The 110,271-nt window shown below is 62.1% G+C and carries 121 protein-coding genes, 3 tRNA genes and 1 pseudogene (1 of these 125 only partly in view); 56 read left to right on the top strand and 69 right to left on the bottom strand.

All coding sequences use genetic code 11. From position 1 onward, the window contains the following. Window positions 1-4: 4 nt before the first annotated feature. From ACK3SC_RS14700 to ACK3SC_RS14725, 6 genes are all read right to left on the bottom strand, one after another. On the bottom strand, window positions 5-808 hold the full coding sequence (locus ACK3SC_RS14700; RefSeq protein ID WP_416840949.1) for an HpcH/HpaI aldolase family protein: 804 nt from the start codon (window positions 806-808) through the stop codon (window positions 5-7). A gap of 277 nt (window positions 809-1,085) precedes the next feature. After that, window positions 1,086-1,931: a bifunctional hydroxymethylpyrimidine kinase/phosphomethylpyrimidine kinase gene (gene thiD, locus ACK3SC_RS14705; RefSeq protein ID WP_416841233.1), complete on the bottom strand. Its 846-nt coding sequence runs from the start codon at window positions 1,929-1,931 to the stop codon at window positions 1,086-1,088. A gap of 27 nt (window positions 1,932-1,958) precedes the next feature. Continuing rightward, window positions 1,959-2,789: a hydroxyethylthiazole kinase gene (gene thiM / locus ACK3SC_RS14710; RefSeq protein WP_416840950.1), complete on the bottom strand. Its 831-nt coding sequence runs from the start codon at window positions 2,787-2,789 to the stop codon at window positions 1,959-1,961. After that, window positions 2,786-3,418: a thiamine phosphate synthase gene (gene thiE, locus ACK3SC_RS14715; RefSeq protein WP_416841234.1), complete on the bottom strand. Its 633-nt coding sequence runs from the start codon at window positions 3,416-3,418 to the stop codon at window positions 2,786-2,788. The genes thiM and thiE overlap by 4 nt, the downstream gene beginning before the upstream one ends. A gap of 104 nt (window positions 3,419-3,522) precedes the next feature. After that, window positions 3,523-4,359 carry an ABC transporter permease subunit gene (locus ACK3SC_RS14720; RefSeq protein ID WP_416840951.1) on the bottom strand — a complete coding sequence of 279 codons (837 nt, stop codon included), beginning with the start codon at window positions 4,357-4,359 and terminating at the stop codon, window positions 3,523-3,525. Continuing rightward, on the bottom strand, window positions 4,356-5,294 hold the full coding sequence (locus ACK3SC_RS14725; RefSeq protein WP_416841235.1) for an ABC transporter ATP-binding protein: 939 nt from the start codon (window positions 5,292-5,294) through the stop codon (window positions 4,356-4,358). Before ACK3SC_RS14725 ends, ACK3SC_RS14720 begins: the two co-directional genes overlap by 4 nt. 360 nt (window positions 5,295-5,654) lie before the next feature. Here ACK3SC_RS14725 and ACK3SC_RS14730 point away from each other — a divergent pair, with 360 nt between their 5' ends. The 18 genes and pseudogenes from ACK3SC_RS14730 (at window position 5,655) to ACK3SC_RS14815 (ending at window position 20,891) form a co-directional block, all read left to right on the top strand. Beyond that, window positions 5,655-6,239 carry a flavodoxin domain-containing protein gene (locus tag ACK3SC_RS14730; protein WP_416840953.1) on the top strand — a complete coding sequence of 195 codons (585 nt, stop codon included), beginning with the start codon at window positions 5,655-5,657 and terminating at the stop codon, window positions 6,237-6,239. Beyond that, complete coding sequence (locus ACK3SC_RS14735; RefSeq protein ID WP_416840954.1) at window positions 6,236-7,099, top strand: hypothetical protein; 864 nt, start codon at window positions 6,236-6,238, stop codon at window positions 7,097-7,099. Before ACK3SC_RS14730 ends, ACK3SC_RS14735 begins: the two co-directional genes overlap by 4 nt. 101 nt (window positions 7,100-7,200) lie before the next feature. After that, on the top strand, window positions 7,201-10,326 hold the full coding sequence (locus ACK3SC_RS14740; RefSeq protein ID WP_416840955.1) for an FAD-binding and (Fe-S)-binding domain-containing protein: 3,126 nt from the start codon (window positions 7,201-7,203) through the stop codon (window positions 10,324-10,326). A gap of 34 nt (window positions 10,327-10,360) precedes the next feature. Continuing rightward, window positions 10,361-11,200, top strand: a complete 840-nt coding sequence (locus ACK3SC_RS14745; protein ID WP_416840956.1) for a hypothetical protein — start codon at window positions 10,361-10,363, stop codon at window positions 11,198-11,200. 129 nt (window positions 11,201-11,329) lie between these two features. Then, complete coding sequence (locus ACK3SC_RS14750; RefSeq protein ID WP_416841236.1) at window positions 11,330-12,466, top strand: pyridoxal-phosphate-dependent aminotransferase family protein; 1,137 nt, start codon at window positions 11,330-11,332, stop codon at window positions 12,464-12,466. A gap of 128 nt (window positions 12,467-12,594) precedes the next feature. Beyond that, entirely contained in the window at window positions 12,595-12,873 is a 279-nt protein-coding gene (locus ACK3SC_RS14755; RefSeq protein ID WP_416840957.1) for a hypothetical protein, read from the top strand. Between the two features lie 76 nt (window positions 12,874-12,949). Then, the gene (locus ACK3SC_RS14760; protein WP_416840959.1) at window positions 12,950-13,546 is read left to right on the top strand and encodes a hypothetical protein; all 597 of its coding nucleotides are present in this window, start codon (window positions 12,950-12,952) and stop codon (window positions 13,544-13,546) included. 116 nt (window positions 13,547-13,662) lie between these two features. After that, window positions 13,663-14,943, top strand: coding sequence for a histidinol dehydrogenase (gene hisD / locus ACK3SC_RS14765; protein ID WP_416841237.1), 1,281 nt, complete (start codon window positions 13,663-13,665; stop codon window positions 14,941-14,943). A gap of 267 nt (window positions 14,944-15,210) precedes the next feature. After that, a pseudogene (locus ACK3SC_RS14770) lies at window positions 15,211-15,417 on the top strand (HU family DNA-binding protein); the annotation flags it as partial. 129 nt (window positions 15,418-15,546) lie between these two features. Next, complete coding sequence (locus ACK3SC_RS14775; RefSeq protein ID WP_416841238.1) at window positions 15,547-15,825, top strand: HU family DNA-binding protein; 279 nt, start codon at window positions 15,547-15,549, stop codon at window positions 15,823-15,825. Window positions 15,826-16,032: 207 nt separating this feature from the next. Next, window positions 16,033-16,398, top strand: a complete 366-nt coding sequence (locus ACK3SC_RS14780; protein WP_416840960.1) for a HesB/IscA family protein — start codon at window positions 16,033-16,035, stop codon at window positions 16,396-16,398. A gap of 40 nt (window positions 16,399-16,438) precedes the next feature. Continuing rightward, window positions 16,439-16,687, top strand: coding sequence for a DUF5816 domain-containing protein (locus ACK3SC_RS14785; RefSeq protein WP_416840961.1), 249 nt, complete (start codon window positions 16,439-16,441; stop codon window positions 16,685-16,687). Between the two features lie 88 nt (window positions 16,688-16,775). Further along, window positions 16,776-17,120 carry a hypothetical protein gene (locus tag ACK3SC_RS14790; protein WP_416840963.1) on the top strand — a complete coding sequence of 115 codons (345 nt, stop codon included), beginning with the start codon at window positions 16,776-16,778 and terminating at the stop codon, window positions 17,118-17,120. Window positions 17,121-17,164: 44 nt separating this feature from the next. Further along, entirely contained in the window at window positions 17,165-17,851 is a 687-nt protein-coding gene (locus ACK3SC_RS14795) for a hypothetical protein (protein WP_416840964.1), read from the top strand. After that, window positions 17,848-18,507: a hypothetical protein gene (locus tag ACK3SC_RS14800; protein WP_416840965.1), complete on the top strand. Its 660-nt coding sequence runs from the start codon at window positions 17,848-17,850 to the stop codon at window positions 18,505-18,507. Before ACK3SC_RS14795 ends, ACK3SC_RS14800 begins: the two co-directional genes overlap by 4 nt. Before the next feature lie 149 nt (window positions 18,508-18,656). Beyond that, the gene (locus ACK3SC_RS14805) at window positions 18,657-18,866 is read left to right on the top strand and encodes a dodecin (RefSeq protein ID WP_416840966.1); all 210 of its coding nucleotides are present in this window, start codon (window positions 18,657-18,659) and stop codon (window positions 18,864-18,866) included. Window positions 18,867-19,022: 156 nt separating this feature from the next. After that, window positions 19,023-20,402 carry a bifunctional metallophosphatase/5'-nucleotidase gene (locus ACK3SC_RS14810; protein ID WP_416840967.1) on the top strand — a complete coding sequence of 460 codons (1,380 nt, stop codon included), beginning with the start codon at window positions 19,023-19,025 and terminating at the stop codon, window positions 20,400-20,402. An 81-nt stretch (window positions 20,403-20,483) separates the two neighbouring features. Next, entirely contained in the window at window positions 20,484-20,891 is a 408-nt protein-coding gene (locus ACK3SC_RS14815; RefSeq protein WP_416840969.1) for a universal stress protein, read from the top strand. Window positions 20,892-20,927: 36 nt separating this feature from the next. Here the strand turns inward: ACK3SC_RS14815 and ACK3SC_RS14820 are convergent, their stop codons facing one another. Next, entirely contained in the window at window positions 20,928-22,001 is a 1,074-nt protein-coding gene (locus tag ACK3SC_RS14820) for a mechanosensitive ion channel family protein (RefSeq protein WP_416840970.1), read from the bottom strand. 95 nt (window positions 22,002-22,096) lie between these two features. Between ACK3SC_RS14820 and ACK3SC_RS14825 the strand changes: the two genes are divergently transcribed. Both ACK3SC_RS14825 and trmB read left to right on the top strand, forming a co-directional pair. Further along, window positions 22,097-22,837 carry a proteasome assembly chaperone family protein gene (locus ACK3SC_RS14825; RefSeq protein ID WP_416840971.1) on the top strand — a complete coding sequence of 247 codons (741 nt, stop codon included), beginning with the start codon at window positions 22,097-22,099 and terminating at the stop codon, window positions 22,835-22,837. Between the two features lie 182 nt (window positions 22,838-23,019). Next, window positions 23,020-24,081 carry an HTH-type sugar sensing transcriptional regulator TrmB gene (gene trmB, locus ACK3SC_RS14830; protein WP_416840972.1) on the top strand — a complete coding sequence of 354 codons (1,062 nt, stop codon included), beginning with the start codon at window positions 23,020-23,022 and terminating at the stop codon, window positions 24,079-24,081. A gap of 200 nt (window positions 24,082-24,281) precedes the next feature. Here trmB and ACK3SC_RS14835 read toward each other — a convergent pair whose 3' ends face one another. From ACK3SC_RS14835 to ACK3SC_RS14865, 7 genes are all read right to left on the bottom strand, one after another. Beyond that, window positions 24,282-25,070: a hypothetical protein gene (locus tag ACK3SC_RS14835; protein ID WP_416840974.1), complete on the bottom strand. Its 789-nt coding sequence runs from the start codon at window positions 25,068-25,070 to the stop codon at window positions 24,282-24,284. 46 nt (window positions 25,071-25,116) lie between these two features. Then, window positions 25,117-26,205 carry a Gfo/Idh/MocA family protein gene (locus ACK3SC_RS14840; RefSeq protein WP_416840976.1) on the bottom strand — a complete coding sequence of 363 codons (1,089 nt, stop codon included), beginning with the start codon at window positions 26,203-26,205 and terminating at the stop codon, window positions 25,117-25,119. A gap of 133 nt (window positions 26,206-26,338) precedes the next feature. Continuing rightward, complete coding sequence (locus tag ACK3SC_RS14845; protein WP_416840978.1) at window positions 26,339-26,542, bottom strand: hypothetical protein; 204 nt, start codon at window positions 26,540-26,542, stop codon at window positions 26,339-26,341. Between the two features lie 53 nt (window positions 26,543-26,595). Beyond that, window positions 26,596-27,783: an ABC transporter ATP-binding protein gene (locus tag ACK3SC_RS14850; RefSeq protein ID WP_416840980.1), complete on the bottom strand. Its 1,188-nt coding sequence runs from the start codon at window positions 27,781-27,783 to the stop codon at window positions 26,596-26,598. 2 nt (window positions 27,784-27,785) lie between these two features. After that, window positions 27,786-28,745, bottom strand: coding sequence for a carbohydrate ABC transporter permease (locus ACK3SC_RS14855; protein ID WP_416840982.1), 960 nt, complete (start codon window positions 28,743-28,745; stop codon window positions 27,786-27,788). Window position 28,746: 1 nt separating this feature from the next. Then, entirely contained in the window at window positions 28,747-29,694 is a 948-nt protein-coding gene (locus ACK3SC_RS14860; RefSeq protein ID WP_416841239.1) for a carbohydrate ABC transporter permease, read from the bottom strand. Window positions 29,695-29,822: 128 nt separating this feature from the next. Next, entirely contained in the window at window positions 29,823-31,370 is a 1,548-nt protein-coding gene (locus ACK3SC_RS14865; RefSeq protein ID WP_416840983.1) for an extracellular solute-binding protein, read from the bottom strand. A 401-nt stretch (window positions 31,371-31,771) separates the two neighbouring features. Between ACK3SC_RS14865 and priS the strand changes: the two genes are divergently transcribed. From priS to bcp, 3 genes are read left to right on the top strand one after another with little or no spacing between them, the layout of a single operon-like run. After that, entirely contained in the window at window positions 31,772-32,929 is a 1,158-nt protein-coding gene (gene priS / locus ACK3SC_RS14870) for a DNA primase small subunit PriS (protein ID WP_416840984.1), read from the top strand. Next, on the top strand, window positions 32,926-33,906 hold the full coding sequence (locus ACK3SC_RS14875; protein ID WP_416840986.1) for a DNA replication protein: 981 nt from the start codon (window positions 32,926-32,928) through the stop codon (window positions 33,904-33,906). The genes priS and ACK3SC_RS14875 overlap by 4 nt, the downstream gene beginning before the upstream one ends. A 36-nt stretch (window positions 33,907-33,942) precedes the next feature. Then, on the top strand, window positions 33,943-34,401 hold the full coding sequence (gene bcp, locus ACK3SC_RS14880; RefSeq protein WP_416840987.1) for a thioredoxin-dependent thiol peroxidase: 459 nt from the start codon (window positions 33,943-33,945) through the stop codon (window positions 34,399-34,401). A gap of 395 nt (window positions 34,402-34,796) precedes the next feature. On the opposite strand, the gene ACK3SC_RS14885 is transcribed toward bcp, so the two are convergent. Further along, complete coding sequence (locus tag ACK3SC_RS14885; RefSeq protein ID WP_416840988.1) at window positions 34,797-37,061, bottom strand: CDC48 family AAA ATPase; 2,265 nt, start codon at window positions 37,059-37,061, stop codon at window positions 34,797-34,799. After that, on the bottom strand, window positions 37,062-37,313 hold the full coding sequence (locus tag ACK3SC_RS14890; protein WP_416840990.1) for an Hsp20/alpha crystallin family protein: 252 nt from the start codon (window positions 37,311-37,313) through the stop codon (window positions 37,062-37,064). A gap of 253 nt (window positions 37,314-37,566) precedes the next feature. Between ACK3SC_RS14890 and ACK3SC_RS14895 the strand changes: the two genes are divergently transcribed. Beyond that, on the top strand, window positions 37,567-38,346 hold the full coding sequence (locus tag ACK3SC_RS14895) for an alpha/beta fold hydrolase (RefSeq protein WP_416840991.1): 780 nt from the start codon (window positions 37,567-37,569) through the stop codon (window positions 38,344-38,346). Window positions 38,347-38,377: 31 nt separating this feature from the next. Here ACK3SC_RS14895 and panB read toward each other — a convergent pair whose 3' ends face one another. Then, on the bottom strand, window positions 38,378-39,187 hold the full coding sequence (gene panB / locus ACK3SC_RS14900) for a 3-methyl-2-oxobutanoate hydroxymethyltransferase (protein WP_416840992.1): 810 nt from the start codon (window positions 39,185-39,187) through the stop codon (window positions 38,378-38,380). 156 nt (window positions 39,188-39,343) lie between these two features. Between panB and ACK3SC_RS14905 the strand changes: the two genes are divergently transcribed. Together ACK3SC_RS14905 and ACK3SC_RS14910 are read left to right on the top strand one after the other, a co-directional pair. Beyond that, window positions 39,344-39,613: a DUF5822 domain-containing protein gene (locus tag ACK3SC_RS14905; protein WP_416840993.1), complete on the top strand. Its 270-nt coding sequence runs from the start codon at window positions 39,344-39,346 to the stop codon at window positions 39,611-39,613. Between the two features lie 53 nt (window positions 39,614-39,666). Then, window positions 39,667-40,515: a translation initiation factor eIF-2B gene (locus ACK3SC_RS14910; RefSeq protein WP_416840994.1), complete on the top strand. Its 849-nt coding sequence runs from the start codon at window positions 39,667-39,669 to the stop codon at window positions 40,513-40,515. Between the two features lie 80 nt (window positions 40,516-40,595). On the opposite strand, the gene ACK3SC_RS14915 is transcribed toward ACK3SC_RS14910, so the two are convergent. The 3 genes from ACK3SC_RS14915 to ACK3SC_RS14925 form a co-directional block, all read right to left on the bottom strand. Then, on the bottom strand, window positions 40,596-41,759 hold the full coding sequence (locus ACK3SC_RS14915; protein WP_416840995.1) for a Gfo/Idh/MocA family protein: 1,164 nt from the start codon (window positions 41,757-41,759) through the stop codon (window positions 40,596-40,598). 6 nt (window positions 41,760-41,765) lie between these two features. Then, on the bottom strand, window positions 41,766-42,734 hold the full coding sequence (locus ACK3SC_RS14920; protein ID WP_416840996.1) for a sugar phosphate isomerase/epimerase family protein: 969 nt from the start codon (window positions 42,732-42,734) through the stop codon (window positions 41,766-41,768). Window positions 42,735-42,850: 116 nt separating this feature from the next. Next, the gene (locus ACK3SC_RS14925) at window positions 42,851-43,327 is read right to left on the bottom strand and encodes a GNAT family N-acetyltransferase (RefSeq protein ID WP_416840997.1); all 477 of its coding nucleotides are present in this window, start codon (window positions 43,325-43,327) and stop codon (window positions 42,851-42,853) included. A gap of 109 nt (window positions 43,328-43,436) precedes the next feature. On the opposite strand from ACK3SC_RS14925, the gene ACK3SC_RS14930 reads away from it, so the two are divergent. Beyond that, a complete protein-coding gene (locus ACK3SC_RS14930; protein WP_416840998.1) occupies window positions 43,437-43,847 on the top strand; it encodes an archease in 411 nt (136 codons plus the stop codon). A 62-nt stretch (window positions 43,848-43,909) separates the two neighbouring features. Next, the gene (locus ACK3SC_RS14935) at window positions 43,910-45,370 is read left to right on the top strand and encodes an RtcB family protein (RefSeq protein WP_416840999.1); all 1,461 of its coding nucleotides are present in this window, start codon (window positions 43,910-43,912) and stop codon (window positions 45,368-45,370) included. 50 nt (window positions 45,371-45,420) lie between these two features. Here the strand turns inward: ACK3SC_RS14935 and ACK3SC_RS14940 are convergent, their stop codons facing one another. The 3 genes from ACK3SC_RS14940 to ACK3SC_RS14950 all read right to left on the bottom strand — a co-directional run bounded on the left by ACK3SC_RS14940 (window position 45,421) and on the right by ACK3SC_RS14950 (window position 46,984). Then, on the bottom strand, window positions 45,421-45,768 hold the full coding sequence (locus ACK3SC_RS14940; protein ID WP_416841000.1) for a hypothetical protein: 348 nt from the start codon (window positions 45,766-45,768) through the stop codon (window positions 45,421-45,423). Between the two features lie 71 nt (window positions 45,769-45,839). After that, window positions 45,840-46,244, bottom strand: coding sequence for a hypothetical protein (locus ACK3SC_RS14945; protein ID WP_416841001.1), 405 nt, complete (start codon window positions 46,242-46,244; stop codon window positions 45,840-45,842). A 185-nt stretch (window positions 46,245-46,429) separates the two neighbouring features. Continuing rightward, entirely contained in the window at window positions 46,430-46,984 is a 555-nt protein-coding gene (locus ACK3SC_RS14950; protein ID WP_416841002.1) for an HAD family hydrolase, read from the bottom strand. 75 nt (window positions 46,985-47,059) lie between these two features. Here ACK3SC_RS14950 and ACK3SC_RS14955 point away from each other — a divergent pair, with 75 nt between their 5' ends. Further along, the gene (locus ACK3SC_RS14955; protein WP_416841004.1) at window positions 47,060-47,491 is read left to right on the top strand and encodes a hypothetical protein; all 432 of its coding nucleotides are present in this window, start codon (window positions 47,060-47,062) and stop codon (window positions 47,489-47,491) included. Between the two features lie 17 nt (window positions 47,492-47,508). Here ACK3SC_RS14955 and ACK3SC_RS14960 read toward each other — a convergent pair whose 3' ends face one another. From ACK3SC_RS14960 to ACK3SC_RS14975, 4 genes are all read right to left on the bottom strand, one after another. After that, window positions 47,509-48,654, bottom strand: a complete 1,146-nt coding sequence (locus ACK3SC_RS14960; protein WP_416841006.1) for an acyl-CoA dehydrogenase family protein — start codon at window positions 48,652-48,654, stop codon at window positions 47,509-47,511. A gap of 95 nt (window positions 48,655-48,749) precedes the next feature. Then, window positions 48,750-49,937 carry an alanyl-tRNA editing protein gene (locus tag ACK3SC_RS14965; protein ID WP_416841008.1) on the bottom strand — a complete coding sequence of 396 codons (1,188 nt, stop codon included), beginning with the start codon at window positions 49,935-49,937 and terminating at the stop codon, window positions 48,750-48,752. A 35-nt stretch (window positions 49,938-49,972) separates the two neighbouring features. Beyond that, complete coding sequence (locus tag ACK3SC_RS14970) at window positions 49,973-50,494, bottom strand: transcriptional regulator (RefSeq protein ID WP_416841009.1); 522 nt, start codon at window positions 50,492-50,494, stop codon at window positions 49,973-49,975. Between the two features lie 498 nt (window positions 50,495-50,992). Next, window positions 50,993-51,077: transfer RNA gene (locus tag ACK3SC_RS14975), tRNA-Leu, on the bottom strand. 142 nt (window positions 51,078-51,219) lie between these two features. Between ACK3SC_RS14975 and ACK3SC_RS14980 the strand changes: the two genes are divergently transcribed. Beyond that, window positions 51,220-51,780, top strand: a complete 561-nt coding sequence (locus ACK3SC_RS14980) for a DUF420 domain-containing protein (protein ID WP_416841010.1) — start codon at window positions 51,220-51,222, stop codon at window positions 51,778-51,780. Window positions 51,781-52,091: 311 nt separating this feature from the next. Here ACK3SC_RS14980 and purF read toward each other — a convergent pair whose 3' ends face one another. From purF to ACK3SC_RS14995, 3 genes are all read right to left on the bottom strand, one after another. Continuing rightward, entirely contained in the window at window positions 52,092-53,570 is a 1,479-nt protein-coding gene (gene purF / locus ACK3SC_RS14985) for an amidophosphoribosyltransferase (RefSeq protein ID WP_416841011.1), read from the bottom strand. Window positions 53,571-53,873: 303 nt separating this feature from the next. Beyond that, window positions 53,874-54,050: a 50S ribosomal protein L37e gene (locus tag ACK3SC_RS14990; RefSeq protein WP_082682159.1), complete on the bottom strand. Its 177-nt coding sequence runs from the start codon at window positions 54,048-54,050 to the stop codon at window positions 53,874-53,876. Further along, window positions 54,047-54,277, bottom strand: coding sequence for an LSM domain-containing protein (locus ACK3SC_RS14995; RefSeq protein WP_416841012.1), 231 nt, complete (start codon window positions 54,275-54,277; stop codon window positions 54,047-54,049). Before ACK3SC_RS14995 ends, ACK3SC_RS14990 begins: the two co-directional genes overlap by 4 nt. A 401-nt stretch (window positions 54,278-54,678) precedes the next feature. Here ACK3SC_RS14995 and ACK3SC_RS15000 point away from each other — a divergent pair, with 401 nt between their 5' ends. From ACK3SC_RS15000 to ACK3SC_RS15015, 4 genes are all read left to right on the top strand, one after another. Beyond that, complete coding sequence (locus ACK3SC_RS15000) at window positions 54,679-56,031, top strand: RNase J family beta-CASP ribonuclease (RefSeq protein ID WP_416841013.1); 1,353 nt, start codon at window positions 54,679-54,681, stop codon at window positions 56,029-56,031. After that, the gene (gene idsA3 / locus ACK3SC_RS15005) at window positions 56,031-57,077 is read left to right on the top strand and encodes a geranylfarnesyl diphosphate synthase (RefSeq protein ID WP_416841014.1); all 1,047 of its coding nucleotides are present in this window, start codon (window positions 56,031-56,033) and stop codon (window positions 57,075-57,077) included. The genes ACK3SC_RS15000 and idsA3 overlap by 1 nt, the downstream gene beginning before the upstream one ends. 195 nt (window positions 57,078-57,272) lie before the next feature. After that, the gene (locus ACK3SC_RS15010; protein ID WP_416841015.1) at window positions 57,273-58,985 is read left to right on the top strand and encodes a glutamate--tRNA ligase; all 1,713 of its coding nucleotides are present in this window, start codon (window positions 57,273-57,275) and stop codon (window positions 58,983-58,985) included. A 66-nt stretch (window positions 58,986-59,051) separates the two neighbouring features. After that, window positions 59,052-59,678, top strand: a complete 627-nt coding sequence (locus tag ACK3SC_RS15015; RefSeq protein WP_416841016.1) for a cyclase family protein — start codon at window positions 59,052-59,054, stop codon at window positions 59,676-59,678. Window positions 59,679-60,068: 390 nt separating this feature from the next. On the opposite strand, the gene ACK3SC_RS15020 is transcribed toward ACK3SC_RS15015, so the two are convergent. Further along, a complete protein-coding gene (locus tag ACK3SC_RS15020; protein ID WP_416841017.1) occupies window positions 60,069-60,548 on the bottom strand; it encodes a DUF456 domain-containing protein in 480 nt (159 codons plus the stop codon). A 105-nt stretch (window positions 60,549-60,653) separates the two neighbouring features. Here ACK3SC_RS15020 and ACK3SC_RS15025 point away from each other — a divergent pair, with 105 nt between their 5' ends. The 6 genes from ACK3SC_RS15025 to ACK3SC_RS15050 all read left to right on the top strand — a co-directional run bounded on the left by ACK3SC_RS15025 (window position 60,654) and on the right by ACK3SC_RS15050 (window position 66,740). Next, entirely contained in the window at window positions 60,654-60,983 is a 330-nt protein-coding gene (locus ACK3SC_RS15025; protein WP_411963865.1) for a 4Fe-4S dicluster domain-containing protein, read from the top strand. 127 nt (window positions 60,984-61,110) lie between these two features. After that, entirely contained in the window at window positions 61,111-61,986 is an 876-nt protein-coding gene (locus tag ACK3SC_RS15030; RefSeq protein WP_416841018.1) for an electron transfer flavoprotein subunit beta/FixA family protein, read from the top strand. 2 nt (window positions 61,987-61,988) lie between these two features. Then, the gene (locus ACK3SC_RS15035) at window positions 61,989-63,683 is read left to right on the top strand and encodes an electron transfer flavoprotein subunit alpha/FixB family protein (RefSeq protein ID WP_416841019.1); all 1,695 of its coding nucleotides are present in this window, start codon (window positions 61,989-61,991) and stop codon (window positions 63,681-63,683) included. Next, a complete protein-coding gene (locus tag ACK3SC_RS15040; RefSeq protein ID WP_416841020.1) occupies window positions 63,680-65,344 on the top strand; it encodes an FAD-dependent monooxygenase in 1,665 nt (554 codons plus the stop codon). Before ACK3SC_RS15035 ends, ACK3SC_RS15040 begins: the two co-directional genes overlap by 4 nt. Window positions 65,345-65,348: 4 nt before the next feature. Beyond that, a complete protein-coding gene (locus tag ACK3SC_RS15045; protein ID WP_416841021.1) occupies window positions 65,349-65,807 on the top strand; it encodes a hypothetical protein in 459 nt (152 codons plus the stop codon). Between the two features lie 198 nt (window positions 65,808-66,005). After that, window positions 66,006-66,740 carry a GNAT family N-acetyltransferase gene (locus tag ACK3SC_RS15050; protein ID WP_416841022.1) on the top strand — a complete coding sequence of 245 codons (735 nt, stop codon included), beginning with the start codon at window positions 66,006-66,008 and terminating at the stop codon, window positions 66,738-66,740. A gap of 8 nt (window positions 66,741-66,748) precedes the next feature. On the opposite strand, the gene ACK3SC_RS15055 is transcribed toward ACK3SC_RS15050, so the two are convergent. Both ACK3SC_RS15055 and tmcA read right to left on the bottom strand, forming a co-directional pair. Continuing rightward, window positions 66,749-66,913, bottom strand: a complete 165-nt coding sequence (locus tag ACK3SC_RS15055) for a hypothetical protein (protein WP_416841023.1) — start codon at window positions 66,911-66,913, stop codon at window positions 66,749-66,751. A gap of 55 nt (window positions 66,914-66,968) precedes the next feature. Then, on the bottom strand, window positions 66,969-69,299 hold the full coding sequence (tmcA, locus tag ACK3SC_RS15060) for a tRNA(Met) cytidine acetyltransferase TmcA (RefSeq protein ID WP_416841024.1): 2,331 nt from the start codon (window positions 69,297-69,299) through the stop codon (window positions 66,969-66,971). A 311-nt stretch (window positions 69,300-69,610) separates the two neighbouring features. On the opposite strand from tmcA, the gene rpl7ae reads away from it, so the two are divergent. From rpl7ae to ACK3SC_RS15090, 6 genes are all read left to right on the top strand, one after another. Beyond that, entirely contained in the window at window positions 69,611-69,973 is a 363-nt protein-coding gene (gene rpl7ae, locus ACK3SC_RS15065) for a 50S ribosomal protein L7Ae (protein WP_416841025.1), read from the top strand. 6 nt (window positions 69,974-69,979) lie between these two features. Beyond that, window positions 69,980-70,204, top strand: coding sequence for a 30S ribosomal protein S28e (locus ACK3SC_RS15070; RefSeq protein ID WP_004060228.1), 225 nt, complete (start codon window positions 69,980-69,982; stop codon window positions 70,202-70,204). 2 nt (window positions 70,205-70,206) lie between these two features. Next, window positions 70,207-70,410, top strand: a complete 204-nt coding sequence (locus tag ACK3SC_RS15075; protein ID WP_416841026.1) for a 50S ribosomal protein L24e — start codon at window positions 70,207-70,209, stop codon at window positions 70,408-70,410. Continuing rightward, the gene (gene ndk / locus ACK3SC_RS15080; RefSeq protein ID WP_416841027.1) at window positions 70,411-70,875 is read left to right on the top strand and encodes a nucleoside-diphosphate kinase; all 465 of its coding nucleotides are present in this window, start codon (window positions 70,411-70,413) and stop codon (window positions 70,873-70,875) included. It begins immediately after the preceding gene. Window positions 70,876-71,116: 241 nt separating this feature from the next. Further along, window positions 71,117-71,680: a hypothetical protein gene (locus ACK3SC_RS15085; protein ID WP_416841028.1), complete on the top strand. Its 564-nt coding sequence runs from the start codon at window positions 71,117-71,119 to the stop codon at window positions 71,678-71,680. Between the two features lie 72 nt (window positions 71,681-71,752). After that, entirely contained in the window at window positions 71,753-72,562 is an 810-nt protein-coding gene (locus tag ACK3SC_RS15090) for a class I SAM-dependent methyltransferase (RefSeq protein WP_416841029.1), read from the top strand. A 68-nt stretch (window positions 72,563-72,630) separates the two neighbouring features. On the opposite strand, the gene ACK3SC_RS15095 is transcribed toward ACK3SC_RS15090, so the two are convergent. The 9 genes from ACK3SC_RS15095 to ACK3SC_RS15135 form a co-directional block, all read right to left on the bottom strand. Continuing rightward, window positions 72,631-73,674, bottom strand: a complete 1,044-nt coding sequence (locus tag ACK3SC_RS15095; RefSeq protein ID WP_416841031.1) for a cupredoxin domain-containing protein — start codon at window positions 73,672-73,674, stop codon at window positions 72,631-72,633. 178 nt (window positions 73,675-73,852) lie between these two features. After that, window positions 73,853-74,926, bottom strand: coding sequence for a methionine synthase (locus ACK3SC_RS15100; RefSeq protein ID WP_416841032.1), 1,074 nt, complete (start codon window positions 74,924-74,926; stop codon window positions 73,853-73,855). Next, on the bottom strand, window positions 74,923-75,930 hold the full coding sequence (locus tag ACK3SC_RS15105; protein ID WP_416841034.1) for a 5-methyltetrahydropteroyltriglutamate--homocysteine methyltransferase: 1,008 nt from the start codon (window positions 75,928-75,930) through the stop codon (window positions 74,923-74,925). Before ACK3SC_RS15105 ends, ACK3SC_RS15100 begins: the two co-directional genes overlap by 4 nt. Before the next feature lie 59 nt (window positions 75,931-75,989). Continuing rightward, window positions 75,990-76,586, bottom strand: a complete 597-nt coding sequence (locus ACK3SC_RS15110) for a HemK2/MTQ2 family protein methyltransferase (RefSeq protein WP_416841035.1) — start codon at window positions 76,584-76,586, stop codon at window positions 75,990-75,992. Beyond that, window positions 76,583-77,881 (bottom strand): mechanosensitive ion channel family protein, encoded by a 1,299-nt coding sequence (locus ACK3SC_RS15115; RefSeq protein WP_416841036.1) that lies wholly within the window; start codon window positions 77,879-77,881, stop codon window positions 76,583-76,585. The genes ACK3SC_RS15110 and ACK3SC_RS15115 overlap by 4 nt, the downstream gene beginning before the upstream one ends. A gap of 3 nt (window positions 77,882-77,884) precedes the next feature. Continuing rightward, the gene (locus ACK3SC_RS15120) at window positions 77,885-78,748 is read right to left on the bottom strand and encodes a 16S ribosomal RNA methyltransferase A (protein WP_416841037.1); all 864 of its coding nucleotides are present in this window, start codon (window positions 78,746-78,748) and stop codon (window positions 77,885-77,887) included. 43 nt (window positions 78,749-78,791) lie between these two features. Beyond that, window positions 78,792-79,409 (bottom strand): DUF655 domain-containing protein, encoded by a 618-nt coding sequence (locus ACK3SC_RS15125; protein ID WP_416841038.1) that lies wholly within the window; start codon window positions 79,407-79,409, stop codon window positions 78,792-78,794. 53 nt (window positions 79,410-79,462) lie between these two features. Continuing rightward, window positions 79,463-79,819, bottom strand: a complete 357-nt coding sequence (locus ACK3SC_RS15130; RefSeq protein ID WP_416841039.1) for an RNA polymerase Rpb4 family protein — start codon at window positions 79,817-79,819, stop codon at window positions 79,463-79,465. Window positions 79,820-79,822: 3 nt separating this feature from the next. Then, complete coding sequence (locus ACK3SC_RS15135) at window positions 79,823-80,113, bottom strand: 50S ribosomal protein L21e (RefSeq protein WP_416841040.1); 291 nt, start codon at window positions 80,111-80,113, stop codon at window positions 79,823-79,825. A 222-nt stretch (window positions 80,114-80,335) separates the two neighbouring features. Here ACK3SC_RS15135 and ACK3SC_RS15140 point away from each other — a divergent pair, with 222 nt between their 5' ends. Both ACK3SC_RS15140 and ACK3SC_RS15145 read left to right on the top strand, forming a co-directional pair. Next, window positions 80,336-81,496: a cystathionine gamma-synthase gene (locus ACK3SC_RS15140; RefSeq protein WP_416841041.1), complete on the top strand. Its 1,161-nt coding sequence runs from the start codon at window positions 80,336-80,338 to the stop codon at window positions 81,494-81,496. A 117-nt stretch (window positions 81,497-81,613) separates the two neighbouring features. Next, window positions 81,614-81,886 (top strand): hypothetical protein, encoded by a 273-nt coding sequence (locus ACK3SC_RS15145; RefSeq protein ID WP_416841042.1) that lies wholly within the window; start codon window positions 81,614-81,616, stop codon window positions 81,884-81,886. A gap of 63 nt (window positions 81,887-81,949) precedes the next feature. Here the strand turns inward: ACK3SC_RS15145 and ACK3SC_RS15150 are convergent, their stop codons facing one another. From ACK3SC_RS15150 to ACK3SC_RS15185, 8 genes are all read right to left on the bottom strand, one after another. After that, window positions 81,950-82,216, bottom strand: coding sequence for an elongation factor 1-beta (locus tag ACK3SC_RS15150; protein ID WP_416841043.1), 267 nt, complete (start codon window positions 82,214-82,216; stop codon window positions 81,950-81,952). Between the two features lie 2 nt (window positions 82,217-82,218). Further along, complete coding sequence (locus ACK3SC_RS15155; RefSeq protein WP_004042997.1) at window positions 82,219-82,398, bottom strand: HVO_2753 family zinc finger protein; 180 nt, start codon at window positions 82,396-82,398, stop codon at window positions 82,219-82,221. Between the two features lie 105 nt (window positions 82,399-82,503). Continuing rightward, the gene (locus ACK3SC_RS15160; RefSeq protein WP_416841044.1) at window positions 82,504-83,781 is read right to left on the bottom strand and encodes a tripartite tricarboxylate transporter permease; all 1,278 of its coding nucleotides are present in this window, start codon (window positions 83,779-83,781) and stop codon (window positions 82,504-82,506) included. Between the two features lie 164 nt (window positions 83,782-83,945). After that, window positions 83,946-84,275, bottom strand: a complete 330-nt coding sequence (gene rpl12p, locus ACK3SC_RS15165; protein WP_416841045.1) for a 50S ribosomal protein P1 — start codon at window positions 84,273-84,275, stop codon at window positions 83,946-83,948. Between the two features lie 24 nt (window positions 84,276-84,299). Beyond that, window positions 84,300-85,337, bottom strand: a complete 1,038-nt coding sequence (locus ACK3SC_RS15170) for a 50S ribosomal protein L10 (RefSeq protein ID WP_416841046.1) — start codon at window positions 85,335-85,337, stop codon at window positions 84,300-84,302. Then, on the bottom strand, window positions 85,334-85,972 hold the full coding sequence (locus ACK3SC_RS15175) for a 50S ribosomal protein L1 (RefSeq protein ID WP_416841047.1): 639 nt from the start codon (window positions 85,970-85,972) through the stop codon (window positions 85,334-85,336). Before ACK3SC_RS15175 ends, ACK3SC_RS15170 begins: the two co-directional genes overlap by 4 nt. A gap of 247 nt (window positions 85,973-86,219) precedes the next feature. Next, complete coding sequence (locus ACK3SC_RS15180; RefSeq protein WP_416841048.1) at window positions 86,220-86,696, bottom strand: 50S ribosomal protein L11; 477 nt, start codon at window positions 86,694-86,696, stop codon at window positions 86,220-86,222. A gap of 123 nt (window positions 86,697-86,819) precedes the next feature. After that, entirely contained in the window at window positions 86,820-87,884 is a 1,065-nt protein-coding gene (locus tag ACK3SC_RS15185; protein ID WP_416841049.1) for a M42 family peptidase, read from the bottom strand. Window positions 87,885-88,025: 141 nt separating this feature from the next. On the opposite strand from ACK3SC_RS15185, the gene ACK3SC_RS15190 reads away from it, so the two are divergent. From ACK3SC_RS15190 to ACK3SC_RS15200, 3 genes are all read left to right on the top strand, one after another. Next, window positions 88,026-88,355: a hypothetical protein gene (locus tag ACK3SC_RS15190; RefSeq protein ID WP_416841050.1), complete on the top strand. Its 330-nt coding sequence runs from the start codon at window positions 88,026-88,028 to the stop codon at window positions 88,353-88,355. Window positions 88,356-88,477: 122 nt separating this feature from the next. Then, the gene (mvk, locus tag ACK3SC_RS15195; RefSeq protein WP_416841051.1) at window positions 88,478-89,560 is read left to right on the top strand and encodes a mevalonate kinase; all 1,083 of its coding nucleotides are present in this window, start codon (window positions 88,478-88,480) and stop codon (window positions 89,558-89,560) included. After that, window positions 89,557-90,303, top strand: a complete 747-nt coding sequence (locus ACK3SC_RS15200; RefSeq protein ID WP_416841052.1) for an isopentenyl phosphate kinase — start codon at window positions 89,557-89,559, stop codon at window positions 90,301-90,303. The genes mvk and ACK3SC_RS15200 overlap by 4 nt, the downstream gene beginning before the upstream one ends. Before the next feature lie 27 nt (window positions 90,304-90,330). On the opposite strand, the gene ACK3SC_RS15205 is transcribed toward ACK3SC_RS15200, so the two are convergent. Then, the gene (locus tag ACK3SC_RS15205; protein WP_416841053.1) at window positions 90,331-91,077 is read right to left on the bottom strand and encodes an MBL fold metallo-hydrolase; all 747 of its coding nucleotides are present in this window, start codon (window positions 91,075-91,077) and stop codon (window positions 90,331-90,333) included. A 220-nt stretch (window positions 91,078-91,297) separates the two neighbouring features. Here ACK3SC_RS15205 and ACK3SC_RS15210 point away from each other — a divergent pair, with 220 nt between their 5' ends. Next, window positions 91,298-94,048: an ATP-dependent helicase gene (locus tag ACK3SC_RS15210; RefSeq protein WP_416841054.1), complete on the top strand. Its 2,751-nt coding sequence runs from the start codon at window positions 91,298-91,300 to the stop codon at window positions 94,046-94,048. Window positions 94,049-94,606: 558 nt separating this feature from the next. Here ACK3SC_RS15210 and ACK3SC_RS15215 read toward each other — a convergent pair. Together ACK3SC_RS15215 and ACK3SC_RS15220 are read right to left on the bottom strand one after the other, a co-directional pair. Beyond that, entirely contained in the window at window positions 94,607-95,989 is a 1,383-nt protein-coding gene (locus ACK3SC_RS15215) for an ATP-binding protein (protein ID WP_416841055.1), read from the bottom strand. Between the two features lie 190 nt (window positions 95,990-96,179). Next, a complete protein-coding gene (locus tag ACK3SC_RS15220) occupies window positions 96,180-98,834 on the bottom strand; it encodes an AAA domain-containing protein (RefSeq protein WP_416841056.1) in 2,655 nt (884 codons plus the stop codon). A 121-nt stretch (window positions 98,835-98,955) separates the two neighbouring features. On the opposite strand from ACK3SC_RS15220, the gene ACK3SC_RS15225 reads away from it, so the two are divergent. Both ACK3SC_RS15225 and ACK3SC_RS15230 read left to right on the top strand, forming a co-directional pair. After that, window positions 98,956-99,516 carry a hypothetical protein gene (locus tag ACK3SC_RS15225; RefSeq protein WP_416841057.1) on the top strand — a complete coding sequence of 187 codons (561 nt, stop codon included), beginning with the start codon at window positions 98,956-98,958 and terminating at the stop codon, window positions 99,514-99,516. 106 nt (window positions 99,517-99,622) lie between these two features. Next, window positions 99,623-99,850, top strand: a complete 228-nt coding sequence (locus ACK3SC_RS15230; RefSeq protein ID WP_416841058.1) for a hypothetical protein — start codon at window positions 99,623-99,625, stop codon at window positions 99,848-99,850. A 318-nt stretch (window positions 99,851-100,168) separates the two neighbouring features. On the opposite strand, the gene ACK3SC_RS15235 is transcribed toward ACK3SC_RS15230, so the two are convergent. Beyond that, a complete protein-coding gene (locus tag ACK3SC_RS15235) occupies window positions 100,169-101,131 on the bottom strand; it encodes a zinc-dependent metalloprotease (protein WP_416841059.1) in 963 nt (320 codons plus the stop codon). 120 nt (window positions 101,132-101,251) lie between these two features. Here ACK3SC_RS15235 and ACK3SC_RS15240 point away from each other — a divergent pair, with 120 nt between their 5' ends. Next, window positions 101,252-102,070, top strand: a complete 819-nt coding sequence (locus ACK3SC_RS15240) for a VOC family protein (protein ID WP_416841060.1) — start codon at window positions 101,252-101,254, stop codon at window positions 102,068-102,070. Window positions 102,071-102,135: 65 nt separating this feature from the next. Here ACK3SC_RS15240 and ACK3SC_RS15245 read toward each other — a convergent pair whose 3' ends face one another. From ACK3SC_RS15245 to ACK3SC_RS15310, 14 genes are all read right to left on the bottom strand, one after another. Next, a complete protein-coding gene (locus tag ACK3SC_RS15245; RefSeq protein ID WP_416841061.1) occupies window positions 102,136-103,296 on the bottom strand; it encodes an MBL fold metallo-hydrolase in 1,161 nt (386 codons plus the stop codon). Window positions 103,297-103,481: 185 nt separating this feature from the next. Next, window positions 103,482-104,264: a 30S ribosomal protein S2 gene (gene rpsB, locus ACK3SC_RS15250; RefSeq protein WP_151113659.1), complete on the bottom strand. Its 783-nt coding sequence runs from the start codon at window positions 104,262-104,264 to the stop codon at window positions 103,482-103,484. Continuing rightward, the gene (gene eno / locus ACK3SC_RS15255) at window positions 104,261-105,460 is read right to left on the bottom strand and encodes a phosphopyruvate hydratase (RefSeq protein WP_416841062.1); all 1,200 of its coding nucleotides are present in this window, start codon (window positions 105,458-105,460) and stop codon (window positions 104,261-104,263) included. Before eno ends, rpsB begins: the two co-directional genes overlap by 4 nt. Window positions 105,461-105,464: 4 nt before the next feature. Beyond that, on the bottom strand, window positions 105,465-105,641 hold the full coding sequence (locus tag ACK3SC_RS15260) for a DNA-directed RNA polymerase subunit K (RefSeq protein WP_151113663.1): 177 nt from the start codon (window positions 105,639-105,641) through the stop codon (window positions 105,465-105,467). Then, window positions 105,638-105,832, bottom strand: coding sequence for a DNA-directed RNA polymerase subunit N (locus ACK3SC_RS15265; RefSeq protein WP_151113665.1), 195 nt, complete (start codon window positions 105,830-105,832; stop codon window positions 105,638-105,640). Before ACK3SC_RS15265 ends, ACK3SC_RS15260 begins: the two co-directional genes overlap by 4 nt. 12 nt (window positions 105,833-105,844) lie before the next feature. Further along, window positions 105,845-106,243 (bottom strand): 30S ribosomal protein S9, encoded by a 399-nt coding sequence (locus ACK3SC_RS15270; RefSeq protein ID WP_058572137.1) that lies wholly within the window; start codon window positions 106,241-106,243, stop codon window positions 105,845-105,847. Next, a complete protein-coding gene (locus tag ACK3SC_RS15275) occupies window positions 106,237-106,674 on the bottom strand; it encodes a 50S ribosomal protein L13 (RefSeq protein ID WP_416841063.1) in 438 nt (145 codons plus the stop codon). Before ACK3SC_RS15275 ends, ACK3SC_RS15270 begins: the two co-directional genes overlap by 7 nt. Beyond that, a complete protein-coding gene (locus ACK3SC_RS15280; RefSeq protein WP_411963819.1) occupies window positions 106,671-107,021 on the bottom strand; it encodes a 50S ribosomal protein L18e in 351 nt (116 codons plus the stop codon). Before ACK3SC_RS15280 ends, ACK3SC_RS15275 begins: the two co-directional genes overlap by 4 nt. Before the next feature lie 26 nt (window positions 107,022-107,047). After that, window positions 107,048-107,132: transfer RNA gene (locus tag ACK3SC_RS15285), tRNA-Leu, on the bottom strand. A gap of 144 nt (window positions 107,133-107,276) precedes the next feature. After that, window positions 107,277-108,059: a DNA-directed RNA polymerase subunit D gene (locus ACK3SC_RS15290; protein WP_416841064.1), complete on the bottom strand. Its 783-nt coding sequence runs from the start codon at window positions 108,057-108,059 to the stop codon at window positions 107,277-107,279. Window positions 108,060-108,065: 6 nt separating this feature from the next. After that, window positions 108,066-108,458, bottom strand: coding sequence for a 30S ribosomal protein S11 (locus ACK3SC_RS15295; protein WP_008320582.1), 393 nt, complete (start codon window positions 108,456-108,458; stop codon window positions 108,066-108,068). After that, complete coding sequence (locus ACK3SC_RS15300) at window positions 108,455-108,982, bottom strand: 30S ribosomal protein S4 (RefSeq protein ID WP_416841065.1); 528 nt, start codon at window positions 108,980-108,982, stop codon at window positions 108,455-108,457. The genes ACK3SC_RS15295 and ACK3SC_RS15300 overlap by 4 nt, the downstream gene beginning before the upstream one ends. Further along, the gene (locus ACK3SC_RS15305; protein WP_416841066.1) at window positions 108,979-109,482 is read right to left on the bottom strand and encodes a 30S ribosomal protein S13; all 504 of its coding nucleotides are present in this window, start codon (window positions 109,480-109,482) and stop codon (window positions 108,979-108,981) included. Before ACK3SC_RS15305 ends, ACK3SC_RS15300 begins: the two co-directional genes overlap by 4 nt. 23 nt (window positions 109,483-109,505) lie before the next feature. Beyond that, a tRNA-Ser gene (locus ACK3SC_RS15310) sits at window positions 109,506-109,590 on the bottom strand. A gap of 202 nt (window positions 109,591-109,792) precedes the next feature. On the opposite strand from ACK3SC_RS15310, the gene ACK3SC_RS15315 reads away from it, so the two are divergent. Beyond that, a complete protein-coding gene (locus ACK3SC_RS15315) occupies window positions 109,793-110,143 on the top strand; it encodes a thioredoxin family protein (protein ID WP_416841067.1) in 351 nt (116 codons plus the stop codon). A 26-nt stretch (window positions 110,144-110,169) separates the two neighbouring features. On the opposite strand, the gene ACK3SC_RS15320 is transcribed toward ACK3SC_RS15315, so the two are convergent. After that, on the bottom strand, window positions 110,170-110,271 hold the end of the coding sequence (locus ACK3SC_RS15320) for a TetR/AcrR family transcriptional regulator (protein WP_416841068.1). It continues 591 nt past the right edge of the window; only the last 102 of its 693 coding nucleotides appear in the window; its start codon lies beyond the right edge, outside the window; it ends in the stop codon at window positions 110,170-110,172.

Below are 110,271 nucleotides of genomic sequence, written 5' to 3' on the forward strand. Positions count from 1 at the left end.
CTTCTCAGCGTTCGTCCGACCGATGGCCGTCGTATCCATCGAACCACCCTTCGACGACGCCTTTGAGCGCACCGGTGGTACTCCCGAGATTGAGCATCTGGTAGCCGTTCTGCGCTTTCTCGTTCACGTCGTCCATCCCGAACCCGAGTCCACCGACCGGGACACCCGCATCGACGGCGGTCGAGCGAATCGTCTCGACTGCCTCCTGGACTTTCGGATGGTCTATCTCGCCGGGATAGCCGAGCGAGACTGAGAGGTCGAACGGGCCGATGAAGACGAATCCCAACGCTGGAACGGCCAAAATTTCGTCGAGATTCGCAAGCGATTGGCGGTTCTCGATGGTGACGCCGACCAGTGTCTCTCTGTCTTCGGTCTCGACGTAGTCCTCGGCGAGTCCCCAGCGTCGAGCGCGAGGTGATGCGAGTCCGCGGTCACCCGGGCCACCATCGTACCGGAACCGGGACGACCGAACCGCTGTTCGGACCTCCTCCGCCGATTCGACTCGCGGGAGAAACACGGTTCTCACCCCGAGGTCCAGCGCCTTCCGGACGAGTGTCGGGTCAGTGTTCGGGAGGCGGACCGCCATCTCGATTCCCGTTCGTTCGGCCGCCCGAAGCAGGTCTTCTATCGCACTCGAATCCCACGGGCTCGGTCCGCCGTGTTCGAGGTCGATCCAGACGAAGTCGAGGCCGAGGTCACCGTAGAATTCCACGAGGGCCGGACTGTAGACGCTGTCGAGGACACCCAATGCAACCGACCCGTTTTCGAATCGAGCCTTGAGACCGTTTGTGCGTTGCAGCTCATCCATGGCAGCGATACGACAGGAGGGTGCAAAAAGGGGACCGTCCGAAACGGAGTGCTCCCATCTCTGTTCAGCATCGACCGTGTATCTCCTCGCCGTCGTCCACGTCGGTGTCGAGTCCGTCCCTGTGGTGGACGTGGGTGTGAACATCGCCGAGACGGGTTCTCTGCTGCGCTGTCTCGCTGTTTCGACCGCTTCCTGCCGAAGGTTCGCTTCGTTCGCCCCGTCGCGTTCGATATCTGCGGGGCTGAGGCCGAGTCGAGCGGTGGGGGCTCTACTGAACTTACGGCCGGTCGAGGTCACCGACCGAGACCCACTCGTTGTCAGCGTCGACGAGGTGGTTGACGCTCCCCGGGCCTCGGCCGACCACCGCTGGCGTGGAGAGTGTCGCGTGGGTGACCTCGACGCCGCGTTCGACGGCTGTCGGCAGGTCGTCGCCGTGAGCAAGTCTCGCGGCGATTGCGCTGGAGAGCGTACAGCCAGACCCGTGTGTCGCGTCGGTGTCGATACGTGGATTGGTGTACGTCGTCGTCTCGTCGGGCGTGACGAGTGAGTCGACGACCGACCCATCGCCCGTCTCGACGTGGCCGCCTTTCAGGAGCACGGCGTCCGCTCCCCAGTCGAAGAACTGCTCGGCGGCAGTTCGGATTCGGTCGGGTGTGTCGGGGACGATACCAGTGAGTTCAGCCGTCTCGTCTGCGTTCGGCGTCACGAGCGCCGCCTGCTCGAACAGGTCGGTGTAGGCGTCGATAGCACCCTCGTCGAGCAATCGGTCGCCAGACGTGGCGACCATCACCGGGTCGACGACGACCGGACCGTCGTACGCCTGCAGGCATACGGCGACCACCTCGACGGCCGGTTTCGTGGCCAGCATCCCGAGTTTGACGGCACCGACGTCGAAGTCGTCGTGGACAGCGTCGAACTGGGCGCGAATCGCGTCTGGCGGAAGCACCCGCGTGTCGGTCACGCCGCAAGAGTTCTGGGCGGTCACGCCGACGACCACCGACCCGCCGTAGACGCCGAGGCGGGTCATCGTCTTCAGGTCGGCCTGAATACCCGCGCCACCGCCCGAGTCGCTGGATGCGATGGTGAGTGCGTACGGCGGCGTCTCCGGGGCCGGCGACTGCACGCCGGAACTCGTCCGTTCCGTCACGGGTCACACCTCGATTCGGTGGATTCGGTCGGAGACGTCGAGGGAACTGTCTGCGAGACCCGACACGGCGTCGAGGAACGCCACCTTGTAACTCGCGGGGCCGTGATGCGTTCCGAATCGACAGTCTGCAGCCAGTTCGCCAGCGAGGCCGTACGACGCCGTCCCTGCTAGCGACGCCCGAAGTGGGTCGTCCAGCGCGGCGGCGAAAACGGCGAGCGTCACGCCCTGCATACACCCCGTTCCGACGACGTTCCCCATCATCTCGTGGCCGGTGTGGACTTCGTAGGCTGCCTCGTCTGTGGCGACGATGTCGGTCTCACCGGACGCGACGACCACGGCACCCGTCTCGCGGGCGCACGCGATGGCCGAGACGGCGATGTCGCCGTACTCACCGACCGATTCGACGCCGCGAACCTCCGCGTCTTCGCCCGCGAGTGCAGCTATCTCGCCGTAGTTTCCGTTGAGTACGTCCACGTCGAGGTCCGAGACGAGCCGGTTCGCCACGCGGGTCCGAGTCGGTGTCGCCCCGACGCCGACTGGGTCGACGACGAGGGGAACGTCGTTCTCGTTTGCCGCCGTTCCGGCGGTCAACATCGTCTCCTCGCCGCGCTCGCTCACGGTGCCCATGTTCAGCAAACACCCGTCCGAGAGCGCGACCATGTCGGCGACTTCACGGGCGTCGTCCGACATCACCGGGAGACCGCCCCAGTGGAGCGTGATGTTCGCGACGTCGTTGACCGTCACCTCGTTCGTCACCGCGTTGACGAGGGGTTCGGCGGATTCCACTGCATCGAGTGTCGCCGAGAGCGAGACGTCGAGCTCTGAGACGGTCATCGTCGTTCCCTCCCTGCTTCGACGGCGGTCGCGAGAGTTCGTGTCGCCCGTTCTGGATTTGACGCGTCGGTAATCGCAGAGACGACGGCGACGCCGTCGGCCCCCGCCGTGACTACGTCGACGGCGTTTTCCGGGGTTATCCCTCCGATTCCGACGACCGGAATCGAGACGGCATCAGCGATTGCGGCGACAGTCTCGACGCCGATTTCCGACTGTTCGGGAGTCGTCTCCTTCGACGACGTCTGGAAGACGGCACCGACGCCGAGGTAGTCGGCACCGGCCTTCGCTGCGGCCGTCGCGTCCGCGACGGTCGACACCGACCGACCGACGAGTGCGTCGTCGCCCAACTGTGCGCGTGCCACCTCGACCGGAACGTCGTCGTCGCCGAGGTGGACGCCGTCCGCGTCGACTGCCGCGGCGATGTCGACCCGGTCGTTGACGACGAACGTAACGTCCGCATCGGCGGTCATCGAACGGAGTTCGCGAGCGAGTTCGTAGCGCTCTCTGGCAGATGCGTGTTTCTCTCGAAGCTGTACGACGTCGATACCGCCGGCGATGGCGGACGACACCACCTCGACCGTCGAGCGCGACCCGGACAGGTCTGACTGGGTGACGAGGTAGGTGCCCATCGAGATATTCATCAGTTGTAGTAATCAGTGTTATCGCGAGCTGACAAAACAGTTGCCCCTGTCGTCGGTGTCGAAACAGAGAAATCCGATTCGGCGGGGGTGGTTCAGTTCAGGTCGGCCCGTCGGAACACCGTGAAGCCGACGGCGAGCGGGATCGCCGTCCACGCGGCGAGGACGAGTGCGAAGACCCACCATTGAGCGTAGATGGGAACGGGCCCACCGACGAGCGTCGCCGCGCCGGGAATCGACGGGTCGCTCGCGTGCAACACCACGGTGACGAGTGCGCTGTAGGCCCCCGATGGGCTCAGCCCTTCCAGAAGCAGGTACCAACCGGGGACCGGCCCGTTCGGAAACGACCCACGGACGACGAGGTGGACACCCTGTGGAACGAGGTCCCAGAGGAGTGCGAGGACGAGATAGACGGCGATACCGATAGTCATCGCCCGCGCTCGGGTCGCCGTCGACGCAGAGATGCCGATGGCGATGCCGACGAATGCGACGCCGAGCGCTGCAGTGAGGACGAGAACTCCGAGGAACGCCACGAGGGGCAACTCTCCGTAGACGCCCCACGCGAGGATACCAGCGATGAGGACGCCGATACCGATACCCGTGACGACGACGCCACTTCGACCGACGAACTTCCCGAGGACGACGCTCCCGCGTGCCGGTTTCAGGCCGAGCAAGAGCCGAATACTCCCAGACTCCCGTTCACCGGCGATTGCGAGGTAGGCGGCAACGAGGGCGACGATCGGCACGAGCATCGCGGCGAACTCAGTCGCAGCACCGAGTCCCATGAGCACCGACGCGTCGAACTCGGGTATGAGCATCGGGACGAGCGACGTGAGGCCCATGACGAGCGCGACGACGGCGACGAGTGCCCACAGCACTCGCGACCGAACGGCGTCGTCGAACTCCTTGGTGGCGATGACCTGCCAACTCATCGGTCTCCCTCCACGACGAGTCGGTCGTCGGTCGCATGCGTGTAGGCCGAAAACAGCTCTTCGAGTGATGCTTCGTGCGTCTCGATGTCGAGTACGGCGCTCCCACCGTCCCGCACCCGGTCGATGAGTTCGACCTTGGCGGAGGGGTTAGTACAGGTCGCTCTGAGGACGCCGTCCGTGACAGTCACGTCTGCGAGTCCCGGAATCTCGCTCAGGTCGACCCCGGTAGGTGCAGCATCGACCGCCAGTGCAATCGTCGCTCCCGTCCCGACCGCGTCTCGGAGGCCGTCGATAGTGTCGATGGCGACCAGACGGCCGCGAGCGAGGATGCCGACGCGGTCACACACTGCTTCGACCTGACTGAGGATGTGTGACGAGAAGAACACTGTTCCGCCGGCGTCGGCGTGCGACCGGGCCAACTCGCGAATGTCTCGAATCCCGTCAGGGTCGAGGCCACTCGACGGCTCGTCCAGGATGAGCACGTCGGGGTCTCCGACGAGCGCCATGCCCAGCGCGAGTCGCTGCCCCATCCCCTTCGAGTACGTCCCTGCGGGGCGTGCTGCCGCATCCGACTCCAGTCCGACTCGGTCGAGAATTTCGTCCGGGTCGTCGTCGCTCTCTTTGAGCGCGATGGCGTACTCGATGTGTTTTCGGCCGGAGAGGCGATGATAGAGGCTGTAGCCGTCCGGGAGAATTCCGACCCGTTTGTGAATCGCATCTGCTTCGTCCTGTGCGTCGTATCCGAGTACCGTTGCCGACCCCGAGGTCGGGCGAACGAAATCCATCAGCATGTCGATGGTGGTCGATTTCCCCGCACCGTTCGGTCCGAGGAACCCGAACACTTCGCCTTCTTCAATGGTCAACGAGAGGTCCGACACGGCGTACACGTCAGCCCCGTACCGCTTGGTCAGCCCGTCGGTCTGGATTGCCGGCATCGTCACACACCCTCCTCCGAAGACCATGGAGCACCATCGTCGCTTTCGTCGGAGAATTGTGGGGGCCAATCAGAGTTCATGAAGGAAGAGACGGTGCTCACAGAGAAATAAACCAATTGAGGATATTACATTTCGAGAATCACCGCCCTGGGGTCCAGATGACGGTGTGACGAACTCCAGATGACGGTGTGACGAACTCTGGTGCCCGGTTTCGGGTGTGCTATTGTACAGACGCGGAAGGCCGGTAGTTTGCGGAAGGCCGGTAGTTTGATTCTCACTGTCTCTCCTCGTTCCCGCAGTCTGAGACTCTGAGACGGGAGTTATCCTCCAAGACGACGAATCTCTGGACGGTGAGTACAGATGGTGTCGATCATCGTCGTCTACGGAAGTCGTGAGGGACAAACTGCGAAAGTAGCGGGCAAAATTGTCGAGGTATTCGACAGACGCGGACACGACGCAACCGCCGTCGCTGTCGAAGATGTCGATACCGAGACTGCGCTCGATTCGTTCGACGCGATACTGGTTGGGTCGTCGATTCACCTGGGCAAGCACGCGAAGACGGTGTACGAGTTCGTCCGCGAGAACCGTGACGTCCTCGACGCACGGCCGAACGCGTTCTTCCAGGTGTCGTTGTCGTCTGCCGTGCCAGACGAAGAGAAACAGGCCGAGGCGGCCGGGTACATCGACGAGTTCGTCGAAGCGACTGACTGGCACCCCGATCGAATCGCCAAATTCGGTGGGGCGCTTCGCTACTCCGAGTACGGGTTCCTCACGCGCTACATGATGAAGCGCATCGCCAAAGACGCCACCGGTGATACGGACACGTCACGCGACTACGAGTACACAGATTGGGACGAAGTCGAGGCATTCGCCACTGATTTCGCCGCACTCGTCGAGACGGGTGACACCGCCGCCGGCGGAGAACCTGAGGAGACGCAGGCGTGAGTTCACCAGCCGTTTCAGTTCCTCGGTCGTCCATCGTTGCGTCGGTTCTGACGCTCGGACTGGCCGTCGTCGCGACTGTCGTCGGACTCTTCGTCTCCGACTTCTACCGTGACGCACCGGAACTCGTCGCACAACTGTACGGACAAGACGCGCTGACGCTCGTCGTCGCGCTGCCCGCCCTCGCGGGGTCGCTGTACGTCGCCGCCCGTGGGTCGCTTCGGGGGTACGTCGTCTGGCTTGGTGTGACCGGCTATCTCCTCTACACGTACGCGTCGTACGCGTTCATGACCGCGTTCAACGAACTCTACCTCGTCTACGTCGCACTGTTCGGACTGACGTTGTTCACACTCGTCGGTGGGATACTCCGCCTCGACGCGACGACCCTTCGGGAGACGATGGGCGACCATCCAGTTCGTTCGTACGTCGCGTTTCAGGTGGCGGTCGCCGTGGTCGTCGCCGGACTCTGGTTGTCCGAAATCATTCCGGCCACGTTGGCGGAGACTATCCCGTCGAGCATCCGCGAGATGGGTGTGCCGGTGAACGTCATTCACTCGCTGGACCTCGCCGTCTTCCTCCCAGCGCTCGCCGTGACTGCGTACTGGTTGTGGCGCGGTGAGACACGAGGCTACGCACTGACCGGCATTCTGCTCGTCAAAGCGACGACGCTCGGGCTAGCCGTCCTGTCGATGGTCGTCTTCATGGCCCTCGACGGACAGACCGTGGTCGTTCCCCAGGTGGTCACCTTCGGTGCGTTCAGTCTTGTCGGCATCGTGCTTGTGTGGCGGTTCGTCTCCGCAATCGGGGCAAATTCGGTCACAACGTCGACTCGGACACCTGCCTCGTCCGGGGAGATTCGGTAGAAAAACAGCGACAGTGTCGCTTCCTCCGAACCGATACCGTTCGGGGCAAAGATAGCGAACCGCACACAGGTTTTTCTCGTCCTGAACAATTATACATTACAATGGCTGGTGGCGACTCTTCGCACGCGAATCGAGTCACGACGGCAGAGCATGGCTCCGTATTGAGCGACTTCCAACAGTTTCAGGACGCTCGTGGGTACGAGGTGACCGATGTCGCCGCCTACGCCGAGTTGGCGTCTGCGTTACGCGACGTCGTCGACGGCGAGGTTCGCTTCGACGAGTACACGCAGGTACTGTACGCCACCGACGGGTCGATATTCGGGGCGCGACCCGCTGGCGTGGTTATCCCGAAACACGCCGACGACGTACAGGCGGCTATCGAGACGGCGACGGCCCACGACGTTCCGATTTTGCCACGCGGTGCCGGATCCTCGCTGGCGGGACAGACCGTCGGCCCCGGGTGTGTCGTCCTCGACTTCTCGAAATATATGGACGACATCGTCTCCATCGACGCCGACGAACGACTGGCGACGGTGCAACCCGGCGTCGTCCAAGACGACTTAGACGACAGGCTCGCCGAATACGGCTTAAAGTTCGCTCCAGACCCGGCATCGTCGAACCGCGCGACTATCGGCGGCGGTATCGGTAACAACTCCACTGGCGCGCACTCGGTCAGATACGGTATCACAGACGCCTACACCGAAGAGCTGCAGGTGATACTCGCAGATGGAACGAAAATCCACACACGCGATGTCGTCGTCGACAGCGACGAGTGGGACGAACTCGTGGCGAAAGACGACCGTGAGGCGGCCCTCTATCGCACGGTTCTCCAGCTCGTCGAGGAGAACGAAGCCGAAATCGAAGCGCGGTATCCGACGCTCAAACGCTCCGTCTCGGGCTACAACCTCCACAAAGTCGTCTTCGAAAACGACGATGGCGAGACGGTCGTCAACCTCTCGAAACTGTTCGTCGGCGCAGAAGGAACACTCGGCGTCGTCGTCGAAGCAACACTCTCGTTGGTGACGGTGCCGGAAGAGACGGCGCTCGTCCTCTACGCCTACGACGACCTGATAGACGCGATGGCAGCGGTTCCGGACGCCCTCGACTACGACGTCAGTGCCGTCGAACTGATGGACGACGAGGTGTTCCGGATGGCCAGCGAGTCCAGCGAGTACGCCCAGTACGTCGAACAGATTCCAGATGGAACGGCGGCGACGCTCATGCTCGAGTTCGACTCGGAACTCCACGACGACTTCGAGGCGGCTATCGAGGAAGCCAACAGCCACTTCTTGCGGTCGGCGTCGGGCGACAGCGACACGGAAGAATCCGAGGAATCGGGCGGCAGCGGAACCGCCTTCGACGTCATCGAAGCCTACACCGACGAGGCACAGGCGAACCTCTGGAAACTCCGGAAGGCGGCGATTCCGTTGCTGATGTCGCTTCAGGGCGACCCCAAGCCGTATCCGTTTATCGAAGACGCCAGCGTCCCACCCGAGGAACTGGCGGAGTACGTCCAGTCGTTCGAGGAGGTGCTCTCGGACCACGGAACGTCGGCGGCGTACTTCGCACACGCCGGGTCCGGAACGCTCCACATTCGCCCCATCCTGAACCTCAAAGACGCAAACGGCATCGAGACGATGCACTCGATAACCGACGACGTGACTGACCTCGTGTTGGAACACCACGGGGCGTTTTCGGGCGAACACGGCGATGGGATGGCCCGGACCGAGTGGAACCCGAAGATGTACGGGCCGCAGTTGTGGGACGCGTTCAAGCAACTGAAGACGGCGTTCGACCCTGACTGGCAGTTACACCCCGGGAACGTCGTCTACCGCGACGACGACCCGGCGGATATGCGAGAACACCTCCGCTACGGCCCCGAGTATCAGTCGCTCGAACCGACGACAGCGCTCGATTTCGACGACGAAGGCGGGTTTTCACACCTCGTCGAGCTGTGCAACGGCTGTGGAACCTGCCGACAGACGGGGTCGGAGACGATGTGTCCGACCTACCGAGCGTCGAAAGACGAAGCAGAGACAACCCGCGGGCGAGCGAACATGCTTCGGGCGGCAATCAGCGGTGACCTCCCGGAAGACGAACTCTACACAGACCGCTTCCAGGAGGAAGTCCTCGGCCTCTGTGTGGGGTGTAAAGGTTGTCAGAACGACTGCCCGACCGGTGTGGATCTGGCGAAACTCAAAGCCGAAGTCAAACACCAACACCACGCGAAACATGGGTCGTCGTTCCGTGAACGACTGTTCGCACAGATAGACAACGCGGCGAGATTAGGGAGTACGCTCGCACCGGTTTCGAACTGGATGACGAAGATTCCGGGTTCGCGGATGGTGATGAACCGCCTGTTCGGCATCGCGCCGAACCGCTCGCTTCCGACGTTCACCCGCGACACGCTCGAAGGGTGGATGGCGAATCGAACGCCAGCGGTGCCCGCAAACGACGCCGCACACAAGGTCCTCTTGTTCCCCGACACGTACACGAACTACGTCACACCCGAAATCGGTAAGGCGGCGGTGCGGACGCTCGAAGCCGCAGACGTCCACGTCCGACTGGCAGAGAACGTCGCTGCCAGCGGGCGTGCGGCCTTCTCCAGTGGGTTCCTCGATTTGGCACGAGGACGCGCCGCGCACAACGTCGAAACGCTCGCGCCGTACGTCGAAGATAACTGGTCGGTCGTGTTCACCGAACCCTCTGACGCGGTGATGTTCCAAGACGAATATTACGACCTCTTGGATGCAGACGCCGTCACGACCGTCGGTGCGGCGGCCTACGGCGTCATGGAGTTCATCGACGTGTACCGTCTGGACGAGGCGTTCGACCTGCCGTCCCACAGCGTTGAATCGACGGGGGGCGCCGGTCAGGCCGCCGCCGATGGTGGTCGACCCGAATCACTGACGTACCATGGCCACTGCAACCAGAAGGCGCTGAACAAAGACCATCACGCAGTGGGCGTCCTCCGGCGAGTCGGCTACGACGTCGACCCACTGGATTCGAGTTGCTGTGGGATGGCAGGCAGTTTCGGCTACGAGACCGAACACTACGACCTCTCGAAATCTATCGGTCGCATCCTCTTCGGGCAGGTAGACGACAGCGACGGTGACACCGTCGTCGCACCGGGGGCGTCGTGTCGGACGCAACTCGGTGACCGTGACGGGGCCACGGACCGGCCACCACACCCAATCGAGAAAGTTGCCGAAGTAGTGACATCGTAGGAACGTTTAGGAACCCACACATAATTTTCCAGACATGGGTCTGTCGTGGCGTCGGATACTGCTCGTTGCAATCGTCGTTCCGTCCCTGATACTTGGCGGTGTCGTAACGGTCCAACTGCTGGACTACCGCCTGAACGTCGGCAGTTCGGCCCCCGCTGAAACGCCCGTTCCCGCGGACGCAACACCGGTGGAGATACTCGACCGGGGGACCGAACATCTCGAGTGGGACAGTCACACCGCGACCGTTCGGACTGGACTCGTCGAGCCCGGACTCCCGCTCGCGACGCTCGAGTATCGACACAACCCACGGACACGAACGCGTCTCTCGACACTCGTCACCCCGAACTCGGAGAGTGAGGAGGGTGTTCGTGAATGGCTTGTCGGCGTGACGTACGTCCACGACGCCCTCGCACGGGCGTCTACAGAGACTGTCTCTGCGCGTACCCGACCCGACCAGCAGTCGGCGCTTTCGGACCCGACGTGGAGTGAGGTACGAGTATCGCACCGAAGTCAACCTGCGCTCTACACGGAAGGCTACCGCGTGTTCGACGAGTACGACGCTCGCGAGGGGTGGTCGGTTCTCTCTCGGAACGAATCGACTGTCGTCGTCGGTGCGACGAACAAAACCGATTATGCACAGCTTAGCGGTATCGACCCATCGGCCGAATCGACGACCGGACCGTGTTCACTCCGCGTGTTCGTCTCCGTCGAGACTGGCCGAATCACTCGCATCGTCGAACAGAGTTGCTTCGGGTCGGAGCACATCTACACTGAGACGACGATTCACGACTACGGGACGACCGAAGTCGCTCGTCCGCCAGGTATTGGCTGGCCAACGCTCGACGAACTCCTCACCGACGTCAATCGGTACTGACGGACGACCGCTGATTCCAGAAAGCGATTCCCTTACCATATGTTTTTAGCCCTATGAGTGGGCACGTCACGGTAGACCATGACGGACGCACCAGAGGTTGGCGAACTCGCTCCACCAAATCGGACGCTGATGGGCCCCGGCCCGAGTGACGTACATCCTCGCGTACTCCGCGCGATGTCGACACCGCTCGTCGGTCACCTCGACCCATCGTTCATCGAGATCATGAACGAAGTCCAGGAACTCATGCGGTACACCTTCCGAACCGACAACCAGTGGACGATTCCCGTCTCTGGAACTGGGTCGGCGTCGATGGAGGCGGCCATCGGCAACCTCGTCGAACCGGGCGACACGATGCTCGTTCCGACCAACGGCTACTTCGGCGGTCGGATGCAGTCGATGGCCGAACGTGCCGGTGGGAACGTCGTTCACGTCGACGCGCCGTGGGGCGAACCACTCGACCCGGTCGACGTCCAGGAGGCGTTCGACGAACACCAACCCGACGTGTTCGGCTTCGTCCACGCAGAGACCTCGACCGGTGTCAAGCAACCGAACGTCCCCGAACTGACGAGCATCGCGCACGACCACGACGCGCTCGTCGTCGCCGACACCGTCACCTCGCTGGGCGGCGTCGAACTCGAAGTCGACGACTGGGGTATCGACGTGGCGTACTCCGGCCCGCAGAAATGTCTCTCCTGCCCACCGGGTGCGAGTCCGTTGACGCTCAACGACCGCGCGATGGACAAAGTGCTCTCGCGCGAGGAAGACCCGCGTTCGTGGTATCTCGACCTCTCGCTCCTCGAAGGCTACTGGGGCGAAGACCGAGCGTACCACCACACCGCACCCATCACGAACGTCTACGCGATTCGTGAGGCGCTCCGTCTCGTCGCCGAAGAGGGGATCGAGAACCGTTGGAACCGCCATCTCCGCGTCGCCAGTGCGCTCAAAGCGGGCGTCGAAGCGATGGGCCTCGGCCTGAACCCCGAAGACGAGTTCTGGCTCCCGAGTCTCAACGCGGTGCTCGTCCCCGACGGCGTCGACGCCGGCGAGGCCATCGACTACGTCCTCGAACACTACGACCTCGAAATCGCCGGCGGTCTCGGCGCACTCGCGGGCGACATCTTCCGCATTGGGTGTATGGGCTACTCCGCCAACCCGAAGAACGTCTCGTTCCTGATGACTGCGCTGGGTGAGGCGCTGGAAGCGCAGGGTGCGGACGTCGACGTCGACGCCGGCTTTGCGGCGATGCGAGAACAGTTGCAAGAGTAATCCGGCCTCACTCGCCGATAATTCGAGTTAATCCGGTTCAACGGTCCGTACAACCGGTGCAATCCGACCCCCACGATTTCTCCCTTTCATTATCCTCGCATCGTGAGTGGCGACTGGAGCAAATCACGATGAAACGAATCACGCTACTCGGCGTCGTGCTCGCAGTCCTCGTCGCGACTGCGGGCGTCGCCGCTGCCGCACCCGGTGACCGCGCAGACGAACAGCACGGAAACGACGCGGCCCAGCAGGGACCGCCGAGTGAACTCCCCGAACAGGTCCCCGACTTCGTGTCCGACATCCACGACACGATTAACGAGTTCCTCGACGGCGCGCTCGACGGAACGCTCGGCCCCGCAGTGAGCGACCACGCGGGCCAATCTACGGCGTCGAGTGACGCAGCCAACTAACCGAGTCGTCCACACACAACCAGCCAACTAACCCACCCACAACCATTCCCCTCACGAACACGTTTCTTTACATACCATGAAGCGGGCACTCCTCGCCACCGTCGCAGTGCTCTTCGTCGTCGGAGCAGGCGTTGGCCTCGGCATGGTCACCGGTTTCGGCCCATTCCCCGGCGGGGCCGACAGTGGCGACCAATCGACAGAACCGTTCCCGACACAGACTGGCACCTCGACTCCGTCGTCCGGCGACAGTGGCGACTCCGGCGGAAGCAGCGACGGGACGAGCGGTGACGCAAGCGGCAGCGACAGCACCGATGCTGCGTCGTCGTCACCGCCGTTCACCGTCACCATCAACCGCATCGTAGAGTGTGGACAGACCTGTCGCGACGTGACGAGCACGCTGACGAACCAGCAAGACACAGACGCGACAGGCGTCACCGTCTACAGTCGCATCTTCGCCGGCAACAGTACGGCGTCCGAAGACGAAGTGTGGCGCGGAAGTCAAGAGGTCGGTGCCCTCGACGCTGGCGAGTCGTTCTCGACGACCAGACGCGTCGAACTCTCGTACTCCGAGGCGTTCGCCGTCCAGCAAGCAGACGGCTGGATAACGGTGCAAACCACCATCCAGACCGACCAGCGGACGCTGACGTACACCGAGCGTCGAGACGTGACGTAAAAAGAGGGTTCGCGTCCGAGACGGTCAGTCGTCCGCCGAGGCGACGAGACGCGTTCGCCCCCGGAGACCACTTCCGCAACGACTTTTCGCGCCCACACCGAACGCCGGGTATGAACATCGAGGTTCGCGAACTGGCCGGTCTCGGCCCCGACGCCCGTCGTGCATTCTTCGAGCGCGACGCCGGCGTTACCGAGGTCAGGTCCGACGTCCGCGATATCGTCGAACGCACCCGAACAGAAGGTGACGTCGCCCTCCGCGAGTTCTCTCGCGAGTTCGACGGCGTCGAGGTGGGAAACATCGACGTGACCGATGCGGCCGAACGCGCCTACGACGAAATCGACGACGACGTTCGGACGGCTATCGAGACGGCGGCGGCGAACATCCGTGAGTTCCACGAACGGCAGGTCCCCGAAGACTGGCGCGAGGACTTCGACGGACCCGGAACGCGCGAACTCGGCCGTCGCTACCGACCGCTCGAACGCGTCGGCGTCTACGCGCCCGGCGGAACCGCCGCGTACCCGTCGAGCGTCCTCATGGGTGTCATCCCAGCGAAAGTCGCCGGTGTCGAGCACGTCGCCGTCGCAACACCGCCTGCAGACCCGATGAACCCCGTCACGCTCGCTGCGATGCACGTCGCAGGCGCGGACGCCGTCTACTCAGTCGGCGGTGCACAGGGTATCGCCGCCCTCGCCTACGGAACCGAGACGGTGAACGCCGTCCAGAAGGTGGTCGGCCCGGGCAACAAGTGGGTCACCGCCGCGAAGGCCGAAGTCCGCGGCGACGTGGATATCGACTTCCTCGCCGGCCCCTCCGAGATACTCGTCGTCGCCGACGAGACGGCGAACCCGCGATTCGTCGCCGCTGACCTCGTCGCGCAGGCCGAACACGACCCGAACGCGTCTGTCGTCGCCGTCACCGACGACGCCGACATCGCCGCCGACATCGTCGAAGAAGTCGACCGACAGGCCGCCGACCGAGAGCGAACGGAGACTATCGAAGCGGCGCTGGAGAGCGACGCATCGGGCGTCCTCCTCGCACGGTCGATGTCCGAGGCAGTCCTCTTCGCCGAAGAGTACGCCGCAGAGCACCTGTCGATTCAGGCCGACGACGACGAGGCGCTCTTGGACCGTATCGACTCGGCCGGGAGCGTCTTCCTCGGACCGTACACACCCGTCGCCGCCGGCGACTACGCCTCCGGGACGAACCACGTTCTCCCGACCGGCGCAGGTGCGAAACGGCAGGGGGGACTCTCGGTGGACCACTTCGTCCGGTCGACGACAGTCCAGCGACTCGACAGCGAGGCGTTAGCTGGCCTCTCGGAGACGATTACGACACTCGCCGACGCGGAAGGCCTCGACGCGCACGCCCAGAGCGTTCGCGAGCGATTCGAAGAGTAGACTGACTGACTCTGTCGAGTTCCGCTGGGGTCGATAGGAGTGACGTGCTGGATAGAGAGTGTGTTCAGCAAGCTCCGATAGAATAGAGAATTATTACTTTCATGATATTTACAATATGCTTATCATTACGCATTGAGTGATAGTGTCATGAGTAAGAAGAAGATGGCTCGAGACGGGCTCTCGCGGCGAACCGTCCTACTGAGAGGCGCGGTGTTCTCGGCCTCTCTCGGACTGGCTCTGACGACTGCGACGGGGCAGGTAGCGGCGATGAATAAAGCGGAACTGATCGAAAAAATGGCGAGCGAAGCCGGCTTGTCGAAGGCAGACGCGAAACGTGCCCTGGACGCGTTCACCACTGCGACCAGTGGGGCGCTGAAAAAAGGAGACCGACTGAAAAAGAGAGACACAGTCGCACTCGTTGGTTTCGGGTCGTTCAGCGTCTCGAAGCGCACGACTAGGGGGAACGGAAACGGGCTCACGGACGAGTCAGCAGTTGCCTTCGAGGCTTGCCCGGAGTTCGCGGCAGCACTCGGGCTCAGTCCCGGTGAGGGTGATAAGCACCGTGCTGAAGCCAGTTCCCGGTGTCACAATGCCGATGTCGTGATTGATGCAGAGCGAATCGCACGCGAAACCCGACGTGGAACAGACAGTGGGCTGTCGAAGGCCGACGCAAAGCGGGCTCTGGACGCGTTTATCAGTACGACGACGAGGACGCTGAAAAACGGTGAGAGCCTGTCACTCAATGGCTTTGGGTCGTTCAGTATCTCGAAGCGTTCCGCACGGACTGGACGCAACCCGCAAACCGGCAAAGAGATACAAATCGCTGCGAAGAACGTCGTGAAATTCAAGGCAGGGGCAGAGTTGTCCAAAGCCGTCAACTAGAGATGGCTCCGACCGGAACGCGTCCGATACGTTCGACGCGGGGGCGGTCTTGCGACAGACACGCGTGTTGTACTCAGCAGGTAGACTGGCGTAGTGTCGTCACGCCGAGGAGTAGGCAGGACGACACAACGTGCTCCTCTCACATCACTTCTTCACCGCACACCAGCCGGCGCCACAGTTATCCGTCCCCACAGTATAACGGGAAGTATGAGTACTGAATCCGCGAGTGGGAGCGGCGACGCGGCTATCACGGTCACGCCCGCCGCCGCGGACGAGGCCGTCTCGCTCCTCGAAAGCGAGTCGATGGACACCGACGTTGCCGGACTTCGTCTGTTCGTCCAGCAGGGGGGGTGCGCCGGACTCTCCTACGGAATGCGTTTCGACAACGAACCCGAAGACGACGATACCGTGGTCGAACAACACGGCCTTCGCGTGTTCGTCGACCCAGCGAGCATCAACTACATCGGCGGTGCGACACTCGCCTACGAAGGTGGGTTACAGGGCGCAGGATTCCACGTCGAGAACCCGAATGCGACGAGCAGTTGTGGATGCGGCGAGTCCTTCCGAACGTAACGTCCGACTTCTTAAGCCAGTTGCCTGCGAACCCACCTCCATGGCCGAGTTACAATCACATACTGTCGCCGAGGGACAGACTGTCTACGTCGCTCGTGACGAAGCCGAACGCGGGTCGAAAGGGGAGTTCTACGTCGTCTACGCGACTGAAGATGCGGAGACCCGCTGGGGATATCTCTGTGGCAACTGCGACTCGTTCGACACGGCGATGGATACGATGGGTCGAATCGAGTGCAACGAGTGCGGAAACGTCCGGAAACCCGAGGAGTGGGACGCTGCACACGAGTGAAACGTTCTCCATAATTACACATTCGTTTTCGAGTGGTATGGTATGACGTGACAAGCTTTATCATGTGACCAAGTGTAGGTAGACCTGCATGGCCCAGGCTTCGATGCCCCCTGTTCAGGAGGCTCGGTCAATCTTCGGCCGGTTAGGGTACACCGTCTCGGGGGACGGACCCCAACTGCTGGCCGAACACAAGTGGCGTACGGTCCAGGTGACCGCACTGAGTTCGCGTGAAGCGTCCGAGTGCCGACCATTACTTACAGATGGCGGAGACGATGCAGGCTATCGCCTCCGCTGTTTCGTGACGTGGGACGAGCACATCGAGACGCTCACAGAACGACTTCGCGGTGTCGACCTTCCGTACGAGTGGGCCATTATCGGCGTGTCGAATGGTGGTACCGACGACTACGAAGTAATCCGCGGCGCGAACACGTAGTCTCGCGCCCAAACGTTTTCTAAACCCACTGCCAACGGGTGGGTATGCCGAGGACCACGCAGTCGGGACTGCATCGGTTAGTCCGAAGTAGGCGACTCAACGCACTCCTCGCGTGGTTGTTCGTCGGCTTCCTCACTGCTGTCGCCATCGCGAGCGTCGTGACTAACAACGACCACGTCTGGGGTGGGTTCGCCCTCATCGTCGCCGCACTGACTGTTGTGCCCGCGATCGTGCATCGCGAAGTGCAAGCGATGCTCCCGTGGGAGGTCATCGCGCTCGCCTCGTTACCCATCGTCGCTCGCGTGCTCGTCCGAGGCGAGACGATCGGCGGAATGACGTTCACTGGACGCGTCTCGACGTATCTCGCCGTCGCTGCAATCGCGCTCATCATCGCCGTCGAACTCGACGTGTTCACGCCTGTTCGGATGAACCACTCCTTCGCCGTCTTCTTCGTCGTCATCGCGACGATGGCCGCCGCCGGTGTCTGGGCCGTCGTCCAGTGGTTGTCGGACATCTACCTCGGGACGGCACTCCTGTTGAACGGACGCCCCGAGGCGGTAATCGAGACGACGATGATGTGGGACTTCGTGGCCGCAACGTTCGCCGGGCTCCTCGCCGGGTTGCTCTTCGAGTACTACTTCCGCCGCCGGGCGTATTCGCGAGAACGCCTTCCGGCCGAAGTCGTCGAGGCCACCGAGTTGACCGAATCCGAAATGGGTGGGTCGTCGTGAAGATTCGTCGGATGCTCCGTATCGACGAGCATCGCCAGCGACAACTCTCGCGTGCGATGCAACTCATCCTCATCGGCCTCATCTTCATCGGTCTCGACCGGGGTAATCTCGGCATCATCGTCAACGCGTCTGTCGGCCTCGGCGTGACGTATCTCCCGGCGATTCTCGAACGCGACTACCGCATCCCGCTGGACGCCGGACTGACGCTCTGGATATCGGCGGCGGCGTTCTTCCACGCGGTCGGAACCGTCGGTCTCCCGGGGTCCGAAGCGAGTTTCTACGCCAACGTCTGGTGGTGGGACCACATGACACACGCGCTGTCGTCGTCCGTCGTCGCCGCCGCTGGGTACGCGACGATTCGTGCGGTAGACCTCCACAGCGACGCAATCTACCTCCCCGGGCGATTCATGTTCGTCTTCATCTTGCTGTTCGTCATCGCCTTCGGCGTCTTCTGGGAAGTCATCGAGTTCGGTATCTCTTCGGTCGCCGCCCTCGCCGGGACGGGGTCGGTGTTGACCCAGTACGGCCTCGAAGACACCCTCTTTGACCTCGTGTTCGATACGATTGGCGGCCTCATCGTGGCAATCTGGGGAACCGCCCACCTCACCGACGTCGTCGGTGCAATCCGAAGTCGACTCGACGGGTCGGAACGGTAATCCTCGCTCGTCACGTCGGCACGATAGGTTCTCCCCGTCACGTCGGCACGATAGTTTCTCCTCGTCACAGCATGCGTCGATTTCGCCACCCGTCTCCACATGACAACGGGGACGATTATTTGTGATAGTACGACAAATAGGTGGCAGAGATGGTGTTCAAGAAAATCACCCTCATCGGCCGGAGTACCGAGAGTTTCGATGACGCAGTCGACGACGCAATCAACCGAGCAGAAGAGACCCTTGCGGGTGTCAAATGGGTCGAAGTGAAAGAACTCGGCGTCGAACTCGCGTCCGTAGAGAACAGAGAGTACCAGGCAGAAGTCGAAGTCGCGTTCGAACTGCAAGCGAAAGCCGAGTAACGACAGACGAAATCGGTGTCGACGATACGAAGTCGGTGACGACGATACGAAGTTGGAGACGACGACAACTGGGTCGAACCGTGACCCACCAACGCCGTCGAGAATGCGAATCCCGACGGCTTCTTGTCTTCTCGCGTCCCCACATGAGAAACGCGAATGCCTCGTCTCCTCCACTACTCTGATATCGAGAACGTCTTCGACGACCCCGAGCGTGCGGGCCGCCTCGCTGGATGTATCGCTGCCCTTGACGGCGACGACACACTCGTCACCGGAACCGGCGACACCATCGCCCCCGGCGTCCTGTCGCTGGTCGAACGGGGCGGCCAGGCGCTCGACTTCTACGACGCAGTCGGAGCCGACTACGAGACGTTCGGTAACCACGAGTTCGACTACGGTCCGACGCGAGCCCGTGAACTCGTCGCTGCGAGTCGCCCCACGTGGGTCACCTGTAACATCCGCGACGAAGCCGGCGACCGGTTCGCCGCCGCCGAAGGCGCTGTCCCGTGGACGACTCACGAGGTAGACGGCGTGACACTCGGATTCTTCGGTGTGACCGACCCTGCGACGGGGTCTATCAACCCCGAAGCAGTCGAACTCACCTTCGACGACGCCTCCGACGCGGCGACCGAAGCGACGGAAGCGCTCCGCGATGCCGGTGCAGACGTGGTCGTCGCGCTCTCACACCTCGGGAGCGGTGACGACGAACTCGCCCGCCGATGCGACGTGGATGTCGTCCTCGGTGGCCACGTCCACGCCGAACGCGACGACGTCGTGGCTGGCGTTCCACTCGTCCGCCCGGGTGCGAACGGCCACGTCGTCTGGGAGATTCGAATCGATGGCGAGCGAATCGAAACGGTTCGGCATCGGACCGCAGAGTATCTCCCGGACGAGTCGCTCGTGGCCGCGCTCAACGGCCGTGTCGATTCCGCTGGCCTCGACGAGGTGCTCTGTCGTATCGAGCGTCCGATGGACCGCTCCGAAGAGACGGTGGCCGCCGGTGAGTGCCGCGTCGGCAACACAATCGCCGACGCGTACCGCTGGGCAACCGGTGCGGACGTGGGACTCCAAAACAGCGGGGGAATTCGCTCTGGCCCGCCTATCGGTCCCGAGATAACGCACGCGGACCTCGTGAGTCTCGTCCCGTTCGAAGAACATCTCGTCGTCGCCGAGCTGACGGGCGAAGAACTGCTCGCCGTCTTCGGTGCCGCCCGCGGGTCGAGTATGGGGTTCGGCGAACCCGACTGGTGGCACGCACACATTAGCGGTGCCCGAATCGTCTGGGACGACGACCGAAACGAAGTGGTCGAAGCGACAGTCGATGGCGACCCAATCGACCCGGATGCGCTGTACACGCTCGCGACGAGCGACTACATGCTTCACAGTACACAGGAGTTCCCGGCAGTGACGCAGGCCCACCGCGCCGGTGAGTTCGAGATTCAACACGAAGCACTCGCGCGCTACGCCCGCGAAGTCGGGTTCGACGCCGAGATCGACGGCCGAATCGAGCGACGAGCAAGTGGTCGTGCGGAGAACTGAAATGGGTCGGCGAGTCCGGAACACCGGCCACCTCGTCCGAGAAGGAAAGGTTGACGCACACCCAGTGAGTGTGTCCCGAATATGACACGGGTCGTGGTGCCGGTCCGATATCCGCTCTCCAAGCACTCGCGCGCGACGCTCGAAGAGGCGGTGCGAATCGCCAGAGAACGCGACGCAGAGTTGACGATTCTCCACGTCGACCTCTATCAGTCGAACCGCGGCGTCACGCGGACCGACCTCAAGCGCGCCGTCGAACGCGAGTTCGGCCCACTCGTTCGTGCGCGATACGTCGTCCGAAAGGGGTTCCTCGTCGAAGAGACCATCCTCGAAGAGGTGGCCGCCGAAGACGCCGATATCGTCGTCATCGGGTCGAAACAGGCGAGTCGCTGGCGGCGGATGCTTCGGCGGTTCCTCGACGACCCAGATATCGACGTCTTCCTCCGTGAGAAACTCGACGCGACGGTCATCACCGTCCGCGCAGACCACTGAGTTCGGACGCTCGCAACGACCACTCGCGACTCTCTCCTACGTTCGTGAACTATCCGTCTCAGATGATTCGACAGTCTCGCCACTTGCTTTCGGTGGTGTTGCGACACTGTGTCGCGCGCTGTCGGCACTGTCGCCACCGATCTGGAGCGACCCACTCGTGTCGTCGAAGACGACGTGGGTGTGCGGGTAGGCGAACTCGACGTTCGCGTCGGAGTTCTTGAGCAGGCTCCACAGTCGCGTCTGCACGTCCGACTGGATACGCGGCATCTTGTACGGTTTCATCGCCCAGTAGCGAAGGCGCAAGAGGACGCCGCTGTCGGCGTACGTGGCGATGTATGCGGTCGGTTTCGCCGGGTAGCGGGCGCTGCCGACGCGGATGTCCGGACCGCCTTCGATGACCTGGTCGGTGTCGCGGGCGGCGAGTTCTATCATCTCACGTGCCTCGGCGATGTCCGATTCGTAGGTGACGAGCACGTCGAGCGTCATCCGCGTGCGTTCGTCCTCGGCGGAGTAGTTGATGACGTCCCTGTTGCGGATGGTCGAGTTCGGCATGACGAGGAAGGTGTTGTCGAGGGTGAACATCTTCGTGTAACTCAGGTTTATCTCGTCGACGAACCCGCGAGTTCCGTCGTCGAGTTCTATCATGTCCCCGATTTCGTAGGGCTGGTCGAAGAGGACGAACACGCCGTTGATGATACTCCCGACGATGGGTGCGAGGACGATACCGAGAACGGCCGAAAACACCGTCACCGAGAGGACGATGTTCCCGATCTCAAGGCCGAGGATGGTCGCCGCAACGGCGGCCCCGGCGAGAAAGACGGACAGACGGACGATACGGAGGACAGTCTGTGCGACGCTCTGGCGGGTAAACTGCCGCGCAACTGTCCGACCCAGTAAGCGCACGACGAACTTCGAGACGACGACGCTGAGGACGATGACGACGAACGCCGTGACGTACTGCCATCCGGGAAAGAGCAGATAGTCCGGAATGAAGTCAGGGGCCGTCACGAGGCCGGATTGGAGTGGCACAACCACGGTGGGCAATCCCGCGTCCGGGACGTTCGAACCGACACGTGTTGCAGTGTCTCCCACGCTGTGGACTCCGTGCATAGAAACAGCAACGTAGACCGCTGAAAAAAGGGTTGTCACTCCGGTGGTTCTGGGTGGAGTGAACGACTATGCGGCACTAGAGCGTACTGGATAGTATGGATACCACAGCGATGTCTCACCCGACGTTCCACATCTCCCACGACGAACCCCCGAGTCAGGTTCTCATCGCTGGCTTCTCTTCGTTCGGCCTCGCCGGACTGACCGCCGTCGATTTCATCGTCGACCATCTGGGCCTCGAAGAGACTGGACATCTGACGGTCGAAGGAGTGCCGACTGTGACGCCGTTTCGTGACGGCCACCCCCTCCACCACACGCGATTGTACTCTCGGTCTGACCTCGACGTGACACTCCTCGTTGGAGAACTGTTCGTTCCGGCGGAGTTCGCAGGGCAGTTCAGTCGAGACATCACCGACTGGATGACCGACCACGACGTCGAAGAACTCGCCGTCCTGACGGGCGTCCCAATCGCGCACGGCCCGGAGGAACACCGCGTCTTCTACGTCGCAACCGACGACTACCGAGACGCACGTCTCCAGCACGTCGATATTCCGCCGATGGGACGGGGATTCTTTGGCGGAACGAACGCGGCGTTGGTTGAACGCGGCATCGACTCACCACTCGGTGTCGGCGTCTACGTGACGCCCGTGCACGCGCTCGTGCCGGACGTCGAAGCAGCGATCAGACTCGTCGATGCCGTCGACGAGGTCTACGGATTGGGCGTGGACTCCCAACCGCTCGAATCGTTCGCAGACGACGTGGGCCAGTACTACGGCCAACTCGCCGACAGAATCGAAGAGCGCCAGGCTGACCTCCCGGAAGACCGGATGTACATGTGAGTCGTTGGAGCGGGACTCTGGTGAGCGTATATCGGCGATACAGAAGGTGAGGAGCCGTCAGGTGTCGTACCCGGCGGGCAGGCCGAATCGGACATGTAACTAACACATACCACCCATTTTCGAAATTCGGTGCTACTCGGATATCAGTAAATGACTTAGGGGATGCGTGAGAGGTCACATCTATGGCTGATGAACTGCGGCTAACGATGGAGCGCGTCGGCGAGCGCTTCAGCCTCGGCGAGTACGAGATAGACGCCTATCTGGCCGTCCTCGAACACGGCCAGTTGACCGCGAGCGAGATTGCAGACCGAACGAGCATCCCGCAACCTCGTGTGTACGACACGGTTCGGAGTCTCTCGGACCGTGGGCTCGTCGAACTTCGCGAGTCGCGACCGATGAAAATCGTCGCTGTCGACCCGGAAGACGCCTTCTCGAACGTGAAGACGTCGCTCGACGAACTCATCGAAGAGCTGGAAGCACGGTACACTGCTCCCGCACGCGACACCGAGGCAGTCTCGCTCGTCAAATCGCGTTCGACTATCCTTCGGTACATCGAGGAGATTATCGAGTCCGCCGAGTACGAACTCGTGTTGTCGCTGACGCCCGACCTGCTTCGTCGCTTCCGCGACGACCTCGCGGCCGCTATCGACAGCGGCGTCAGCATCGACCTGCTGGTGACGCCCGCGTCCCGTGCGCCGCACCCGGACGAGTTCAACTACCTCGACGTGGCGACTATCGCCCGTGCTCGCCGCGGTATCACCTCTCCCGTGCTCGCGGTCGCCGACGGTGAGTACTCCATCTACGCGACTCAGGACGCGCTGCGAGACGACCGCGACCGCTACGGCGTCATCTTCAACCGCTCTGCGCTCGGCTTCCTCGTCAGCGGGTTCTTCGGGACGGTGCTGTGGTCCACCGCAGAGACCATCGTCGCGACTGGCAAGCGCCGCCCCTTCCCACGCCGCTACGCGTCCATCCGCCGGGCCGTCAAGGATATTCGTGAGATAGAAGGCGATTTCTACGCCTCCGTCTCCGGGCGCGACGTCGAGAGTGGAAACCCCATCGTCGTCGAAGGGCGCGTCATCGAGACGGCCTTCGAAGACACCGAAGAAGTCGCATCGCTCCACATCGAAACCGACGAAGGCGTCGTCGAAGTCGGTGGTCTCGTCGCAGCACTCGAAGACGTCGAAGGCCAGGAGATACTGCTTGGTCTCGACGAAGTGCCGGACCGCGACCAGTTCGACTAATCACTCTGGTTCGCGCCGAAAATCGTCGAGTCACAGACCTGACCTGAACCGTCTCTTCTTCACTAAACCGTCTCATCCGCTCTGAGTCGTCCCATCCGCTCTGAACCGTCTCTTCCTCACTAACCCGTCCCATCCGCTCTGAACCGTCCCATCTCACTGAACTGTCTCGATTCGTTTCTGCGTTAGAGACGAATTCGCGTCTATTCGTCGCCGAACTCGTAGACGACTGCGCCACAGTCTGCACACCCGAGCACCTCGTGTTCCGGCGAGTCGTAGATGCCGGCCGTGCCGCCACAGCAGTTCCGGACCGTCGTCTCCTCGACGGGGCCACCACAGTCCGGACAGACTTCGGCGAACATCCGGAGCGGTTTGGTCGCCGCGAGCGAGACCATCGGGTCGACCTGCCGTTCGGTGACGGCCAGCAGCGTCGCCACGTCGGCGATGGCCTGTGGTCGCGAAATCCACACGGACATCGACGGCCCGTCGATGGAGATTCCATCGAACTCGGCCGAGACCTCGGCTTCGAACGGGAGCGCTGCGGCGACAGCGTCTGCCAGTTCGTCGTCCGACGCGTTTCGGAGCGTCGCCATCGTCGACTCCCAGTCGTCTCGTGCGCCGTCAGTGAGGAACAGGCCATCTTCACGTTCGACGAGCACGTCGGCGTCGAGCAACGTCGACAGCATCACGTCCGGGTCGACGTTCGCGTCGAGCGTCTCGGACTTTCGGGGTTCGTCGTCGTGTCCGAAGACGCCGCCGAGGCCGACTGCCGCGACGAGACGTGGCGCGAACGTCGGCGTTCCGGGGACGACGTAGCCTCGCAGGTAGACCAAGAGCGCACCGATAGCGAGGACGACGAATCCGGCAGGCAGCCACAGCACGCCGAGTGCGAGTCCTGCGAGAGCGACGATGGCAGCGTTCACGACTGTACACGGGACGCACCGATTCTCACCGGTGTGTTCGGGTCGTTTCAGTGAGTCGATGACGGACATGGATAGAAAATTGGTCGTGAGGGTGTTTCGCTGTTGGGATATCGTCTCAGTTCGTCGGCGTCGTCTCGACGGTATCGAGGCGAACTGCGTGTCCCGACTCGGACGAGCGGTAGATTGCGTCGATGACGCGCTGGACAGAGAGCGCCTGTTCGACCGTGTTTCGCTGTGGATGTTCGCCCGCAGCGACTGCGTCGAGGAAGATTTTCTGCTCGGATTTGTGGGTGTCGTTGGTCTGCGTCTCTACGTCGACAGTCGAGAGGTGGTTGCCGCCACCGACGCCGCCTTCGTAGAACTGCAGCTCCTGGCTGGCACGGTCGAATCGCGCACCACCGTCGGTTCCGCGGAGGAAGAACTCGTCGTTGGTCGGGCGGTTCGTCGCCCACGCGACTTCCAGCGAGATCGTGGTTCCCTCGTCGGTTCGGATGAAGGCGCTGGCAGAGTCGTCCACGTCGAACCCGTCTGGGCCGATGTCGTCGCCCCACATCTGGACGAAGGTGTAGTCGTCTTTGTCACCGAACTCAGACCGGGTGACGCCGGAGACTTCGACGACATCTGGGAAGTCGAGGAAGTAGAGTGCGAGGTCGATCGCGTGGACGCCGATGTCGATAAGTGCGCCACCGCCGGCGATGTCTTTCGAGGTGAACCACGACCCACGGCCGGGGATACCACGACGACGGACGTAGTTGGCTTCGACGTGCGTGATGTCGCCGAAGCGGCCGGCCTCGTAGTTGTGGCGGAAGACTTCGACCGGGTTTGCAAAGCGGTTGTTGAACCCGACCATACAGAACCCATCCGAGCGCGCTGCGGCCTCGGCGATGCGTTCGGCAGATTCTAACGAGTGTGCGAGCGGTTTTTCGAGGAGCACGTCGAGGCCGGCGTTGAGGGCCGCCACTGCGTACTCTTCGTGGAAGCGGTTCGGCGTCGTGATGACGACCGCGTCGACTTCCTCGAACAGTTCTGCTTTCTCCTCGTAGGTGTTCACGTCGTACTTCTCTGCGAACGTCCGGCGGGCGTCTGCCTGAATGTCGAGGCCGCCGACGAGCGTCGCACCGAGGTCGACGAGACGGTCTGCGTGGTGGTGTCCGATGTTCCCGAGTCCGACGATGCCGACTCGGACGGATGGCGCTGTACTCATAAGCCAATCGTTAACTACAGTAGGTGTTAAGTTTCACGTTCTTTGGTCTGATTTACCAGAATCGACAGAAGGAAAGCGAACGCCTGGTGGAGGACGTTCGAGAAATCGACCACCGAGGCGAGGCGACGTCAGGTTAGTAGAGCTGTTCTTCGCGTTCTTCGCGTTCTTGCTCGCGGCGTTCCTTCTCTTTGATTCGGCGACGGCCACGGAGGTACTGCCGGCCCTTCGGGATGAATTTGTTCTTCACGTCGAGGAGGAACGAGACGATGCCGTACGCCCAGAAGAAAAACAGGACCGTCATCCCGCCGAGGTAGAACCAGCCGAGTTCGTTGACCATGGGTGTGTGATACAGGTTAGGCCGAATAAACGTTGTGTGGGAGTGCCGGACGTTCAGTCGTCGCTTTCGGCTTCCGTGCCGGTCGGCCCACTCGTCTGAATGCCGCTTTCGATACCGTGACTGAGGGCCTCACCCGTCTCGGTGTCGAAGAGGTGGACTCTCGAGCGGTCGAGAATCACGGTGACGTCTTCGTCTTCTTCGATGTCGGTGTCGGGAGCAACACTCATCAGCAGTTGGTCGTTCGTCGCGACGGCCTCCTCGTCGAGTTTCGTCTCCGCATCCTCTTCGAGTTTCAGGTAGACGAAGATTTCGTCACCCATCGGTTCCAGCACGTCCGTCATCGCGTCGAGTTCGTGGCTCGGGTTCGTCACGAGGCCCCGGTCGTCGGTGAGGTAGACGTCTTCAGGGCGGATGCCCAGTGTGACGTCTTGACCGACTTCGACGCCGACGTCTGCCGGGTCGAACTCGATGCTCACGTTCTGTGATACGAAGCCAGCGTCGGTAACCTCGCCGTCGAGGAAGTTCATCGACGGCGACCCGATGAATCCGGCGACGAACAGGTTCGACGGTTCGTTGTAACAGACCAACGGCGGGTCGATCTGCTGGAGTTGACCGGAGTCGATGACTGCGATGCGGTCGGACATCGTCATCGCCTCTGCCTGGTCGTGCGTGACGTAGATGATGGTCGTGTCCAGTTCCTTGTGCAGGCGCTGGAGTTCCGTTCGCATGTGGACGCGAAGTTTCGCGTCGAGGTTTGCGAGCGGTTCGTCCATCAGGAAGACGCCGGGGTTGCGGACGATAGCGCGGGCGATAGCGACGCGCTGGCGCTGCCCACCGGACATCTCGTCGGGCATGCGTTCGAGCATGCCTTCGAGTTGGACGACGTCTGCGGCGCGGTTGACACGTCGGTCGATTTCCTCTTTGTCGTAGTTGCGGAGGCGAAGGCCGAACGAGATGTTATCGTACACGTCCATGTGCGGGAACAGCGCGATGTTCTGGAACACCATCGCCACCCCGCGGTCCTTCGGCGGGAGGTTGGTGACCTCGCGGTCACCGATGAAGACCTTCCCCTCCGAGGGGATGGTCAGTCCCGCAATCATCTCCATCGTCGTCGACTTCCCACATCCTGACGGACCGACGAGACAGATGAATTCGCCGTCCTGGATGTCGAGGTTCATGTCGTCGACAGCCGTTACATCGTCGTAGTGCTTGCTTACGTGTTCGAGTTTGACGTCTCCCATGGTTACTCCTTCAGTGCTCCTGCAGTTAGTCCGCTGACGATACGTTCCTGTGCGATTATGACAAGGATGGCCACGGGTAAGACTCCCACGATGGAAGCAGCGGCCATCAGGTTAAACGGCGTGTCGAACTGGCCCTGATATTTCAGGATACCAGCGACGATTGGTGCCCACGAGGAGGCCTCACCGTTGTTCATCAGGAACGAGAAGAAGAACTCGTTGTAGACGGCGATGAACGTGAGGACCCCTGCGGTCGCCACGCCGGGTGCCGACAGTGGCACGATGACGCGGAAGAGTGCGCCGAGTCGCGTGGTCCCTTCGACCCGTGCTGCATCCTCCAACCCGTCGGGAATCTGTCCGTAGAAGGTCGTGAGGATGAAGATTGACAGCGGCAGGAACAGCGCGCTGAACGGGAACACCATCGGTGCCGGCGTGTTGAACAGGTCCGGCGACGAGATGGTGATAAACCCGATGCTAATGGCGGTGTTGCCGGTGAACAGTTCGAACAGCGGGATGAGGAACGCCGCTGGCGGGAAGTACGAGATAGCCAGGATGCCGAGCATCAAGAGGCTCTTCCCGGGGAAGCGGAGCCGTCCGAAGACGTATCCCGCGAGGCTCGCGAGGAGCAACACGATAATCGTCGTCGTGATGCCCAACACGAAGCTGTTGAACATGTACTGGTGGAACGGGACCCGTTGGAACATCTCGATGAACACCGCGGGATTGAACCCTTTCGGGAGCAGCCCCATGTTCGAGATGAGGCGATTCGGCGTGAGCGCGATGACCAGGAGCCAGTAGAACGGGAACAGCGTCGTCACGAGGAAGAACACCATCGCAACGTAGAACATCGAACGGTACGCTCTGTCCGGGTTCTTGATGGCCTTGTTTACCCACCGGCCGAGTGGCCCGCGTTTCATCTCTGCATCGTCGGAACCGAGGCCGATTCCGGAGTTCTGGTTGGACATCTTAGATTCCCTCACTGGCGAAGTTCACGATGTAGACGGAGACCACGATGGCGATGATGCCGGCGGTGATGAACGCCACAGTCGCCGAGGTTCCGTACAGCGGTGCGTTGAACGTCGTGACGACCAGACACGAGAGTGACGGCACGGTCTGACACCCTGCCATCGTCTCGATGATACCGTAGACGCGCATCGCGTCGATGGTGCGGAACAGCATCGCGACCAGCACCGTCGGCAGGATGAGTGGGAAGGTGATCAGCTTGAACTGCTGCCAGCGCGACGCGCCAGCGACCTTCGCCACGTCGTACAGCGAGCGGTCGATACTCTGCATCCCTGCGAGGATGAGCAGCGCCATGAACGCTGACGTCTTCCAGACGTCGGCCACGATGATGAGGAACAACGAGTCCGCGGTGTCACGGAGTGGCGTCGTTCCGATGAGGCCGAGTTGGTTCATGATGGCGGGGTCGCTCGACGTCCCCACGAGGAATCCGATGTTCGGTTGGAACATCAGGAACCAGATCATCCCCTGAATGACGATGGGCACAGCCCACGGGATGATGATGGCGACGCGGACCCATCGTCGACCACGGAAGTCCTGGTCCAAGATGAGCGCCTGGCCGAAGCCGATGAGTGTTTCGAAGAGCACACTGAACACGGTGAAGATGAGCGTCACCATCAACGCGCTCGAGTAGATGTCTGTTACGAACGGGAACTGTGTCGTGAACGTCGGGAGGAAGGACGACGGGAGCGCGAAGTCTCGCGCACCAGTGAACAGGTCGACGTAGTTCTGAATCCCAACGAACTCACCCAGTCGTGCGGTCCCCGTAAGCTGGTCTGCGAACAGCGACATGCTGAACGTCGTCGCCAGCGGGTAGACCGCGATTACCCCCAAAAGGATGAGTGCGGGCGTCAGAAGCAAGTACGCGAACTGCGTCTCCGAGAGCGTCTCCATCCAGTTGACGGCTGACGCATACGGACCTGAGCGTCGAGGCTCAGACAGTGCCTCCCCCGATTGTTGTTCTGTAGCCATGACAATTGATAACGAATGTGGGTGATATTACGTCTTACCCAAGACGGAGTTTACGAGGCGCTCTGCTCGATCTGCTCGAGTTGCGACTTGAGGTCGGACATCGCCTGTTCGGGCGACTTCTCTCGGGCCATCGCGTTGTTGACCTCTTGAGAGACCTTCCCGGACTGCTGTGGCCAGACGACGGTGACCGGACGCGGGATCGCGTTGTTGCCAGCGACCTTCAGCGCGTCGAGGTAGCGACCGATGACTGGGACTTCACGTGCACGGTCGGAGTCGAGCAGGGACGGACGCGGTGGAATCCAGCCGATAATCTCGAAGAGGTCGAGCTGGAACTGCTCGTCCTGCATCGCTCTGAGAACCTGAACTGCCGCCTGCTTCTTTCGGTCCGGTGCGTTCGGGTTCATCGTCATGTGCCAGCCACCGAGCGCAGCGACGGGGCCACCGGTGCCCTCGTACATCGCCTCGTCGGGGGTGACGCCGTACGGAATCGGCATGACGCCGAGGTCTTCTCCGAAGACGTCTTCGGCACCGTTGATGTTGATGGAGTACGGCCAGTTGCGGTGCATGACTGCGTTTCCATCGGTGAACGGCTTGCGGGACGTTTCTTCGGTCCACTGCAGGACTGCTTCGGGTGCGATGTTGCCCGTGATACCGTCGAGCGCGTGCTCGTCGTTCTCGCCGTGAATCATGGTGCGGACCATTCGGATGGCGTTGAGGACAGGTTCTTCGTCGACCGTAACCGGTCGGTCACCGATGGGGCCGAAGAGGTTCTCGCGGCCACCGAAGTAGGCACCGCCCCACGAGGTCATGAACTCGTTGAAGTCACAGCACGAGAGTCCCTCGTAGACGTCAGCCTGGAACGTGTACCCGTTGTCGATGTCGGAGTTTGCATCCAGCGCTTCCTTCGTGATTCGTGAGAAGTCTTCCCACGACATGGACTCGGTCGCCCACGTGTCGAAGTCGTCGTCGGTGTAGCCCGCGTTCCGAAGCAGGTCCTTGCGGTACTGCATCGTCGGGAAGTCAGGGAACAGCGGCTGACCGTACAGGTCGCCATTGGAACCCTTCGCCGTCGACACACTGGCTTCGAAGTACTCGTCTTCGATAGTCGAAATCATCTCCGACGGGAGTGACTGCGAGAGGTTCTGCAACTGGTTCCGTGCGATGAACGGAACCGTCCACCCGCTGTCCATCATCAGGAGCGTGGGTTCTTCGCGACCACCGTTCAGCCACTGCTGGTACTGCGCCTGGCGGTTGTCCGTAACCTGCGACCCGGCGACGATTTCGACCGTGATGTTATCCGGGAGGCCAGCATTGCTGAGTGCCTGCTGCACCTCTGATTCCGCGTCTCCGACACGCGTGTCGGCAGCCCACTGAATCGTAATCTCTTCGGTCGTTTCTTCGGTGTCAATCGGCGTGTCGGTGTCTTCGTTGCCGTCACCGCCGCCGTTGCCGTCACCGCCGCCGTTGCCGTCACCGCCGCCGCCTGTACTCACACAGCCGGCCAGTCCTGCTGCGACACCAGACGCCCCGGCAGCTTTCACGAAGCTGCGACGAGAGACGCCATTCCGCTTGCCCTTGCGAGAGTCAGCATCAACCATTACAGTTTGTACTCTACAATTAGTGATTATTTATAGTTTCGGTGACGGCTACTACCGCTGTTGTAGTAAACTGGTTGTCAGTAATCCTGTCACTCCGCAACCCCGGCTAGCGAAGCGAACCGACATATATCGAATATGTTTGGCGTACTGAAACTTAACTCCCCCCGCTATGAACCAGTCGCGTACGCTCGCGGAGTTGCTGGTGAGCTTTCTCAGTGGATGTCAGCATATCCACGTGTCATCGGACCGCTCGTCCGTGTTTTCAGCCATTCACGGGAGTGGTGACCCCATTCGACGACGAGAGCACGTGTCGGTGGCGGGAACCGATGTGACGTGCGAGACTCGCCCACGGGGCCCGGGAGGCGTAATCGCTTTATTCGCCCCTCTGGAATCCGGGGTGTATGGATGGGCGCACACGCGAGTACCTCGAAGGTCGCTTCGGTGATTACTACCGAAGTACCGACATCCCGCTCCCCCCTGCACCGAACGAACGGGAGTGGGGCGTCATCCCGTGGTCTGCGGGCGGAACACGGATGCACCGTCACCAGTCGCTGCTCGACCTTGGCGACCTGAGTGACTATCTCGCTCGGAGCGCGCCCCGGCACGTCTACTTCTCGTCGGCCCGATTTGCCAACCCCGGTGCGTCGTCGATGGACGACAAAGAGTGGCGCGAGGCGGACCTCGTCTTCGACATCGACGCCGACCACCTCCCGGGTGTCGACCCCGAAGAGACACCCTACGCGGAGATGCTCGACGCAGGAAAACGAGCGCTCTTGGACCTCCTCGATATTCTCGAAACCGACTTCGCGTTCGAGGAGATGCAGGCCGTCTTCTCTGGTGGCCGGGGGTACCACGTTCACGTGCGCGACGAGTCGGTTCGCGGCCTCGACAGCGAAGCACGTCGCGAAGTCGTCGATTACGTCCGCGCCATCGACCTCGACTTCGACGGCCTCATCGAGACGCGCCAGTACGGGACGACGACGCGACGCGTCCTCCGCACTGAAGGCGGGTGGGGCCAACGCACCCACCGGCGACTCCTCGCGTTCATCGACGACCTGATGGAGCTCGAAGAAGCGGCGGCCCTCGAACGGTTGAAGGAACTCGACGGCATCGGCGACGGACGCGCGAAGACGATTCTCGGCGCGTTCCGGAACAACCCCGATGCAATCCGTGAGGGGAACGTCGAAGCAGGCGGCCCCGGTGTACGAACGCTCGTCAACGCGCTCGCGCGCGAAACGATAACTGAGGAGACGTCGCCGATAGACGAACCTGTGACGACCGACACGAAACGCTTGATTCGGCTTCCGAAGAGCCTCCACGGTGGGTCTGGTCTCGTCGTCGAACCGCTCGACCGCGACGAAATCGAATCGTTCGACCCGCTGGTCGACGCCGTTCCGGACCGATTCCGTGGCCGTGACATAACGGTCGAGGTCACCGACCCCGGCACGGTGACTTTCGATGACGATACCTTTACACTTGAGTCGGGCGTGCAGTCAGTACGCGAAAGCCTCGGGGTGTTTCTCATGGCCCGCGGTCGAGCAGAGAAGGTGACAGAATGAACGTAGACGAACTCAGGAGTGTGCTGCGGACGGAGCGACAGAAAGATAGCTTACAGCAACTCCGTGAGTCGTTCTACGAAGACGTCGCGGAGTTCATCGCCCAGCAGAAGGCGATACGAAATCAGAAAGCCGAGGAACTCGGCACCCACTACTCCCCGGAGATTCGGCGTCTCACCGACGAAATCGAGACTGCCGAAGAAGTCGTCATCTCCATCTACGAACGCCGCGTCGGCAAAGTCGTCAAGGCCGCCAGTTTCGCGGCCGCTGGGATGTCTTCGTCGACGGAGGGCCTCACCCACGAAGAAAAACGTCTCTTCGAGGACCTCGTCACGCGAATCGAAGAGAACCGAGCCACTGTGCTCTCGACGCTCGAAGACGTGGCCGCCGACGAAAACGTGAACCCGGACGTTAGGGGAGACTCCGTCACGACAGACGAACCCACGACACTGGAGTCGTCGTCGCCGTACCAGTCTGAATCTGAGATGGCCACGTCGTCGTCGTCGTCGACCGAGCCGGCGATACCGCCGGACGAACCCGACCCGGGACAGACACAGACCGACGCGTCTACATCTCCGTCACCCACCGACGCCGCAGGCGACGTTCTCGCCGACGCGATGGGCGGTGGGGCGGACACCGCATCGGATTCGACCGACGCCACAGACGGACGCGACGACGAGTCGTCTCCCACCGACCGGTCGACTGACGAGGCACGGACCGTCATCGGTGACGATGTCACCGACAGTCCGTCGCCGACTTCCTCGGCCGACGGTGCCGGTTCGAACCCCGAATCGGACGAAGAAGACCCTCTTTCGGGACTCGCCGACGACCGCCAGACGGTTCGCATCACCGCCGACGTCGGGACTATCTTCGGCGTCGACGAACGAGAGTACGAACTCGCTCGCGAAGACGTCGTGACGCTTCCGTCGGCCAATGCGGACCCACTCGTCGAACGCGGTGCCGCAGAGAAACTCGAGTAGGAAACATCCTTCAGTTCGCCGTTCGAACCGATAGCTATGCTCGCTATCGGAGACGACGCTCCCGACTTCGAACTCACAGACCAGCACGGCGACACGACCTCGCTTTCAGACTTCCGCGGTGAACACGTCGTCGTCTACTTCTACCCCCGCGCCGACACGCCGGGATGTACGACAGAGGCGTGTGGCTTCCGCGACGCGTGGGACGAGTTCACCGACCGCGACATCACGGTTCTCGGTATCAGCGACGACCCCGTCTCGGACCTCGACTCGTTCGCCGAAAAGTACGACCTGCCCTTTTCGCTCCTCTCTGACGAAGACGGGACGGTATCCACGAAGTACGACTCCTACGGCGAAAAGAACATGTTCGGAAAGACGTTCGACGGCGTCTTCCGCAACACCTTCGTCGTCGGTCCAGAGGGCACAATCGAACACGTCTACCAGGGCGTCTCTCCAGACGGCCACGCCGAAGAGATTCTCGCCGACATCGACGGCTGAGAACAAACCCGACGACCGACGCCTGAGTATGTCCCTGATGACCGACGGCTGAGAACAAACTCGACGGCCTCCGCCTGCGTATGCCCCCGACGACAAACGCCTGAAACCGCCGCATGGCGGCGATTTTCGGTCATCGACTGCTGACCCGCTTCAGCCCCGTTCTCCCCTGTGGCCCGCACAGCGGAAATTGTGTACTCCACCCCGAGTAGTATCTTTACAAACTGTGAGGGACACACCGCATTTCCGGTGAAACAAACGCGTAGCTAGTTGAAAATTTAGTATCTCTCGAAGTGGGTACCACTACGTAGTAGACAGGACTCATATGAACGTGTCGGTCCGGTGGACTCACACGGACGACCGACAGTCAGAAAAATCCGAACGATGGGCGTCCAGACTTACTGGAACGTCCGACCGATTTCAGTCTCGCGGTCGCGTTCGACCTCGCTCTTCTGGAAGCGCTCTTCGATTTCTTCGTAGCGGCGGCGCACGTCGTCGGTGACGCTCGGGGTGCTTTCGTCGAGAGCGTCCTCGAAGTGTTTCATCGTCACGCGGACGTTGCCGATGCTCTCGTGGATTTCTTCTCTCTTCACGCTCTGGATGAACTCGCGAGAAGCGTTCATCGACGCTTCGCGGGCGAGTGCTTCGAGGTCGGCACCGACGTACCCCTCGGTGTGCGACGCGATCTTGTCGAGGTCAACGTCGTCGGCGAGCGGTTTGTCACGCGTGTGGACATCGAGGATGGCGCGGCGCGCCTCTTCGTCGGGGACGGGCACGTGGACGTGGCGGTCGAGTCGGCCCGGGCGCAAGAGCGCCGAGTCGATGAGGTCCGGGCGGTTGGTCGTCGCGATGACGACCACGTCTTCGAGCGCTTCGAGGCCGTCCAACTCGGTCAGGAGTTGCGAGACGACGCGTTCGGTGACGCCCGAACTCGACGAGTCACGACCGCGTTCGGTCGCGATAGAGTCGATTTCGTCGAAGAACACCACCGTCGGGGCGTTCTCACGCGCTTTCTTGAACACTTCGCGGACGCCCTTTTCGGACTCGCCGACGAACTTGTTCAGCAGTTCAGGTCCCTTGATGGAGATGAAGTTCGACTCCGCTTCGTTGGCGACGGCCTTCGCGAGGAGGGTCTTGCCGGTCCCCGGTGGGCCGTACATCAAGACGCCTTTGGCGGCGTCCATGTCCATCTGCTGGAACACTTCGGGGTATTCGAGTGGCCACTGGATGGTCTCGCGGAGGCGCTCTTTGGTCGCTTCGAGGCCGCCGACGTCGGTCCACGTCACGTCGGGGACTTCGACGAACACCTCGCGGAGCGCCGACGGTTCGATGCTCTTGCGCGCCTGTTTGAAGTCGTCCTCGGTGACGCGGAGGTTTTCGAGGATTTCGGCGTCGATTTCCTCCGCCTCTAAGTCGAGTTGCGGGCGGATGCGGCGCAGGGCGTGCATCGCAGACTCCTTGGCGAGGGATTCGAGGTCGGCACCGACGAAGCCGTGGGTGTTGTCTGCGTACTCGTCGAGGTCGATGCCGTCTGCCAGTGGCATGTTCCGCGTGTGGACCTGGAGAATCTCCTTGCGTCCGTCGCGGTCCGGGACACCAATCTCGATTTCGCGGTCGAACCGGCCACCACGGCGGAGCGCGGTGTCGATTGCGTCCACACGGTTGGTCGCGCCGATGACGACGAGTTCACCGCGTTCGTCCAACCCGTCCATCAGCGAGAGGAGCTGGGCGACGACACGGCGTTCGACGTCTCCGCCTGCCTCACTCCGCTTGGGAGCGATGGAGTCGATTTCGTCGATGAAGACGATGGCAGGTGAGTTCTCCGCTGCCTCTTCGAAGATTTCACGGAGTTGCTCTTCGGACTCGCCGTAGTACTTCGACATAATCTCCGGACCGGAGATGGTGTGGAACGCGGCGTCGATTTCGTTGGCGACGGCTTTCGCGATGAGCGTCTTCCCGGTGCCTGGCGGGCCGTGCAGAAGCACGCCTTTCGGCGGTTCGATTCCGAGACGCTTGAACAGTTCAGGGTGACGCATCGGGAGTTCGATCATCTCCCGAACCTGTTCGAGTTCCTTGTCGAGGCCACCGATATCTTCGTAGGTGACAGACGGGCCGTCACCGCTCGACGGCGCGGCGTCTTTGATCTGCTCTGCTGGTTTTTGGCTCACCTGGAACTCGGTGCTGTCGGTGACGACGACGGTGCCATCGGGGTCGGTCGATGCGATTTTGATTGGCACCGACTGACTCGAGGCGCTCATGAAGCCGAATCCGAGCGGAAGCTGGACGTTCTGGCCCTTCGTGACGGGTTGGCCGGAGAGTTTGTCGCGGATGTACGTCCCGATGTTGCCTCCGATACGGAGGTTCTGTGGGAGTGCGATGGTCACCCGTTTTGCGGACTTTACGTCTGCTTTCTCGACTTCGACCCGGTCGTCGATACCGACGCCCGCCTGTTGACGGAGTCGGCCATCGATTCGGATGATTCCCGTTCCCTGGTCTTCGGGGTACCCCGGCCAGACCCGCGCGATTGCAGTCGCGTTGTTGGGACCTTCGATGCGGATGAAGTCGCCTCCTTCGAGGCCGAGTTCGGCCACCGCAGCACGGTCGATGGCAGCGAGTCCTCGGCCGGCGTCCTTCTGTTTCAGTGGTTTGACAGTAAGTCTCATTTATTTCTGGATGGTGATGGTGAGCACGCCGTTGTTCACGAACACGTCGGCGTCTCCACCGACTGGGAGTTCGAACTCAGTCTCGGTCATGTGCTCACCGGTGTCGGCTACGACGATAGCTGTCGAACCGACGATATCGACGTCGATCTGGTCGTCCGAGAGGCCGATATCGGCAGCAACGACCCAGCTGTCTTCGTATTCGTACCGGCGAATGAAGCGCTCGTTTCCACCGGCGAATTGCTGCATGCTCATGATAACTATAACCCAAGGTTAGCGACCGGACTATTTAAACCTTGCGGCAGTGAATCGGGTGACGACGAGGTGTTGCACCACAAATGGTTGTTTTGCGGTTCACACCTATCTCACCCCATTTCACACTCCTCACACCTCGCCATATCGTTTGCTGGGTAGCAACGTCAAACTAGTGGCCACGTTGCCATCTATCCACACCGACCGCCGGACGTGTCGTAGGGGTTTATTCACTCGCCACGACGAATTTCGTGGTATGGACGCGGCTACGGTAGACCACCATGGGCGGACGACGAGCTATCGACTTCGCGACGCGGGCGGGGAGGGACCCACGATACTGTGTGTCCACGGGAGCGGCGGGTCACACGCTGCATGGCGCGGACAGTTCCGTCTCGCCAGCGACTACCCTGTCGCCGCGCTGGACCTGAGTGGACACGGTGACAGCGACGACGTCGACGCCGAGACTGGCTACGAGGCGCTCTCGGCGTACGTTGACGACGTCGTGGCCGTCACCGAAGAGATCGACGCGAGCGTCCTCGTCGGCAACTCACTGGGCGGTGCCGTCGTCATGACGCTCGCTCTGGAACGTGACCTCGGCCTCGACGCACTCGTTCTCGCAGGAACCGGCGCGAAACTCGCCGTCCTCGACGACCTACTGAACTGGCTCGACGACGACTTCGAACGCGCCGTCTCGTTTCTTCACGGTGAAGACAAACTGTTCCACAGCGACGACGAGCGATTACTCGACGCCTCGAAGGCGGCGATGTACGACGCCGGACAGGCCGTCACCAGTCGGGATTTCGGCACCTGCCACACGTTCGACGTTCGCGACGAAGTTTCTGAAATCACCGTCCCAACACTGGCTCTCGTCGGCGAGTACGACCGATTGACACCGCCGTCGTATCACGAATATCTCGCCGACGAGATGCCAAACTGCGAGTTGGCGACGGTCGCAGACGCCGCTCACCTCGCGATGTTAGAACAACCAGACGCGTTCAACGGGGCACTCAAATCGTTCCTTGACCGACGCGTCTAATCGAACCGCAATTGGCGCTCAGTTGACTCGCTCAGTAGAGTTCGTCCAACTCGTCTTCGACGTGACTGTGTTCGTCGGCCGGGAACGTTCCGGACTCGACGGCATCTCGGTACGCCCGCACTGCCTTCTGCATCTCCGATTTTACGTCGCCGAACTGGGCGGCAAAGGGTGGGACGCGCTCGCTCATTCCGATGACATCGTCCACGACGAGCACCTGTCCGTCACAGTCTGGGCCCGCACCGATGCCAATCGTCGGGATGTCGATCGCCTCAGTCACCTGTTTTGCGACGTTCGCCGGGACGTGCTCTAAGACGAGCGAGAATGCCCCTGCATCTGCGTGAGCCTTCGCCAGTTCGAGAATCTCGCGGGCGCTGTCACGGTCGGCGCCCTGTCTGCTGTAGCCGACTTCCTTGACGCGCTGTGGCGTCAAGCCCAGATGCGCCATCACGGGGATGCCGAGCTGGACGAGGCGTTCGGTCAACTCGACGGTGTGCGGGCCGCTTTCTAACTTGACAGCGTCCGCGTCCGCCTCTTTGAGCATTCGGCCACAGTTTTCGATACTCGATGCGTCGTCCACGCCGAACGAGAGAAACGGCATGTCGGCAACGACGAGTGCGTCAGTCGTCGCCCGCCGCACCGCCGCCGTCCGACTCACCATCTCGTCGACTGTCACCGGAAGCGTCGAATCGTACCCCAGTGACGTGTTTCCGACGCTGTCCCCCACGAGGATGATATCGATACCCGCTTCGTCGACGATGCGCGCCGTCGGCGCGTCGTACGCCGTGAGCATCGTGATTGGTTCTGTGCCGGCCTTCGTTCGAAGGGACCGTACCGTGACCATGCACTGTCTTCGCCCGTCTGGGTTATGAGTATCACTCTTCGGCGACGTGATTGGACGACTCGTGGTTTGCCGATGTCCTCGTGTCGAATCGGAGCCCGACGGGTCCGGTCCGTGCTGAACCGGCACGCATTAGCCCCCGCCCGAATAGCTCTACTCGTGCAACCAGTCGAACGTACGAATCCGGAGGGTGTCGACTTTGGATGGGTCATGCAGATGACCTTCGTCACGACGATTCTCGTCGGGTCACCCATCGTGGCGCTGCTCTCGTTGAACGCCACGCTGCCGACGTGGAGCGCTCGCGCGGCGTTCGCCATCCGCGTCGGTGCAGTCATCTGGTTCGTGACCGCCATCGTCCTGTACGTCTACGCCAAGCGGACCGGCGCTGGTGACGGTGGAGCTGGCCCCAGCGCAGACCCTGAGAACTGACACCTCGGCGGCAGTGCCGGAAACTCTTTCACACGATACGGCGACGTTCTCGTATGATAGACGAGACCATCGAGGAGATTCGTGAGATGCAGACACACAGCTCCTCGGTCGTCGCCGTCAAGGCAACACGGGCGCTCGCGGAACTGACGGAGCGAGAGTACGCGACCGTCGAAGAGTTCGAACGGGACCTCGAACGGAACGTCAGGGCCCTCAAGCGCGCGAACCCATCGCACGCGTCTCTCTACAACGCGTTACAGGACGTTCTCCAGTCGGTCCAGGGCGAGGCGGATACCTTCGAAGACGCACGCGAACTCACGCTCGACACCATCGACCGCGTGGTCGAGAGCGTCGAGATGGGCAAGCGGCGCGCTGCAAAGAACGCAGCAGGAGCCCTCGAAGACGGCGACACCTTCCTCACGCACGACTACTCGTCGACGGTGATGGAAGCAGTCGAACTCGCCGTCTCTGGCGGTGCTGAACTGACCGCCTACGTCACGGAAGCGCGTCCGCGATTCCTCGGCCGGAAGTTCGCCCGCGAACTCGCGGCTATCGACGGCGTCGAACCACACCTGATGGTCGACGGTGCCTCGGGCATGTTCCTCGGCGAGTGCGACCGAGTCATCATCGGCATGGACTGCATCGTCGACGAGACGCTCTACAACCGCGTCGGAACGTTCCCGCTCGCCGTGACGGCCGACCGACTCGGTGTCCCGGTCACCGTCGTCGGGTCGAGCGCAAAAATCGTCGACAGCGGCTTCCGGTTCGAAAACGAAATTCGCTCACCGAGCGAAGTCATGCTCGAACCCGTCGAAGGCATCAAGTTGGAGAATCCTGCCTACGACGCGACGCCGGTCGAACTCATCGACCAGGTCATCACCGACGAAGGCGTCGTCACGTTCTAACGCGGCGTTCGATTCTCCTGAACGGCGAAAAATTGGGTTTCCTGTTTTGCACTCAACTTAGTCGAGACTCACCCACCAGCCTATTCGAGACTCACCCACTCGCCGGACGCGTCTGAGCGTTCGATGGCATCGAGTACCTGCTGGACCTCGTAGGCATCGTCGAACGACGGGTGGAACTCGCCGTCCTCAGCGACCTCGCCGGACGCCGTCTGGCTGCCCGCAGAGCGGCGCTCTGCGACGGCCGTCAGGAACTCATAGTTCTCGTGGACGAACGTGTGTTCCCACCCGATGACGTGCCCCGGTGGCCACCAGTGGTCGATGTACGGGTCGGATTCGTCCGTCACAAGAACCGTCTCGTAGCCACGGTTGTCGCCCGTCTTGACCTCCAGCTCGTTGAGTCGTTCGAGCGAGAACTTCAGGCTCCCCTCGGAGCCGTGAATCTCGATAGTGTGGTCGTTCTTGTGTCCGTTGGCGAAGCGTGAGGCTTCGAACGACCCGATAGCACCGTGTTCGAACTCGGCCTGTGCGGTGTAGGCGTCGTCGACGGTGACTGGCTTGTACTCGTCCGTGCCGGGGACGGGGCGTTCCTCGACGAACGTCTGAAGGTGGCCCGAGACGCGTTCGATGTCGCCGGCGGTGTTCCCCACGAGGAATCGTGCGAGGTCTATCGTGTGTGCGCCGAGGTCACCGAGTGCGCCGGACCCGGCGAGGTCCTTGTCCATGCGCCACGCCCACGGCGCTTCGGGGTCGACCAGCCAATCCTGGAGGTAGCGACCGCGGACGTGGTGAATCTCTCCGAGTTCGCCGTCTTCGATGAGACCCTTCGCGTACTGGATTGCCGGGACGAAGCGATAGTTGAACGCGCAGCCGGCCACGCCATCTGCGTCGCGGGCGGCGTCGCGCATCGCTTCTGCTTCGTCGAGCGTTGGTGCGAGCGGTTTCTCACAGAAGACGTGTGCACCCGCTTCGAGCGCCGCGATAGAGGGTTCGGCGTGGAGGTGGTTCGGACCGAGGTTGTAGAACACGTCCACGTCGTCGACGACGTCGCGCCAGTCGGTCGCAGTCGATTCGAATCCGAATCGGTCGGCGGCGTCGGCGAGAGCGTCCTCGTCGCGGCCGACGATGACCGTGCGTTCGACGTCGGGTGCCTCGGGGAAGAACATCGGGAGGCGGGCCAACGCGTTGGAGTGGGCCTTGCCCATGAAGCGGTAGCCGAGGACGCCGACGGAAAGTTTGTCACTCATTCAGAATCACTCCGCCCAGTAGGCGTCGCCGGGTTGTGTCTCGAAGACGGCGCGTGAGAGCACGTCGACAGCTTTCTCTAGTCCCTCGTTCGAAGAGGTGAGCGCGTCTTCGTGTTCGATGGAGAGTGCGCCTTCGTAGCCGACCATTCGGAGCGTCGAGATCACGTCTTTCCAGTGTTCTTCGCCGTGGCCGTAGCCGATAGAGCGGAAGAGCCACGAGCGGTCGGCCGTGTCGGCGTAGGAGGTGGTGTCGAGGACGCCTTTGACCTTCGCGTGGTGGTCGTACACCTTCGTGTCCTTGGCGTGGAAGTGGTGGATAGCGTCCTGTTCGCCGAGGAAGCGGATGGCTTCGGTGATGTCGATATCCTGCCAGTAGAGGTGCGACGGGTCGAAGTTCGCGCCGATGCGTTCGTTCGTGGCCTCACGGAGGCGCATCATGCCAGTCGGTTCGTAGACGAGCATGTTCGGGTGCATCTCGATGGCGATGTCGACGCCGTGGTCGTCTGCGAACGCGGCGAGGTCACTCCAGTAGTCGACGGCGACTTCCCACTGGTAGTCGTGAGCGTCGGCGTGTTCGGTCGGCCACGGGGCCGTAATCCAGTTCGGCACCTCGTCGTTCGGGCCGCCTGCTGGCAGTCCAGAGAAACAGGTGACGGTGTTCACGTCGAGTGCGTCGGCGAGTTCGATGGCTTCGCGGAGTTCCGTGTCCGCCTCGGCGGCAGTCGCTTCGTCCGGGTGAAGCGGATTGTTGTGCGTCGCCAGCGCGCTAATCCGCATATCCCGTTCTTCGACGGCGGCGAGCAAGTCGGCCTGCGCGTCGTCGTCGTCGAGGACAGCTGTTCGGTCGACGTGGTCTTCGCCGGGCCAGCCACCGACACCGAGTTCGACGCCGTCGACACCGATTCCCGACAGGTAGTCGAGCGCGTCGTCGAGCGATTCGTTTCCGAGTGGGACAGTGAGCACTCCGATGTACATACACGGCCCTACTACTACGGACCGAATAAAAATTGAGGATATGACCCCGGAAGCACGATTCGAGACAGAACCGCTGGTCGTGGTGTCGTAGCGGACGGTACGTACCGAATCGACGTTCAGCCGAGTAAGAATTCCGAGAGGCGTTCTCTGAGGCCTGCCTCTTCACCGAGTCGGAGATAGTACGACGCGCCGCCGTCTTCGTAGTAGTTCTCGATACGACGCTGAATCTCGAATCCCATCGATTCGTAGAAGTCGAGGGCGTTCTGATTCGTCGTTCGAGCGTGGCACGTCACGACGGGATGTTCTCGTGCGACCTCGGCGACGAGATGTTTCCCGTGGCCTTCGCCGCGGGCCTCGGGGGCGACTGCCAGAAAGAGGATGTAGCCGTCGCGTCGAGTCGACGCGAAGGCGATGAGCGTCTCGTTCTCGATGAGGAGATACGTCGTCGAACGGCGATAGGCGTCCATGAAAAAGCCCCGGCGCTGTTTCAGGAGGCCCTCGTTGACCCGGATGTTCTCTTTGAGGGCCCACGCCGCTTCGGCGTATTCGGTCTCACCGGGACCGTCGACCCGCATCTCCACGTTGACGCTCACAGTCCGTGGTAACCGGAGCGAGAATATAACTCCACCGTCCGTCAGGACCACTCTTGGGTCACGGTGGCCGACCGAAAGGACGAGGATAGATGGCCACACACGAATGCATATGGGATTTACACTTCGTGAGCACACCGCCGACGTGGCCGTCGAGGCAGATGCCCCGACACTTGGCGGGGTCTTCGCCGCCGTCGCCGACGGACTCACTGCGGCGATGTGCGACGAGATACCCGAGACTGGCGAGCGGTTTTCGTTCGCTGTTCGTGCAGAAAGTCTCGAAGCGACGCTGTTCGACTACCTCGACCAGCTCATCTACGAACGCGACGTTCGCGGCGTGCTCCCCGTCGAACACGAAGCAGCTGTTCGACAGGATGGCGACGAGTGGGTCGTCGAGGCGTCGGCGCGCGGCGTCCCATTCGACGACGTGAACGCTCGCGACGTGAAGGCAGTCACCTACTCAGAGATGCGACTCGACCCAACTGACGACGGGTGGGAGTCGTACGTCGTCTTCGACGTGTGACACGGTCGTCGAGCTGAACGCGTGACGGAATCCTATTGAATCGCCGTCTCGAACTGTTACCTATGACTACACGCGAGTTCGGAGATATCGAACTGCGACGCGTTCGCGAGTTCGTCTGGGAGATCCCCCAGACCGGCGAGATGAACGCCCCTGCGCGGGTTTTAGCGTCCGAGGCGCTCCTCGAACAGATTGGGCAGGACAAGACGCTCGAACAACTGCGGAACGCGACGCATCTGCCGGGCATCGCAAACCATGCAATCTGCATGCCTGACGGCCACCAGGGCTACGGGTTCCCCGTCGGGGGCGTGGGCGCAACTGACACCGTTGATGGCTGTATCTCACCCGGAGCGGTCGGCTACGACATCAACTGCGGCGTCCGGATGATGACGACGAATCTCACGTACGAGGACCTGCAGGGCAAGGAAGAAGAACTCGTCAACGCGCTGTTCGAGGCCATCCCCTCTGGCCTCGGCGGAGGCGGTGTCGTGAAGGGCGACGCAGAGACTATCGACGACATCCTCGAACGCGGGATGCAGTGGGCACTCGACGAAGGCTACGCGACGGAAGACGATCTGGCACACTGCGAGGACGAAGGCTTCCGCGACGACGCACGCCCGGAGTTCGTCTCCCAGAAGGCGAAAGACCGTGGTCGGAACCAGATTGGCAGTCTCGGCTCCGGGAACCACTTCCTCGAAGTCCAGCGCGTCACCGACATCTACCGCGACGACGTCGCCGAGAAGTTCGGCCTCGAAGCCGACCAAATCGTCGTCCTCATCCACTGTGGCTCTCGCGGACTGGGCCACCAGACCTGCACGGACTACCTCCGTCGTATCGAGAAGGAACACAAGGACCTGCTCGACGAACTCCCTGACAAGGAACTCGCCGCCGCACCCGCCGGGTCCGAACTCGCCGAGGAGTACTACGGCGCGATGTGTGCCGCCATCAACTTCGCGTGGGTGAACCGCCAACTCATCATGCACAGGACGCGCGAGGTGTTCGCCGACGTGTTCGACCGCGACTGGCGCGACATGGAGATGCGTCTGCTCTACGACGTGGCGCACAACATCGCCAAGAAAGAGGTCCACACCGTCGATGGCGAAGAGCGCGAACTCTACGTCCACCGGAAAGGCGCGACCCGTGCGTTCCCCGCCGGTCGCCCCGAACTCCCGCCTGCGTACGCCGACGTTGGCCAACCGGTCATCATCCCCGGCAGTATGGGCGCAGGAAGCTACGTCCTCCGCGGCGGCGACGAGTCTCTTACCCTCACGTTCGGGTCGACCGCCCACGGTGCCGGGCGGTTGATGAGTCGGACGAAGGCGAAACAGGAGTACTGGGGCGAGACGGTCCGAGAAGAACTCCGCGAGCAAGAGAAAATCTACGTGAAAGCGCAGTCGGGTGCGACGGTTGCCGAAGAGGCCCCCGGCGTCTACAAAGACGTGGACGAAGTCGTTCGCGTCTCCGACGAGTTAGGCATCGGTGACAAGGTTGCGCGGACGTTCCCCGTCTGCAACATCAAAGGCTGAATCGACAACGACTGAACCGACCAACGACTGAACCGGCCAAAATCAGATTTTCATGCAGTCGTCGCCGCCACGACCCGGCGCTTGTAGAAGTAGTACGCGAGCGCCGCGAGGCCGACGAAGACGGCGGAGACGCCGTCGCCAACCGCACCGCCAGAGAGGAACGCCGAGACGACGCTTCCGAGGCCGAGTGCGAGGACCAGCAGACCGCCGCCGAGAATCCACGCTCTGGAGTCCGTGTTCGCGTCGGCGTACTGGCCGCTCTCGATGAGGGCCATCTCCTTTTTGTGTTCGAAGTAGACCACCACGCCCCCGAAGACGAGGATGGCGACTCCGAGGAGGACGAACGGCACGAAGAACAACGCGTCGCCGAGCGTGAAGCCAGATTGTATCGATATCATATCCACGATATCGTCGTGTCAGATATTCAATCAAGAGTGACAGGTGGTCACAGCCCTCGTCGAAAACAGTCTCAGAACGGTCCCGGGCCGCGTGGTCCGGGCTTCGGCCCGCGGGGACTCGCTGGCCCCTGTCCCCCGATGACGACGTAATCTGTCTCGGGGACGGATTCGACTTCTCGGCCGTTCTCGTACTTGACGAACGAGAGGTAGAAGTCGCGTCCGCAGGGCGAATCCAATCCGGGGTTCTCGACGTCGTCGGCGTCGCTCACCAGTTCTGTCCACGACACACGAGCTGCCTCGCTCTCGCCGCAGACGAAGTGGACGCCATCGGCGTCTTCGAACTCATCCACCGGAGTGGCGTACTCCCATCCCTCCAGCGGATACGGTGTCACCGACTTGTCGGCGAGATAGCCGTCGCGTTCGAGTTCCACGACGGCACCGCAGTGCGGGCAGTAGTACGAGACCGGAAATCCCATGGAGAATTCGTAGGCTTCGGGATGCTTAACGGACACGGCGGGTCGAATCCTCCCGCTGCTGAGATTTATATACGAACACGCGGCCAGACGGCCCGTGCGTTGACCATCGCCGCGGGGCGCGACGCGGGTGTGCGGCACGTCGCCTCGCGAGAGCAGAGTGCCGCCTGTTCGCAATGTTCACCTCGTTAGACGCCCGAAGGACCGCCATCGACGTATCTGAACGCGACACCAGCACGTTCTGCGGTGACCTCGTCGCGGGCGGAGTCGCCGACGAACACCGCCGAGTCGGGGTCGGCGTCCATCCGGTCGAGCGTCGTCAGCAACGGCTCTGGGTCGGGTTTGCGCGTCGCCACGGTGTCGCGGCCGACGACGGCATCGACGTGGTGCGACAGGTCGTGAACGTCGAGGGCGACGCGGCAAGCGTCCTCAGCGTTGAGCGAACAGACGCCGGAGGGAACCCCGTCGTCAGGGAGGTAGTCAGCCAGCGGGAGCAGGTCAGAAACCCACGCCCCCTGTCGTTCGTGTGACGCGAGTTCGAGTTCGAGTTCGTCGCGGACGCCCGCTTCGTCGGCCACGTCGAGCATGTCCCACAGGTCCATCGAGGTGGCTTCGATACCAGCGTCTCGAAGGACGAGCGCGACGTCGGTCGCGGCGTCGTCCCAATCGACGCGGAGGTTCACGAGTGTACCGTCCAGGTCGTAGACGACGGCATCGAAATCGGCGAGGTCTGGGAGACTCATTGGTCGGAGTAGGGTGCCGGAGTGAAAAGACGCTTCGGGAGAAAGACTATACTGGACAGTGACATTTCGAACGACATGTCCTCCACCCTCCAAGAGCGGATTCCGCCCGCTCTCCGTGAAAGGTTCGCTCCGGTCCTTCCCTCCATCGTCGTCGTGGCGGGAATCCTCATGCCGTGGGTACAAGTGGACCCGAACCACGAGGGCCCGGTCATCACCATCTACTACCCCGGGATGGGAAGTGGACTCGAACTCCCGCACGGAATCGCGCTCCTCGTTGCCGTCATCCTACTCTCGTCTCTCTCACTCGCCGGCCGCCGGTTGCGACGCGGTGAACTCGTCGTCGGTGTCGGCGGCGCTGTCGCAGTCGGTTGGTTCATTCAGTCGTGGCAGGGAGCGTTCATCCCCGCACCCGGCGCGTGGGTGACACTCGTGGGATGTCTGTTCCTCGCCGCTGTCGGAGCGGGTGGTATCGCCGTCGCACGCCGGAAAGCAAAATCTGTCGCCTGAAAAACGAAAATCGGGAGTTAGTCCAGAAGTGACCGAGCGATGACTTCCTTCTGAATCTCGCTCGTCCCCTCGTAGATGGTCGTGATCTTCGAGTCGCGGTAGTAGCGTTCGACTTCGAAGTCGGTCGTGTAGCCGTAGCCACCGTGAACCTGTACGGCCTCGTTGGTCACGTCGACTGCGGCCTCGCTCGCGTAGTACTTCGCCATCGACGCGGCGGTCCGTGGGTCTTCGCCGGCGTCGGCGACGCGGGCCGCTTCGCGGACCAGCGTACGCGACGCGTGGACTTTCGTCCCCATCTCCGCAATCTTGTGGCGAATCGCCTGAATCTTCGAGATTGGTTTGCCGAACTGTTCGCGCTCATTTGCGTAGGCGATAGCATCGTCGAGTGCCGACTGCGACAGACCGGTCGCCTGCGCCGCGATGCCCATCCGGCCGCCCGTGAGGATATGGAACGCCGCAGAGAGGCCGCGACCTTCTTCAGTGAGTCGGTTTTCGGCGGGGATGCGCACGTCGTCGAAGTTGAGGCCTGTCGTGTCGGAGGCACGAAGACCGAGTTTCTCTTCTTTCTTCCCGACTTCGTAGCCGGCGTCTTTGGGCACGAGGAACTGCGTGACTGAGTTCGGGTCGTTGGGGTCCGTCTTCGCGAAAAGGATGCAGACACCGCCGCGCTGGCCGTTGGTAATCCACTGTTTCTTGCCGTTGATGACGTACTCGTCACCCTCGCGGCGAGCGACGGTGGACATCTCGGCGGGGTTCGACCCCGCTTCGGGTTCCGAGAGCGCGAACATGCCGACTGGGCGTCCGTCGGCCATCTTCGGAAGCCACTCTTCTTTCTGTTCCTCGGTGGCGAACTCCGCGATGCACTCGGTGGCGAGACAGTGAACCGAGAGTGCGGTGGCGACGGCGAGTTGGCCGTAGGCGAGTTCCTCGTTGACCACCACGTACGTGGTTCGGTCGGCACCGAATCCGCCGTACTCCTCGGGGACGGTCAACCCGGTGAGGTCGAGTTCCGCGAGTCCGTCCCACACATCTTCTGGGAACGTCTCCGTCTCGTCGGCCTCGCGGGCAGTCGGGCGGATTTCCTCGACAGCGAACTCGTGGACCAGGTCTTTGATGGCCCGTTGCTCGTCAGTCAGACCCGTAGCAGACCCTACTGATTCCATGGTAGTCACTACGGACCATCATTGAAAAAGATGATTGAACGGCCGCGAGAATGTGACGCCTCGGTTACGAGACTGCCACTTGGGCGGGCGATTGCTCAGTTCTGGAGGAACGCCAGCACCTCGTCGGCGGGAGCGCCGATACCGCCACCCTGCGCGAACGTTGGGCTCCCGCCACCACCGCCTCCGAATTCGTCGGTCACCTCGGAGACGACGTCGCCCGCAGCAATATCACCGGCGCTCGCAACGACGACGAACGGCGCGCTCGACTCGCCAACGGCGACGATAACGTCGGCATCCCCGCGTGCTGCTTTGGCCGCCTCACCGACTTCGTTGGCGTCGAATCCGGCCACTGACCCGACCTTCCACATCATCCCATCGCGTTCTACCGTCTCGAACTGCGCGAGACGCGAACTGAGGACTTCCGCCTTCAGGTCGCGAAGTTCAGATTCGAGTTCGTTTCTGGCTTCGACTGCAGTCGTTGCCACCGACCCGAGGTCTTCGAGATTCGTCCCGAGGGCACTCGCCGCCTCGTATGCCGACTGCTGAATGTCTGCGCGGTGGTCGATGGCCGACGGTCCAACCGTGAACTCGACTCGCGTCAATCCCTCACCGGGGTTCGACCGACCGAGGATTTCGAGGGGTCCGATTTCGATGGTGTTCGAGACGTGCGTGCCGCCGCAGGCAGCCCAGTCCCACCCCTCGATGGTGACGATTCGAACCGTGTCGGAGTCGGCGAAGACGCCTTCTTCGGTCTTGACGTTGAACGCGATTTCCTCGCGCTCGCGGGCTTCTGCAACGGGAATCTCTTCCCACGACACGTCTCGCGTATCCCACACAGCACGGTTGACGAGGCGTTCTAACTCGACGAGGGCGGCGTCGTCGATCTCTGTCGTCGTTTCGAAATCCACGCGAACCTTCTCGTCAGAGATTCCGAATCCACCGTAGCCGAGGTCATCGAAGATGTGGCGCGCCGCGCCGTAGAGAACGTGACTGGCAGTGTGCGCTCGCATGCAGTAGGTTCGGAAGTCGTCGTCGACGACGCCGGTCACCTCGTCACCGACAGAAAAGTCGGGTTCGGAAGCGAGTTCGTGGACGACAGCACCGTCTACTTCTCGGACGTGGACGACTTCGGTATCGCCGAGAACGCCACGGTCCGACGGTTGTCCACCGCCTTCCGCGTAGAAGTACGTCTCGTCGAGGACGACTGCCGTCCCGTCGATATCGGTGACAGACGCCTCGAAGGCCCGGACCGTTGGGTTGTCAGATGCGAGCGCGGATGACATGTGGGCGACGAGACGCCCGAGAGAGAAAAATCGTGCTACTCGTCGACCAGACTCACATCGAGGCGGTCTTCGAGTGCCCGAATGACCGACCCACCGATGTTCGCCCGCGTCGCTCGCCCCTGTTCGATGGCGAGTAGTTGTTTCTCTTTGAGTTCGAGTTCCTCAGCGAGTTCGCCGAGTTGGAGACCCTCCTCCTGTCGAGCAGACTCGACGATTCCGCCGTATCCGGAGACGAGATACGGGAGCCGGTCCTTCTCGTAGTTCGTCCCTTTCTCTTCCCAGTGTTTCGAACTTCCCTTGGCGCTGTCGTACATCTTCGCGGTCCGCTGGGCGGCGCGTTTACGACGACTGCGTTCGGAGTCGTCACGAGTAGACTGCGTGCCCTCGCGTTTCTTGTCGGTGTGACGGTTCTCACCGTGGGGTGCGCAGTCCGAACAGACCAGCAGGTTCGCACCCGCGACGTTCGCTCGGCGGAGTTTCGTCGTCGTTCGCCCGCAGAGTTCGCAACTATCGCCGCCGGAGTCACCGCCGCCCCGGTTCGTCGAATACTTGGCCATGTGGCGTGTTACTCGTTCGACCCTTTTAAACTCGCGGCACCACGAGGGGGTGGCGAGCGTCTTTCGAGAGCGTAGACTCGCTCTGCTGTCAGTGAACGGTGGAAAATCCCACGAGAGGAGTCTCTCGTGGGGGTAGGTTCGGTAGGATTGTGCGTGGGTGATGTCCGTGTAGGAAATCACCTGCATCATTCGGCGGCTTCGCCGCCTCATTGCGAACTGTGAGTTCGCATATGCGATGCGTGGGACCGGATTTGAACTTCCGAGACTCGCGTTCGCTCGTCTCGACGTTCGAATCCGGCAAGCCGGATTCTCACCGGCGGACCACTACAGGACAGCGCCATCGCTTTCTGTGTGTGAAGGTGGAAAATCCCACGAGAGGAGTCCCTCGTGGGCGGTAGGTTTCGAAGGATTGTGCGTGGGTGATGTCCATGTAGGAAATCACCTGCATCATTCGGCGACTTCGTCGCCTCATTGCGAACTGTGAGTTCGCATATACGATGCGTGGGACCGGATTTGAACCGGCGGACCTCTACAGGACAGCGCCCTCAACGCTGCGCCGTTGGCCTGGCTTGGCTACCCACGCTCGCTGTGTCTTACTGCACTTCCGTGTACCCCACGGTAATTTAAATGACTTTCCTTTCGACTCGGCAATGTCGGGCGTTTGCAGGCGACGTAGCGCGATACTGGACAGAACGATTTTCCCGTTACAACCCGCCACTACGTCCATGGAACTTCGAGCACGCGACCACGTCCGCGGCCTCACTGCTGTCCTCTCGGTAGTCTCGCTCGCACTCGTCTTCGGCGCGGTTCTCGGTGCGATTCCGCGAGGGACGATTCCGCAGGCACCGGACAGCGTTTTGAACGCGATTCCGCACATGAACGCGGCAATCAGCACCGTCGCAATCGTGGCGATTCTCGCTGGCGTTCGATTCATCCGGCGCGGTGAAACGAAGAACCACCGGCGAATGATGCTCACCTCGTTCGGCCTGTTCGCGACGTTTCTCGTCCTCTACCTCTACAAACTCGTCGTCAAGGGGACCGAAACCTTCCCCGGACCCGACTCGGTTTACCAGTTCGTCTACCTGCCGACGCTCGCAGTTCACATCCTCCTCGCAATCGTCTGCGTCCCGGTGGTCTACTACGTCCTCCTCCTGGCGCTGACCCGACCCATCGCAGAGGTGTTCGACACGAAGCACGCACGGTTCGGCCGTATCGCAGCGTCACTCTGGCTTATCTCGTTCGTGCTGGGGGACGTCGTCTACGTCCTCCTCTACGTGGTCTACTGAGTTCGGAAAGGGAGTTCCCTGTTCGGGGACGTTGGTGGGACCATCTCCCACCGCGCTGGCTTCCCTGAACAGGGGTTGGTACGGTGTGTGACCGGCAGGTCACGTGACTGAACGTGGCGGGGACTCACGAAGAGTCTCTCACCTCGCATCGTCGGTATCGCACTCCGTGCGTACTCCGGCCCGACACCCGGTTTCTGGGGGGGGCGAAGTACGCATCGAGATACGTACGGAACCCAAAAGAAACGGCGCGTTGATTATGTTATCACGGATTCCGCTGAGAGTCAGGATGCGTGACGTGACGTGAAGTGGCGTTAGTCGTCGGCGGGGGCGTCCGCACCGACGATGGGGCGACTGATGTCACGGTCGGTCGCCTCACCGTCGATGTCGTAGGGATACTCGCCGGTGACACACCCGAGACAGAGGTCAGTCCGTGACTTCTCGAGAACGTCCGCGACGGCGTCGATAGAGAGGTACGCGAGACTATCTGCCTCGATTGTGTCACACACTTCTTCGACGGATTTGTCCGAGGCGATGAGTTCCTCCCGCGTGGCCATGTTGATTCCCATGTAGCACGGTGCGATGATGGGTGGTGCACCGATTCGCATGTGGACTTCTTCGGCACCTGCCTCACGGAGGAGTGCGACGAGTTGGTTCGAGGTGGTTCCGCGGACGATGCTGTCGTCGATGATGGTTACAGATTTGCCTTCGACAGTGCTCTTTATCGGGTTGAGCTTCAGGCGAACAGCGCGTTCGCGTTCGTCCTGTGTCGGCATGATGAACGTCCGGCCGACGTAGCGATTCTTCATCAGCCCCTCTGCGAACTCGACGCTCGCGTCGTCTTCCTGGGCCGCCTCGGCGTATCCGGAGGCGAACGCTCGCCCCGAGTCGGGGACCGGCATGACCACGTCGGTATCGACACCTGCTTCTTCCCAGAGTTTGCGCCCGAGGCCACGTCGTGCCTCGTAGACGAGGGTGTCGTTCATCACGGAGTCGGGTCGGGCGAAGTAGATGTGTTCGAAGAAGCAGTGGGCCGTGTTCTCGCGCTCGACGAGTTGATAGGAGTCGAATCCAGACCCATCAGATTCGAGGACGATGAGTTCGCCCGGTCGAACGTCGCGGACGAGTTCCCCGTCGAGGGTGTCGATTGCCGCAGATTCAGACGCGAGGACGTAGCCGTCGTCGAGTTTGCCGATGCAGAGTGGACGGTTCCCTTCCGGGTCGCGGACGCCGAGGACCGTCTCGTCGTGCATGATGGTCAGCGCGTACGACCCGTGGATACGCTCCATCGTTCGCTTGACGGCGCGGACGAGGTCCTCTTCGAGGAGGTTCTTCGCCAGGTCGTGGGCGATGACTTCCGTGTCGCCAGTGGAGGTAAACGCGTGACCGAGATTCTCCAGTTCGTCCCGGAGTTCGTCGGCGTTTACGAGGTTGCCGTTGTGTGCGAGGCCGAGCGACCCCGACTTGAACGAGACGGCGAAGGGTTGTGCGCAGGACTTCGAGACGTCGCCTGCAGTGGGGTACCGAACGTGGCCGATGCCGGCCTGTCCGTTCAGGCCATCGAGGTCCGCCGCGCTGAACGCGTCGCCGACGAGACCCATCTGGACGTGACTGTGTTGTTGGAACCCGTCGTGGGTGACGATGCCTGCGGACTCTTGGCCCCGATGCTGGAGTGCGTACAGCGAGTAGTACAGGGGTCGTGCAGCGCTTCGTTCGTCGAGTGCAACGCCGACGACACCGCACTTCTCGGTTGGTCCGCTGAGGTGGTGGGAGTCGTCCCGCCCATTTGCCATAGGTGGAATTAGAGGAGGGAGGGGGTAAAAAACCCGTCCTTATGCAGTAACTGCGGGTTTCGACACCGGAGAATGTTCACGAACGTGCATACATGGTGGGCGAGGCAGTTCGTGTCGGAGCGACCGTTCGACACGACTCCGCTACACCTGTCTCTCCGCCAGACCTGTCTCTGTGTAGCTAGTCGGTTGGTACCGAGTCGCATAGAATCGAAGACGGACGGAGCGTCAGGAACTCGATGTTGTTGCTCGCCCACGAGAGGCGAGACAGGAGATAATGTGACGGTCAGAGACCGTCGAGGGTCGTTACTTGTCGCCGGCTTTCGACTGCCAGGCGTAGCTGCGACGCTTCTTCGACTTACCGAAGCCGCAAGACGAGCAGACCTTCTTCTTCACGTGGTAGGACTTCTCGCCGCAGCGACGGCACTTCACGTGCGTCGTCTTGTTCTTCTTTCCTTGGCTAGGGGTTCCTGCACCCGTCATGCTTTGATGGTGACGACGTTATCGCCGCGTATAATGGTTGTGTCTTGGACTTGCTCGAGTTCGATATCCCCGGGCACCGCGTCTTCGTCCAGCGATTCTTCCAGTACGACGTTCATGTGCTGGTCGTAACCAGCGAGGACGCCGTAGTATGCGTTGCCGTCCTTGAGGAGAACTGTCACCGGTTCGTCGAGTGACGCTTCGAGGACGTCGAGAGGTCGACCGCTCATAGTTCAATTCCGTCCCGTAATTATCTTAAAGGTGCCGAACCGCACGAATCAGCAACAGTCATCCATATCTACCATTCGGCGGCTATCGCGCGGGTTCAGGACGTAAGCGTCCAGGGTATTCGGGGGACCGCGAGTTCACAGCCTTCGAAAGACAGTGTCAGTTGTGCGGGCGCGATGAACCCACGTAGTTTTTAGTACCCCGGTGAGTAGGTGCGAATACCAGAAACCCGCGGGTAAGTGCGGATGTACCCAAATCGACCGGTTAGGGCATCTCGCACGCGGGGTCAATCGACCGACGAGCTGCAAGACGCCGGGGCCGATGGCCCCCAGACACCCGTCTTTCCGTGAGCACCTTCGCCACATCGTGGCTTTCGATGCTCGGAATATCGAGAATTCAAACCATGGAAATCGAAATCGCAACCATAGGCGGATACGAAGAAGTCGGCCGTCAGATGACGGCCGTCCGTGCCGGAGACGACGTTGTCGTCTTCGACATGGGTCTCAACCTGTCGCAGGTCCTCATCCACGACAACGTTGAGACGGAAAAGATGCACAGCCTCGACCTGATCGATATGGGCGCAATCCCGGACGACCGTATCATGAGCGACCTCGAAGGTGACGTGCAGGCAATCGTGCCGACGCACGGCCACCTCGACCACATCGGTGCCATCTCCAAGCTGGCCCACCGATACGACGCACCCATCGTCGCGACACCGTTCACCATCGAACTGGTGAAACAGCAGATCGAGGGCGAGAACAAGTTCAACGTCAACAACGACCTCATCAAGATGAGTGCCGGTGAGACGATGTCCATCGGCGACTCCGGACAGGTCGACCTCGAGTTCGTCCACGTCACACACTCCATCATCGACGCCATCAACCCGGTCCTCCACACGCCGGAAGGTGCCGTCGTCTACGGGCTCGACAAGCGTATGGACCACTCGCCGGTCCTCGAAGACCCGATCGACATGAAGCGCTTCCGTGAGATTGGCCGCGAAGGAAACGGCGTCCTCTGTTACATCGAAGACTGTACGAACGCCGGCCGGAAGGGTCGCACGCCTTCCGAATCCGTCGCTCGTCGCCACCTCAAGGACGTCATGACCTCCGTCGAGGACTACGACGGCGGAATCGTCGCAACGACGTTCTCGTCTCACATCTCGCGTGTCTCCTCGCTCGTCGAGTTCGCCAACGACATCGGCCGGCAGCCAGTCCTTCTCGGTCGCTCGATGGAGAAGTACTCCGGCACCGCCGAACGCCTCGGCTTCGTCGACCTCCCGGACGACCTCGGAATGTACGGCCACCGCAAGTCCGTCGACCGTACCTTCAAGCGCATCATGAAGGAAGGCAAGGAGAACTACCTGCCAATCGTCACGGGTCACCAGGGCGAACCGCGCGCGATGCTCACCCGCATGGGCCGTGGCGAGACGCCGTACGAACTCGACGACGGCGACAAGGTCATCTTCTCGGCTCGGGTCATCCCGGAGCCGACCAACGAAGGCCAGCGCTACCAGTCCGAGCGTCTCCTGCGCATGCAGGGTGCTCGCATCTACGACGACATCCACGTCTCTGGGCACCTTCGTGAGGAAGGCCACTACGAGATGCTGCAGGCGCTCCAGCCCCAGCACGTCATCCCGGCCCACCAGAACCTCAAAGGCTTCGCTCCGTACGTGGACCTCGCAGAGAGTCAGGGCTACGCCCTCGGCCGCGACGTCCACGTGACGCGGAACGGCAACATGATCCAACTGGTGGAGTGATGAGTTCGGACGCGACGGAACAGCGAGTGCTCGAGGCGATTCGTGAGCGACGCGAACTCGTCAACGAGGCGCTCGACGAGGACGTGCCGATGGCCGAGCCAGAGCGGCTCTACGAGGCCTCTCGGTACCTCCTGAAGGCCGGCGGAAAGCGTCTCCGCCCGACAGTCTCACTCTTGACGGCCGAGTCCCTCGCGGACGTGGAACCGATGTCGGAAGACTACCGCGAGTTCCCGACGCTCGCTGGCGACGCCATCGACGTGATGGTTGCCGCCGTGAGCATCGAGGTCATCCAGTCGTTCACCCTCATCCACGACGATATCATGGACGACGACGACCTTCGGCGCGGCGTCCCGGCGGTTCACAAAGAGTACGACACGGAGACCGCGATTCTCGCCGGCGACACGCTCTACGCGAAGGCGTTCGAGCTGCTGACGAAGACGGGGGCAGACCCAGCGGCCGGCCTCGAAGCCGTCCGTCGGCTCGCGACCACGTGTACGCAAATCTGTGAAGGCCAAGCGCTCGACATCGACTTCGAGCGCCGCACCGAGGTGCTGCCCGACGAGTACCTCACGATGGTCGAACTCAAGACGGCCGTCCTCTACGGTACCGCGGCGGCCATCCCGGCCGTCCTCATGGGTGCCGACGACGATGTCGTCGAAGCGCTCTACCAGTACGGTATCGAGTCTGGGAGCGCGTTCCAGATTCAAGACGACGTGCTCGACCTGACCGTCCCGTCGGAGAAACTGGGTAAACAGCGAGGCTCGGACCTCGTCGAGAACAAGGAGACAGTCATCTCCCTACACGCACGCCAGCAGGGTATCGACGTGGACAACCTCGTCGATGCAGCGTCGGCCGAGGAACTCACCGAAGCCGACGTCGAGGCTGCCGTCGAGGAACTCGAAGCCGCCGGCAGCATCGACTACGCCCGTGAGATGGCAGAAGACCTCACCGAGCAGGCGAAAGCGCGGCTCGACGTCCTTCCGGACAACGAGGCACGCGGCCTGCTGTCCGACATCGCTGACTACCTCATCACCCGCGGGTACTGAACGTCCCCGACATCGGTCGTCGGTTCTGGTGGACGGACCGCCCGACTCACCGTTTCTCACCGTCTGAGTGGCGAGCAGACCGCCGCAACTGATATCTGTATAGGCGTGTTAGCATTTCACGTACCCCTGCCCGCGCGAGGAGCCCGTCCCCGCAATCCGGGCCTGTTTTTAGGCGTGCCGCGGAATCGGACCATAATGGACGACGAGCTTCGAGAACGTGTCGAGCGAGAAGCGGAGAAACACGCACTCCTCAACGCGGTCAAACACGACAGCGACGCCGATGTGGGCGCGATCATGGGCCCGCTGATGGGCGAGAACCCCGACTTCCGACAGCACGGTGGCGAGATTCCGGGACTCATCGGCCCCGTCGTCGCGAACGTCAACCAACTCTCGGCGGCAGACAAGCGCGAGCGACTGGAAGAACTTGCCCCCGAGGAACTCGCAGAGATGGAAGCCGAAGACGAAGAAGACGACGCCCTGCTTCCCGACCTGCCGAACGCGGACGACTACGACGAGATTCGGATGCGCGCCGCGCCGAACCCCAACGGCCCGTGGCACCTCGGCCACGCACGCATGCCCGCGGTCATCGGGACGTACAAGGAGATGTACGATGGCTCGTTCATCGTCCGCTTCGACGACACCGACCCCGAGACGAAGCGCCCCGACATGAGCGCGTACGACGCGATTCTCGAAGATATCGCATTCCTCGGCTTCGAACCCGACGACGTGATTCGCGCCTCCGACCGGGTCGAAACGTACTACGACTACGCCCGCGACCTCATCGAGATGGGTGGTGCGTACACCTGTTCGTGTTCCGGCGAGGAGTTCTCGAACCTGAAGAACAACGCCAAGCCGTGTCCGCACCGCGACAAGGACAGCGAGACGACGCTCGAAGAGTTCGAGGACATGGTCGCCGGCGAGTACTCCTCCGGCGAGATGGTCCTGCGGGTGAGAACCGACATCGAACACAAGAACCCCGCCCTGCGTGACTGGGTCGCCTTCCGGATGATAGACACGCCGCACCCCCGACCAGAGGCCGAAGAGTACCGCGCGTGGCCGATGCTCGACTTCCAGTCCGGCGTGGACGACCACCTCACGGGCGTCACGCACATCATCCGCGGCATCGACCTGCAGGACTCCGCGAAGCGCCAGCAGTTCGTCTACGACTACTTCGGCTGGGCGTACCCCGAGGTCATCCACTGGGGCCACGTGCAGGTCGACGACTACGACGTGAAGATGTCCACGTCGAGCATCAAGGAACTCATCGACGCGGGCGAACTCGACGGCTGGGACGACCCACGCGTCCCGACCATCAAGAGTCTTCGTCGCCGCGGAATCCGCGGACAGGCTATCGTCGACGCGATGGTCGCCCTCGGAACCTCCACGTCGAACGTCGACCTCTCGATGTCGTCTATCTACGCGAACAACCGTGACCTCGTCGACGACGAGACGGACCGCTACTTCTTCGTCCGAAACGGAGCGGAATTCGCCATCGAAGGCGGCCCCGACGTCGCACACCCGCCACTCCACCCGAGTTTCGAAGACCGAGGCACTCGCGACATCCCTGTCGGCGACAGCGTCCTCCTCGAATCGGGCGACGTGCCCGCAGAGGGCGAGCGTGTCTGGCTGAAAGGCTTCGGCGCAGTTCGCCGCGACGGAGAGACGCTCGTCGCAACCGGCGACGACCTCGACGTAGTTCGCGAAGGCGACGTGGCCGTGATTCACTGGGCACCCACCGACGGCGTCTCGGTTCGGATGCGCACGATGCACGAAGACGTACTGGGTGTCGCAGAACCCGACTTCGGTGACGTTCCGGTCGACGAACTCGTCCAGTTCGAGCGCGTCGGATTCGTCCGCGTGGACGAACGCGGCAGTGACGAGACGCTCGTCTACTTCGCACACAAGTAACGTCCACAACAGACCCGCCGATTACACACGAACACTCGTTTTACGACCGCCCGCGTAGGGCAAGTCGTGACCCTCGTAGACCTGACGCGACGTGTCGAATCCGACATGCCGACCTACCCCGGCGACCCGCCGGTATCGGTCGAATCACACGCCGAGTTCGACACAGACGGCTACCGCGTCTCCCGTCTCGAACTCGGCACCCATACGGGGACTCACGTCGATGCGCCGGCACACACCGAACCCGATGGCGCGACACTCGACGCCTTCTCGGTCGAAGACTTTCGGGTCACCACTCGACTGGTGGACTGCCGCGATGCTGGCGCAAACGGCCTCGTTTCGCCAGACGCGATTCCGACCAACCTCGACCCGACTACCGACTGTCTCGTGTTCCGAACGGGATGGGAAGCCGAGTGGGGGACCGACCGAATGGCCGACCACCCTGCGCTCGCACCCGAGACAGGACGATGGTGTGCCGAGCGGGGACTCGCTGTCGGTATCGACGCACTCAGCCCAGACCCGACTGGCGGTGACGACGTGCCCGTCCACCACGCAGTTCTCGGTGCGGGTCGGTTCATCGTCGAGAATCTCCGTGGGTTGGACGCACTCCCGACTGACCGACCGTTCGAGTTGTTCGTGCTGCCGCTTCGTGTCGATGCCGACGGCGCACCCGCCCGTGTCGTTGCGGAGGTGTGACCACCGTCGCTCTCGCGGCGCTGTCGAGGAATCGGCGTCAGCGAACGTCGTCGTGAGCGGGATTTCGGCGGCCCAGAACGAATAAGCACCTCCATGACCTATGTTAACATTGGTGCTGAGAAATGCCATACCAAACCAATCGAATCGTGGCAGACAACTGGTGGCTCCTGTTGTTCGCGGCGCTACTGGTGGTCGCGCTGTTAGTCGGTGCCGTTGGAGAAGTCGTATAACTCCCGGCGAGATGCCGCGTCGAGACGTGACAGCGGTGGGAGTGGCGTCGCCGGCAGATTGACTCTTTTTGGTTGCTGCGCTGGGCTCTCTTTGGTTGCCGCGCTGAGCTACCACTCGTGTTCCGCGAAGATTTATATCCGAAACAGAGACCAGACCTCCTCACAACACTACGGCGACGACGAACCCGACGAGCATCGAGACGGTGAGTAACACCTGCACGACAGAGGATGCGAGCACGCCAATCGTCGTGTAGAGTGCCCGTCGTCCGCTCTCATGGGTGTCCTGATGTTCGAGATATTCGATGACGAAGACGGTCCCCGCGACGCCGAGAACCAGCCCAATGGGACCGAGGACGAACAACAGGACGAACCCAACCACGCCGGCGAGAATGGCCGTCCGAGTCGATGCACCGCCGACACGGGCGGCGATGACGCCAGCACCGTAGTCGGTGACAATCGCAATGAGGCCAACTACGAGCAGACTGAACACCCAGAGCAGGCCAGGGTCGGAAAATCCGGTCGACCACCAGTAGACGAGGACACCGACCACCGAGAGAATCGCGCCGGGGAGGAACGGCAAGATGCTCCCAGCGACGCCGACGACGAGGAGGGCCAGCGCAAGCCAGAAGAACAGGTCCATACACCCCTAATGGGACCGGGGCATAATCACCCCACCGAGTAGACACCATCGGCACCGATTCGGGGCATGATTTATACCCTTGTCAACGGAATGGTAACAAGAACCATGCCAATCGACCCATCTTTCGAAGAGAACAGAGAACGTGTCGACGATGGAAGCGGTGTCGCGGTCTGGGGCCCGACCGACCCGCCGGAGAAACTCGGCATCCACGGGACGCACGTCGCCGTCGATTTCGATATCTGTCTCGCAGACGGTGCGTGCCTCGAAGACTGCCCCGTCGACGTGTTCACGTGGGTCGACTCACCCGGTCACCCGGAGTCCGATATCAAAGCCGAACCAACCCACGAAGACCAGTGTATCGACTGCATGCTCTGTGTCGACGTCTGTCCGGTCGATGCCATCGACGTCGACCCCGGTCGAGCAGGGCGCATCTAGTCGGCACACCGTCAGTTACGCCTGCTCGTGTGCCCAGTCGAGAGCGAACGCTATCGCTGAATTTCCACCCGGGTAGCACAAAAGATTATTATGAATATGTGCTAGCACTAAGTAGAGAGTGTTCTCAATGCACACGGTGGTACTAACCAAAGGGGTCCCTGACTTTCGCGAGGGACAGGTATCGTTCGACGAAGACGGGCACCTCGAGCGCGGGAAGACGCCCACGGTGATGAACCCGAACGACAAGTTCGCGCTGGAGGCAGCACTCCAGACACGGGTTCGACACGGTGGCTCCGTCAGCGTGATGAGTATGGGTCCGCCCGGATACAAGGAAGTCCTTCAGGAGGCGATGGAGACGGTCTACGCCGACGATCTCTATCTCGTCTCGGACCGGGAGATGGCGGCAGCCGACACGTGGGCGACGGCGATTACGCTCAGTGCGGGCATCGAAAATCTCGACCAGATGCCAGATATCGTCTTTGCGGGCTTCAAGACGGCAGACGGTGAGACGGGCCACACCGGGCCGCAGACGAACTGGTGTCTCGACATGCCGCTCGTCACCCACGTCATCTCGCTCGACATCGACGAAGAAGAACGAACGCTGCGGGCGAAACGACTGGTCGAAGGCGACATCGAAGAGATCGAGACGGTCGAAGTCTCGCTTCCGGCGTTCGTCGTCACCGACCCCGAGTACGTGCCGTCGTACCGGACGGCGGGCGAGCGGCTCACACTGAAAGACCTGCGGGCGGAGACACAAGCGCGTGCGCCAGACTACGAAGACCACCTGACAGTGTGGGACCACGCCGACATCAACGTCGACCCAGACTACATCGGCCTCGACGGCTCGCCGACCATCGTCTCGTCTGTCGACCCCATCCCCAAAGCGCCAGCAGAGCGTGAGGCGACGATGGTCGACCCGAGCGACACCGAGGGGATGACCGAGGTGCTCGAAGCGATGCAGTCGGCAGCCGGTGGCGACGCCTCTGCGGCGGAGGGTGACTGACCATGACTGACTTCGACCCCAGCGAGTACGAAATCTCGGAGCTCGGTCCGGCACTCAAAGATATCGAGGACGTTGGCGAGTTAGAAGAGATTCTTCAGGCCGAACATCGCGGGGAGAACCGCGCACCCGTCATCGCACTCATCGAGAGTCGCATCGAGAAGTTCTCCGAAGACGACGAGGAACCGGCCGACGCCGGCAGCCTCGACCTCGCATCGATGAGTACGGCCGACGTGGGGAACGCGCTTCAGGACATCGACGAAATCGACGACCTCGAAGCGCTCCTCGAAGCAGAGGAAGCGGGCGAAGACCGGGGCGCAGTCAAGCGTCTCATCAACAAGCGCATCGACTCCGTACAGGGAAGCGACGAGGAAGCCACAGTTGCCGACGTCGACGAACGAACCGCAGAAGAGCGGCACCCTGACCTCGACCACCCGACGCGTGACAAGCGTCACGTTCGCTCCCTCCACGGCGGCGTCTACCGCGACATGTGGGTCTACTGCGAGACGCAGGCCGGCGAACTCATCGACGTGTCCAAAGAGATGCTCGGCAAGGCGCGCGAGCTGATGGACCAGTACAACGACGACTACGACGAAGACGAACGTGTCGTCGCCGTCCTCATCGGGTCGGACGTGTCAAAACACGTCGACGACGTCATCGCCTACGGCGCGGACGTGGCCGTCGTCCGCGAAGACGACCGACTCGAACGCTTCCAGCACAAGCCGTACACGGAGATATTCTGCGACATGGCGCGTGCCGGGGCGACTCACAACCGTGGCGAAGTCATGGATGGCCGCGACGAGGAGTGGCGCGACTACGACAAACCGCGCTACACGCTCTTCCCGGCGACGAATAACGGCCGTGACCTCTCGGCGCTGGTGCAGGCCGAACTCGACTCTGGACTCGCCAGCGACTGTTCGGGTCTCTACATCGAGAACTCGATTATCTCGAACCCCGTCAAGACCGGCGTCGCCGGCGAGAAAAAGGAGTTCGAACGCGTGCTTCACATGAAGCGTCCCGACTTCTCCGGGTTCGAGTACTCGACGATTCTCTGTATCGACAACCCGACGCGGGAGTTCCACCCGCAGGGCGGGTCCGTCATCCCGGGAAGTTTCGACATCCCCGACGGCGACCCAGAACGCGAGGGACTCGTCGTCGAACACGACGCACCACTCGACGACGACTGGTTCCGCGTCAACGTGACCGACCACGACCAGCTGGACGAAGGTATCGACCTGACTGGCCACGACGTCATCGTCGCGTTCGGTCGGGGTATCGGTGACAACCCGACGAAGGGCGTCGAACTGACCCTCGAACTCGCGAACCAGTTCGAAGACGCAGAAGTCGGCGTCACCCGTGGTATCGTCACTGGGTCGTTCCAGTTCGACGGTCACGTAGAACAGTACACACACGAAGACAGACAACTCGGAGAGACTGGACAGGTCGTCGCACCCAAACTGTACATCGCGGCGGGCATCTCCGGTGCGATTCAGCACAAAGTGGGAGTGGACGAGTCGGATACGATTATCGCCATCAACACCGACCCGGACGCACGCATCCGCGACTTCTCCGACTACTTCATCGAGGGCGACCTGTTCGACGTGCTCCCGAAACTGACGCAGGCACTGAAAGACGGACGATTCGAGGAAGTACTCGCCAGCGATGGCGGGCCCTCGAAAACCAACGGTAACTCACAATGACGGACTACGAACATTACGAAGCAATCGTCGTCGGGGCAGGCCCCGGCGGTGCGGCCGCAGCAGCGACGTTCGCCAACTACGGAATCGAGACGCTCGTCCTCGAACGCGGGGTCGAAGCCGGGTCGAAGAACGTCTCGGGCGGCCTCATCTACGCAGAAGAGTCTGCGCCCTACACTATCGACGACCTGTTCCCCGGATTCCGCGAGGAGGCCTCAGAGCGCCCAATCACGGACTACCGCATCCACAACCTCGCCGGCGACCGGGTCGAGTCGTACGACCTGACAGAGCTCCACGAACACGACACCGAGTGGTCGGACTCCGTCCTCCGGCGAAAGATGGATTCGTGGCTCGAAGACCAAGTTCACGAACGCACGCGCGAGACTGGTGGTGGACTGCTCACCGGTGTTCACGTCAATGGCCTGCTTCGCGAGGAGGGGAAAATCGTCGGCGTCACGACGGACGAACTCGACCCGATTACGGCCGACGTCATCGTCGCCGCCGACGGGGTGAACTCCGAACTCGCCCGCGACGCGGGACTGATGGACTGGGACGAGCCCGAAGAGTGGTTCCAGGGCGTCAAGGCCGTCGTCGACATGCCGAGCGACGTCATCGCCGACCGGTTCGATATCGACGAAGACGAAGGGGTCGCACATCTGTTCTCGGGTGACCTGTTCCAGGGCGTCCGTGGGGGTGGCTTCCTCTACACGAACCAGGACACCCTCTCGCTGGGGACCGTCTTCCACCTCGACAGTCTCGTCGCCGAAGAGGCAGAACCGCACGAACTCTTAGACGCCATGTTGACCCACCCGCTGCTCGGCCAGTGGTTGGGTGACGACTACACGGAACTCGAGTACAGCGCGAAACTCGTCCCCGACTCGAAGAAGGTGGCATTGCGCGAACCCCACTTCGGCCGTCTGCTCGTCGTGGGCGACGCTGCCGGCCAGATGCAAGCGCAGGGGCCAATCATCAAAGGGATGAACCACGCCGTCTCGGCCGGTGCACTCGCCGCCGAAGCGTACGCAGAGGCGAAAGGCCGCAGCGAACCCGAGAAGGCGGGGTCACACTACGCTAACAAACTCCGGTCCGAAGGCGTGATGCAGAAACTCCGACCGCGGAGCTACGAGATGATGCGCGGGATTACCGAAGGCGACACCGTCTCCGGCGTCGTCGATTCCGTGCTCAAATCCGCTGTTGGCCGGTTCGGCGTTCGGGCGCTATCGGGGCAACTCGAAGGACTCTACAACCGTCCGTCGCTCTCGGCGATGATTCCGGACACGCGGACGCCCTACGTCACACTGCCCACGGTCATCGCAGAAGAAGTGGGGACGCCCGTCTCGGGCACGAATTCGGTGACACCGCCGACGCTCGAAGAGCGCATCGGCGACCTGACCTACGACACCGACATCGGCAACCCGCACATCAAAGTCCTCGACAACTCGTGGGAGGCGAGTGGTGCTGCGGTGGCGGCCTGCCCCGTCTCGGCAGTCGACTTCGGTGGTGGCTGTTACCGCGAAGAAGTCGTGCGAACCAACGGGTCCGAAGAACGCGTGGTCAGTCTCGACACGCAACCCTGTGTCGAGTGTGGGACGTGTGCCATCGTCGCGGACACCGAATGGGAACATCCACGCGGCGACAAGGGTGTCGAGTTCAAGTGGGGATAAGCCAGTGACCGGGGACACAGCACAGTCGACGCGGGTCGACGGTGGCCATCGGTCGAACGGCCACGACCGACCCGACGACAGGGGCCGCGACCCAGAACACGTTCGGTTCGGCGAGCGTGTTCGCTCGCTCGCTGCGGCGGCCCGACGGGAACGCGACCAGTTCGACCCACCACCGGAATCGGCGGCAGACGAGCGAGCACTGGCGTGTGCGCGCGATGGTGTCGGTCCAGTCGTCTCGCTCTACATCGAGGCACGAACCGGTGGGACCATGGTCGAGTTCACCAGCGAGGAGTTCCGACTCCTCCAGCGCGCGCTCAACGACTGGTTGACGCTGTACGCTCGGTGTTATGGCGTCGAGTTCGACACCGAGTTCACCATCAGAGAAGCAGCAGAGCTGCTGTTGCGGACACACAACGTCGTCGACACGGCACAGCTGCTGACCTGCGTCCCAGAACGGTATTGAGACACGCACGTCGACCGGGCCACTCCGTGTTCGGGTGTGGCCCGCTCTTTCTACCTGTCTCACAGTTCAGCATCTCACAGCGGATGACCACCAGCACCCAGATCGTGTCTCACATCACAGCCCAGATGCGCCGCACGTGATATCGAGTAATCATCAATCACGAACAACAATTATTAACTAGGGATGTGACACTGTACCATGGAAGTTACTGACAGTCTCAATTTCGGACACAAAGACCGCAAAGATATCTACGAATACATCGAGAGTCACGGCACTGTCAGAGAAGACGAGGTACGGCGGGCGCTCAACTTCGAACCGGCGGCCCTCGGTGCCCACCTCACCATCCTGCGACGAGATGGCTACATCCGCAAAGTGGGCAAACACGTCGAAGTCGCCTACGCGCAGGAGACAGAAGAGACGACAGACCTCGACGGCCTCGACGTGACGATTCGGATGGCACAGGACGTCGACCTCGAGAGCCTCGTCGATGCCATCCACGAAGTCGCCGACGAGGGACGATACATCGAAGCCGAAACCGTCGCGGACGTCCTCGACCACGAAGAGGTCGTCCTCAGACACAACGACGTCAGTTCTCGAATGGTGTTCGTCGCCACCGTCGAAGACGAACTCGTCGGGTGGGTCCACCTCGACTTACCCGAAGCGGAGAAACTGAGTCACACGGCCGTCCTCACAGTCGGCACCCGACCGGAGTTCCGTGGTCACGGTATCGGGAGTCGCCTGCTGGAGAAAGGAGTCGGCTGGGCGCAAGAACACGGCTTCGAGAAGCTGTACAACAGCGTTCCGGCGACCAACGAGACTGCAATCGGATTCCTCGAAGGCCACGGTTGGGAGACTGAAGCGGTCCGCGAGGGTCACTACAAAATCGACGGCGAGTACGTCGACGAAGTGATGATGGCCGTCACGCTCCGGTAACCAACCGACTACGACCAGTTCTTTTCTGCACCGTCGAGCGGTTCGGCGACGACACCGTCCTGTTGGACGAGCGCTCGCCCGTGTGCCGTACAGACGTCTCTGTCGGCGTCCCACGGGATGTAGAGTCTGACCGTCGCCACGTTCTCGCAGTCGGCTTCGCTACACTCGGCCATACGCACTCCTCGTCGTGGACGATTATCGGTGTACCGCCGCGCGAGTGAGTGGGGGCTACGTGTAGCGCTCGCGTTCGGCGTCTGCCACCGCGTTTCCGTACTCGTCGACGAGTGGTTCGTAGGCGTCGCCGAGGGCACGCATGCACTGTGCCGTCGAGTGGAAGCCGAGTTCGTCGGCCACAGACGACCACGGACGCGTCTGTAACACCTTTCTGACGACGAGGCGTTCTTTGCGGTCCGAAAGCGACGCGCGATTAGGGTCGAGGAGGTGAACGAGTCCGAGGCGACGGAACGCGCCGGGAGCGGTCGTATAGAGGCCAGGGCCGTAGGACGCACCGACGACGACACGCCACTCGTAGTCCGTGAGCGCGGGTTCGAAATCGGTCCCGGGGCCGCCTCCGCTTCGGGCGAGCGCACGTCGACCGGCCTCCCCGACGGCGGCGAGTGCAGCACGGACCACGTCCGGGTCGATATCCGAGAGTGCGTCCCCGAGTACGTCACCGATACGCTGGACGAACCACTCGGCGTGCCTGTCGTGGAGGCGGCTCCCCGTCGGCGACAGCGGCAGGAGCATGAGCGCGGAGTACTCGCCGCTCGTGTCGTTTCGCGTCGTCGAGAGGTGGACCGTCCCGTACTCGTTCTCCTGCCAAAACGAGAGGAGCTCGGGTGTCGCGCCGAATCCGACGCCGAGGTAATCTGCGTCACCCGCGAACTCGTCGCGAATCTCGGACAGGAGATGCGACCCGAGACCTGACGACCTGACGGCGTGGTGGGTCGCGATTCGCATCACGCGGTAGCCCACCGGGATTCCTGCCGCTTCGTCCCGGAGTTGACTCGTGAATACGTCGGGGAGCATGTTGCCGCGGATTCGACCACCGTCGTACATGTGGCGGCGGGTCTCAGCGCCGAGGTTCCCTTCGCGGGCGAGCAGCGCGACCGAGACAACTCGGCCGTCGAAGGTGAGCGCCCGGAGCGTCAGGTTCGGCGCGTCGAGGACGCGGGCCAGGTCGTCGGGTTCGGTTCGGTAGTGAGCGAGGACGAGGAGGCCGAACGCCTCACGCATGAGGTGTTCGTCCGCGAGTAACTCGTCGGGCGAGAGCGTCCGATAGTCGACGGTTTCCGGAGTTGCCTCCGCAATCAACTGGGCGACTGGCGGGCGCGCATCGAGTAACAGGGCTCTGAACGTCCACGATTCGACTGGGTCGCCGCCGGCGTACCGAATCGGGTCGTCGAGACGAACGTCGGTCACCTCGTGCGACGACTCGTCGAGTCTGTCGCGGAATCTGACGGCGAACCCGCGGCCCGCGCCTTCGTACCCGCGGACGGTCGTACAGAACGCGACCGATGGCGCGTCGAGAAACGACGTGAGGAGGCGAACAGGCAGCGCGGCGGCCTCGTCGACGACGAGCGCGTCGGCGATGGAGACTGCGGAACCAGCCTCTGTTGGGGGAACGTAGCGGACCTGTCCGCCTCGCGAGGACCGCAGGATGTACTCGTCGGCGCTCCCCGATTCGAGGCGGTCGAGTTCGCTGAGGAGGCGCTCGGCGCGGACGAACACTTCGGCGGCGTTGCGTCGGCCGGGGGCAGTGACGACCACGTCGCGTCCCTCAGCGGCGAGGCTTCCGGCAGCGAGTCCGGCGGCACTCGACTTCCCTCGTCCTCTGTCTGCTTCGACGACGACTGCAGCGCCCGGTTCTGCGAGTCCCTCGAGCGCGCCGAGTGCGTCCGACTGGTCGGCCGTGAGACAGTCTTCGTACGCGCGACGGGGGAATCGCCCGTCTTTCGGGACCGAAGGGAGTGACCTGTCGAGCGAGATTCCCTGTCTGTACTCGCCGTCGCGTTCGACAGTTCCGGTGTCGAGGTTCACGATGGCGATACCGGGATGGTCGCGAAGTGTCGAGACGAGTCGGCCACGGAAGCGCCCGGTCACGTCGTCTCTCGTGTACGGCGGAACGGCGAGGCGCTCGTCGAACGAGTCGCGGCGGTCGGGCCACTCGTCGAGTGGCGGCGTGAGAAGCACGAGGAGGCCGCCGCCGTCGACGGTGCCAGCGATTCGGCCGAGGGTGTTCGCCGAGAAATCCTCGTGGGCATCGAGGACGACGATAGTCTGCGTGGTCCCGAGGAGGCGTGATGCTTGTCGGGGGTCGACGCTATTGAAGCGAAATCCTTCGCGGGTCGTGACGAACGTCACCTCGTCGTCGGGAACGTCGGCACCGCGGACGACGTCGAACGCAGCGTCGATGCCGGCGTCGCGGTCACCGGCGAAGACGAGGAGGCGACGCTGGTTGGTGGCCATCGCCTCGCCACGGCGGGCCGCAGCGAGTGACGCGACGTCGAGGCTGCCGACGGTGTCGTCGTCGTGAGCGTCGTCGCCGGGGTTGGTCATACCTCTCGTTTTTCGGCGAGTGTATTCACTTTCGTGGGTCGATTCGCCTCGAATTGCCTCGCGCGACGAACGTCTCGAAACGTCGGATGGTCTCGAAACCGCGAATACGCGTCTCACGGGGCGTGCGGACGCGTGGCACGCCGTCGAGATTTTGAAAGCGCTTTTATGGGGTCCGAAGTAAGGAATGGTTACAGCCTGTCCGGGGTTGATGAACCTCCTCGCCGTAGGGAATATGCCCACCCGTCGCGACCGACCGACGGGTGACGCCGGCGAGGGAGTCGAGCCCGCGAGCAGGATTTAGGTGACCAACAATGGCAGTCTACGTAGATTTCGACGTACCGGCCGACCTCGCTGACAGCGCCGTCGAGGCGCTCGAGGTCGCCCGAGATACTGGTATCGTGAAGAAAGGAACCAACGAAACGACCAAGTCCATCGAGCGCGGCAACGCCCAGCTCGTCCTGATCGCGGAGGACGTCTCCCCCGAGGAGATCGTCATGCACCTCCCCGAACTCGCAGACGAGAAGGGTATTCCGTTTATCTTCGTCGAGACGCAGGACGACATCGGCCACGCTGCCGGTCTCGAAGTCGGCAGTGCCGCTGCCGCCATCGTCGACGCTGGCGAAGCCGCCGACGATGTCGAGGACATCGCGACTAAGGTCGAGGACCTTCGATAACCGACCATGAGCGCGGACGAACAAGCCAGCGACTCGACGCCTGCGGAAGTCATCGAAGTCGTTGGAAAGACTGGGATGCACGGCGAGGCCATGCAGGTCAAATGCCGCATCCGTGAAGGGTCCAACAAGGGCCGTATCATCACGCGAAACGTGCTGGGTCCAGTCCGCGAGGGCGACATCCTTCAGCTCCGCGAGACCCAGCGTGACGCCGACTCCATTGGAGGGCAATAACGATGGTCGAAAAGCGAACGTGTGACTACAGTGGTGAAGAGATCGAGCCCGGCACGGGCACGATGTACGTCAAGATCGACGGAACCATCCTCCACTTCAAGAGCTCGAAGGCCGAGAAGAACTACTTCCTCGGTCGCGAAGCACGTGACCTCGAGTGGACGGAAGCAGGCCGTCGCGCACGCGGTCGTTCGGAGGACGACAACTAAATGTCCGACGCCGAACGCACCTTCGTGATGGTCAAGCCGGACGGCGTCCAGCGCGGTCTCATCGGAGACATCGTCTCCCGATTCGAAGACCGCGGTCTGAAGATGGTCGGCGGCAAGTTCATGCAGATTTCGGAAGAACTCGCCCACGACCACTACGGTGAACACGAGGGCAAGCCCTTCTTCGAGGGTCTCGTGGACTTCATCACCTCCGGCCCCGTCTTCGCGATGGTCTGGGAAGGACAGGACGCGACGCGTCAGGTCCGCCGCATGATGGGCGAGACCGACCCCGCAGAGTCCGCCCCCGGCACCATCCGCGGTGACTACGGTCTCGACCTCGGTCGGAACGTCATCCACGGCTCCGACAACGAGGACGAGGGCGCAAACGAGCGCGAAATCGACCTGTTCTTCGACGAAGACGAACTGGTCGACTACGAGCGCATCGACGAAACCTGGCTCTACGAGTAAGGTTTCGTCGTCGATTTTCCACGTTTTCGCTCGAGAGGAGCGACGGCCACGTCGCCCCCTCTCGTCCGCGCTCTCTCCGAGACGACCCCCGGGTCGTCGTCTCGGGGTGAGTGGTGGTACCACCGGGCGCTGTTCGTCGACTCTCTCCCACTCGCACCGACAGAGCCGACACCGTCTACAGACCGTGACCGTCAGGTTTGGCGCAAATAATCGCTTTCTCTGTCGCCAGCGATACAGTTGCATGGTGGAACTGGAACTCGTCCTCATCGCGCTACTACTGGTGTTCACACTCACCGCCGTGGCGATGCTCGGGGCGACAGCAGTCGCCGCGTGGGTGATGGCGCGATTCGCAGCAAACGTCTTGAACGTCTTGATGGCGGTTCGACCGACCGTCTTCGGCCCGGCCGACATTCGCGACGTGGAGCTCAAAGTCGCCGGCCTTCGCGCACTCGACCACGTCGACGCCGGCGTCGTCACTGCTGTCGTTCCAGAGCGAAGACGAGGGACGCGCGGACTCGACCGGTTTTCGCTGACAGACGGTGTTCGGTTCGACCTCGCGCTCGCGACGCCCGACGACCGAACCGCGTGGTTGTGGGTTCCGCTCCCGAGTCAGTTGACTGGTGAGTCCCGATTCGAACGCGTTGCTGCGGCGTGTGGTGTCTTCCCCGACGAAATCTCGGATGCAGTGGGAACTGAACTCCCGCTCATCCGGGGGCAAGATGGACGATGGCACGTCGGCGAAACCAGTGGTCGTGAGTATCACCACGACTTCGGTGCGAAAGCGTACGAACCCGAGTGGGCGTGATGGTCGCGTCAGTTGCCTTGCTCGCCAACCACCGGTGACAAAGCACTTACTCTCGCCTCTCGGGGGCGACGTATGGACGAATTTCACGCGACCAACCGTGACCACTGGGACGAGTTGGCCGACCTCCATCCGACGACCGAGTTCTACGATGTCGATGGGTTCGTCGCTGGCGAGTCGAGTCTGATGGACCTCGAACGCGAGGAACTCGGCTCGGTCGACGGTAAATCGCTTCTCCATCTGCAGTGCCACTTCGGTATGGACACGCTCTCGTGGGCACGTGAAGGGGCAACCGTCACGGGCGTCGATTTCTCTCCGACGGCTATCGAGACGGCACGCGAACTCCGCGACGAAGTCGGAATCGACGCCGAGCAAGCGCGGTTCGTCGAGAGCGACGTCCTCGAACTTCCAGACGCCCTCGACGGTGAGTTCGACATCGTGTTTACGTCCTACGGCGTCATCTACTGGCTCTCGGATATCGACCGCTGGGCCGAGGTCATCGACCACTTCCTCGAACCCGGTGGGACGTTCTACATCGCCGAAATCCACCCCGTCGTCGGGTCGGTCAGCGAGACGAACGAGGAGTGGGCCAGGTTCGAGTATCCGTACTTCTCGGGCGAGGCCCACCGAATCGAGAGCGGTGAAAGCTACGCGGGCGACGGCCTTGAGAACAAGACCACGTTCGAGTGGGAGCACACGACGGGCGAGATCGTGACCGCACTCGTCGACGCAGGACTCGAAATCGAGTTCGTCCACGAGTTTCCCAAACTGTGTTACGAACGCTTCCCAACGCTCGTCGAAGGCGACGATGGGTGGTGGCGCTTCCCCATCGGTGACCCAGAGATTCCCATGACGCTGTCTATTCGGGCGACGAAGCGAGCGTAACGACGCCACACGACGGCCTACCACACGAAACACCACAAAAAAGAACGGACGGACGAACCCGAGGTGGTTCAGGCCTCTTCTTCTTCTCCTCCTCTGAACTCTTCGACGACCGTCTCCCACGAGACGCTTCCCTCGTTGACGATGTTTTCGGGAGTGAGTGCTTCCGATTCGAAGACTGCTGCCTCACTTGGGAGGTTCGGGTCGAGTCCCTGAAGGAATAACGGCAGAATGTTCATCTCTTCTGGTGGTCTGCCGGTCTCTTCGATAGAGAGTTCGGGAACGTCACCATCGGTCACGACAACGCGCGACACCATGCCGAATATCTGGTGTGGCGGACAGTAGAAGTCGTACACACCGGGTGTTTCGAACCGGAAGAGCCAGTACCCACCGACGGGCACGAGTGGCGCTGAAATCGGTCCGACTCCCTCCGGGACACGGTTCTGCCGGCCGTGTCGCTCGTGGTAGGCTGAAACACCGTGGTCTGGTGTCTCCGCGCTGTAGATGACCACGTCGCCCGGTGCGACTGTGAGGCCAACCGGTTCGTAGTGGAACGCCGTCGTTTCGGCGAGAAGCTCCGCGATTTCCAGGATGGTCAGCGTCACCTCTTCACCTTCTGGTCCGACTGTCACCTCGAAGTTAGGGTTGCTCAGTTCGTCGGCGTCGACGACACCATCCGCCACGGCGGCGTTGATTTCGTCGATTTCCGCCTGAGTGAGAATCCCCGGTTCGGCGAAGGCGAACAGTTCCTCCGGTAGGTTGATGTGTAGTTCGACTTCGTGAGACGGGCGAACCGATTCGTCAAACGCCTCGAAACAGTCCGCACCGGATTCACCCGCACACGGATTGAGTGCCGCAGAAGCGTATCCGAATATCGGGTCTATGTCGTCGGGTCCTGGTCCATCGTCGCCGTTTTCGTCGTCCTGAGATGAATCCCCGTTTCCACTGTCATCTCCATTTTCGTCCTCGTCTTCGTCACTTTGCGCGACGGCAGTTCCTGCGCCCATTCCAAGGAGTACCGCCGATGCCCCCGCAGCACGCAACAGGTTCCGTCGCGCAATCGGGAACCACTCTTGCTCGTCGTTCGATTCAGCTGTCGCTGGTGTTTCTGTCACTGTTCTCCACCAGTAGATATGACAACGTATTCAAAGATAAACTAGCGTACCGTTCAAAAGAGTTGATACTCCCAGAGTGGTGAAGGGCTTAGAAAGTTGGTCGTTCGATTCGGGAGAATAGCCAGCCTGTCGACCCATTCGACGGCAAAAAGAGAGACCGACTCGAAGAGACGAGTGCTCAGTCGGCGGACGGAACCGGTGCGTCGAGGTCGATTTCGCCGGCGTCGAGTTCCGCTTCGACTTCGCGAGCGGCTTTGACCATGTTCTCCATCTTCTGGTAGGCCACCTTGCGAGGCAGGAGTTTCACACCGCAGTCGGGCGAGATGGTGAGTTTCTCCGGCGGGACGACCTTCAGACCCTGCTTGATGTTCTCTTTTATCTCTTCGACCGACTCGACTTCTGCGTCGTGCACGTCGACGACACCGAGTGCGAGGTCGGGTTCGAACTCGGGTTCGGTGAAGACGTCGATCTGGTCGTAGCCACCGTTGCAGAGTTCCACGTCGAACTCGTCGATTGGGTAGTCGTTGAGTTCGGGGTAGATGCGCGAGTAGTCGCCGTAACAGACGTGGAGGCCGATGCGGACTTCGTCTGGGACACCCGAGACGATGCGTTCGAGACACTCACCGACGATAGCGTGATCGTCAGGCGTCGTCGCCAGCGCGGGTTCGTCGATCTGGATGTAGGTCGCACCTGCGTCGACGAGTTGTTCGATTTCCTCGTTGACGAGGTCCGCGAGGGCGTAGGCGAGTTCCGCTTCGTTCTCGTAATGCTCGTTGAACGACCAGCTGGCGAGCGTGTACGGCCCCGTGATTGGGACTTTGACCGGTTTGGACGCGACGTCGCTCGTGAACTCGAACTCGTCGACCAGCCACGGTTCGTCGTATTCGACCTCACCGACGACCGAGGGCTTGTCGAAGTAGTTGTGGCCCCACACCTTCACCGGGCCGTTGAACTCGTAGCCCGGAATCCGGTGGGCGAAGTATTCGACCATCTCTTCGCGGCGCATCTCGCCGTCAACGACGGTGTCGAGCCCGGCGCGTTCGTGTTCGTGCGTGATGACACGACAGGCGTCGTCGTGGGCCTCGTGGAGGTGTTCTTCGGTGAACTTGGAGTCGGGGTCTTCTGCGAGGTCGTTCGCGCGGTTGAGCCACTTCGGTTTCGGGTACGACCCGACGACGGTCGTGAGCAGGAAGTGCTCGTTGTCGTGGTTTTCGGGGCGGAACTGCTCGCGGTTTTCGGCGTCACGGCTCATGCTTCTACCTCCAGTTCGTCTTCGGTCGCAGCAGCGAGTGCGGCGAGTTTCTCGGTCGCGCGGTTCTCCGGCAGGTAGAACAGTTCGGTGTTGGAAGTCACGTACGCGGTGTCGAACGTCTTGTTCTGGACGCGGTCGAGCGTCCACTCGACGCGCTCGCGGACCGTCGCGGGGTCTTCGACCAGCGTGTTCTGCCCGTCGACGAGGCCGAGCGCGATGTCGTCTTTCGTGCCGTACTCGTTGATGTTGTAGAACGTCTGGTCGCGGTCACCGGCGACGAAGTCGAAGCCGATTGCGTCGACGTCGGCGTCCATCAGGTGCGCGTAGACCTTCTCTTCGAGCGACCCCCAGTAGGTGTGGACGACGACGTTCGCGTCGGTTGCGTCGGCGACGGCCGAGATGGCTTCGGGAATCTGCGCGTCGATATCCTCACCCGGTGGCGATTCGACCAGCGAGGGTTCGAGGAGGAACAGCGTCTCGTGGTCCGGGAAGGCGTCGACTTCGTCGGCGAGGAACGACCCGACAGCGTCGAGGAACTCCGCCTCGTCGCCGTAGTACTCGTCGGTCGCGAGGTCCGCGAGCGAGTAGGGGCCGGGGAGGACGGCCTGCAGCGACTCGTCGCCGAGGAGGTCCGCAGTGGCGTCGAGTTCGGCCGCGACGTCACCGGAGAAGGTGAGTTCGCCGCGCACCTGCGGGTCGCGGTAGAAGTTGTTGTTGTCGTAGTAGCGGACGATGCCGCCGGTCTCGACGTTCTCGTGGACCGTCAGGGGGTGCGCGAGCATGTCGTCCCATCGAAGTTGGCCTTCGACGATGTGGTCGAGTCCGGCATCGACCTGTTCGGTGACGACTTCTTCGCGTGCGCGCTCGTACGCGCTCACGATGTCCGGGCCTTCGTTTCCGGAGATGAGGTCGTGTTTCTGGTGTCCTTTGAGGTCGGAGAGCGTTTGCTTCGCCCAATCCGGGAGGGGATAGAGCCCCGGTGTTGTCGAGACGAGTTCAGTCATCACTCGCCGCTAAGAAATGACGGGGTATAATATTTCCTGTATGGGAAAATGCACAGCAGTTATTTCAGGGCGAGGACAGAGAGCGTCTCGTAGGGATAGGACTCCTGTACGACCACCTCGTGGCCGAATCCGTTCTTCTTCGCGCGGGCGAGAACTTCGTCGTATCCGGTAAGACTGCTCACGAGGAGGAAGACCACACCGTCTGGTTTGAGCACGCGTCCGACCGTATCGAGGAATGGGTCGATGATTTCGCGCCCGGTTTCGCCGCCGGTGAGTGCGACTTCCATCCAGTCGTCACGGGCCGCTTCGAGGTCCTCCGGGAGATACGGGGGATTGAACGCGACGGCGTCGAACGAGTCGTCTCGGAAGGGTTCGACGAGGTCGCCTCGCACTACGTCGAATCCGCGTTCGCCTTCGGCACGGAGTTTGGCCGCGCGTTCTGCGGCCTGCGTGCACGCGTGTGGGTTCAGGTCGCTGGCGACCACGTCGGCGTCTGTCTTCTGGACGAGTTGTTGAGCGACCCACCCCGACCCGGTGCCGACTTCGAGGACGCGCCCAGAGACGCGGCCGATGGCCGCCTGCGCGAGGAGGCCCGAATCTTCTGCGGGTTGGTAGACCGAGGTGTTCATCCCACGGCGCTCTGCGAGGTCCGTCACGTCGACTCTCCAGACGACCCGTTGGTCGTGCCACTCGAACTCTCAGTAGACGACCCGTTCGAACTCCCGCTGGCAGCACCACCTGCGCCGCCTGCGCTGCCTGCGCTGCTTGCGCTGCCATCGTGCTGTCCACGCTCCTGCGCCGGCGCGTCGGTGAGCGGAACCGGACCCGACTGCCCACGCGAGGAGAGTTCGCGCTGTGGGAACGGGATGCTGATCTCTTCGTCGGCGAACGCTTCGCGGACGGCACCGATGACGGCCGTCTGTACCTTCCACTTGCGACGTGCGCTCGGGCGGTCGATCCACGGGCGCACACCGAGGACGACAGCAGAGTCGTCGAATCGCTTGGCGACGACCTGTGTCTGTGGGACAGACAGCACCTCGTCGATGTCCTCGACGGCCTCCTGTGCGACCGACGCAGCGTGTTCGACGTTGGTCTCGTAGTCGACGCCGACTTCGACTTCGAGGCGGAGTCTCCCTTTTCGACTCCGGTTGACGAGACTCTCGGAACTCACCACGTCGTTCGGAATCATCACGTACTCCCCGTCGAACGACTGAATTCGCGTGTTCACGACGGTGATATCGGTGACGATTCCCTCGTGGTTTCCGACTTCGACCCAGTCACCGATTTCGAACGGCCGGGAGAACATCAGGACGAATCCGGCGATGAGCGCACCGAGGGTCTGTCTGGCGGCCATACCGACGACGATACCGAGGAATCCGGCCCCAACGAGGAATCCGCCGAGGTCCGCTTGCCAGACGCTGAGGACGAAGACGACGGCGATGAGGTAGGTCGAGACCTGTGCGAGGCGATAGATTATCTCGCGCTGGTGGTCGGATATCTCCTGACGAGTGCTCGCGACTTCCTTGATGAGTCGACCGAGAACCGTCGTCACGACGTACGCGCCGATGAAGAACGTCGCCGACAGGCCGGTTCTGACGAGCGTCTGCGTTCCGAGGCCGTACTGCTCGGAAATCGTCGCGATGTCGCCCGAACTGGACCAGATCGAGACGATGAACGCCCCACCGAGGATGACGCCAACGAGGCGGAACAGTGTGACGCCGAGGTGCCAGAACGCCGACGAGACGTTGTCGGCGTCTCTGTCGTGCAGTTTGGCCCCGAGTCCCCAGACGGCGACGATAGCCGCGAGGACCACCGCACTGGCGACGATTCGCAGTTCGACCGATGGGAGCAACGTGGCGAAATCTATCGCCGGGTCGGTCTGGAGGCCGACGGTCGGGAGCGTACTAACCAACTGAAAGGACATGAGGAGGGAGGATACGGGGAGTGTCATTGCTTACAAACCGACGTCTGCGGCGAGTTGGGCGAGTTCGGCGAACTCTGTGGGTTCCATCTTGCCGGCACGTCTGCGGAGGATGTCTTCGTCAGCCGCTTCGACCACTGCTTCGGGGTCTGAGAGTCCCGAGATGTGTGCCGTGTTGCGGATGCCGTTTCGGATGGTCTTGCGACGCTGGGTGAACAGGGCCTTGACGAAGTCGAGGAAGAACTCCTCGTCGTCGACTTCGTAGTCCGGTGCGCGCGGCGTGATGCGGACGATAGCGCTCTGGACCGCCGGTTGCGGGTCGAACGCCTCTTTCGGGACGATTTCGCAGACTTCCACGGCTCCGTAGTGCTGTGCGCTCACAGAGAGACGGCCGTACTCGGAGGTTCCCGCCTCGGCGGCCATCCGCTCGCCGAACTCTTTTTGGAACATGAGGACGAGCGGTTTGCCGAGTGGGAGGAGGCGGAACGATATCTCCGAGGAGATGCCGTACGGGAGGTTCGAGACACACGCGGTGAACTCGGGGAGGGCAACCTCGAGTGCGTCACCCTCGACGACGGTGAGTCGGCCGTCTTCGACTTCGTCGGCGAACTCACGGCGCAGATGCGCGGCGAACGTCTCGTCCTGTTCGACGACAGTCACGCGGTCTGCGGTGGCGAGGAGTCTGTCGGTCAGCACGCCCGGGCCGCCACCGATTTCGAGGATGTGAGAGGTGTCTACTTCTTCTGGGAGATACGTCGGGATACGGTCGACGACGCGGTCGTCGACGAGGAAGTGCTGGTCTCGGTCCGGGTCGCCGCGGACGCCTGCTCGGCGGATGAGTGCGTCCGGGTCGCGTGCGGCGGGCGCACGAACCTGTTCGCTTCCGTCGCTCGTCATTGCCAGAGATATCGTGTGAGGCCGGGTAAAAGTCCCGTTCCGCTTATTGGTCGTTTCGGACGAACGTCTTGTACTTCACATCGTCGCCGTGGAGTTCTTCGAGGATGCGTTCGACGATGACCTCTTTCGGGTGGTGGAGGCCGGAGACACGGTCGTGGAGGTCCTCGAACGACTCGAACGGGCCGTAGCGTTTCCGTTCTTCGAGAATCTTGTCTCGGAGTTTCTTCCCGATTCCGGGGAGCAAGTTGAGCTGGTGGAGACGGAGCGTAATCGGTTGCGCATCGTTGTAGAAGTCGACGAAGCGCGCTTCGTCTGCATCGACGATGTCCTCGACCACGTACTCCAGTTCGGAGTCTGCCGTGTTCGAGAGGTCGCTGTAGTCGAGGTGTTCGACGCTCTTTACTACCTCTCGGTCTGCTGTCGGTGAGATAACGACACGGTCACCGATGCTCACGTCTGCGTCCTCCGTCAGTGTCAGTTCGAGGAGGCGGAAGTTGGTTTCACCGAGAGCATAGGCGATGGGGTCTGCGTCGAAGCGTCGTCGGCCATCGTCTTGCCGACCGTGTCGGAGCACGTCGAGCAACACAGCGTACTCGACAGTTGCGTCGGCGTCACCGTTCCCCGACGTTGCGTCGGCGTCACCGCTCTCCGAAGTTGTCATGTCAGTAGATACGGTGAGCCCCTATTTAAATAGTTGGCCGCGCAGTCGCGCGGTCAGATGTATTTAGCGACGACGTTGAGAATCTCGTCGAGTTCGTCGCCAGAGAGTGCGTACCGCTGCTGGGCGAACACCGCACGCAGTTCGTCGCGGTCCTCTGGCAGGAGGTCGGCGATTTTGATTGCGGTCGGTGTGTCGACCTTCTCGAGGTCGGCGAGCTCTTCGACGAGTTCACGAGATTCCTTGGGGTCGAGGTGAGCGAACCGATTGACGTGCTCGATTGCACGCGCCAGTTCGTAGCGCATCTCACGCTCTTCGTCGGCAGCGCGTTCCGCTTCAACCTCGGCGAGGAGTTCTTTGACCTCTGACGTGGTCAGATACTCCTCGTCGATTTTCTCTTTGAAGATGGTCATCGCTTACTGCTGGGCGCGCAGGTGAGCGGGTCGGACGACGACCAGCTTGTCCTTGCCGCCGTCGTTGATCTGAACCTTGAACGCGCGACCCTGCTTTCCGACGACCTCACCGGTGAGGCCGTTGAAGCGCGGGTGGAACCGTCCCTCGCGCACGCTCGGGTCGAGGTTGAGGTGGACCTTCTGGCCCTCCTCGAATTCGGCGATAGAGCGCTGCGGCGGCGAAGTGCCACGCTCACGCGGTTTGTTCGAGAGCTTTCCTCGCGTCCCCTTCATTGGACCATTAGAGCTCGGCATAGTCGTGAGAACGACTACTTGCGTCGCCATTATAAATTGCACGTTACGAACCGCGCATGTGCCTCTCCCGCGTGGTCCGACAACGTGGAGTGACCGACACGTTCGGTGAACGGCGATGAGAATCGTTCGAATCGAGTGACGCGACCACCCCGAGCGGGGGATTTACAACGCCACCGAGACAGGAGGGACGGACTTAACCCCAGTGAGTGCGGCCATTCGCGTATGTCTGAAGACGAGCGACGTATCGAGACGCGCGCGATTCACGCCGGTCAAGAACCCGACGAGGAGACGGGTGCGCTCATGACGCCAATCTACGCGAACTCGACGTACGCGCAGGACGGCCCCGGCGACCACCGTGGGTACGAGTACTCTCGGACGGGGAATCCGACCCGGACCGACCTCGAAACGAATCTCGCGGCGCTCGAAGGCGGGTCGTACGGCCGCGCGTTCTCCTCGGGGATGGGTTCTATCAACACCGTTCTCAACCTGCTCGAAGCCGGCGACCACGTCGTCGCCGGCAACGACGTCTACGGCGGCACCCACCGCATCTTCACGCAGGTCTACGAGAAGTACGACCTCGAATTCGACTTCGTCGACACCACCGACCACGACGCCGTCCGCGACGCCGTTCGCGACGAAACCGAACTCGTGTGGGTCGAGACACCGACCAACCCGCTCATGCGCGTCAACGACATCGCAGCGCTGGCCGACATCGCACACGAAGCCGATGCACTCTGTGCGGTGGACAACACGTTCGCAACGCCGTATCTCCAGCGCCCCCTCGAACACGGAGCCGACATCGTCTCCCACTCGCTGACCAAATATCTCGGTGGTCACTCCGACGTCGTCGGCGGCGCGCTCGTCACCGACGACGCAGAACTCGACGAGGAAATCGGCTTCTACCAGAACTCCGTCGGGGCGACGCCCTCGCCGTTCGACTGTTTCCTCGTCCTCCGCGGGACGAAGACGCTCCCCGTGCGCATGGACCGCCACTGCGACAACGCCCGCGAACTCGCGGCGTGGTTAGACGACCACGAAGCGGTCTCCGAAGTCTTCTACCCCGGTCTCGACTCCCACCCGCAACACGACCTCGCGGCCGAACAGATGGACGACTTCGGTGGCATGCTCTCGTTCGAACTCGACGGTACCCTCGAACAGGCATCGACTGTCGTCGAAGAGACAGAGGTGTTCACGCTGGCAGAGAGTCTCGGTGGTGTCGAGAGCCTCATCGAGCAACCCGCCGCGATGACCCACGCCGCAATCCCGCGCGAAGAACGACTCGACGCAGGACTCACCGACGGCCTCATCCGCGTCTCGGTCGGTATCGAACACATCGACGACATGAAAGCTGACTTGGAACGGGCGTTCAGCGAAGCGTTCTGACCAAAACACCGTCTTCTCAAACCCCTGAATGTCACGGTTTTAGGCCATCGAAACGGTCGTTTTCGTTTCGTGGGAACCCGAGATATCATTATAGACGTTCCGCGCGTCTCTCTACGTATGTCCCAGGAGTCAGCACCACTGAGCGCAGAGTTCGTCCAACACACCACCCGAGAATCGGCCGACTACGTGATGGTCGATTCCGACGACCACGAAGGGACCAGCTGGAGCGCTGAACAGTTCGGCATCGGCCTCGCAGCGGGGATTCTCTTCGGTGGCCTCGTTGGCCTCACCGTCGACACGGTCGCCGCCACCAACTTCCTCGGAGTGAGCGTCCTGTTCGGCCTCATCTTCGGCGTCCTGCTTGGGCTCTACGTGATGGAAACCCGCTGAGGCGGAGAGAGCCAGCGCAGTCGCTCAGCGGGATTTGTTCTGCGGAAAAGGTCGGTCGTTCAGTTAGATACGGCCGACGTTCTCGACGGAGACGGACTCGACGCCGTCAACTTCCGTGAACGCCTCTTCGACGGCTTCGGTCCCACCAGCGTCGTCGGGGACGATGACCGTCGGCAGGAGTGCGACCAGGCCGAACGCGACGTCGTCGCGCTCGAAGCCTTTGATCTTCGCACCCTCTGGGAGAGAGTCTTCGAGCTTGTCCTCGAGTTCGTCGAGGTCCAGCTCGGGGCTGTTCGGCATGACCTTGATTTTAGCGGCTACTTTTCCCATGATTATGGACCCATGAACCCGCAGTCGGGGCACTCGTAGAGGTTGCTCTGCTTGCGGCATTTGGAACAACGCGAAATCTCCTGGCCACAGTCGGGGCACTTGAACGTCGCGGCGCTCATGCCGGCGATGTTGATGCCACAGGACACACACTGGTGCGCGTGTCGCTGTTCGGACTCGCTCATACGCTCACAAACCGGCGCGCGACTTTTAACCGTTGTCTTTCCGCTTCAAACAGAGACAACACGTCTCACGGTCCTGCGGCCTCCACCACCGCGCGTGCACCCGACTCATCCGAGAATCAACGGCCCCATGAGCACGCTCATCAGATGGACACGACGGCACCCGAACCGCACGGGAACGTAGCCAACGACTGCGGCGACGGCGAGGACGGCCACCCCCGCGACACCAGCGAACGCCCACGAGAGTCCGACCAGAAAGAGACAGACTCCGACGACGAGTCGTCGCTGGTCGACCCTGCCGACGACGACCAGCAGACGGTCTCCCAGTAGCGGAACCAACGCCGCCCCGACGATGCCGGCGACGACAGTCACTGGGAGTGCAATCCAGAGACCTGCCGGCAATCCAGCGGCCGACAGCGCGACGAGCGCGCCCGTTCGCGGCGTTCCAAGCCCCACGAACGCGAAGAGTGCGAACACTGTCGTCGCCGTCGTCGCAGCACTCGTCGCCGTCACGTACGCTCTGGCCGATTCGTCGGGGTCGTGTCCGGGGAGGACCGCGAGCGCGAGCGTCCCCGCGACGCCGGCAGAGACGCCCGGAAGATACCCGACGAACGCACCGCCGCCAGTCCCGGCGAGAACGCTTCGAACGACGGCACGAGGCGACGTTGCGAGTGTCGTGTCTCCCTGTGGCGGAACGCCCGCACCGTGACGCGCGTCGAGGAGGACTGGCACGCCGAACAGGCCGGCCAAGAGCGGGGCTAAGACGCCGCCGACTGGAAGCGGCCCGGAGAACGGTCTGTCGAGGACGGCGAGACCCAACCCAGTCGCGGCGGCGATGGTCACACAGGCGGCGAGTTTCGCGCGCGTCGTCGGTTCGGTCCAGACGAGCGCGACCACGACGGCGACGAGGACGACCCACAGCGAGTCGCGAACGAGTGGATAGACCCGGATCGTCGCTTCGGTAATCGGCACGGCGAGCGGGACGGCGAGACAGAGTGCGACGCCACTCCCCAGTGCCGACAGTCGCAGTGCTTCGCGCCCGCGACCACCGAGAACGAGTCGATGGCCCGGGAGTGCGCCGGGTGCGAGTGCGGCATCCGGAACGCCGAGCGCCAGCGCGGGCACCACGTCGAGGAACGTGTGAACCGTCGCCGCCGCGAGGATGGCCGCGACGAGTGCGGCGGGTGGCCCGGGGACGTTCGACGCGACGCTGGCGAGGACGAGTGCGAAGGCGTTGGCGTGGAGTCCCGGGACGAGCCCCGAGCACGTTCCGAGGAGCACGCCGGCGACGACGCCGACGAAGACGGCGACAGTCGGGTCCGACGCTGAGAGGAGACTGGTCGCGACGGCGGAGCGAGTAACACCGACCACACCAGTGAGCCACATCGCTCCGAGGTGGTTCCGGGATGGGTTATGAACCTACGGACGAGTCGAGTCGTGGGTTCGGTGTCTGTGGCGGCGTCGTTACGACGCGTCGCTCACCACACGTCGAAAGAATGCAGAATTGGAAGCGAGTTGTGCCGCGAATGCGGCGTGTGTCTCGCGAGAGTTTAGCCGAAGAGGGCGCCGAGGCCTTCGCCGTCAGCGTCTTCGTCTTCGTCTTCGTCTTCGTCAGCGGCCTCTTCTTCGGCTGCTTCCTCTTCGTCGTCGTCGTCAGCCGTCTCGACTTCGCCACCGGCGCCGCCCGCAGCGGGTGCGGGGGCAGCGGCGGCCGTCTCGATGGCCTCTTCGATGTCGACGTCCTCGAGCGCGGCGACGAGCGCCTTGACGCGGGACTCTTCGACATCGACACCGGCAGCCTCGAGGACTGCGGTGATGTTCTCTTCGTTGATCTCTTCTTCCGTCTCGTTCAGGATGAGTGCGGCGTAGACGTATTCCATTGTTGTGTTCCTCGTTGTGTGTTGTTAGAACAGCGAGCCGAGCGCGTCGCCTGCGTCGTCACCGTCGTCGTCGTCGGTGTCGTCGGCGTCAGCTTCGTCGGCTTCTGCTTCTGCTTCTTCTTCGTCCGTCGATTCGTCTTCCGTCGCGGGTTCCGCGCTCTGCGCGGAGACGCCACGGAGTTCCTCAGGGAGTGCCTCTTCGTCGTCGATGTTGGCTGCGAGCGCGCGGAGTTGGGCGTCCGCCCTCGTGATGAGTTCGGGCATGAAGTCCGGACTCTCGATGTTGGCGAACAGCCCGACTGCCTTGGCCTCGCCGGTCGCCTTCGCGATGAGCGTCGGCGCGGTCTGCGTCGTCGGGTAGACCGCGTTGACCGAGAGGTTCGTCGCAGCGGCGACGGCCGACTGGATGTCGGCGCGGTACTCGTCCACGTCGATGGCGAGTTCGTCGGGTTCGAACAGGACGCCTTCGGAGAAGACGCCACGAAGGTCGAGACCGACCTCCTTGGGCTCGATACCGAGTTCTGCCAGGACGTTCGCGAGTTCCTCGGAGACTTCCTCGCCCTGGTCGAGGACGTGGGAGTCTTCGGTCACCTTGATGGAACCGTCCATAATGCGGGCGGAGGCTCCAACCTGCTGGAGTTCGCCAACGAACGGACCCGGGTCGACACCGGTGTCACCCTCGGGGATGACGATGTCGTTCGGGGCGACTTCGCCAGCGTTGATGGGAGCGGGCGTCTTCGACGCCTCGAGCTCCTTGTAGAGCGCGAACGGGTTGTCGTCGGTGCCGATGAGGGCGACCTGCCCAGCGATGTACTCCTTGAGCGTCTCGACGCCCTCGTCGACCTGGTCGAGCGCGCGGTTCACGAGCGTGTTACGGCTCATCCGAACCTGCGCGGAGCCGTGCAGTTCGCGGCGCATGGCCTGAAGCTGCTTGCTCGGGATACCGGCGACGCCGACGACGCCAACGGACTGGTACGATTCGACGAACTCGACGAGTTCGTCAACTTCGTCCTGTTTCCACTGCGGAATGACTTCCGTCTGCCGAACGTCGGACTCGCTCATGCGGGCACCTCCACGGACGGCCCCATCGTCGTCTTCACGAAGATAGAGTCGATGTTGAGTGGGCCCTTTTCGAGCGTCGCCTCGAGACGACGAACGATAACGTCGATGTTCTCCGCGATTTCGTCGGGAGTCATATCGACCGCGCCGACGCGCGTGTGGAACGTGCGTCGGTCACGAGAGCGGAGTTGCACCGTGTTCTTCATCCGATTCACTGTCTCGACGACGTCGTCGTCGGGCTGAAGCGGGGTCGGCATCTTACCACGTGGACCGAGAACGGTACCAAGGTAGCGACCGATGTCTTGCATCAGTGCTGCCTCGGCAACGAAGAAGTCGGTCTCGTCAGCAAGGTCTTTCGCCGCATCAGAGTCATCACCGAGGTCCTCGAGTTCGTTTGGCCCGAGAACATCGTCAGCGACATCTTCAGCGCGGAGCGCGGTTTCACCGGTCGCGAACACCACAATGTGGGTGTCCTGGCCAGTGCCAGACGGGAGTACGATACTCTCGTCAACACGCTTCGACGGGTCGTTAAGATCTAAATCGCGCAGGTTCACGGCGAGGTCAACCGTTTCGCGGAAGTTCCGCCCAGGTGCCTCGTCGAGTGCGCGAGAGACTGCGTCAACTATTGTGTCTGCCATTATTCACCTCCGTAGTACGCAGGATTGCTCCTACGGGTCAGTGAAACAGGCTACTGCCTGCCTCGTCCGGCAGGACGAGTAGGCTAAACTTAAGTCCGTCGAAGAAAGGGCACCAAGACGCTCGAATTCGGGCGTTTCGCGTGCCACGGCGACACATGCCGCCAGCCGAGTCTATCCGTATTTCTGAGAGAGAAAGCGGGCCGAGTGGTCGGCCCGACGGAAAGGGCGATTCGACGTGGCGAGACGATTAGTCGTCGTACTGGTCGTCGAACTCGCCGCCGTCGATGCGCTCTTTGAACGTTCGAGCGTCCTCACCCTCGATGGTGACGCCGAGCGATGCACAGGTGCCGGCGACTTCCTTCGAGGCGTTCTTGAGGTCGTACGAGAGCAGGTCAGAGGACTTCTGCTCTGCGACCTTCTTCAGCTGTGCGATGGACATGTCGGCGACGAAGTCCTTCTGGGGTTCGCCGCTGCCAGTGTCGAAACCGACTTCGTCCTTGATGAGGGCGGCCGTCGGGGGCACACCAACTTCGATAGAGAACGAGCCGTCGTCTTCGTACTCGACGGTGACCGGCACTTCCATGCCGTCGAATGCTGCCGTCTGGTCGTTGATCTGCGAGACGACATCCTGCACGTCGACGGGGGTCGGGCCGAGTTCCGGGCCGAGCGGCGGACCGGGGTTCGCCTTCCCGCCGGGAACGAGTACTTCGATAGTTCCAGCCATACGTGCAAACACCGTTTGGCGACTTTTAACGGTTTTCTTTCGCCCGGAGACGTGTGAGAAGACTACGCACGGAGCGAGTCTGCGCCCTGAGAACGGGCATCACGCAGGAGATTGGACGTGCGGTTACAGTTCGACGCCGAACGATTCGACGTCGCCTGCGAGTTCCGCCATCGACCCGAGGAGTGCGGCCACGTCGTCGAGGTCGCTCGTCGAGACGACTTCGACCGGCGTGTGCATGTAGCGGTTCGGAATTCCGATGTTGAGCGACGGGATGCCCGACCGACTGGTGTAGAACGCGTCTGCGTCCGTCCCCGTCCGAATGCCGGCGGCCTGCAGCTGGACACCGATGTCTGCCTTCGTGGCAGCATCGCGGGCGAGCGAGACGACGTTCGGGTGGTTGGCGCTTCCGCGGGAGACGACCGGCCCGCCTCCGAGTTCGACTGGGCCCTTGCGCTTGCCCGGGACGTCCGGGTTGTCGGTGGCGTGCGTCACGTCGACGGCGACCATCGCGTCGGGGTCGAGGTCGTAACCGACCATCTTCGCGCCCTGCACACCGACTTCTTCCTGGACCGTGCTGACGGCGTAGACTGTCGCATCCACGTCTGCTTCGACGGCGGCGCGGAGTCCTTCCGCGGCCGACCACGTTCCGACGCGGTTGTCCATCCCGTTGGCGGCGACGCGGTCTTCTGCGAGGTCACGAACCTGTGCTTCGACCGTCACGGGGTCGCCGACTTCGACGTAATCTTTGGCGTCGCCCTTGCTCGTGACGCCGATATCGACGAACTGCTCTTCGAGTTCGTCGTACTCTTCGCTTCCCACGTCACGCAGGTGGATGGCCGTCTGGCCGATGACGCCGGGAACGTCGCCGTCGTCGCCGTGGATGGTGACGTGTTGGCCCTTCGAGACGGTTCGGTCTGCGCCGCCGATGGGGCCGATGCGGATGAAGCCGTCGTCGTCGATGTCGCGGACGATGTAGCCAATCTGGTCTGCGTGGCCCGTGAACGCGATTTCGGGGCCGTCGCCGGAGCCGTCGTGGACTGCCACGGCGTTGCCGTAGGCGTCGACAGTCACGTCGTCTGCGAACTGCGAGACGTAGTCGACCCACACTCGCTGGCCGTCGGCCTCGTAGCCAGACGGACTCGGTGTCGTCAACAGGTCGTCGAGGAAAGCACGTCGGTCGTCGTCCATACCGTTCTGTCACGGGTCGGGTGTGAAGAACACAACGAAACGTCACTGAGTGGTGTCGAATGCAGGCAGACGAATCTGCCGAGCGGTTGCGGTGAGAATCTCCACAACGACTATGAGTCTTGTGAGCGTAATGAGAGTTGTATGGCCGATTTTACCCTCTTCGAGGTCCACCTGCACGACGGTTTCGAGTTCAGCCCATCCAACCGTGCCCCGCTGTTTAGCAAGACCAGCAGCACCGACGACGATTACGATGCGGAACTCGAATCCGAGACCGAGTACGACATCGAAATCGAAACCGAGGAAGACGAGACGGAGTCCGAAGGCGGACGTGGAATGTCGATTCTGTTCGGATTCATCCTCCTCGTCGGCATCGCAGCAGCGGTTCGGTACATCCGTGGCCGCGGCGGCGACGACGAACTCGACGAACTGGCCGACCTCGACGACCGTGAGGAAGTCGAGATAGACGCCTGAACCGTTCGAGGAGCGACACGAGTCCCTCCACACACCACATCACGCCGATTTTTGCGATATCTCCCGGCCAGTGACGACACTGGTCGGATACGCTTAAGCGAGTCCCACAGAAAGGCCGGAACATGACCGTTTCGAGCGCTCCCGGCAAGGTGTATCTGTTCGGGGAGCACGCAGTCGTCTACGGCGAACCGGCGGTGCCGTGCGCCGTCGAACGGCGGGCGACTGTCTCCGTTTCGCGCCGTGACGACGACCACGTTCGGGTCCGTGCGGAGGACCTGAGTCTCGACGGCTTCACCGTCGAGTACAGCGGTTCGACCGGTGACAGACCCGACATCGACGTTCCAGTCCCGCTCGTCGAGGCCGCGATGGGCTACATCGACGCCGCCGTCGAACAGGCCCGCGACGCTGCCGACGCACCTGACGCTGGCTTCGACATCACCGTCGAAAGCGACATTCCGCTCGGTGCCGGCCTCGGGTCGTCCGCCGCAGTCGTCGTCGCAGGCATCGACGCCGCGACACGCGAACTCGGCGTGGAACTCACGCCCCGCGAGATTGCCGACCGAGCGTATCGAGCAGAGCACGAAGTCCAAGACGGACAGGCCTCTCGCGCGGATACGTTCTGCTCTGCGATGGGTGGGGCCGTCCGCGTCGAGGGCGACGACTGCCGAACTATCGACGCGCCTGCACTCCCCTTCGTCATCGGATTCGACGGCGGCGCGGGCGACACCGGTGCGCTCGTCTCTGGCGTCCGTGACCTCCGCGAACGGTACGGTTTCGCCGCCGACACCGTCTCGACGATCGGTGATATCGTCCGCCGTGGCGAGGAGTTACTCGCAGATGCAGACCCGGAGACCGACCCGGATGCCGCGTTCCTGACCGAACTCGGCGGGTTCATGAACTTCAACCACGGCCTCCTCGAAGCACTCGGCGTCTCGTCGCGGTCGCTCGATTCGATGGTGTGGGCGGCCCGAGAAGCGGGTGCCTACGGCGCGAAACTGACCGGCGCGGGCGGCGGTGGCTGTATCGTCGCACTCGACCCCACACCGGAGACGCAGACCGCCCTTCGGTTCACGCCCGGATGTGAAGACGCCTTCCGTGCAGAACTCGCCACCGAGGGCGTGCGCCTGGAAGAACCGCCAGCGCACGCCGATTCGACGGCGAGCGACGAATCGCAGGCCGACGACACCGTGGAGGAGTCGTCGTGAGTCTCGTCGTCCTCAAACTCGGCGGAAGCGTCGTCACCGACAAAGACGAACCCGAGACAGTCGACGAAGCGGGACTCGCTGCGGCGGCGGACGCCGTGGCGACGCTCGCAGCGTCGGGACAGGTCGTCGTCGTCCACGGCGGCGGCAGTTTCGGTCATCATCACGCCGCAGACCACGGTGTCTCCTCAGAGACCGGCACGCACGACACAGCGGGTGTCCGTGCGATTCACGATGCGATGAAGCGCCTCAACGACGCCGTCCTCGACGCCCTCTCGGAGCGAGGCGTCGCCGCCCTCCCGGTTCACCCGCTCTCGGCCGGTGCGCGAACGGAGGATGGGTCGTTGTCGCTCCCTCTCGCCGCCACCGAGACGATGCTGGCCGAAGGCTTCGTCCCGGTTCTCCACGGCGACGTCATCGCACACGCTGGCGAGGGTGCGACCATCGTCAGCGGCGACGACCTCGTGGTCTCGCTGGCATCCGGTCTCGGTGCAGACCGTGTCGGCCTCTGTTCGACCGTTCCCGGCGTCCTCGACACCGAGGGCGAGGTGATTCCGGAGATAACGGCGTTCGAAGACGCCGCCGCCGCACTCGGCGGGTCAGAATCGACAGACGTGACTGGCGGCATGGCCGCAAAAGTTCGGAAGTTGCTCGCGCTCGGTGCGCCGGCACACGTCTTCGGCCCCGACGGTCTCTCGGCGTTCGTCGCCGGCGAGTCGCCGGGAACCGTGATTCGCGGCGAGTAATCGGACCGAAACGGAACGACCGTCTGTTTAGAATTCGACGACCAAGCCGTCTTCTGCGATCTGTACCTCTCCATCGAAGTTGTCTTTGACGCGCGCGACCAGTTCGTCTGTCACCCGGTCGGCGTGCGGATAGAGATGCGTGAGAAACACCGTCTCGATGTCGTGTCCGGCGAGTGTCTCGCCGAGTTTGGTGGGCGTCGGGTGGTTCGAGACGTCAACGTCGTCAGGGAACGAGCAGTCGTGCGCGAGGACGCTCGCGCCGTCAGCGAACGCCGCGAGTCCGTCGAACGCCTCGGTGTCGCCCGAGAAGACGAAGTCCGCCTCGCCAAATTCGTTCGTGAAGCGGTAGGCGAGCGTCGGTATCGAGTGTCGGACCTCGTATCCCATCACGTCGAATCCGGCGATTCCGAACTCGTGCGGCCCGACTTCTCGAACCTGAATGTCGAGGCGGTCTTTCATGTAGTCGTGGGCATCGAGGAGTTTCTCGACGAGCGTCTCTGTCCCTTCGGGGCCGACGATTTCCAGGTCGTCTTCCCCGACGAGCCATCGCGCCTTGACGAGTGGCATGAGGTCCGAGACGTGGTCGAGGTGCAGATGCGTGAGCAGCACCGACGAGACGCCTTCGTAGCCCACGTCAGTCTCAGCGAGTCGGGCCAAGACGCCAGCGCCACAATCGACGAGCAGGGCGTTCGATTCAGATTCGAGGAGGAGACCGGTCTGTGCCCGACCCGAGACGGGCATCGCGCTCCCAGTACCGAGGAATGTGACACGCATGCGGAACTATACCACGCATCGGGCGTTAGTCCTTGTGTTCGTTCTTGCGATTCGGAAGGCGATGGTCGGCATTGCCCTCCCTCGACGGAGAGGTTGCGAGAGGCCGTCGCTGTGGGAATTCGTCGTCGTGGAAGACTGTCAATGCGGGAGCCCTTCGTTGCAACAGTCGTGTGCGAGAGATGGCACAACCCTCATACCTGCGGAGGCTAACCCGGTGGTAATGACACAGCGTGGGCGTTCCCTCCTCTCTGCGAAGCGGGACGACTACGACTTCGACCCCGAGTCGGTGAGCGTCGCCGACGAGGACGTTCTCGAACTGCTCGAACCCGCCGTTCAGGAGTGGTGGGTCGACCAGTTCGGCGAGTTCGTCCCCGGCAACGGCGGGTTTTTCACCCCGCCACAGCGCGGCGCGATTCCACTCATTCACGAGCAGAAGAACGCGCTCATCTGCGCCCCGACCGGGTCGGGAAAGACGCTCGCGTCGTTTACGGCTATCATCAACGAGTTGTTTCGCCGCGACAGAGAATCGGCAGACGGCCTCGACAACTCGGTGTACTGTCTGTACGTTTCACCACTGAAATCGCTCGCCAACGACATCCATCGGAACCTCACGGAACCCCTCGACGGCATCGCCGACATCGCCGGCGAGCGTGACGAGAGCATCGACATCAGACACGCGATTCGCCACGGCGACACCTCGTCGGCGGACCGCCAGAAGATGTTGGAGACGACGCCGCACATCCTCAACACGACGCCCGAAACGCTGGCTATCTTGCTCAATTCGCCGAAGTTCAAAGAGAAACTCCGAACCGTCGAGTACGTCGTCGTCGACGAGATTCACAGTCTCGCAGAGAACAAACGCGGGACGCATCTGTCTGTCTCGCTCGAACGACTCGAAGCACTCGCCGAGTCGTCGCCGACGCGTATCGGGTGTTCTGCCACAGTCGAACCACTCGATACTGTCGCGGAGTTCCTCGTCGGCTACGAAGACGGGTCGCCACGGGAGTACGAACTCGTGGACACGCGATTCGTCCGCGACTTCGACATCGAACTGGAGTGCCCCACTGACGACCTGATTCGGACGCCCCGCGACGAGGTGCAATCGCGGTTCTACGACCGTCTGCACGAACTCATCGACTCGCACACGAACACACTCGTGTTCACGAACACGCGCTCGGGGGCCGAACGCGTCCTGCACAACCTCCGCGAGATGTATCCAGACATCGACGAGACGAACTCCGGATGCCACCACGGCAGCCTCTCCAAAGAGCGCAGACAGGAGATAGAGTCGCAACTGAAAGCTGGCGAGTTACGGGTGGTCACCACCTCGACGAGTCTCGAACTCGGCATCGACATGCCCCACATCGACCTCGTGGTACAGGTCGGGTCGCCCAAATCGGTTGCGGCACTCCTCCAGCGCGTCGGACGGGCGGGCCATCAACTCGGCCAGACTGTCGAAGGCCGCGTCATCGCGCTCGACAGAGACGAACTGGTCGAGTGTGCGGTGATGCTGACGAAAGCCGAAGAGGGGTTCGTCGACCGGGTGTTCATCCCCGAGAACGCCTTCGACGTGGCATCCCAGCAACTCTACGGGATGGCAATCAACGAGATTCGCCCCGAGTCGGAGGTGCGAGAGATACTCCGCCGGGCGTACCCCTATCGCAACTTCTCTGACGACGACTTCGAGCGCCTGTTTCGCTACCTCACCGCCGACTACGACGGTCTCGAAGACAAGAACGTCTACGCGAAGGTGTGGCGGGATACGAACGACGCGCCGGACGGCGAACACCACTACGAGGAGTACCCCGTCGGCGAACCCCTCGTGGGCAAACGCGGGCGGATGGCCCGCGTCATCTACATGACCAACATCGGGACGATTCCTGACTCGTTTACCTGTGACGTGCTTGTTCGCGGGGCCGACCAGTGGGTCGGCACCCTCGACGAGGGATATCTGGACACCTTAGAGAAAGGCGACGTGTTCGTCCTCGGCGGCGACCACTTCGCCTACCGCTATCGCCGTGGGTCGAAAGTGTACGTCGACCGCACCTCGCAACGACCCACGGTCCCGTCGTGGTTCTCCGAGCGACTCCCGCTCTCGTACGACCTCGGCCGCGAGATTGCCCAGTTCCAACACGACATCGTCGAGAAACTCGAATCGGGTGGGGCACCCGCGGTCAGGTTGTGGCTTCGTGACCGGCCACTGGACGAAAACAGCGTCCGCGCCATCACTCGAATGTTCGACGAGCAGGTTCGATACGCCGGCCCGGAGAGCGTGGCGACCCCCTCGCGTCTGGTCATCGAAACAGAACTCAACCGCGAGACGTACCGCAGACACTACTACGTCCACAGCACCTACGGCCGGCAGTTCAACGACGGCCTCTCGCGCTTGCTGGCGTATCACTGCGCCCGCCGAACCAACGCGAACGTCCAAGTCGCCGTCGCGGACAACGGCTTTTCTATCTCGATGCCGCTGAACCGGAAGGTGGACCTCGGAACCATCCTCCGTGAGGCGGACCCCGACACCGTGCGCGAAGACCTGCGGGCCGCACTCGATGGAACCGACCTCCTGAAGCGCTACTTCCGCATCAACGCGACGCGCTCGCTCATGATTCTGAAGCGCTACAAGGGCTACGAGAAGACAGCCGCCCAGCAACAGGTTTCGTCTGAGATGCTGCTGTCGTTCGCACAGGAGTTAGACGAGTTCGCCGTGATGGAAGAGACGTACAGAGAAATTCTCGAAGACAAACTGAACCTCGCGGCTATCGAGGAGGTCCTCACTGCGATTCAGGCGGGCGACGTGGAGGTCGTAGACAAGCAGGTTTCGACGCCGACGCCGCGGGCGTTCGGTCTAGCAACGCTGATGGCGAGCGACGTGGTCCTTGCAGAAGACGAGAGCGCCGCACTTCGGGAGTTCCACGAGCGGGTCTTAGACGAGATTGGCGAGGACGATATCGAACTCGACGTGAGCTAAGGAGGCGGCGGGGTCGACTCTGTCGAACTGGCAGACGTATTGTCGGTAGGCGAGGGCGTGCTGAATAGCGGGCGTGAGTCCGCCGGTAGTGCTAATAATCATGTCAACATACTAATACTATGGCGAGTGGGTACTCTAAACTGGAAATCCTTCGAGGGGCATCGGTTATTGCGGTGGGACTGATGACACTCGTTCTGCTTGCGCTTCTCCCAGCACCCCGCTTCCGAACATCACGTCTCGTTCTGTTTGTTTTGATAATCGCACTCGGATGGACGGGTGCTGCTGGGGCGATATGGGTTCGGTTCTGGCCAACGATTCTCGGTGCAATCGGGCTGTTCCTACTCGGATTTTGGCAGTTCACAATCGGACTACTAATGCTCCCAACCTGCTTCGTCCTTCTATTTACAGCCATTCTCATGCGGGAGCCATCTGATGAGCCAAACGCGGTTCCTACGTGACGACCGGTGAACCCACTTCCAGAGATTGATTCCTGCTGAATACACCCGCTCTATTCAGCACACAATTCCCGCCAGACGCTGGTGGATTCAACAGAGACACTTATGGTCCATTTTCGAATAGTCCCATCACCTCCGGGGGGCTGAAAAGATGGAGGTCGTCACGCTCTGCTGCACTATCCACGAGTCCATCAGTAAAGCCAGACCGTGAGAAGAGTGCATATTCGACGTCTCGGTCGGAGCCCTGCCAGCGGACCTCTGGCTCAGTCGCTTCAAGGTCGTCTAAGAGCGAACGGCTAACGGGGGTGTTCGTCCACTTGCATTCTCCGAGGAGGAGCGTGTTGGTTTCCGGATTCAACCCAACGACGTCTATCTCTTCTTCACCGTACCACCACCGACCCACCCGAGAACAAGAGACGGGGAACGAAGACGTGCTGACGGCCTGTCGACAGACCTCCTCGAAGGCGAAACTCGTGTGTGTCGGAAGTGACTCAGCGACCGATTCACGGACTGGCTCGGTTCGACCTTGTTCGAGAGTCCCTCGGTTCGGTGAGACGTACCGGAACCAGAATCGGACGAACTGGTCGGTCAATGTGTAGACACCGCGTCCGTCGGGGTCAGTGACTGGTGTTTCGCGCTCGACGAGGGCTAACTGAGTGAGGTTCTGGAGATACCGAGAGATTCCGCTCGCATTCTTATCGATACTGTTCGCGATTTCCGTCACACGAGTTGCGCCATTGGCAATCGCCTCGAGGATCGCCATGTACGTCGTGGGCTCTCGGAGTTCCTGTCGGAGGAGGAACTCGGGCTCTTCGTAGAGAAACTCCCCTTTCGAGAGGATATGCCGTTCGATGTTCGTGAACAAATCATCGTCATCATCGAATTGCTCTAAGTACGCAGGTACACCGCCCAGTACGCTATACGCCTGAATGGTCGTCTCAGCATCGTACTGGGGGAAGAATTTCGCCACGTCGCCGGCGGAGAGTGGCTCGAGTCGCCATTGACCGGTTCGACGGCCATACAGCGGGCTCTCGTAGCTCAAAACGCCCTCCTCCATCATCGAAATCGACGACCCCAACAGTACGACCGAAATCTCTGTGTCGGCCAATAGCTCGTCGACTACGGTTTGAAAGACCGACGGGATGGTTTCATCAGATTCCACGAGGTAGGAAAATTCGTCGAGTGCGACGACGAACGAACCGTCAACCCGTCCCTTGAGATACCTGAACGCATCCAGAAAATTGTCCACATCAGGGGGGACGTCATCGAAGTGGTCCGCACAGTGCCGTGCAAATTGCCTTGCATTGTGTGCTGGTCCCCGCTGGTCACAGAGGTAATAGAGAGTGCCCTGAGTGAGCGAATCGAGTGCAGTCGTCACGAGCGTTGTTTTCCCGACTCGACGACGGCCATACAAGACGAGGAACTGGCGATCGTCCCGTGTGAGATGTGAGGTTACCCATTCCAATTCCCTGTCTCGGTTAATCATTATGCAGTAGATTATATTATCTTGTGCATAAGGTTTGTGGTGAGGCAGTCAGTCTGTGAATTATCAAGGGAGAGTTGCTGAGGACGCAGTAGAGAATGAGAAGGGTGTTGTCAGCGACTACCGGGGGATAGACGCGCTCGATGGTGGGAAAGGTAACCCGGTCGCGCTCCGTACCGACTCTGCCACCCACTCACCGCCGCGCCCACCGCAACATCCGCTCGTAGAACGGGTCGGATTCGAGTGCGTCGGCGTCGCCGACGAGACAGAGTGCTTTCTTCGCCCGCGTGAGGGCAACGTTGATGCGGCGGTGGTCCTCGAACAACGGCCCGTCAAGGTCGCCGGTCGCGACGAACGAGACGACGATGACCTCTTTGGACGACCCCTGGAATCGGTCCACTGTATCGACGGTCACGTCGGTTCGGCGTGAGATTTCGGCCACCTGTGCCCGGAAGGGGGCGATGACGCCGATATCTTCCGAGGCGACACCAGCGTCTTCGTAGGCAGCGACGATTTCGGCCACGCGGTCCGCTTCGACGGGGTTGGTGTTGCCAACGCGCTGGCCATCCGGGTCCACGAACGTCACCGAGTCCGTGAGTTCAGCGGGCAGGCCAGCGGTGTCGACGCCGAGGTCACGGAGATGCTGGGCGGCAACCTCGCTGGTCGCCGGGCGGAGTGCGCCGTCGTAGAACTCCGCCGACGCAAACGCCTGAATCCGCTGGGACATCCGGTACTGCCGGTCGAGCATCACCGACGCCTCGGGATAGGTCTCGATGAGGCGCTGGAACAACGATTTCTGGAGGTCGTTTTCGGCGCGGACGACCGGCGGGAGTTGTTTGTGGTCGCCCACGAGGACGAACCGGTCGGCGAGGTTCGTGGCGGCGAGCGTCCCCGGTTCGGTGAGTTGTGATGCTTCGTCAACGAGCGCCACGTCGAAGGATTGCTCGCGCATCACGCGTGACCCGCAGGAGGCAGTCGTCGAGGCGACGACGGGCGCGTCGTGCAACGCGGCGGCGAGCGTGTTGGGGTCGCCGCTTCGGGAGAGTCGAACGTCGAGCATGTCGTCGCGGACGCCGTTCTCGCTCCCGACGCGGACGATGTCTTCGAACCCTTGGTCGCGCAGTGCTTCGAGCGCGTTGTCGACGGCGCGGTTCGTGAACGCCGACAGGAGGACGCGATTGCCGTCTTCGACCAGTGCGCGGATGGTTCGAGCGATGGTGTAGGTCTTCCCCGTTCCCGGTGGGCCATGAACGAGTGCCACGTCGTCGGCGTCGACGGCGAGACTGACCGCGTCGTCCTGCGCCTCGTTGTTGTCGATGTAGGTCGTCCCCGCAGAGCGGTCCGAGAATTCCGGGTCGCGGCGTCCGAACAGCACGTCTTTGCGGTCGGGAGAGCCTTTCAAGACGGCGTCGTGGAGGGCGGTGAGGAGTCTGTCGGTGGTGAGTTCCGAGGGATACACGTCGAGTCGGCGGAGTTCGACCGGTTCGTCCGTCGTGACGACGACTTCGTCACCGAGTTCGACGATGCGCGCGAGTTCGCCGTGTCCCTCGACGGGGTGGCCGTCACTGGCGAGGGCAACGTCGCCTTCGCGGAGTTTCGACACTGCGTCGTCGGTCTTGCGGGCGCGGAGTTCCCACGTTCCGTCGGGTTGTTCTTCTTCGCCCAGCGGTTCGAGTCCGATGAGTGCTCTGTCGTCGTCAGCACGTTCTTCGGCAGACTGTTCCCAGAGTTTTCGGTACTCTGCGTGGACTGCTCGGCGCTCTTCTTCGACGGCGCGGTAGAACCGGTCGAAGTACTCGCGTTCTTCGTCCGGGACTGGGGTCCCGATTGCTCCGGCTTTCGACTCCTGACCGAGCCGGCCCGAGACGACCATGCAGGTGTCTTTCTCGAAGCAGTACTCGCACTTCGAGTTCACTTCGTATCCGGTGGGCACCGACACGTCGTACTCCATCGCGGCGATTTCGTTGCGCGTGCGGACGACGAATTCGAGGAGGCCACGTCCGATAGAGAAATCCTTGGCGGGCGAGAGGTCGCCCGACTCTTCGGTTCGGTCCAGCGTAGTGTTCTTGGTGTAGAGGAGGGTCCCGGTATCGACCGGGACGCCTCGCTCGTGGAGGATGAGCGCGTAGGCGGCGGCCTGAATCTTGTCCTGAAATCGCGGGTCACGGTTGAGGTTCTTCCCCGTCTTGAGTTCGACGGGTGCGCCTCGGCGAAGCGCGTCAGCGCGCCCTTTGATGCCGAACGTCGGCGAGATGAGCGTATACTCAGAGCGCCACTCGTCTTCGTCTGTGAGTTTTCCTTGTGAAAGCCACCCCTCGATTGCGGCGGCGTTACGGCGGACTTCGTCCGCGACTTCGTCCACTTCGCGGCCGAGGAGTCCGAGTTCGAGACCGCGTTCTTCGATACGCTCCTCGATAGACGATTCGAGGTCACGTTCGCGGAGCAAGTCACCGAACACCTCGTGGACGATGGTCCCTTTCACCACCGGGTAGTTCAGCGGGATGCCCGAGAGTTTGTTCAGGTAGTACATCCGCGAGCACTGCACCCACGACCGAATGTCGGTCACGTCCACGAGGAAATCGGGTTCGACGACGACGAACGACTCTTTGCCGGTCGCGTAGGTCGTCTCACCACGGTACTCGGATTCGTCCACGTCGGTGACGAGGATATCCATCCCCGGTTCGGCGTGTTCGGCGGCGTGCGTCCACTTGCCCCAGAGGGTGACGGTGACGGGGTCTGCCGTCCCGCGTTCGGGACGCAGCGTCACCTCCGCGAGCGAGCGCTCTCCGTATCGTGTCTCGACTTCACGTGGGTCACCCACGTCGACGAGTGGACCGCGCAGATTCACGTCGAAACCGTCGGGGAGGAACGGGCAAATAGGCGTCGGTCACCCGACTGTATCTCTCGGAGTCGTCGTGGTCTGACAGTAACCGTCACGTTCTTTCTCTCCCCCCGAGATATCATCGAGTATGCGCGTCAGAGATTGGCAAGACATCCTCTCGGACGTCGTCGAAGAAGGCCGTGACCCAAGCGGGTGGCGCGCCGTCGCAGGAAATCGGCGTCAGGGACTCGGAGAAGACCTCTTTCTCAGTCACCGCGATATCGGTGTCTACCAGCTCAAGACGTACGCGAAGAACCCCTACGAGGTACGCGGTGTCGGCGCGAGAGTCGCCCGCCGCATCGACGACGACCTGGACCCACTGTTCCCGAACCGAGCGGCCGCCGACGACACCGGACGATTCGGCGTCCAGCGCCCACCCGAAGACGAAGACGAAGCCAAATCTATGGCTCGACGCCTCGAAGCGGCGATAGATGTCCACTCGGAAGCGCCCACGACGCCAGACGATTTCTTCACCGACGTGATGGAAGCACTCGACAGTCCCGCGTTCGGGCCGATGGACTACGAATTCGACGCACGGCCGGACAGACTCGACGACCTGACCGACGAGTTCGAAGACGCAAACACCCTGCTGACGTCCGAACTCGAAGACCTCATCGAGACGGACGAAGTCGACCGAGGGTTCCACTGAGGCCGAGCCATCGGTTTGAAATCGCTTCGCTCCCTGGAATCGACATGAACAGATGGGGGATGTCTGAACCAAATCGTGACCGTAGAGTGGCGACGACGGAGGACCGATGGTCGGACCGAGTTTGAGCGACGACGAAGCCAAACTCGCGAGTACACGACTCAAAGTCGGATTCATCCTCCTCGTCGGCATCTCTGCCGGGTTCATCGCCCTCGCAGCAGGAGCGACGCTCGTCCAGATTGCAATCGCCTTCGTCGGTGGGACTGTTCTCGGCATCGCCCTCACCGTCTTTCTCTCGTACTGGGGCCGCGAGTTCGTCAGCGTGAATCGTCGGTGACAGCGTATCAGTGCCGGCGTGTCAATGTCGGCGCTCGTGATGCGTTGCAGGCGAGGAGCAGACTCGTGACAATATTGCAACTAGTGTGCAGAAATAAACTTTTGTAAACGTAATTCATATTATCGCAGAATATTTATCTGATAAGCATACACCCTCTATCGCCGGTTACCAGGGCAGGGGCAACCACCTGGTATCTACCGGAATACGCAGTGGGGGTGTTAGGGTTGGGCCTCTGACACAACACTGCGTACTACCCAAGGTGCGTGCACGGCCTGTAATTCAGGTTCGGGTCCGCACCCTGATGGAGTTGCAGTCTCCTCAGGGCGATACCCGAGCGATCCATCGCTCGGGGGCGTCCAATTCCGCGTTCGTCGGCAGGTTATCCGGGTGGTCCCACACACGTGAAGCGGCCGCCACGCCTCGTTCGTCGGCGACGTGCTCGAAGAATCGAGCGCCGCGTTCGTACTGTCGGCGCTTGAGGCCGAGTCCGAGCGCGCGTCTCGTGAGTTTCGCAATCGGACCGCCACCTTGCCGTCGTTCGTCGAGTTTGCGGCGCAGGTCTTCGTACTCGTCGTCGAACGCACGGTCCATCAAGAGTTCTGCGTAGCCTTCGACCGCCGTCATCGCCGTGTCGAGTTCGGCGAACGCATCCCGGTCGAGGTCACCGTCGACCAGTGCGTCGATACCGCGGTTCATCCGCGATTCGAGATGCGTCGGAAGCCACGGGGCCGCCCCGAATTCCGCGGCGTGTGCCACTTCGTGGAACGCAATCCATCGACGGAATCGCGGGTAGTCTACGTCGAGTGAGCGCGCGACGCGGCGGATGTTCGGATGGACGAAGTAGAGACCGTGGTCGTCGTCACCCTCGGCGAGAAGGAGTGGGTCGTACTGCCCGAGAACGTTGTTGCCGAGGAACGAGAGGACGAGCGCGAACGTTCCGGTGTTGACCGCACGGGTGAATCCCGGGAGAATCGACGGACCGTGTTCTTCGAACGGAGCCATCACCCGACGGAACGTCGCAACGTTGGCGTCTATCCAGTGATGGCGATTCTGTACTTCGACCACGTCGGGGACGTCGAACGCCACTCCGGCGACCACGGAGAGACGATCACGTGCGTCTCGAACGTCGGATGCGTATCCAGCCTGCTCGCTCGCAGAGAGGTCGAGTGACCCTGGCTCGACCGCCGCTTTCGCCGCCTCGCTGACGGCGTCCCAGTCGATATTCCCCGTTCCGGTGGCCGAAGCGTCTGCGACTACCCGGACGCTTCGAAGGAAGTTCATACGCTATCGAGGGGCGCGGGCGGCAAAACGCTTCGGCCGACGAGCGACGAGACGACAGCGCGTCTCTCGATGGAGTCGAACGCCCACTAAAGACTATACACCCCCTCGCGTGGAGACTGTATGGACCGAACCATCGATCACGTCGCGTTCGGTGGTCTCGAGTTGTACGAACTCCGAACCGCCGCAAACGAGGTCGGACTCACGCCGACGTACGGCGGCGAACACAGCACCGGAACCACGCACATGGCGGTCGTTCCGTTTCCTGACGGGTCGTATCTCGAACTCATCGCGCCGACGCTCGGAACAGACGCCGAAGACGCCGGGTTCTGGCCCACCCACCTCGCTGCCGACGCCGGCCCAACCGGATGGTGTCTGGAAGTGCCGGACGTTGCAGCGAGCGCGAAAGCCGCAATCGACGCCGGCATCCCAGTAGACGGCCCGCACGAGGCCGCACGGGAACGACCTGATGGCCGACTCGTCGAGTGGGACATGTGCTTCGAAGGTGACGACCTGCGACTCCCGTTTACGATTCGTGACCGAACACCCCGCGACTATCGCGTTCCGCGAACCTCACACAACACGTCCCTTCGGGGGCTTCGGACCGTCATCGTCGCCACCCGTGACGCCGACGCGACCACCGACCTGTTCGCACGACGCTATCGCTACCCGTCACCAGTCGAAATCAACGGTCCCTTCACCAACTTCTCGGTCTGTCCGGGAACGCCACTCGCCCTCTGCGAACCGGGTGACGGCGAAATCGGGTCTCGTATCGAGGCCGTTGGCGAAGGACCGTGTGCGTTCCTCGTCGGCGTCACCGACATCGACATCGCCCGGCAGTCCCTGTCGCTCGGGCCTGAAATTCGGTACAGTGACCGCCGGATGGCGTGGTTCGACCACGACCTGTTCGATGGGCGGTTGGGCGTGGTCGAACTCCCCTGAACCGCTCGAGTCGGCGTTCGTGCCTCTGCCTCATTTCGAATCTTCGTCTCTTTCGTCTCCTCGTCTCAGATAGCGCAGTTGTTCGGTCCGAGTTCGAGTTCCGTCGCCTCCTGTTCGTCTTCGACCGACTCGTGCCCGGTGTTGATTGCGATGACGCGCTCGTAGTTCGGCGGTTTCGCTGGCGTGTCGTCGGCGATGCGGTGGACGAACGCCTCTTCGTTCAGTTCGAGCAAGTCCAGTGAGTCGTGGAGTGTTCCGAGCGTCGTACTCACGAGTTCGCCCGGCGACGCGACGCCGTAGGTTCCGTCGGCGGCGACAGAGACGTGGCCGGGAAGAATCTGTGTCTCTGGCGGAAGCGAGAGAATCTTGTCGTGAAGTGTGTCGTAAAGGAGTTCTGCGCCGGTTGCGGCGTCCGCATCACCGAACTGCAACTCGGTTCGACCGACCGATTCGACGAACAGCGTGTCACCAGTCAAGAGATACTGGCCATCGACGAGGTAGTTCGTCATGTCGGAGGTGTGGCCGGGCGCGTAGCGTGCTTCTATCGCTATCTCTCCGACTGTGACTGTCTCGCCGTCGGCGAGTGGGGTGAAGTCGTACTGAACGTCGCGGTCCGTGGCGTGCTCGCCGAGGTAGTACGGGACGCCCAGTCGCTCGGCCAGTGCCCGCCCCCCGGAGACGTGGTCGGCGTGGACGTGCGTGTCGAGCACGCCGGTGATGGTCATCCCCGCGTCGGCAGCGACGAGTTCGAACTCGTGGTGCTGTCTGGTCGCGTCGACGACGACTGCCTCTCGTGCCGACCGAGACCCGACGACGTAGCCGAGACAGCCTTTGGCGCGTCGCTGGACCTGCGCGACGTACAGGTCGTCGTCGCCCGTGTCGAGTTCGACCACCTCGTACAGTTTACTCCAGTCTTCCATACCGCCTTTGACGACGGTCACGTCGTCGTAGTCACGCGCACCGAGTTCGAATCCAAACGAGGTGGAGGTCAATCCCTTCCCGCAGATGGCGACGATTGGCCCCTCTGATGCGAGGGCGGCCACCCGGTCCCAGTCCCAGTCGTCGCCGAGGCCATCGGTAGGATGGTACGGAACGTTCACGGCACCGTCGATGTGCCACGCCTCGTAACTCTCCGGCGGGCGGGTGTCGACGACGGTGAACTCTGCGCCGGCGTCGAGTTCGTCTGCGAGTTCGGAGACCGTAATCTGGTGGAGCAGCTTCCCCATGTGTACTTCTATGGCAAGCACGCGAAAAACCGTTTGTGGCGATTCCGCTAGACGACGGACACGAGGGGTCAGACCCGACCGATTGCAGGCGTAAAACCGACCGAGTGCAGGCGTAAAACCGACCGAGTGCACTGCCGCTATTCGGTGAGTCCCAGAAAAGTTCGAGTTCGAAACTACCGGACCGTCTACAGTTCGGCCTCGAAGTCTTCGAGGGCGTAGACGGTGTCGGTGCCACGGCGGTCGAGCGTCTCGTTGGCGAGGAGCCAGTAGACGACCGACAGTGCGCGGCGACCTTTGTTGTTGGTCGGGACGACCAGGTCCACGTTGGACGTCTGGTTGTTAGAGTCACACATCGCGATGACGGGGATACCGACCGTGATGGCCTCCTTGACTGCCTGTGCGTCACCAATCGGGTCGGTGACGACGACCACGTCAGGCTCGATGTAGCCAGCGTAGTCCGGGTTCGTCAGCGTGCCGGGGATAAAGCGTCCCGTGCGGGCACGTGCGCCGACAGCGTCGGCGAACTTCTCGGCCGGGAACCGACCGTACTGACGGGAGGACGTAACCAGAATCTGCTCTGGGTTGTAGTTCGCGAGGAAGTCCGCAGCGGTGCGGATTCGCGAGTCCGTCTGGCTCACGTCGAGCACGTACAGCCCATCGTCACGGACACGGTGGATGAACCGAACCATGTCCTTGGTCTTCTGCTGGGTACCGATGTGGACACCGGCGGCCAGGTAATCTTCGACCGGGATGAGCAGGTCGGCGTCTTCGTCGGGCATAACGTCCTCGTCGAAGGCCGGTTCTGGCTCTGCTTCTTCGGCCTCAGCAGCCTCGTCGGCCGCCTCGGCGGTCTCTGCTGTCTCGTCTTCGGTGGCGGCCTCGTCGGTGCTCGTCTCGGCGACCGCTTCGGTCTCCGTCTCGAGTTCCTCGTCGGCGACCTCCACCGCGTCGTTTTCGTTGTCGCTCATACTGCGTCGTCCGCGATGCGGATGAGTTCGTTCAGTTTGGCAGTTCGCTCGCCTTGCACCGTGCCGGTCTTGATGAACGGCGCGTCGGTTGCGACGGCGAGGTGTGCGATGGTCGTGTCTTCCGTCTCACCGGAGCGGTGAGAGATGACAGCGTCCATCCCGTTTCGGGAGGCCAGTTCGACGGCGTCGAACGCGTCGGTGAGCGTCCCGATCTGGTTCGGTTTGATGAGGATGGAGTTCGCGGCACCCACGTCGATACCTTCCTGCAGGCGGTCGACGTTGGTGACGAAGAGGTCGTCACCGCAGATCAGCGTGCGGTCTCCCACACGGTCGGTGAGCTCCGCGAAGCCCTCGTAGTCGTTCTCGTCGAGTGGGTCTTCGACGTAGACGAGGTCGTACTCGTCGACCATCTCGGCGACGTAGTCGATCTGCTCGTCGGTCGTCTTCGTCTCGTCACCGTAGTGGTAGACACCATCTTCGAACATCTCGGACGCCGCGATGTCGAGCCCGAAGCGAATCTCGAAGCCGAGTTCGTCCTCGACGCTGGAGACCGCTTCGTCCATAATCTCGAACGCTTCGGCGTCTGAGACTGCGGGTGCCCATGCACCTTCGTCGCCTTTCGCGGCAGGCACACCACGCTCGTCGAGAATCTCGGACGCGCGGGCGTGAACTTTCGCGTTGGCGAAGACAGCCTCGGAGACGCTCGGCGCACCGACTGGTGCGGCGAGGAACTCCTGAATGTTCGTCGCTTCTTTGGCGTGTTCACCGCCGCCGATGACGTTCCCGAGCGGTGTCGGGAAGTTGTCGCCTCGGAACGCACCGCCGAGATGCTGGTAGAGCGGTGCGCCGAGCACGTCTGCGCCAGCCTTCGCGGCCGCCATCGAGATGGCGACAGCGCTGTTCGCGCCGATTTCCGAGAAGTTCTCGGTTCCATCGGCGCCGCGCAGGGCAGCGTCGACACCGCGCTGGTCACCCGCGTAGACTTCGTCTACGAGACGGGGGACGGCGTGGCGACGGGCCGCTGCGATGGCCTCGGTCGGTGGAAGTTCGATTGCCTCGTACTCGCCAGTGGATGCACCACTCGGGGCCGCAGCGCGACCGAACCCACCGGATTCGGTGAGCACGTCGGCTTCGACCGTCGGGTTTCCACGCGAGTCGAGCACGCGACGCAGCGAGACGGATGTGATTCGAGTCATGTTCTCACTTACCCTCTCGTTTTACGGTGAACGGAAGGACACCTGCATCGTACTCCTCGGCGGCGATCAAGATTGGCTCGGTCTGCTCGGTCTCTACGAGCACCGGTGCTCCGTAGGAGACCTGCAGCGCTCGCGCGCCGAGGATGCGGGCTTTCTCGTATCGATTGTACCGTTGCATCATTGGTAGGGTGACACGACATCCACGAGGTCTTTGTGCGATACCATCATCCGCCGGCAGCAGGCACGAGTGACCCCGAGGTCGTCGAGGACTTCTGCAGGGTCCTCGTCGCCCTCGCGAGCACGGGCCTGGAATTCGTCCCAGTGTTCGCCAATCACCTTGCCGCAGGTGAAACACCGGACGGGAATCATCATGGCTAGATCACCTCAGCGGTAAGACTTCTGGTAGCGAGCGCGCGCACCTGGTCCGCCCCATTTCTTGGGTTCGGACTGGCGAACGTCGTTGACCAGCAGCGAGCGGTCGAACTCCATGTACGCGTCGCGAAGTTCCGCGTCGTTGAGATGCTGCACCAGCCCTCGAGCGAGCGCGGTGCGGACTGCGTCGGCCTGACCGGCCACGCCGCCCCCGTTGACGCGCACGTCGATGTCGACCTGCGAGCGGAGGTCCTCACCTGCGATGCGGAACGGTTCCAGCATCTTCAGGCGAGCCATCTCCGGCTCGACCAGCTCGACCGGCTGGGAGTTGATACGGACTCGACCTTCACCGTCGCGCACGGTTGCGCGAGCGATTGCGGTCTTCTTCTTACCGGACGTGTTCGTTACCATGTGACGTTAGCACCCAGCTTCTCGGAGACCTCTCCGAGCGAGATGAACTTGATGTTCGAAAGGCGGTCCAGCGAAGTTTCGTCGAGCATCTCGCCGTCTTCGTCGAACGGGTTGCCGACGTAGACGCGGACGTTCGAGAATGCTTCGCGGCCGCGGGGCTTCTTGTACGGGACCATCCCACGGATGGCACGTTTGAAGATTCGGTCGGGACGCTTCGGGTAGTACGGACCCTGGTCCGACCCAACTTCGGCGCGCTTGCGGTAGACGCTCATGACGTCCTCTTCGGAGCCAGTGATGACTGCGTCTTCCGCGTTGATGACGGCGACCTTCTCGCCTGCGAGGGCGCGCTGGGCGACCTCCGAGGCGACGCGGCCCATGATGCAGTTCTTGGCGTCGACGACGACGTCGGCGTCAAATTCTGCGAGGCTCATCGCATCACCCGCACGTTGGACCCTTCGGGGTTCTGTTCTGCAATCTGTTCGAGCGTCACGACGTCGCCAACCTGCTCGATCTTCGTTCGAGCGGTGGACGAGAAGTCCACAGCAGCGACTGTGACGTTTTTCTGTAGCACACCGCTACCCAGCACCTTGCCGGGCACGACGACGGTTTCGTCTTCACGAGCGTATCGTTCGATACGGCTCAGGTTGACTTCCGCGTGGGTGCGCCGTGGCTTTTCGAGACGGTCCGCGACATCCTGCCAGACGTTGGCACCGGACTCACGCGAGACCGCCTTCAGCTCGGCGATGAGACTGTTGAGTCTCGGGTTCGTCTTACTCATTGTCTACCTCCAGAGAGAAAGCGGAGTGCAGGGAGCAGGATTTGAACCTGCGGACTCCTATGAGACAGCGCCCTGAACGCTGCGCCGTTGGCCAGACTTGGCTATCCCTGCAAGCATTCCGCTGTACTTCATGCCCCGTAAAAACACCTTCGGTCCGACCGGCCACCGTGAGACAGTCACACGCCACGCTGTCGGTGGATTTGACTGCTCGCGGGGTGGGCGAACGTCGGTGGTGGTACGGGGCAGTAATCATTCTTACAGTGCGACCTTTTCTTCGAGCTCGGCTGCGCGGTCACCAAGCGAGGCGACGGCGCGAAGCACCAGCTCATCGACCGTGAAGGAGCCATCCGTCTCCACACTGAAGACGAACGCTTCCGGCACGTCGTGCACTTCGACCTCTTTACCGGGATACCGCTTCGTCAGGTCGTTGCCGAACTCACTCGTCGCCACGAGGGCACCGTCTTCGGCGTCCTCGTCGGCGGCGTGTTCGGCAGCGACTTCTTCGATGACGCCGCGGAGAATGTTCGGTTCTTGTTCGTCGAACTCGCCGGCGTCGCCGACGACCTCCACTTGCTGGAGGTGTCGGTAGCCGACTGCGACCCCACCTTGGTTCTTGGCGTGGTCTTTCCCGTAGCCGAGGACGGCATCTGCCTCGAACTCGAGGCGCTGACCGTCTTTCAGCTCGATAATTGGGACGTTCTCGTCCGCGGGGACGACCATCGCGTCCGCGGACTCGATGTCCCCGGAGTATGCAGTCGCCGGCCCGTCGACTTCGAGCGCGACGGTGACGGTGTCACCGGGCTCGAACTCGTCGAGGGGCGTGGTCAGCGGAACCAGACCGAGCCGAAGCCCGATCATCTCGTCGAACATGACCGACGTGTTCTCGACGAACCGCACCGTGTCGATAGAGAACGTCGGCACGTCCGCAATCATGGCCCGGCGAATACCGTTGGCTAACGCCGGTGAGAGACCACGCGCGACGAATCGTGCGCGTCGATCTTCGCGTTCGATGAACTCGACCTCGAAGTCGTTTGCCATGGTTGGTTAGAGTCGGCTGTTTTTCGGCGCGCGAGTTCCGTCGTGCGGAATCGGCGTCACGTCCTCGATGCGACCGATCTCGAGACCGGCGCGAGCGAGGGCGCGAATCGTTGCCTGTGCACCGGGTCCGGGGCTCTTGTTACGGTTGCCACCGGGACCACGGACGCGGACGTGCAGGCCCGAGATGCCAGCTGCCTTGATCTGGTCAGCGACACTCTCGGCCATCTGCATGGCCGCGTACGGGGATGCCTCGTCACGGTTCTGCTTGACGACGGAACCACCGGACGATTTGACGATCGTCTCGGCGCCCGTGATGTCAGTCACCGTGATGAGCGTGTTGTTGAACGATGCGTGCACGTGGGCGATTCCCCACTTGTCACCAGTTTCAGATTCGCTCATTCTTGGGCCTCCGCGCGCTCAGGGTGCAGTTCGTCCGAGAGCGGCGACGATTCGTCGAAGCTCACGGTGTCCTCTTCGTCTATCTCGACCTTGCGGGACGGAACAGTCGTGCGAGCACCGTCGATCGTCACGTGTCCGTGGACGATGAACTGACGTGCCTGCTGCGGCGTCTGACCGATGCCGTTACGGTAGGCGATGGTCTGGTACCGCCGCTCGAGAATGTCCGTCACGTCGAGGCGCAGCGTCTGGGAGATGTCGTCTTCCGCCGACAGAATCCCGTAGCGACGCAGGCGTGCCATGAACTCGGCACCGAGCGCCTCTGCCTCTTCGGGGTCACCCTGGGCCTCGCCGAGGAGGCGTCGTGCCTCACGGCGGATGTTGCGCAGTTCGGACTGCGCGCGCCAGAGTTCCTCTTTGTTCTTGAGACCGTAGCGAGAGAGGAGGTCCGCCTCCTGGGCGATACGTTCGCCCTGGTACGGGTGGTTCGGAGTCTCGTAGAACTTGGTGTTTTTACCAGTCGTCATTCTTCTGCCTGCGCCTCCTTGATCTCCTCGACGTTGACACCGATGGTGCCTTCAGTACGTCCAGTGGACTTCGTCCGCTGGCCGCGAACCTTCTGGCCGCGCTGGTGTCGAACGCCCTTGTAGGAGCTGATCATCTTCATGCGGTTGATGTCATGTCGACGCTTTTCCTCGAGGTCCGACCCCGTGATGTGGGCGGTCTCACCGGAGAAGAAGTCCTTCTGTCGGTTGACCATCCACTCGGGAGAGTGGTCCTCGAAGTTCTCGACGACATCGACGACGGCGTCGATCTCGTCTTCGGGAAGCGTACCGAACAGCGCCGTTCGGTCAACTTCCGCGGCGTCGGCGATGATGCGCGCAGTGCGCTTGCCGATACCCTTCATGTCCGTCAGACTGCGCTCTACCGTCTTCGTTCCGTCAAGGTCGGTCTGACCAATTCGGATGAAGTAACGGAGATCCTCTCCCTCCTCCGGTGAGCCGTCCTGTGGTTCTTCTGCACTCATGACTTGGAAAGTCGTATTGTGAGCGTTGCGGCGGGGATTCGAACCCCGGGGGCTTGACGCCACTGAGTTAGCAACCCAGCGCCTTGGGCCAGGCTTGGCTACCGCAACACTGCGTTCGTGTTATTTTCGCCCTATCGGACTCGGGGTCGATACCCCTACAGCGATTGCATCCGATACGAGACGGGGGCGTTACTTAAACATCACGAAAGGGTTCCCCCGTGGTACGGCGGGACAGCCCCTGAAAGGGCGGATGTGGTGTGTTGTGTGTTCTCACCAAAATCATAACTACCAGACTTACGTATTCCGTGCAATGAGTTCGACAGATTCGTCCGCAGTACCGACGAAACCCGTCCGCATCGAGACGAAAGCCGAGGTCGACGCCCTCGTTTCGGAACACGACCGCGTCCTCCTCGACATCTACACGAGCGGGTGTGCCATCTGTCAGAGCATCGAGCCGGTCCTCGGAACCGTCGCCAAAGCGACCGACGTGGTCGTAGCGATGATAAACCCCAAGACGGACATGTCCATCGCAGACGAGTACACCATCCGAAGCGTCCCGACACTGCTCTTGTTCGACGACGGCGAACTCGTGGGGCGTCTCGACGACGGATTCCAGGGCGCACAGGCTATCATCGACTTCGTCGAAAATCCCGACCGGTAACCTCGGCAGCGAAGAAACAGGCTACTTCAGGAGCGACAGTCGTCGTCGGCGGTGGCGACGTCGCCCGGGTGGTCGGTTCCGCTCGGCATCACGTTGTCGAGAAGGAAGTACACTGATTCGCGCATCGC

Origin of the sequence: Haloferax sp. DFSO52 (assembly GCF_048158745.1) — an archaeon.
Classification (GTDB): domain Archaea; phylum Halobacteriota; class Halobacteria; order Halobacteriales; family Haloferacaceae; genus Haloferax.

Excerpts from the sequence above, each read along its gene's own strand:
- ACK3SC_RS14875 (WP_416840986.1), top strand. The coding sequence starts at position 32,926 with ATGAACGTAGACGAACTCAGGAGTGTGCTGCGGACGGAGCGACAGAAA.
- ACK3SC_RS14935 (WP_416840999.1), top strand. The coding sequence starts at position 43,910 with ATGACTACACGCGAGTTCGGAGATATCGAACTGCGACGCGTTCGCGAG.
- thiM (WP_416840950.1), bottom strand. The coding sequence starts at position 2,789 with ATGACCGTCTCAGAGCTCGACGTCTCGCTCTCGGCGACACTCGATGCA.
- ACK3SC_RS15150 (WP_416841043.1), bottom strand. The coding sequence starts at position 82,216 with ATGGGAAAAGTAGCCGCTAAAATCAAGGTCATGCCGAACAGCCCCGAG.
- idsA3 (WP_416841014.1), top strand. The coding sequence starts at position 56,031 with ATGAGTTCGGACGCGACGGAACAGCGAGTGCTCGAGGCGATTCGTGAG.
- ACK3SC_RS14780 (WP_416840960.1), top strand. The coding sequence starts at position 16,033 with ATGAGTACTGAATCCGCGAGTGGGAGCGGCGACGCGGCTATCACGGTC.
- thiE (WP_416841234.1), bottom strand. The coding sequence starts at position 3,418 with ATGGGCACCTACCTCGTCACCCAGTCAGACCTGTCCGGGTCGCGCTCG.
- ACK3SC_RS14795 (WP_416840964.1), top strand. The coding sequence starts at position 17,165 with ATGCCGAGGACCACGCAGTCGGGACTGCATCGGTTAGTCCGAAGTAGG.
- ACK3SC_RS15020 (WP_416841017.1), bottom strand. The coding sequence starts at position 60,548 with ATGGACCTGTTCTTCTGGCTTGCGCTGGCCCTCCTCGTCGTCGGCGTC.
- ACK3SC_RS15070 (WP_004060228.1), top strand. The coding sequence starts at position 69,980 with ATGAGCGCGGACGAACAAGCCAGCGACTCGACGCCTGCGGAAGTCATC.
- ACK3SC_RS15050 (WP_416841022.1), top strand. The coding sequence starts at position 66,006 with ATGGAAGTTACTGACAGTCTCAATTTCGGACACAAAGACCGCAAAGAT.
- ACK3SC_RS14895 (WP_416840991.1), top strand. The coding sequence starts at position 37,567 with ATGGACGCGGCTACGGTAGACCACCATGGGCGGACGACGAGCTATCGA.
- ACK3SC_RS15185 (WP_416841049.1), bottom strand. The coding sequence starts at position 87,884 with ATGGACGACGACCGACGTGCTTTCCTCGACGACCTGTTGACGACACCG.
- ACK3SC_RS15115 (WP_416841036.1), bottom strand. The coding sequence starts at position 77,881 with ATGACACTCCCCGTATCCTCCCTCCTCATGTCCTTTCAGTTGGTTAGT.
- ACK3SC_RS15275 (WP_416841063.1), bottom strand. The coding sequence starts at position 106,674 with ATGAGCCTCGCAGAATTTGACGCCGACGTCGTCGTCGACGCCAAGAAC.
- ACK3SC_RS15170 (WP_416841046.1), bottom strand. The coding sequence starts at position 85,337 with ATGAGCGAGTCCGACGTTCGGCAGACGGAAGTCATTCCGCAGTGGAAA.
- ACK3SC_RS15175 (WP_416841047.1), bottom strand. The coding sequence starts at position 85,972 with ATGGCAGACACAATAGTTGACGCAGTCTCTCGCGCACTCGACGAGGCA.
- ACK3SC_RS15085 (WP_416841028.1), top strand. The coding sequence starts at position 71,117 with ATGGTGGAACTGGAACTCGTCCTCATCGCGCTACTACTGGTGTTCACA.
- ACK3SC_RS15030 (WP_416841018.1), top strand. The coding sequence starts at position 61,111 with ATGCACACGGTGGTACTAACCAAAGGGGTCCCTGACTTTCGCGAGGGA.
- tmcA (WP_416841024.1), bottom strand. The coding sequence starts at position 69,299 with ATGACCAACCCCGGCGACGACGCTCACGACGACGACACCGTCGGCAGC.
- ACK3SC_RS14785 (WP_416840961.1), top strand. The coding sequence starts at position 16,439 with ATGGCCGAGTTACAATCACATACTGTCGCCGAGGGACAGACTGTCTAC.
- ACK3SC_RS14805 (WP_416840966.1), top strand. The coding sequence starts at position 18,657 with ATGGTGTTCAAGAAAATCACCCTCATCGGCCGGAGTACCGAGAGTTTC.
- ACK3SC_RS15040 (WP_416841020.1), top strand. The coding sequence starts at position 63,680 with ATGACGGACTACGAACATTACGAAGCAATCGTCGTCGGGGCAGGCCCC.
- ACK3SC_RS15140 (WP_416841041.1), top strand. The coding sequence starts at position 80,336 with ATGTCTGAAGACGAGCGACGTATCGAGACGCGCGCGATTCACGCCGGT.
- ACK3SC_RS15315 (WP_416841067.1), top strand. The coding sequence starts at position 109,793 with ATGAGTTCGACAGATTCGTCCGCAGTACCGACGAAACCCGTCCGCATC.
- ACK3SC_RS14860 (WP_416841239.1), bottom strand. The coding sequence starts at position 29,694 with ATGGAGACGCTCTCGGAGACGCAGTTCGCGTACTTGCTTCTGACGCCC.
- ACK3SC_RS14825 (WP_416840971.1), top strand. The coding sequence starts at position 22,097 with ATGGATACCACAGCGATGTCTCACCCGACGTTCCACATCTCCCACGAC.
- ACK3SC_RS14945 (WP_416841001.1), bottom strand. The coding sequence starts at position 46,244 with ATGGGATTTCCGGTCTCGTACTACTGCCCGCACTGCGGTGCCGTCGTG.
- ACK3SC_RS14885 (WP_416840988.1), bottom strand. The coding sequence starts at position 37,061 with ATGAGACTTACTGTCAAACCACTGAAACAGAAGGACGCCGGCCGAGGA.
- ACK3SC_RS14865 (WP_416840983.1), bottom strand. The coding sequence starts at position 31,370 with ATGGTTGATGCTGACTCTCGCAAGGGCAAGCGGAATGGCGTCTCTCGT.
- ACK3SC_RS15100 (WP_416841032.1), bottom strand. The coding sequence starts at position 74,926 with ATGAGCCGTGACGCCGAAAACCGCGAGCAGTTCCGCCCCGAAAACCAC.
- ACK3SC_RS14920 (WP_416840996.1), bottom strand. The coding sequence starts at position 42,734 with ATGTACATCGGAGTGCTCACTGTCCCACTCGGAAACGAATCGCTCGAC.
- ACK3SC_RS14810 (WP_416840967.1), top strand. The coding sequence starts at position 19,023 with ATGCCTCGTCTCCTCCACTACTCTGATATCGAGAACGTCTTCGACGAC.
- ACK3SC_RS14815 (WP_416840969.1), top strand. The coding sequence starts at position 20,484 with ATGACACGGGTCGTGGTGCCGGTCCGATATCCGCTCTCCAAGCACTCG.
- ACK3SC_RS14760 (WP_416840959.1), top strand. The coding sequence starts at position 12,950 with ATGAAGCGGGCACTCCTCGCCACCGTCGCAGTGCTCTTCGTCGTCGGA.
- ACK3SC_RS15260 (WP_151113663.1), bottom strand. The coding sequence starts at position 105,641 with ATGATGCAACGGTACAATCGATACGAGAAAGCCCGCATCCTCGGCGCG.
- priS (WP_416840984.1), top strand. The coding sequence starts at position 31,772 with ATGGATGGGCGCACACGCGAGTACCTCGAAGGTCGCTTCGGTGATTAC.
- eno (WP_416841062.1), bottom strand. The coding sequence starts at position 105,460 with ATGACTCGAATCACATCCGTCTCGCTGCGTCGCGTGCTCGACTCGCGT.
- ACK3SC_RS15215 (WP_416841055.1), bottom strand. The coding sequence starts at position 95,989 with ATGATTAACCGAGACAGGGAATTGGAATGGGTAACCTCACATCTCACA.
- ACK3SC_RS14835 (WP_416840974.1), bottom strand. The coding sequence starts at position 25,070 with ATGTCCGTCATCGACTCACTGAAACGACCCGAACACACCGGTGAGAAT.
- ACK3SC_RS15205 (WP_416841053.1), bottom strand. The coding sequence starts at position 91,077 with ATGCGTGTCACATTCCTCGGTACTGGGAGCGCGATGCCCGTCTCGGGT.
- ACK3SC_RS15130 (WP_416841039.1), bottom strand. The coding sequence starts at position 79,819 with ATGACCATCTTCAAAGAGAAAATCGACGAGGAGTATCTGACCACGTCA.
- bcp (WP_416840987.1), top strand. The coding sequence starts at position 33,943 with ATGCTCGCTATCGGAGACGACGCTCCCGACTTCGAACTCACAGACCAG.
- ACK3SC_RS14700 (WP_416840949.1), bottom strand. The coding sequence starts at position 808 with ATGGATGAGCTGCAACGCACAAACGGTCTCAAGGCTCGATTCGAAAAC.
- ACK3SC_RS15010 (WP_416841015.1), top strand. The coding sequence starts at position 57,273 with ATGGACGACGAGCTTCGAGAACGTGTCGAGCGAGAAGCGGAGAAACAC.
- ACK3SC_RS15120 (WP_416841037.1), bottom strand. The coding sequence starts at position 78,748 with ATGACGAGCGACGGAAGCGAACAGGTTCGTGCGCCCGCCGCACGCGAC.
- ACK3SC_RS15190 (WP_416841050.1), top strand. The coding sequence starts at position 88,026 with ATGGCCGATTTTACCCTCTTCGAGGTCCACCTGCACGACGGTTTCGAG.
- ACK3SC_RS15125 (WP_416841038.1), bottom strand. The coding sequence starts at position 79,409 with ATGACAACTTCGGAGAGCGGTGACGCCGACGCAACGTCGGGGAACGGT.
- ACK3SC_RS15090 (WP_416841029.1), top strand. The coding sequence starts at position 71,753 with ATGGACGAATTTCACGCGACCAACCGTGACCACTGGGACGAGTTGGCC.
- ACK3SC_RS14915 (WP_416840995.1), bottom strand. The coding sequence starts at position 41,759 with ATGAGTGACAAACTTTCCGTCGGCGTCCTCGGCTACCGCTTCATGGGC.
- ACK3SC_RS15270 (WP_058572137.1), bottom strand. The coding sequence starts at position 106,243 with ATGGTAACGAACACGTCCGGTAAGAAGAAGACCGCAATCGCTCGCGCA.
- ACK3SC_RS15035 (WP_416841019.1), top strand. The coding sequence starts at position 61,989 with ATGACTGACTTCGACCCCAGCGAGTACGAAATCTCGGAGCTCGGTCCG.
- ACK3SC_RS15235 (WP_416841059.1), bottom strand. The coding sequence starts at position 101,131 with ATGAACTTCCTTCGAAGCGTCCGGGTAGTCGCAGACGCTTCGGCCACC.
- ACK3SC_RS14965 (WP_416841008.1), bottom strand. The coding sequence starts at position 49,937 with ATGTCATCCGCGCTCGCATCTGACAACCCAACGGTCCGGGCCTTCGAG.
- ACK3SC_RS15145 (WP_416841042.1), top strand. The coding sequence starts at position 81,614 with ATGTCCCAGGAGTCAGCACCACTGAGCGCAGAGTTCGTCCAACACACC.
- ACK3SC_RS14910 (WP_416840994.1), top strand. The coding sequence starts at position 39,667 with ATGATAGACGAGACCATCGAGGAGATTCGTGAGATGCAGACACACAGC.
- ACK3SC_RS14730 (WP_416840953.1), top strand. The coding sequence starts at position 5,655 with ATGGTGTCGATCATCGTCGTCTACGGAAGTCGTGAGGGACAAACTGCG.
- ACK3SC_RS15225 (WP_416841057.1), top strand. The coding sequence starts at position 98,956 with ATGCGCGTCAGAGATTGGCAAGACATCCTCTCGGACGTCGTCGAAGAA.
- ACK3SC_RS14980 (WP_416841010.1), top strand. The coding sequence starts at position 51,220 with ATGGAACTTCGAGCACGCGACCACGTCCGCGGCCTCACTGCTGTCCTC.
- ACK3SC_RS15230 (WP_416841058.1), top strand. The coding sequence starts at position 99,623 with ATGGTCGGACCGAGTTTGAGCGACGACGAAGCCAAACTCGCGAGTACA.
- ACK3SC_RS14745 (WP_416840956.1), top strand. The coding sequence starts at position 10,361 with ATGGGTCTGTCGTGGCGTCGGATACTGCTCGTTGCAATCGTCGTTCCG.
- ACK3SC_RS15210 (WP_416841054.1), top strand. The coding sequence starts at position 91,298 with ATGACACAGCGTGGGCGTTCCCTCCTCTCTGCGAAGCGGGACGACTAC.
- ACK3SC_RS15160 (WP_416841044.1), bottom strand. The coding sequence starts at position 83,781 with ATGTGGCTCACTGGTGTGGTCGGTGTTACTCGCTCCGCCGTCGCGACC.
- ACK3SC_RS15075 (WP_416841026.1), top strand. The coding sequence starts at position 70,207 with ATGGTCGAAAAGCGAACGTGTGACTACAGTGGTGAAGAGATCGAGCCC.
- ACK3SC_RS14725 (WP_416841235.1), bottom strand. The coding sequence starts at position 5,294 with ATGCCGGCAATCCAGACCGACGGGCTGACCAAGCGGTACGGGGCTGAC.
- ACK3SC_RS14790 (WP_416840963.1), top strand. The coding sequence starts at position 16,776 with ATGGCCCAGGCTTCGATGCCCCCTGTTCAGGAGGCTCGGTCAATCTTC.
- ACK3SC_RS14855 (WP_416840982.1), bottom strand. The coding sequence starts at position 28,745 with ATGTCCAACCAGAACTCCGGAATCGGCCTCGGTTCCGACGATGCAGAG.
- ACK3SC_RS15155 (WP_004042997.1), bottom strand. The coding sequence starts at position 82,398 with ATGAGCGAGTCCGAACAGCGACACGCGCACCAGTGTGTGTCCTGTGGC.
- ACK3SC_RS14990 (WP_082682159.1), bottom strand. The coding sequence starts at position 54,050 with ATGACGGGTGCAGGAACCCCTAGCCAAGGAAAGAAGAACAAGACGACG.
- ACK3SC_RS15300 (WP_416841065.1), bottom strand. The coding sequence starts at position 108,982 with ATGACGACTGGTAAAAACACCAAGTTCTACGAGACTCCGAACCACCCG.
- ACK3SC_RS14890 (WP_416840990.1), bottom strand. The coding sequence starts at position 37,313 with ATGAGCATGCAGCAATTCGCCGGTGGAAACGAGCGCTTCATTCGCCGG.
- mvk (WP_416841051.1), top strand. The coding sequence starts at position 88,478 with ATGACCGTTTCGAGCGCTCCCGGCAAGGTGTATCTGTTCGGGGAGCAC.
- ACK3SC_RS15280 (WP_411963819.1), bottom strand. The coding sequence starts at position 107,021 with ATGAGTAAGACGAACCCGAGACTCAACAGTCTCATCGCCGAGCTGAAG.
- ACK3SC_RS14940 (WP_416841000.1), bottom strand. The coding sequence starts at position 45,768 with ATGATATCGATACAATCTGGCTTCACGCTCGGCGACGCGTTGTTCTTC.
- ACK3SC_RS15055 (WP_416841023.1), bottom strand. The coding sequence starts at position 66,913 with ATGGCCGAGTGTAGCGAAGCCGACTGCGAGAACGTGGCGACGGTCAGA.
- purF (WP_416841011.1), bottom strand. The coding sequence starts at position 53,570 with ATGGCAAATGGGCGGGACGACTCCCACCACCTCAGCGGACCAACCGAG.
- ACK3SC_RS15245 (WP_416841061.1), bottom strand. The coding sequence starts at position 103,296 with ATGGGGAAGCTGCTCCACCAGATTACGGTCTCCGAACTCGCAGACGAA.
- ACK3SC_RS14740 (WP_416840955.1), top strand. The coding sequence starts at position 7,201 with ATGGCTGGTGGCGACTCTTCGCACGCGAATCGAGTCACGACGGCAGAG.
- ACK3SC_RS15265 (WP_151113665.1), bottom strand. The coding sequence starts at position 105,832 with ATGATGATTCCCGTCCGGTGTTTCACCTGCGGCAAGGTGATTGGCGAA.
- ACK3SC_RS14950 (WP_416841002.1), bottom strand. The coding sequence starts at position 46,984 with ATGAGTCTCCCAGACCTCGCCGATTTCGATGCCGTCGTCTACGACCTG.
- ACK3SC_RS14720 (WP_416840951.1), bottom strand. The coding sequence starts at position 4,359 with ATGAGTTGGCAGGTCATCGCCACCAAGGAGTTCGACGACGCCGTTCGG.
- ACK3SC_RS14995 (WP_416841012.1), bottom strand. The coding sequence starts at position 54,277 with ATGAGCGGTCGACCTCTCGACGTCCTCGAAGCGTCACTCGACGAACCG.
- ACK3SC_RS15105 (WP_416841034.1), bottom strand. The coding sequence starts at position 75,930 with ATGACTGAACTCGTCTCGACAACACCGGGGCTCTATCCCCTCCCGGAT.
- panB (WP_416840992.1), bottom strand. The coding sequence starts at position 39,187 with ATGGTCACGGTACGGTCCCTTCGAACGAAGGCCGGCACAGAACCAATC.
- trmB (WP_416840972.1), top strand. The coding sequence starts at position 23,020 with ATGGCTGATGAACTGCGGCTAACGATGGAGCGCGTCGGCGAGCGCTTC.
- ACK3SC_RS15290 (WP_416841064.1), bottom strand. The coding sequence starts at position 108,059 with ATGGCAAACGACTTCGAGGTCGAGTTCATCGAACGCGAAGATCGACGC.
- ACK3SC_RS15240 (WP_416841060.1), top strand. The coding sequence starts at position 101,252 with ATGGACCGAACCATCGATCACGTCGCGTTCGGTGGTCTCGAGTTGTAC.
- rpl7ae (WP_416841025.1), top strand. The coding sequence starts at position 69,611 with ATGGCAGTCTACGTAGATTTCGACGTACCGGCCGACCTCGCTGACAGC.
- ACK3SC_RS15025 (WP_411963865.1), top strand. The coding sequence starts at position 60,654 with ATGCCAATCGACCCATCTTTCGAAGAGAACAGAGAACGTGTCGACGAT.
- ACK3SC_RS14960 (WP_416841006.1), bottom strand. The coding sequence starts at position 48,654 with ATGGAATCAGTAGGGTCTGCTACGGGTCTGACTGACGAGCAACGGGCC.
- ACK3SC_RS14840 (WP_416840976.1), bottom strand. The coding sequence starts at position 26,205 with ATGAGTACAGCGCCATCCGTCCGAGTCGGCATCGTCGGACTCGGGAAC.
- ACK3SC_RS14820 (WP_416840970.1), bottom strand. The coding sequence starts at position 22,001 with ATGCACGGAGTCCACAGCGTGGGAGACACTGCAACACGTGTCGGTTCG.
- ACK3SC_RS15135 (WP_416841040.1), bottom strand. The coding sequence starts at position 80,113 with ATGCCGAGCTCTAATGGTCCAATGAAGGGGACGCGAGGAAAGCTCTCG.
- ndk (WP_416841027.1), top strand. The coding sequence starts at position 70,411 with ATGTCCGACGCCGAACGCACCTTCGTGATGGTCAAGCCGGACGGCGTC.
- ACK3SC_RS15305 (WP_416841066.1), bottom strand. The coding sequence starts at position 109,482 with ATGAGTGCAGAAGAACCACAGGACGGCTCACCGGAGGAGGGAGAGGAT.
- ACK3SC_RS14750 (WP_416841236.1), top strand. The coding sequence starts at position 11,330 with ATGGGCCCCGGCCCGAGTGACGTACATCCTCGCGTACTCCGCGCGATG.
- rpsB (WP_151113659.1), bottom strand. The coding sequence starts at position 104,264 with ATGAGCGACAACGAAAACGACGCGGTGGAGGTCGCCGACGAGGAACTC.
- ACK3SC_RS14755 (WP_416840957.1), top strand. The coding sequence starts at position 12,595 with ATGAAACGAATCACGCTACTCGGCGTCGTGCTCGCAGTCCTCGTCGCG.
- ACK3SC_RS14850 (WP_416840980.1), bottom strand. The coding sequence starts at position 27,783 with ATGGGAGACGTCAAACTCGAACACGTAAGCAAGCACTACGACGATGTA.
- rpl12p (WP_416841045.1), bottom strand. The coding sequence starts at position 84,275 with ATGGAATACGTCTACGCCGCACTCATCCTGAACGAGACGGAAGAAGAG.
- ACK3SC_RS14930 (WP_416840998.1), top strand. The coding sequence starts at position 43,437 with ATGGGATTTACACTTCGTGAGCACACCGCCGACGTGGCCGTCGAGGCA.
- ACK3SC_RS15180 (WP_416841048.1), bottom strand. The coding sequence starts at position 86,696 with ATGGCTGGAACTATCGAAGTACTCGTTCCCGGCGGGAAGGCGAACCCC.
- ACK3SC_RS14955 (WP_416841004.1), top strand. The coding sequence starts at position 47,060 with ATGTCCTCCACCCTCCAAGAGCGGATTCCGCCCGCTCTCCGTGAAAGG.
- ACK3SC_RS15295 (WP_008320582.1), bottom strand. The coding sequence starts at position 108,458 with ATGAGCGAATCTGAAACTGGTGACAAGTGGGGAATCGCCCACGTGCAC.
- ACK3SC_RS15000 (WP_416841013.1), top strand. The coding sequence starts at position 54,679 with ATGGAAATCGAAATCGCAACCATAGGCGGATACGAAGAAGTCGGCCGT.
- ACK3SC_RS14970 (WP_416841009.1), bottom strand. The coding sequence starts at position 50,494 with ATGGCCAAGTATTCGACGAACCGGGGCGGCGGTGACTCCGGCGGCGAT.
- ACK3SC_RS14845 (WP_416840978.1), bottom strand. The coding sequence starts at position 26,542 with ATGGTCAACGAACTCGGCTGGTTCTACCTCGGCGGGATGACGGTCCTG.